We start from the raw sequence: 113,227 nt of genomic DNA on the forward strand, positions 1-113,227 counted from the left end.
CTGGTTTCGCTCTACCGACGCCGCGTCGGCCGGTGGACGGGCTCCGACCTGCCCGCGCCGTACCGGCCGTATCCGCCGCCGCCCGGCCCCGGCGAGGACGGCAACTACCGGGTCGGGCGGGTCCTGTACACCGATGTCGTGGCGGCCGTCCAGGCCCAGCGGCCAGGGTGGCTGCTCGGTGACCCCGCCACCTGGCGGGACCAGTTGTGGTCACTGGGCTCGGTCGTCCTGGCCCCGTTCTCGTTCGTCCCGGCGGTCCTGGTCGGCGTCGGGTTCTACGCCCTGTTCTGCCAGCCCCTGACGTGGGCGGCCTGGGCGGTGCCGATCGGCCTGGCCACCGGCTACTGGATCACCCCGTTCTACCTGTGGTTCGGCATCGAGCACGTCGGTCTCGTCGCGCCGTCGTTCCCGGACTGGGCGAGCATGCCCGCCGGGCTGGTCACGGCGTTGCTCGGGCTCGGCCTGGCCGGCCCACTGCTGAGGCTGCGGCTGTGGTGGGACCGGCTCCTGCTCACCCCCACGGCGGCCACCGTGCTCGCCTCGCGGGTCGCGCACCTCGCCACGACCCGCGCCGACGCCGCCGACGTGCAGGCGGCGGAGCTGCGCCGCATCGAACGCGACCTGCACGACGGTGCCCAGGCCCGGCTCATCGCCGTCGGGCTCGGCCTGGCCGCCGCCGCCCGGCTCATGGAGACCGACCCGGCGCGGGCGCGCGGCCTGCTGGCACAGGCGCAGGAGACCTCCGCCGCCGCCCTGGCCGAGCTGCGCGACCTGGTGCGCGGCATCCATCCGCCGGTACTGGCCGAGCGCGGGCTCGGCGACGCGATCCGGGCGATCGCGCTCGACACCCCGCTGCCGGTGGACGTGGACGTCGACCTGCCGGGCCGGTTCGAGGCGCCGGTCGAGTCGGCCGCCTACTTCGTCACCTGCGAGGCCCTCACCAACGCGGCCCGCTGCGCCGCCCACGTCTCGGTGTCGGTGTCGCACCGCGCCGGGGTGCTCCGGATGGTGGTGACCGACGACGGACCCGGCGGGGCCGACCCGGCCCGGGGAACCGGACTGCGCGGCATCCAACGGCGGCTCGCTACATTCGACGGGACCCTGACCCTGCACAGTCCGCCCGGCGGACCCACCGTCGTCACCATGGAGATCCCGTGCGCGTCGTCCTCGCCGAGGACCTCCACATCCTGAGGGATGGGCTGGTCCTGCTCCTCGAAAGCCACGGCTTCACCCTCGCCGAGGCCGTCGGCGACGGGCCAGCACTGCGCGCCGCCCTGGCCCGGCACCGGCCCGACGTGGCCATCGTCGACGTACGGCTGCCGCCGACCTTCACCGACGAGGGCCTCCAGGCCGCGCTGGCCGCCCGGCGCGAGACCCCCGGCCTCCCGGTGCTGGTGCTGTCCCAGCACGTCGAGCAGCTCTACGCCCGGGAGTTGCTGGCCGACGGGGCGGGCGCGGTCGGCTACCTGCTCAAGGACCGGGTGCTGAACGCCGACCAGTTCATCGACGCCGTACGCCGGGTCGCGTCGGGCGGCACCGCGATGGACCCCGAGGTGATCGCCAAGCTGTTGACGGCCGGCGGCACGGCCTCACCCCTGACCCGCCTCACGCCGCGCGAACGCGACGTCCTCGAACTCATGGCCCAGGGGCGGTCCAACGCCGCCATCTCGCAACGACTCTTCCTCAGCGAGAGCGCCGTGGGCAAGCACACCGCGAACATCTTCGACAAGCTGCGGCTGCCCCCGTCCGCCGACGACAACCGCCGCGTCCTCGCCGTCCTCGCCTACCTCAACGACACCTGACCTGCCGCTCCCCTGCGCCGGGGGGATGCGACCGCACGAACCGACGCCCGACCCGGCCAGCACGGATCCGGCGGTACGGCTCAGCCGAGCTGCGCCAGCGTCCGGGCCACGTTGTGCTCCACGATGGCGCGCATGCCGGCCTGGTCGGGGAAGTCGCCGTCCAGCAGGCGCAGCGGGCCGGCCACCAGCGACAGGTACGTCGCGAGCCGGTAGAGGCGCATCCGGTCCTCGTCGAGACCCGCCACCGCGAGCGCGGGATAGGCGTCGCCGAAGCGCAACTCGAGGAAGGCGTGCTCCCACTCGACGTCGAGGAACATCGCGCCCTCGACGTCGACGAGGACCGGGCGGTCGTGCTCGTCGACGAGCACGTGGTCCGGGCCGAGTTCGCCGTGGACCAGCCCGTACCGCGAACGGGGCGCCACGGCGGCGTACCGCGCGGTGAGGGTGTCGGCCAGGGGTTGCCGCGCCGCCGCGATCCGCCCGACCCGGGCGGCAGCCTCCGCCAGGTCACGCAGCGCCCGGTCGAGCACGAGCCGCTCCACCGGCCGGTCCGGCGCCGGCCCGTCGGGACCGGGCCGGCCGTAGCGGTCGCGCCGCCGGGCGTGCATGCCCCGCACCGCGTCGCCGAGGCGGGCCAGCACCACCGCCGCCCGGCGCGGATCGCGTTCCCGCAGGTCGGCGAGGGTGCCGCCCCGGACGTCCCGCACCACCGCCACCTCGCCCGGCAGCACGCCGCCGGTGGGGGCGAGCAGCAGCTCGGGCACCCGCACCCCGGCGGCGGTGAACTCCCGGTGCGCCGCCTCGAACAGCCTGGCGCCGGTGGCGTGCCCGAACACGTCGTCGGGCTCCGGCGCCGCGGCTGCCGGCCAGTAGTCCTCGTCCGGATGCCACACGTACGCGACGGCCGTGGACCCGTCGTCGAGGGTCAGCCGGTAGACGCCCTTCTTCGAGCCGCCCGTCAACCGCCCGGCCGCCCGCAGCTCCCGGCCACGTCCGAACACCGCCCGCGCCACCGGGCGCAACTCGGCGGCGGTCAGCCCCACCTGCGCACCGCGGCCACGCGGCGGCGCCGGGCGAGGAGCAACACGATCACGCCCCCCGCCACCAGGGCGGCACCGGTTGCCGCGACCAGCCCGGTCTGCGGCCCGGTGATCGGCAGGCCGTCACCGCCGCCACCACCGTTGTCGTCGCCACCGTCGTCGTCGCCACCGTTCCCGGTGCTGCCGCGCGCCGCGACCAGGACCGCGAAGCCGTCCCGGTTGTCGCTGTCGTCCACGTCGGCCGCCGGCACGGCGACGGCGTTCGCCGGCAGCTCGGTACGCGGCGGGCCGGAGCGGGCATCCGCCTGCTCGGCCAGGCCCTCGACCTGCACCGTCCCGCCCGTCAACGTGACGGGCGCCCTGGTGGATGCCGCCACCGTCACCAGGTTGTGCAGCTCGACGGCGGAGTGGCTGCCGTCGGTCGGGTCGGTGTCCTGGCCGGCCGGTACGAGCGCGAGCGTGTCGTAGGTGCAGACGGCCGAGCGCCGGTCGTCGGCGACCACGCACTCCTCGGGTGGTCGGGTGAACGTCACCGCCTCGGGCAGGCGCAGCGTGACCCTGATGCCACCGACCGCCTTGCGGCCCTGGTTGACGACCCGGTACCGCACCGCGCCCGTCTCACCCGGCTGCAACGTCCCGGTGGGTTCGAGCCGGCCGCCCGCGCCGACCCGTACCGACTGCTTCACGTCCGGCGCCACCACCGACAGATCGGCCACGGGGTCGTCGACCAGCCTGAGCGTGAACCATTCGCGGTCGCTGGTCCTCATCGGCTCGTCGCCCCAGGCCATGCCGGCCTCGACGGAGAACCTGCCTTCGTAGGGCTGCTGGTTTTCCTGCACGTTGACGTCGAAGGGAAGATCCACCGTCTCGCCGGCTGCCGGCAGCAACTCCGGAAGCGCGCTCGGACCGATCCGGCAGTACCAACCCGCGGCGTCCCCGTCGCACTCGCCGGAGCCGCCGCCCTCCGGCCACATCAGGGAGATCCCGTCCGGCCAGTCCTGCTCGCCAGGGCGGACGTAGAAGATCGCCTCCCTCGGCGTCGAGTTGGTCAGATTGGTGAGCCTGAGGTGGATCCGCTTCTTCCCGACCCCCACCGGGACCGTCGTACCGGTCACGTCGAACGTGAACTTCGGGTCCGCGTTCGCCGCCGGAGCGGGACCGCCGGGGACGGCCAGCCCGGCGAGGACGAGCAGCGTCACCGCCGCCGTTCGCGACAGCCATCGATGACCAAGACCCATGGCGGGGCTCCTTCAGACAAGCGGCGATCGTCGACGACCCCCAGTCAAACCGTTCACATCGACTCTTGCAAACGTCTGCGCGGCGCGGCGTGCGGGATCCGCCGGACCTCCGCACCCGGTCACCGGGGCGGGGCGAGGGCGACCTGCCGCGCCACGCGGCGTCAGTCGACCACCAAAAGGCCGGAGAGAAGGACGCCACGGGCCAGGTTGAGCACCCCGTCGCAGCCGGGGAAGCCGGTACGGATGCAGGCGCCCGCCGCCCGGCGGCCGAACAGGTACGGGGCGATGCTGTACGGCACCTCGGCGCCGACGGTCTCGCCGGTCTCGATGTGCACGAAGTCCAGCGGGACGTCGTCGGCCCGCACGTACTCCTGGAGGATGAAGCCGCCCCGCCCGACGGCCCGGGTCAGCCCGTCGCGCCACGCGTCCGGGTCGGTCTCCCGGCCGATCAGCACGTCCACCCCGGCGGAGCCGTCGGCCGGCTTGGCCACCAGGCCGACCCGGTCGCGTGCCGCCCGGTCGAGCAGCTCCGCCGTCAGCGACCAGGTACGCGGCACGTACCGCTGCACCAGGTCACGGTCGGCCGGGGCCAGCGTGTCGGCGTCCTCCCACAGCCAGGCGAAGGCGCGCTTGTTGGCGACCAGCCACGCCGCCGCCGACACCCACATCGGCACCATTCCCGCCGCCAGCCCCGCCTCCAGGGCGTCCACCCCGGCGCTCGGGGTGACCCGGTTGGGCACGAAGAGCCGGAACACCGCGTCGACCGGGGTGCTGCCGGCGACCAGCCGCTTCCGCTCGTCGAGGGTCACCTGCGAGACCGGCGCGATGACCAGGTCCAGGCCGCCCGCGGCGGCCCGCTCGACCACCGGCGACAGCAGCCGGATGAACCGCTGCGGATCGTCCAGTCCCGGGTACTCGGCGTCGAAGTCGACAAGCATGGCGACCCGGGCGCCCTCGGGCAGGGCGAGGTCGGCGCGGATCGCGGCGAAGCGCTGGTCCACGGCCGACGGCGCCGCCGCCAGGCGGACCCGGTCGGTGAGGCCGCGCCGCCGGTAGACGTCGACGAAGCGGCGCACCGTGGTGTCCGCGTCGAACGCCCCGCCGAGGCTGCTGTCGATGTTGTACTCGACGAAGCGCGGCACCCCGTCGCAGAGCAGCACGTCGGGCCGGAACGCGGCCAGCAGCGCCTCGGTCAGCGGCTCGTCGTCGTCGAGCAACCGGGTCGCGCCGTCGGGCACGTCCAGCAGCCGGCGCAGCTCCCCCGCCGTGCCGGCCCGCCGCCGGCACGCCTCGAAGATGAGCTGGGCGATCCGGTCGCAGACGGCGTTCAGCACGCCCAGCGAGGTCTCGTCCATCACCGGCGGCCGGGCCAAGCGCCACTGCTTGTTGTACGTGGCCCGGCCGTCGAAGATCTCCCGCCAGGACTGCGCCCCGGCGGCCACCATCTCGGCGCGCACCGGCGCGGGCAGGTCCAGCCACGCGCGCGCGGCGGAGGGCCAGCGGTAGTCGGCGTGGTCCATTCATCCCTCCTTCATGACGTGGCCGATGGCGGCCCGGAGCTGCTCGCGGCTGGGCTGCACGGCACGGTCCAGCGCCGGTGCGAACGGCAGCACCGCGCCGTCGGGGCGGGTGACGCGGCGCGGCGGCGCGACCAGCCGCACCCGCTCGACCACGGTGGCGATGATCTCGGCGGCCATGCCGCAGGAGCGGTTCGCGTCGTCCAGCACCACGAGCCGCCCGGTGCGCGCCACCGACCCAGCAAGGCCGTCCCAGTCGAACGGGTAAAGCGTGCGGGGGTCGAACACCTCGACCGAGACCTGGTCGGCCAGTTCCTCGGCGACCGCGAGGGCGTCGTGCACCAGGTGCCCGACCGCGACCACGGTCACGTCGTCGCCGGGCCGGTGCACCCGGGCCCGACCCAGCGGCACCGGGGCGAGCGCCGCGAGGTCGACGTCGGCGCGGACGTCCATCGCGCCGGCCGGGGCGAAGACCACCACCGGGTCGTCGCAGCGCACCGCCGACACCAGCAGCCCGTACGCGTCGGCCGGGGTGGCCGGCACGACCGTCCTCACCCCGACGTGGGCGAAGAGGCTGTACGGGTGGTCGGAGTGCTGCCCCGCCCAGCCCGTACGCGAGCCGGAGCCCGGCACCAGGTACGTGACCGGGACCGCGCACTGCCCGCCCGTCATCAACGGGAACTTGTGCGCGTGGTTGACGATCTGCTCGAAGACCAGGAACAGCAGCGACGGGATCTGGAACTCGACCACGGGCCGCATCCCGGCCAGGGCCGCGCCGGTGGCGAAGCTGGTGAACGCCTGCTCCGACAGCGGCGTGTCGCGTACCCGCTCGGGGCCGAACCGCGTGAGCAGCCCGGCGGTGACGTTCGAGGCGGCCACCCGGATGTCCTCGCCGAGCAGGAACACCGACTCGTCGCGGGCCAGCTCGTCGGCGAGGGCCCGGGTGAGCGCCCTGCGGTAGGACAGTCGCGGCATCTACCCACCTCCGGCGCGCGCGGTCAGCCCGCTGGCGTACAGGTACGCGAGGGCGTCGGCCGGGTCCGGCTCGTCACCGGCGAGCGCGAACTCCACGGCCCGCGCCAACACCTCCTCCACCTCGGCATCGACCCCGGCCCGTACGGCGGTGGGCAGCCGCGCGCCCTGGATGTCCACCGGGTCGCGGGAGCGGCCCCGGGCCACCTCGTCGGGCGGGCGGTAGTCGAGGCGTACCGCGTGCTCGAAGGTGTGGTGGGCGTCGAACCGGTAGGTGCGGGCCTCGATCAGCTCGGGGCCGCCGCCGGCGCGCATCCGGTCGACGGCGGCGGCCGTGGCGTCGCGTACCGTCTCGGGGTCCTGGCCGTCGACGACGGCCGCCGGGATGCCGAAGGCGGCGGCGCGGCCGGGGATGCTGCCGGCGACCGCGCCCGCGACGGGCATGGTGGTCGCGTAGCCGTTGTTCTCGCAGACGAACAACACCGGCACCCGCCACAGCGCGGCCAGGTTGAACGCCTCCAGCAGCATCCCCTCGTTGACCGCGCCGTCGCCGAAGAAGCTCACCCCGACGACGTCGTCGCCGCGTCGCCGCCGCGCCCACACCGCCCCGGTGACGATCGCCCCGGACGCGCCGACGATGGCGTTGGCGCCGAGCACGCCGACGCCGAAGTCGGCGGCGTGCATGGAGCCGCCCCGGCCGGCGTTGAGGCCGGTGACCCGGCCGCACAGCTCGGCGAGCATCCGGGCCGGGTCGGCGCCCTTGGCGAGCACGTGCCCGTGCCCCCGGTGGGTGCCGGCGACCAGGTCGGCGGCCCGCAGCGCGGCGCAGACCCCGGCGGCGATCCCCTCCTGCCCGAGGTAAGGGTGGATGCCGCCGACGACGTGCCCGGAGCGGACCAGCTCGATCGCCCGCTCCTCGAAGCGGCGGATCAGCCGGACCGTCCGGTAGAGCCGGACCGGGTCGGCGTCGGTCACCGCTCGCGCCCCGCCTTGACGGCGGCGAGGATGTCGTCCCAGAGCTGGGCCCGGGCGGCGAGCGCGGTGTTGACGGTGTCCGCGCACTCCTGCCACTTGACGTCGTCGTCGCCGCAGAGGTCGGCGAGCATCTGCATCGCCATCGGGGTGTGCTGCTCGCCGTCGACCTCGATGTGCCGCTCCAGGTAGTCGACGAACGTGTGCAGCCGCCGGCTGCGCTCGTTGACGGCCACGACCTGGGTGAACATGTCGGGGATCAGGTCCTCGCGGCCGAACGCGAAGGCGGCGGCCTGGCAGTGCACCGGGGTCGTCTCGATGATCCGCCAGGTGGTGCCGGCGAACGCGGCGGACGGCGCGGGCACGCCCGCCGCCACCAGCGACTCGGCCACCGGCCGGCCCGCCCGCAGCAGGTCGACCAGCTTCTCCACGGCCGTGGTGTCGGCGCCGGCCTCCCGCATGCCCCGCACGTACAGCTCGAAGTGGCTGATGTAGCCCTCGCCCAGCTCGTCGCTCTCCTCCACCATCACGATGTCGTTGATCAGGCGCCGGCTGCCCGTCGGCCCGGTCGGGATCCACGGCACGGTGACGCAGGTGAGCTGCCGCTGCAACGACGTCAGCAGCGACATGAAGTCCCAGACGGCGAAGACGTGGTGCTCCATGAAGGTGACCAGCGCCTCGTGGGTGTCGAGGGCCGCGTAGAGCGGGTGCCGGACGACCGCCTCGCGGCGCTCGCTCACCGCCTTCTCCAGCCGTTCGATGCCCGGGTGCGTCCTACCCCAGTCGTACCGTGACATGTCAGCCTCCCTGTGCGGCGCGGTGGCGCCAGATGACCGGGCAGTATTCGGGGTCCGCGTAGTCCGGCCGCCCGTCGTGGGTGCGGCGGACCAGCACGTCGTGGTTGTACGCGGCGAGGGTGCCGTCGGAGAGCGGGTACTCCCGCCAGGCGTTGTCGCCGTCCTGCAGGTGCAGCGAGATCGCCCGGCGCGGGCGTCCGCTGACGTTGGCGCCGCTGCCGTGGTAGGTGCGGCAGTGGTGGAAGCTCATGTGTCCCCTCGGGATCACCATGGGCACCTTGCGGATGGTGGCCCCGTTGTGGGCCGCGTTCTCGGCGAGCATCTCCTCGAGCTGGTCGCGGTCGCGGTCGGCGAAGTGGCGCACCACGGTGTCGTCGGCGCCGGTCTCCTGCCAGCGGTGCGAGCCGTCGACCATGGTGATGGTGCCCATCTCCTCGCCGCAGTCGTGGAACGGGATGAAGGCGGTGAGCATGTCCTCGGACGACGAGGACGCCCAGTAGTGCTTGTCGAAGTGCCAGGGGACGATGTTGGACGGTTCGCCGGAGACCGGCGGCTTGTAGATCAGCGTGGACTGGAAGACACGGATCTCCGTGGCTCGCGCGAGCCGGGCGGCGACCGCGCCGATCAGCGGCTTGCGCAGGAGCGCCCCGAGCCTGTCGTGTTCGTGGTGGACGTAGTCGTTGTGCCGCTGCACCGGGCCCTTCGACGGCTCCCAGTAGGCGAGCCGGGGCGGGCGTACCGGCAGGTGGCGGTCGCGTTCGCCGGCGTAGTAGCGGTCGGCGGCCGCCGCCAGGGCGTCCACCTCGTCGTCGGTGAGCAGCTTCTTCGACAGGTACCAGCCGTGCTCGGCGTAGAACGCCACGTCCTCGTCGGACGGCAGCAGCGCCTCCTGCTCGGCGGTCAGGGTCGGCTCGAACTCGGTCGCGGTCACGCCCGCACCTCCTGCGGTGTCGGGGCCGCGACGGTGCTCCCCGCGGCGGCCAGTTCCCGTTCCTTGGCCTCGTAGAGCGCCTTGATGTTGCCGCTGCCGAAGGTCCGCGCCCCGCGCCGCTCGATCAGTTCCAGGAAGAGCGTGCGGCGCACGTGCATGGACTCGGTGAAGATCTGCAGCAGCTGCCCGCCGTGGTCGCGGTCGACGAGCACGCCGAGGTCGCGCAGCCGCTCCAGCGGCGCGTCCACCGGGCCGACCCGCGCCTGGAGGGCGTCGTAGTAGCTGGCGGGAGTGCCGGCGAAGCGCACGCCCCGCTCGACGAGGGTGGCGACGGCGGTGACGATGTCGTCGGTGCGCAGTCCGAGGTGCTGCACGCCCGCGCCGGCGTGCTGGTCGAGGAAGGCGTCGAGCTGCCCGGGCCGGCGGGCGCGGTCGGGTTCCAGCAGCACCAGGGTGACCCGCCCCGAGGGGCTCTGCACCACCGTGGAGTTCATCGCCTGCCCGGCCACCTCCACGTGCTCGGCGAAGATCTCCGCGAACCCGAACACCTCCCGGTAGTGCCGGACGGTCTCGTCGAGCTGCCCGGGCGGCACGCAGACCGCCAGGTGGTCGATCTCGGCGAGCAGTTTGCCGCCGTCGTCGTCGGGGGGCGTCATCTCGACGGCCCCGGGCAGGAACTCGCCCGGGGCGCCGCGCCGGGAGACGAGGCGGTGCAGCACGTCGCCGAAGCCGCCCACCTCGGCGGTCACCACCTCGGCGTCCGCGCCGGTGTAGACGGTCGGTGGCGTCACCCCGGTCCCGCCCCGGCGCACCAGCTCGGCGTACGCGCCGGCGGCGTCGTCGACCTCCAACGCCACCACGGCCACGCCGTCGCCGTGCCGCTGCACGTACCGGGCGGCCGGATGCCCGGCGGTGAGCCCGGTGGTGAGCACCATCCGGACGTCGCCGTGGCACAGCAGCAGCGACCGCTGGCCTGCCAGCCCGGTCTCGGGGCCGCCCTGGCCGCGTAGCTGGAAGCCGACCGCCCGGTCGAAGTAGAAGGCCGCCTGCCGGGCGTCGCCCACGAAGAGTTCGATGTGGTCTATCCCACGGATGTCCATGTCCTCAGCCCTTTCACGGTTCCCCGTGGTTGCCGTCCGGGCGCGGTACGCCCGGGATGGAGCGTGCTCAGTCCCTCGGCCGGGCGGCCCGGGCGAGCAGCAGACTCACGTTCTGGCCGCCGAAGCCGAAGGAGTTGGTCAGCGCGTACCCGGCGTCCGTCTTGCGCGGCTCGGCGCGGATGTGGTCGGCCGGGCAGGCCGGGTCCGGGTCGTCGAGGTTGTGCGTCGGTGGGAGCAGGCCCCGGCCGAGCGCCAGTGCGGTGGCCGCCGTCTCCAGCACGCCGGAGGCGCCGAGCAGGTGGCCGGTGAGCGCCTTGGTGGAGCTGACCGGCACGCCGCCCACGCCGAACACGTCGGCGAGCGCCGTGGTCTCGGCGATGTCGCCGAGCTTCGTGCCGGTGCCGTGCGCGTTGACGTAGCCGACCCGCGCCGGGGGCACGCCCCCGCTGGTCAGCGCGCGCCGCATGCACTCGGCCGCGCCGGCCCCGTCGGGTCGCGGGGCGGTCGGGTGGTACGCGTCGGTGGTCGCCCCGTACCCGGCGACCTCGGCGTAGCCGGTGACGCCCCGGGCAGCGGCGTGCTCGGCGCGTTCCAGCACCAGCAGAGCCGCGCCCTCGGCGAGGACGAAACCGTTGCGGCGCGCGTCGAACGGACGGCTCGCCGCCGTCGGGTCGGCCCAGCCCCGGGCCAGCGCCCGGGCGTTGCCGAAGGTGTCGGCGAACGTCGGGAACAGCGGCGCCTCGCTGGCCCCGCAGAGCACCACGTCGGCCTCCCCGGCCCGGATCAGCCGCAGCGCGTCGGCCACCGACTGGGCGCCGGAGGCGCAGGCGGTGCCGACCGACGAGGTGTAGCCGCGGATGCCGTACCGGATGGCGATCCGGGCCGACGGCATGTTCGGCAGGATGCCGGTGAGCAGGTACGGGCTGACCGCCGCCCGGCCGCGCTCGGCGCGGGCGAGCACCTGCGCCTCCAGCGTGGCCATCCCGCCGACGCCGCCGACGATCACCCCGACCCGGCCCGGGTCCACGTCCCGGCCCACCTCGATGCCGGCGTCGGCGAGCGCGTCGGCGGCGGCGAGCAGGGCGAGCACCACGACCCGGTCCAGCACCCGGCTCTCCGGCCCGGTGGCGACCGTACGCGGGTCGACGTCCGGGAGCAGGCCGGCGACCTCCAGCGAGCCGGCCGCCGGGTGCCCGGCCGGCGGTCGGGTCAGCCCGGACCGGCCGGAGCAGAGCGCGTCGAAGGTGGCCTCGACGCCCCGCCCCGCGGGGGTGAACAGTCCCATCCCGGTGATGACGGCGGTCACGACGGCGCCTCGGTGAGGTACCGCTCCCGCAGGGCCACCTTGCGCACCTTGCCGGTGACGGTGACCGGGATGTCGGCGGGGCGTACCGGCACGACCCGGCGCAGCGTCGCGCCGACGTCCGGGCCGAGCGCGGCCCGGACCCGTTCGGTGCGGTCCTCGGCGGGGTCGGCGCCGGCGACGAGCTCCAGCAGCACGTCCGTGACCACCCCACCGGGCCCCGAGGTGATCACCACCGTGCAGTCGGTGACGTCCGGGCAGGCGGCGAGGACGCGTTCCTCCGACAGCGCGGTGTAGAACCGCCGGCCGTCGCCCGCGTCGACGGAGTCGACGGCCCGGTCCAGGTGGTAGTAGCGGCCCTCGGCGTCGGCGTACACCAGGTCGCCGGTCAGGTACCAGCCACGCTGCCGGAACCGGTACGTGGTGACCGAGTCGTTCCAGTAGCCCCGGAACAGTGACGGCGAGTCGATGCCGAGCCAACCCACCTCGCCGGCGGGCACCGGCTCACCGTCGGCGTCGAGCACGGCGACGCGGGCGAACTGGTAGGGGCGGCCGACGCAGCGGCCGTAGCGGTCGGTGTCGACGCGGTGGGTGATGTGGAACATCGAGTGCCCCATCTCGCTGGAGCCGAGCCCGTCGATGAAGACCGAGCCGGGCACGCGGGTCACCCCCTCGCGGGTCACCACGTCGCGGGAGCCGACGGCGACCAGCCGACGTACGTGCGGCTCGTGCGAGCAGTCGCCGGTGTTGAACCACAGCGACACCGAGTCCAGGTCGTACGCGGCCAGGTCGAAGCGGGCCAGCTCCGCCCAGGTCACGGAGAAGCCGAACACCCCGTCGGGACGCCAGCTCTGGATCGCCTCCAGCACCCGCTGGCCGCCCTGGTCGGAGAGCAGGAGCATCTCGGCGCGGTTGCCGAGCGCCTGGTTGACCATGAGCACGGTGGCGGTGTGCGGGGCGGGCAGCGCGTTGAGGATGCGGCGGGTGCCCTGCGCCTGCGGCATGGCGAGCAGGTGCCGGGTGGCGGCGAACAGGCTGGCGTGCGAGTGCAGCACCGCCTTGGGCACCCCGGTGGTGCCCGACGTGTGGGTGATGACCACCGGGTCGTCGGCGTGGTGCCGGTAGTGCTCCGGAGCGGCGGCCGGGTCGCCGCCGCCTGCCTCGGCGGGCGTGCCCAGCACCGGCACGCCGAGGTCGTGGCCGGCCAGCAGGGCGAGGTGCGCGTCGTCGGCGAGCACCCCGGCGCCGCGCAGCCGGCGCACGTACTCGGCGGCGATCTCGGGACGCAGCCGGCCGTTCATCAGCGCGGGGATGGCGCCGAGGCGGGCCAGCGCGAGGAAGCTGAGCACCATGTCGGCGGCGGTGGTGGCCCACACGGCGACCGGGTCGCGGGGCTTGACGCCCCGCTCGTGCAGCCAGGCGGCGCGGGCGGCGACCCGCTCGTCGAGCTGGCCCAGCGTCAGCGCCCGCCCGGCCGGGTGGCCGTCCACGGCGGTGTCGAAGGTGAGGCCCGGACCGTCCGGGTCGGCGCCGTGCGCCAGCACCCGGGCCAGCACGTTGCCGGCGCCGATCCGCTCGTCGGCGGCCAGCACCCCGCGCAGTCCCCTGTTCCTCATGGTGCGTCTCCCTCCCCCAGCAGCACCGCGACGGCTCGGGCTCCGGGCTGTCCGCCCGGACCCCGCGCACCGCCGTCGTCGGGTGCCTGTTCGATCAGGACCAGCAACGCCCGGTGGGCGTCGCCGTCGTGCACCAGCAGTTCGGCCTCCGCGATCCCCTCGGCGCGCGGGTCGCCGGTCGGCGCCAGGCAGAGCACCGGCCCGCCCAGCCCCCAGCGGGCGGCCACGTGCCCGGCCACGCTGTTGGGCACCGACTGGAAGAAGAACAGCGGCCCGGGCCGGCCGCCGCCGGCGACGGTGGCGCGCACGTGCGCCGCGCTGGCACGGTCCCCGGCCGCGCTGACCAGCACGATCGCGGTCCGCTCACCGTCCGGGGCAGGCCCCTTGCCGTACGCCCGGGTCAGGCAGCGCTCGGCGACGGCCGCGACGAGGGGCGGGAAGCTGGAGTGCACGTACCCGGGCACCGGCGGCGGCGCCCCGTCGCCCGGCTCGGGCCAGGCCGCCTCGGCCAGCACGGTGAGGCCGCCGGTGACGTGCGCGGCGTTCCCGCTCATGCCGCACCGACCAGCAGCGCGGTGTTGGCGCCGCCGAACGCGGCGTTGAGGCTCAGCGCGTACCGGGTGGCGGCGGGCCGGGGCGCGTCGCGCACGACGTCCAGTGGACAGGCCGGGTCGGGGCCGAGCCAGCCGGCGTTGACGGGCAGCTTCCCGTGCCGCAGGGCGAGCACGGTCACCACCAGTTCCAGCAGGCCGGAGGCCTCCAGCGCGTGCCCGTGCAGCGCCTTGGTGGAGCTGACCGGGACCTGTGTCGCCGCCGCGCCGAGCGCCGTGCGCAGCGCCGCCGCCTCGGCGGCGTCGCTGTGCCCGGTGCCCGTGGCGTTGGCGTTGACGTACCCCAGCGCCTCCGCGGCCAGCCCGGCCCGGCGCAGGGTCGCCGTGATCGCGCGGGCCAGGCCGCGCCCGCCCGGCTCGGGCTGGCAGGGGTGGAACGCGTCGCCGGCCCGGCCCCAGCCGAGCAGGTCGGCGAGCGCCTCCCGGGCGACGGCCCGCGACTCCAGTACCACCGCGGCGACGCCGTCGCCGAGCAGCAGTCCGGTGCGGCCGGCGCTGAACGGGCGCACCGCGCCGTCGGTGGCCAGGGCGCGGCCGGCGTCGAAGAGCGCGTACTGGTCGGGCTCGACCAGGTAGCCGGCGGCCACCACCGCCCGGGCGACGTCGCCCCGGCGGATCAGGGCCGCGGCGTCGGCGACCGCGCTGCTGGCCGAGACGCACGCGGTGGTGTACGCCCGGGCCGGGCCGGTGAGCCCCGTCCGGGCGGCCAGCGCGGTGGTGAGCGCCGGCACGTGCGCGCCGCCGTGCACGGCCAACAGCAGGGCGGTGCCGGCCCGCCGGGCGGCGTCCAGCCCGGCGTCGCGGCAGGCGGCGTCGACGGTGTCGGCGAGTTCGTCGGCCAGGTCGCCGGCGTCGGGCAGGGTGGCGGCGGCGTCGACCCGGCGGGGCGTCGTGTCGAAGCGGTCCACGGGCCGGAATGCTGGCTCACCGGCGAGCACACCGGCGAGCTGCGCGTCGTTCCCCCTGCCGAACGCGCTGCTCGCGTGGACGCCGGTGAGCCGGACGGCCACCGGCTCAACCATCGGCGACGGCGGTCAGGGCGGTACGGAAGACCGCCAGGGCGTCGTCGACGCTGCGGATCCCGGCGAGCTGTTCGTCGGTGAGGTCGAGCCGCCGGTCGTGGCGCTGCTCGACGAGGTGCACCAGCCAGGCCAGTTCCATGGACCCGATCCGGTCGCCGACGTCGCCGGGCGGTTTCCCGGCCAGTTCGGCGAGCATGGTCACCAGGTCGGCCCGTCGCAGGTCGGGCTGACCGGCCATCAGGAGTTGTCGCTCGTCGCCCCGGCGACCCGGTCGGCGACCATCGTGGTGAACTCGCCGACCGTCATCAGGGCGAGCTTCTCGGACTCGTCGTCGGCGAACTTCAGGCCGTAGCGGTCCTCGACGCGTACGGAGAGGTCGGCGAGGGCCAGCGACTCCAGGTCCACCCCGGACGGGCCGAGCGTGGTGTCGTCGTCGATGCCCTCGACGTCGTAGTTCATGTCCTCGAGCTGCTCGACGACGAAGGCGCGGATCTCGGGTCGCATGGTTAACCTCTTTCCGTGAGCCAGTCACCGGTGCCCGGTCGGGACACCGCGTACGTGTGGATCGGTCGGGGTGTCGGCGGTCGGCCGGACCCGGCCGGGCGGCTGTTGCGGCGGGCGGGTGCCGCGCTGCTCGGCCGCGCGGAGGCGGAGATCGTGGTGGAGCACGGCCGCGACGGGCGCGCGCTGGTCGCGGCGTGCGTCCCGGGTGGATCGGTGCGGCTGCCGGTCAGCGTCAGCCGCTCCGGCCCGGTGGTGGCGGTCGCCGCGCGGGCCGCTGGCCCGGTGGGCGTCGACGTGGAGCGGTGCCGGGCGTTGCCCGCGGTGGCGCTGGCCCGCCGTTGGTACGCCCCCGACGAGGCGGACTGGCTGGCCGGGCGCCCCGGCGACGGGCAGGTGGCGGACTTCCTGCGGTTGTGGACGGCGAAGGAGGCCGTGGGCAAGGCGCTCGGGGTGGGGCTGCGCGGCGGTGGCCTGCGCCGGCGGATGCCGGTGCCCGCCGGGCTCGGCGGGTCGTTGCGGCCGGTGCCCGGTGCCGCGCGGCTGCGCGTGGGGCATCCGGGCGTGGCCGGGGGCCTGGTCCTGGCGGTCGCCGTCGCCGCCGCCGACACGGTGCCGGTCGAGGTGGTCGTGGTCGAGGCGGACGGGCACGGCGGGGCGGCGCGGCGCAGTGGTCACGTCGCCGCCGTCCGCAGCACGTCGGCCGATCGGACCAGCTTGCCGGTGGTGGTGCGCGGCAACTGATCGACCAGGCGCAGGGTGCGGGGGCGCTTGTAGCCGGCCAGCCGTTCGGCGAGCAGCTTGTCGAGCGTCTCCTCCGACAGCGGCCCGTCCGGCTGCACGTAGGCGGTGATCGCGCCGTCGAAGACGACCACGGCGGCGGCGACGCCGGGCAGCGCGGCGACGGTCGCCTCCACCTCGGTCAGGTCGACCTTCAGGCCGCCGACGGAGACCTGCGAGTCGAGCCGGCCGCGGACGGTGACGAGGCCGGTGTCGGGGTCGACGGTGCCGGCGTCGCGGGTGTGCAGCCAGCCGTCGGCCCAGCGGGTGGGATCGCTCAGCCCGACGTACGGCGACGCGGGGCAGCTCACCCGCAGTTCGCCGTCGACCTCGCGGACCTCGATGCCGGGCGCCGGGGCGATGGCCGGGCGGTGCCGGCCGTGCAGGTCGGTGCCGATGACGCCGACCTCGGTCATCCCGTACATGTTGCCCAGCGGCACGCCGTGGCGGTCGGTGAAGGCGCGGGCGACGGCGGGCGGCACCAGCTCCCCGCCGGTGGTCATGCGCTTGAACTGCGGCAGCGGCCCGTGCGGGCGGGTGGAGGCGAGCAGTCCGATGTGGAACGGCACGCCGAGCACGATGGCCGGCGAGTCGGCGGCGGCGATCGCGGCCAGCACGGCGTCGCCGGCGAGGCGCTCCGGCGGCACCAGCTCGACGCCGGCGTGCAAACCGTAGAGCAGGCCGCCGACCAGGCCGAGCACGTGCACCATCGAGGGCAGCAGGATGATCCGCTCGCCGGGCAGCGCCACGCCGTCGATGCGGGTGTAGCGGTGCACCTCGGCGACCAGGTCCCCGGCGGTACGTCCGATCACCTTGGACGGTCCGGTCGAGCCGGAGCTGAGCTGGATCACCGCGTGCCCGCTGACCGCCGGACGGTCGGTGTACGCGTTGACGCCCTCGGTGACGTCGACGAAGATCCGCAGCCCGCCGCCGCCGGTGCGGACGGGGGCCACCACCACCTGCGGGGTGAGCCGCTCCAGCGCCCGGTCGACCTCGTGGTCGGTGAGCCGGTGGTCGAGCAGGATCGCCTGCGCGCCGCTGCGCCAGGTGGCCAGCAGGTTCACCACGTACGCCAGGGAGGGGGGCAGCCGCAGCGCGGCGGCTCCGCCGGGACGCAGTCCGGCGGCGGCGAGGCGGGCCTGCGCGTCGGTCACCAGCCGGCGCAGGGTGCCCCGGTCGACCGGGTCGGGCAGTCGGAGACAAATGTCGGCCGGACGGCCTCGGAGCAGGATTTCGTCAACCCAAAGTGGGTCTGTCGCCGCAGGATTTCCCGTCGTCACTACCGTTCACCGCCCAGCCTTAAACAGGGCGGAATCGCCCATAAGGTGTGCTTGTCGGGGTGCTGCGGGGAACCTTACGACGCCGTCCGGACGCATAGCTAGATGCGAATGGCTAGATCAGAAAGGGCGGCTGGCCGGATTGCCCACGACCGGTTCGGCGGGCAGGATCGGGCGCGTACGTCGACTGAGGGTATCCGCCGGATGACCCATCGTGCGTACGGCGTGAAACGCCCACCGGACGGCTGATGGTCAGCCCGACCGGCGCGCGGGCCGGAGGGGCCCGGACCCCAGACCCACGGACGGTTTGCGAACGGGCGATAACATCGATGTCCTCCGATTATCCGCCGGCCTGCGGCGCCGGTGCCCGCCACGATGGAGAGGACGCCGATGCGCGATTCTGACGAGGTCGTGACCACGACGGGGCTCGGCGACGCGGCCCTGTCCCGACGACGCGTGCTGCACGCCGGGGCAGCGGCGGCGGCCGGTGGTTCGTTGCTGGTCGGCGCCGCCGGGGCGGCTCAGGCGGCGCCCGGCGGCAGGCGGGCGCCGGTCCGCGCCCGGGCCCTGGTCCCCGGCGACCGGGTTCGGGTGGTCTCGCCGGGCAGCACCCCCGACCCCGCACTGATGGACCGGGGCATCGGGATCCTGCGGAGCTGGGGCCTTCAGGTGGAGCTGGGCCAGCATGTCTTCGCCCGGTACGGCTACCTGGCCGGCACCGACGCGCAGCGGCTGGCCGACGTAAACGCCGCGTTCGCCGACCCGGGGGTACGGGCCGTCTTCGCCGCCCGCGGCGGCTACGGCACCCAGCGGATCGTGGACCGGATCGACGTGTCCGCCCTGCGCCGTGACCCCAAGGTGGTGGTCGGATTCAGCGACATCACCAGCATCCACGGTCGACTGTGGCGCGAGACCGGCCTGGTGAGCTTCTACGGCCCGATGGTCAACTGGACGGACAGCCGGACCGGTCCGGAGTCGGCCGAGGCGCTGCGCCGGGCGGTCATGACGACCGCGCCGATCACCGTCACCCGGGATCCGACCGAGACCGCCGCCCCGGTCATGGTCCCGGGCCGGGCGACCGGCCGGCTGCTCGGCGGGTGCCTGACCCTGATCTCCACCTCGCTGGGCGCCGCGGACGCCCCGGATTTCGACGGCGCCATCCTGTTCTTCGAGGACGTCGACGAGGCCCCGTACAACTACGACCAGATGTTGACCGAGCTGCGCCGGGTGGGCGTACTGGGCCGGGTCGCCGGGGTGGCGATCGGCCAGATCACCAACAGCGTCGGTCAGCCCGGCGAGTGGGACGCCGTGGCCGCGCTCAAGGACCGCCTCTACGACCTCGGCGTCCCGGTGCTCGGCGGGCTCCGCCTCGGGCACGGCAACGGCCAGCTCACCGTCCCGCTCGGGGCGCAGGCCACGATCGACGCCGAGGCCGGGACGCTGACCGTGGAGGCCGGCGTGCGGTAGCCGGACCGGTCTCAGACCGGTATCGCGGCGGGGGTCTGGGCGTGGATGAGGAAGCGCAGCGACCGGGCGTCGGTGAAGCACTCCCGCATCGGCCGCACCAGGTCCCGGTGCTCCGGGCTGCGTTCCCACGCCTCGAAGTCGGCCAGGCTCGCCCACTCGCTGGTGATCAGCCACTGCTCCGGGTCGGCCGACGAGCGGCAGACCTGGTCGACGAGGTGCCCCGGGACGCCCCCGGCCACCAGGTGCCGGACCGCCTCGTACGCGGCCAGGAACGCCTCCGTGCGCTCGGCCGGCACCCGCACGAGGAACACCACCCGCGCCCGCCTCCCGCCCGCGTCGGCTCCCCGCTGCGCCCCGACGGGCTTCGTACCGGTGACCTGCTCGCTCACGGCGTCGCTCCCCTCTGCGGCGCGGCCCCACGCAGGACCAGCGCACTGTTGAAACCGTCGAAGCCGCGGGCGCAGACCAGCGCCAGCCGGCTGCGTGGTCGCCGGTGCTCCCGCAGGAACCCCAGCTCGCAGCCCTCGGCCACCTCGTCCGGCCCGGCGGAGGCCGGCAGCGTGTCGTGGCCGAACGCGAGCAGGGCGGTGGCCACGTCCAGCGCCGAACCGCCCTGGTGCGCGCGGCCGGTCAACGGCTTCTGGGTGGTCACCGGGGGCGGCCGGTCGCCGAAGACGGCGCGCAGCGCCGTGGCCTCGCTGCGGTCGTAGCGGGGCACGCCGAGCGCGTCGGGCAGCACCACGTCGACCGCCTCCGACCCCACGCCGGCCCGGTCCAGGGCCAGCCGCATGGCGCGGGCGTACTGCACGGGGTCGCCGGCCGTGTCCGCGCCGGTGTGCACCGCGTCGTGGGTGGCGCCCCAGCCGGTCACCTCGCCGTAGACGCGGGCCCCCCGCGTCAGCGCGTGGCCCAGCTCCTCCACCACGAACACCGCGCCGCCCTCGGCCGGTAGATAACCGCTGGCGGCGGCGTCGAACGGCCGGTAGGCCCGCTCCGGGTCGGACACGTCGCTGAGCAGACCGGACCGCAGCTGGCAGGCCAGGGCGTACGGGCTCAGCGGACACTCGGTCGCCCCGGCGATCACCACCGGCGTGCCCCGGCGCACCGCCCGCGCGGCGTGCGCCAGGCTGTCCAGTCCACCGGCGGCCTCGGCGACCAGCACCCCGCACGGCCCCTTGAACTGGTGGTGGATGGAGAGCTGGCCGACGCTGGCCGCGTAGAACCAGGCGATCGACTGGTACGCCCCGACCGTGCGCGACGGCCCGCCCCAGAGCCGTTGCAGCTCCCGCTGGCCGAACAGGTTGCCGCCCGACGAACTGGCCAGCGTCACGGCGTACCCGTACGGGTCGGGGGCCTGCTCGGGCAGGCCGGCGTCGGCCAGCGCCAGCCGGGTGGCGGCGAAGCCGAGGTGCGTCCACCGGTCGGTCTGCACCAGCCGGCGGTTGTCGGCGTACGCGGCGGCGTCGAAGCCGGGCACCTCCCCGCCGTACCGGGTGGGATAGCCGGCGGGGTCGAACAGGGTGATCGGCCCGGTGCGGCGGGTGCCGGCCAGCACCGTACGCCAGTGCGCGTCCGCACCGATCCCGCTGGGCGCGACGACGCCGATGCCCGTCACCACGGCCCGCGCGGTCACGGCAGCGCCCCGGCGGGCTGCCGGCGGAACACCATCGCCGACTGGAAACCGCCGAACCCGCTGCCCACCGACAGCGCCACGTCGACCGGCAGCTCCCGCGCCTCGTTCGGGACGTAGTCCAGGTCGCACTCCGGGTCGCGGGTGCTCCAGTTGGCCGTCGGCGGCACCACCCCGAACTCGACGGCCAGCGCACACGCCGCCATCTCGATCGAGCCGATCGCGCCGAGCGAGTGCCCGACCATCGACTTGATCGAACTGATCGGCACCCCGTACGCGGCCTGGCCCAGCGCCCGCTTGAACGCGGCGGTCTCGTGCCGGTCGTTCTGCCGGGTGCCCGAACCGTGGGCGCTGATGTAGGAGACCTGCCCGGGCGCGATGCGGCCCTGCTTCAGCGCGGCCGTGATGGCCAACCCCATCTCCAGCCCGTCGGGCCGCAACCCCGTCATGTGGTAGCCGTTGCTGCGGCTCGCGTAGCCGGCCACCTCGCAGTAGACGTGTGCCCCGCGCCGGCGGGCGTGCCCGGCCTCCTCCAGCACCAGCACGGCCGCCCCCTCGGCGAGCACGAAGCCGTGCCGGTCGGCGTCGAACGGGCGGGAGGCGTGCGCCGGGTCGTCGTTGTCCGGGCTGGTCGCCTTGATCGCGTCGAAGGAGGCGACGGTGACCGGGGAGATCGGCGAGTCGGCGGCCCCCGCCAGCACGATGTCGGCCTCGCCGTCGGCGATGAGCTGGTGGGCGTACCCGATGGCGTCGATGCCGGAGGTGCAGCCGGTGGAGACCACCTGCGCGGGGCCGTGCAGCCCGTACCGGCACGCCACGTCGGCGGCGAGGCTGCTGGGCACGAGCGCCTGGTAGAGGTAAGGGCCACCGCGCGCGGCGTCGACCAGCCACCGACGGCCGGTGTCGCTGACCGTCACGTACTCCTGCTCCAGTGCCGTGGTGCCGCCGACGGCGGTACCCAGCACCACGCCGGCGCGCTCCCGCTCGGCGTCGGTGAGCTCCAGTCCCGCGTCGGCGACGGCCTCGGCGGCGCAGGCGAGGGCGAACTGCACGTACCGGTCGGCGCGGCGCGCCTCGGCGACGGTGAGGCCCGCGGCGACGGGGTCGAAGTCGCACTCGGCGGCGATCTGGGACCGGTACGGCGACGGGTCGAAGAAGCTGATCCGCCGCGTCGCCGTCCTCCCCTCGGTGATCGTCTTCCAGAACCGGTCCCGGCTGGCGCCGCCGGGGGCGACCACCCCGACGCCGGTCACCACCGTGCGGCGCCCACTCACGACGTCACCTCGGTTCGGGACCGCGGGGCTCGCAACCCCGGCTGATTCCTCACGCTCACCGCGCCACCTCTGTTCGCGACTGCGGGGCTCGCAACCCCGGCTCACTCCTCGCACTCACGACGCCACCTCTGTTCGCGACTGCGGGGCTCGCAACCCCGGCTCACTCCGCACGCTCACGAGCCGCCTCGCTGTTCGACCAGCTCGGTGTCGACGTGCCCGAGCTCGGGCCGGGGCGCCAGCGGTCCGAGGTGGAAGACCACCTCGGCCGGCTCCTCGCCGGTGTTGCGCAGCCGGTGCCGGACGTTGCGCGGCACGAACAGCGCCTCGCCGGCGCCCAGCGGCACCGGCTCGTCGTCCAGGTCGACGGTGATCGTGCCCCGGGCCACGTAGAGGAACTCCTCGCTGTACGGGTGGTAGTGCTCGGCGATCCGCTCCCCCTGCCGCAGGGTCGCCACCCCCATGAAGCCCGAGGTGCTGCCGACGGTCTTCGGGCCGAGCAGCACCCGCAGTTCGCCGCCGCGGCGGCTGTCCGGCGTCACGTCGGCGGCGGCGACCAGCCGCAGTGCCTGCTCACTCATCGCCGGCCCCCGCCCGGCCGGCGCCCGCCAGCCGCTCGATCTTGTCCCTGATGACGGCCAGTTGCACCGCGCTGTTGGCGTTGATCCGGTCGGTCATGGCCGCGGTGTCCACCGGCGCGGTCGGCTTCATCGCGAAGTCCTGCGCCCAGGTCATCCGGGTGCCGCCGGGCTCCTGCGTGTAACGCCAGTGGATGCTCATGTACTCGAACGGACCGGTCTCCACCCGGCGGGCGTGGACCTGCCGGGTGGCCGGGTCGGCGGTGCGTTCGCTGACCCAACTCCACACCGTGCCGTTCTCGTCGGGGTGCATGGTGAGCCGGAACCGCACGGTGTCGCCGTCGCGGTGCAGGATCTCCGCGCGGGCGTACTCGGTGAACAGGTCCGGCCAGTTGGCGACGTCGTTGGTGACGTCCCAGACCAGCGGCAGCGGCGCGGCGATGAGGACGCTGTTCTCGGTGTGCCCCGGTTGATCGGCGCTGCGGGCGACGACCTCGGCGACACCCGCGATGCTCAGCTGCCCGGCCTGCTCGGGAATCTGCACCTGCCACCGGTCGGCGACCACGGCGGAGAGCTCCAGCAGCGCCAGCGAGTCCATGCCGAGTTCCTCGAGGGACGCGGCCGGGGCGCGGGCGGCGGCGTCGGCGTCCAGCCCGCAGTTCGCCACCAGGATCTCGGTGATCTCGGCGGTGAGTGGACGGCCATGGGTGACGGTCATCGGTGCCTCCTGTGGTGTGCCTCGGGCGGGCCGGCGAGCAACTGCTCGACCAGGCCGGTGGAGTAGCGGCCCTTGCGGAACCCGGCGTCGTCGAGCACCCGCCGGACGAACGGGATGGTGGTGCGGACCCCGGGGCCTGCGACGTCGAACTCGTCGAGGGCGCGTTCCAGCCGGTTGAGCGCGAGTTCCCGGTCCGGCGCCCAGACCGCCACCTTCGCCAGCAGGGAGTCGTAGTGCGGGCCGAACAGGTAACCGGCGTGGCCGTGCGTGTCGACCCGGGTGAACGGGCCGCCGGGTGGGACGAAGCGCTCCAGCCGGCCGGGCGTCGGCGCGAAGCCCCGGTCCGGGTCCTCCACGTTGACCCGGCACTCGATGGCGACCCCGTGCGGACGGATGTCCTCCTGCCGCCAGCGCAGCGGAACCCCGGCGGCGATGTGCAGCTGCTCGTGCACCAGGTCGATCCCGGTGATCATCTCGGTGACGGGGTGCTCGACCTGGATCCGACAGTTGATCTCCAGGAAGTGGAAGCGCTCGTCGGGGTCGACGAGGAACTCCACCGTGCCGGCGCCGGTGAAGCCGGCGTGCAGGGCGCCGCGCAGGGCGCACTCCGCGATGGCCTCCAGGCTGCCGGCCGACAGCGCCGGGGCGGGGGCCTCCTCCACCAGCTTCTGGTGGCGGCGCTGCACGGAACAGTCCCGGGTGCCTAGGTGCACGCCGTTGCCGTGGGAGTCGCACAGCAACTGCACCTCGACGTGCCGGGCACCGGTCAGGTAGCGCTCCACGTACACCCGGTCGTCGCCGAAGGCGGCCTGCGCGGCGGCGCGGGTGCGCGCGTACGCCCGGGGCAGCTCCGCCGGGGTGGCGACCACCGTCATGCCCCGGCCCCCACCGCCCGCGGCGGCCTTCACGATCACCGGATAGCCCACCTCGGCGGCCACCTCCGCCGCCTCGGCGGCGGTGGGCACGGGCGCGACGCTGCCCGGTGGCAGGGGCAGCCCGGCCCGGCGCATCAGCGCCCGCGCGGAGGACTTGTCGGCCAGCACCGACATCACCTCCGGCGGCGGGCCGACGAAGACCAGGCCGTTGTCGGCGCAGATCTCGGCGAAGTCGGCGTCCTCGGAGAGGAACCCGTAGCCGGGATGCACCGCCTGCGCGCCCACCTGCCGGGCGGCCTCCACGATCGCGGCGGCGTTGAGGTAGCTGCGTCGGCTGGCCGGCGGCCCGATCCGCACGGCCTGGTCGGCCAGCCGCACGGCGGCGGAGTCGGCGTCCGCGGTGGAGTAGACCACGGCGGTACGCACGCCCAGCTCGCGGCAGGCGCGCAGCACCCGCAGGGCGATCTCCCCCCGGTTGGCGATCAGGACCTTCTCGAACATGGCAGCCCGCCCCTCACGCCGGGTCCAGCGCGACCAGCGGCTGGTCGTACTCGACCGGCTGGCCGTCGGCGGCGAGGACCTCGGCGACCCGGCCGCCCCGCTCGGCGGTCACCTCGTTCATCAGCTTCATCGCCTCGACGATGCCGACGACCTGCCCGGGACTGACCAGGTCGCCGACGGCGACGAAGGGCGCGGCACCCGGCTCCGGCGCGCGGTAGAACGTGCCGACGACGGGCGACCGCACGGCGTACCGCTCCGGCGGCGGCACGGCGGCCGGCGGGAGCGTCGGGCGCACCTCGTCGGCGGCGGGCACCGGCCCGGCGGGCGCGGGGTGCCACTCCACCTCCAGCACAGTCTCCCCGCCGCGCAACCGCACCCGACGCAGCGGCCCGGGAAGTTCGGCGACGAGGTGTCGGGCGTGCCGCCGCAGCCCGGCCAGCACGGCGTCGGTCCCGTGCCCCGCCTCCACGCCGGAAGCCCCCTCCGCGCCGGGCACCCGCTCCACGCCGGAGGCCGCCTCTCCGTCGGAGGCCGCCGCTGCGCCGGAGGCCGCCTCTCCGCCGGAGGCCGCCTCTCCGCCGGAGGCTGCCTCTCCGCCGGAGGCCGCCGCTGCGCCGGACGCCCGCTGCACGCCGAACGCCCGCGCCGCGCCGAACGCGGGAGATGTGTCGGGCACCGCAGTCGTGTCGGGCGCCGACGGCGGAGCGTCGACCGGGATCCCGCCGGCGCTCACCGGGCACCCGCCCGGGCGCCGAGGCGGGCGGCGCCGAAGCGCCGGAACCGCTGCCGCCGGCGACGGACCAGCGTGGTGGACGGCACGTCGAGCAGCGGCAGCAGGTGCGCCAGCACCGACGCGCGCAGCGCCCGGGCGGCGTCCGCCGGATCGTGGTGGGCGGCCGGGGTCGGCTCGGGCACGACGTCGTCGACGATCCCGAGCCGGCACAGGTCGGGGGCGGTCAGCCGCAACGCGCGGGCCGCCTGCGGGGCGGCGCCCCGGTCCGGCCAGAGGATGGCCGCGCAACCCTCCGGGCTGATCACCGAGTAGACGGCGTGCTGGAGCATGAGCACCCGGTCGGCCACCGCGAGCGCCAACGCCCCGCCGCTGCCGCCCTCGCCGGTGATCACGGCGACCACGGGCGTGGGCAGCACGGTCAGGGCGAGGATGTTCTCCGCGATGGCCGCCGCCTGGCCCTGTTCCTCGGCCCGCACACCGGGATCCGCCCCGGGGGTGTCGACGAGGGTGACCACCGGCAGGCCGAGGCGGGCGGCCAGCCGCATCAGCCGCAGCGCCTTGCGGTGTCCCGCCGGGCTGGCCATACCGAAGTTGCGCCCCACCAGCTCGGCGGTGGTGTGTCCCTTCTGGTGCCCGATCACCATGACGGCCCGGCCGTCGAGCCGCGCCAGCCCGCCCACCACCGCCGGGCAGTCCGCGCCGAGCCGGTCGCCGTGCAGCTCGACGAAGCCGTCGAACGCCGTCTCCAGGTAGTCCAGTGTGGTCGGACGGCCGGGATGCCGGGCCAACCGTACCGTCTCCCAGGCGTCACCCGGCGCGCCCTGCGCCGTCGTGGCGGCGGGCCGCGCCGACGGCGGCTCTTGCCGGGGTACGGCGGGACGCGACGCGGGCCGCCGCCCGGCCCGGGCGGCGGCGAGCAGCGCCGCCAGCCGGCCCCGCAGGGCGTGCCGGGGCACCACCATGTCGACCTGGCCGTGCCGCAGCAGGAAGTCGGCGGTCTGGAAACCCTCCGGCAGATCCCGGCCGGTGATCTGCCGGATCACCCGGGGCCCGGCGAAGCCCATCCGCGCGCCGCTCTCGGCGAGCACCACGTCGGTGTTGGTGGCGAACGAGGCCGCCACGCCGCCGTACGTCGGATCGGTGAGCACACTCACGGTGAGCAGGCCGGCCTCCCGCAGCGCGGCGATCGCCTGGCTGACCGTGGCCATCTGCATCAACGACAGGGCGCCCTCCTGCATCCGCGCCCCGCCGGAGGCGGTGACCAGGACCAGTGGCACCCCGTCGGCCAGGGCCCGCTCGGCGGCCAGGGTGATCAGCTCCCCCACCACGCAGCCCAGGCTTCCGCCGAGGAACCGGAAGTCCATCACGGCCAGTACGCACGGATGCCGCCCCACGGTGGCGGTGCCGCAGACGACCGCCTCGGCCAACCCGGTGCCGGCCCGCGCCGCGGTGAGCCGGTGCGGGTACGGCAGCAGGTCGACGAAGCCGATCGGGTCGACCTCGGACGGCCGGTCCGGCAGGGCGGTGAACGAACCCGGGTCGACGAGTTGGAACAGCCGGTCGGGCGCGTCGACCCGGGCGTGCGCCCCACACTCGGGGCAGACGTCGAGGTTGCGCCGCAGCCGCTTGCGGTACAGCAGGGTGGCGCAGTCGCCGCAGCGGGACCAGAGCTGCCCCTCGCGAGGCGCGGTGGCGGTCACGACGATCGCCCGGCGGTCGCGGCGTCGAAGCGGTAGAAGCAGCGGGCCATCGCGTCGCGCGGCTCCCGCCACGTCGGCAGGTACGGCGACACGTACGGCCGCAGCCGGGCGCTCACCCGGGCGAACTCGGGGTGCCCCCGGGCCGCCTCGACCGCTCCCTCGCCCGGCGCCTCCGTCTCCAGCAGGTGCACGTACAGGTCACCCAGCCGGTAGAGCGACCGGTGCCGGACGCCGACCAGGCGCGGCAGCTCGGTCGCGTCGGACTCGGCGAAGATCTCGGCGACGTTCGCCTCGGCGTTCGGCACCACCTTCGCGACGATCAGCGAACGGTCCATGCGTGGGCCTCCCTCCACGGCATCCGGCATCGGTGACGACGGCACCGGCCGAGCCGGACGACTGGCGACACGATGCGGGCACGGACGTCACGGCGGCGTCACCGTCGACCGCCGGACAACGACGAACAGCCGTGACGCTGCGTTGACGCTTACTGTGCGTCCGCTGTGACTCCGATGAACGCGCAGAGTGGACTATCAGCAGTTCGGAAGGGTTTTCGTGGAAGCGACAGGCAAGCGCGCTCCCGCACAAGACATTGACCCAGAGTGACCATGATTGATAATCTCGTGACGGTCAGCCCGGCGGCCGCGGCGTGCCACGCCGTGCCGCGGCGCGAGCGATCCGACAGTGGGGTCATGGGCAGCCGCGCCGGGGACAGCAGACGAGTCGGGACGAGCGTTCCGCAGGGGGTGCCGCCGTGGCCGCTGATCCGTCGACGCCGACCACCGGGTGTCGTCCCGACGTCGACGTCTCACTTCACCTGCTCGGCGGGTTCCGGCTGCTGCACGGCGACGCGCCGGTCGTGGTGCCGCGCGGCCTGCAACGGGTCATCGCGCTGATCGGGCTGCGCCCCGGCGCCACCCGCAGCCACCTGGCCGGGCTGCTCTGGCCCGACGCGACCGAGGAGCGGGCGCTGTCGTCCCTGCGAACCGCGCTGTGGCGACTGCGCCAGGACCCCTGCTGCCCGGTCACCACCTCCGGCGACACGGTCTCCCTCGACCCGGTCGTGCGGGTCGACGTCGACGCGCTCGTCGGCACGGCGGCGAGGGTGCGCGACGGCGACGACCCCTGCGCCGCCGCCGCGCTCGCCGCCGGCCGGCACGACCTGCTCCCCGGCTGGTACGACGACTGGGTACTGGCCGACCGCGAGCGGCTGCGCCAGCTGCGCCTGCACATGCTGGAGGAACTGGCCGGTCAGCACCTGTCGGCGGGCCGGCACGGCCCGGCCCTGGAGGCCGCACTGGAGGCGATGGCCGCCGAGCCGCTGCGGGAGACGCCGCACCGACTGGTGGTCCGCATCCACCTCGCCGAGGGCAACGCCTTCGAGGCCGTCCACGCCTTCTACGTCTACCGCGACCTGCTGCTGCGGGAACTGCGGCTGGAGCCCTCGGCGGCGATGACCGCCCTGCTCGACGACACCCTCGCGCCGATCCGGGAGGCCACCCGCGACGCCCCGCCCGGGCCGCGTCGGGCGCCGTCCACCCGGCTCGCGCCCCGGGCGCGCTGACCCGCGTCACCGTCCCGGGGGCGCGCGTGACGGACAGGTGACAGTCACCGGGGCACGGTGGGCCGCACAACAGTCCGTGGCCTGCGAGATGGTCGCGAAGCACCACCGGCGAGAGGGGTCCCATGAGCCGTCTACTGATCGTCAGCAGGATCATCCCGGGCGCGGAGGGTCGGGTGGCGCAGATCTTCGCCGAGTCCGACGCGACCGAGCTACCCGCCCTCACCGGCGTCCGCCACCGCTCCCTGTACTGCCTGCACGACCTGTACGTACACCTGATGGAGACCGCCGACGTCGACCCGGACGCGTTGGCCGAGGCCCGCAACCACCCGCTCTACCGCCAGGTCAACGAGCGGCTCTCCGCGCACACCACGCCGTACCTGCCGACCTGGCGCTCGCCGCGCGACGCCATCGCGGGCTGCTTCTACCGCTGGGACGCCGCCGACGCGACGTCCTCGCAGCCGGCCGGCTGAGCGGGGCGGTCGCCATGTCGTCCAGACCACCCCACGTCCTGATCATCGGGGCCGGCACCGGTGGGCTCTGCCTGGCACACGGCCTGCGCCGGGCCGGGATCAGCGTCGCCGTCTACGAGCGGTACCGCACCCGCGGCGAGGGGCTGCTCGGCTACCGGGTCGGCATCGGGCCGACCGGAAGCCGCGCGCTCCGCGAGTGCCTGCCGCCCGCCCTCTTCGACGTCTACCTCGCCACCTGTGCCCGCTCCCCCCGCTACTTCAACGTCATCACCCAGGGGATGCGACGCACGGCCTCGTTCACGCTCCGGCCGGACACCGACCCGGTGAACACCGAGCGGTCCGTGGCCCGGATGACCCTGCGCCAGGTCCTGCTCACCGGCATGGAGGACGTCGTCCACTTCGACAAGACCTTCACCCGGTACGAACAGCGCGACGACGGCACCGTGACCGCACACTTCGACGACGGCAGCACCGCCACCGGCGACCTGCTCGTCGCCGCGGACGGCACACACTCGGCGGTACGCCGCCAGTACCTGCCGCACGCGGTCACCCGCGACGCCGGCACGATCAACATCGCCACCCGGATCCCCCTGACCCCGCACACCCGGGGGCTGCTGCCGGAGCGGATAGAGAAGGGCATCTCGCTGATCTTCGGCACCGGCGGGATGATGGGCGTGCTGCACGTGATGGAGTTCAAGTGGGACCGCGACGGGGCGCTCAAGCCCGGCGTCGACCCCGCGGACGCCGAACTGCTGCGCGGCTGGCCGGGCCTGCGCCACGACAACACCCGCGACAACATCAACCTGGTCATCTGGAGCACGGCCCGTCGTTTCCCGCCCGACGTCATGCAGCGCCGCGGCGAGGACCTGGTCCTGCTCGCCCTGCGACTCACCCGCAACTGGCACCCGAACCTGCGCGAACTGCTCGCCCGCAGCGACCCGGGCAGCGCCCTGCCCATCAAGGTGGCCACCAGCGAACCGGTGCCGCCGTGGAAGAGCAGCACCGTCACCCTGCTCGGCGACGCCATCCACACGATGACGCCGGGACGCGGGGTGGGCGCCAACACGGCCCTGCGCGACGCCGCCCTGCTCTGCCGGCAGCTGCGGCTGGCCGCGACCGGCGACAAGACGCTGCTGCAGGCGGTGGCCGACTACGAGGCCGCGATGGTGCCGTACGGGTTCGCCCGGGTCGCCGACTCGCTCAACCGCAGCGGCACCAGCGGGGACGACCGGATGTACAAGCCGGTCGTCGGCCGGCTCGCGCTGCTCGGCGCGCGCGGCTACTTCGGCGTCACCAGCCGGGTGCCCCGGTTGGCGCGCCGGTTCGTCGACGACTTCTACAGCTACCGGGGCGAGGAGGACTGACTGTCCGACCGGGACCCGGCGCCGCCCGTGGGCGCCGGGGTCCCCCTGTCCGCCCCGCCGGCGCTCAGACCCATCCACCGTCGGGCCCACCGACGGTGGCTACACCCTGCGTCGCCTGCCGGACACCACCGGTGGCGATCCGTCCCACCGGCCGCTCCGGCGTACGGTCCTGCCTGTCGGCCCCATCGGGCGTGTGCGAAGCTGCGGCGAGTTTTTCTCGCGGGTTTCCGGACGTGAACGATAGGGAGGTTTGCCGTGACGTGGTCTTTCGGGCACTGGCTGATACTGATCGTGGCTCTGGCGGTGGGTGTGGCCGGCGGCTGGTTCTGGCGCGGCCGGCAGAATGCCGCGACTGCCGCTGCCGGCTCGACGGTGGAGGGTGACCCGGTCGCCGGCATGACCGCCGTGGTGGTCGACCCGCCTCCCGCCGCCACTCTGGACGAGGCACGCCCCGAGGTAACCGTCGACCCCGCTCCGGAGGCGGTCGCCGACCGCGTCCCCGCCGCGCCCGGGGCCGACACCCCGAACGACGCCGACCAGGGCGCCGGCACCCCGCCGGCCACGGTCGTCACTGCCGACGCAGCCCGGGCCGACGACGTCGACCCCGCCGACATGGCGCTGACCGGCGACGCGGTACCGGCACCCGGCAACGACCCCGAGCCCGTACCCGCTCCGGTCGACGCCACCGCCGCGCCGAACACGGAGGTCGTGCTGCCGGTGGCCGCCGAGGTGACCGGCCCGGTCGAGCACCGGCCGACGCAGGAACCCGCCACGCCCGCCGAGCCGGTGGCCGACCCGGAGCCGGCCGCGACGGCGCCCGTCACGACCGAGCCGGAACCCGTCGCGGCGGAGCCGGTGGCGGCGTCGACCGAGCCGGGGCCTGTCGCCGCGCCCGCCGCGCCGGACCCCGTCGCCGCGTCGAACGCGCCGGAGCCCGTCGCGGTCGAGCCCGTCGCGGTCGAGCCTGTCGCCGCCGAGCCGGTGCCCGCCGAGCCGGAGCCCGTCGCCGCCGAGCCAGTCGCCGTGCCCGCCGAGCCGGAGCCCGTCGCGGCCCAGGCGGTGGCCGTGCCCGCCCCGCGGGACGAGGTGGCTTCTCCGGCCGCGCCGGCCGCCAGCCAGGACGCCGACGACTTCCGGCGCATCCAGGGCGTGGGCCCGAAGATGGCCGCGGCGCTGCAGGCCGCCGGCATCCGGACCTTCGGACAGTTGGCGGAGCTGGACGAGGCCGCCCTGCGGGAGACCATCCGGGCCGCCGGGCTGCGCGCCGCCCCGAGCCTGGCCACCTGGCCGCAGCAGGCGAAGGTGCTCGCCGCTGCCCCGCCGGAGGCGGCAGCCGCGCTGCCTGCGGGTGGCACGGACGCCTGACCGACCCCGCCGTCGCCCGGCTGCCGCGCCTGACGGCGGCGCCGGGCGACGGCACCGGCACCACCCGGCGGTACCGGCGCCGCCCAGCGGTACCGGCACCACGGCGGCGCGAGGCCCCGCCGGACAGCCGGAGTTCGCCGCTCGATCGGCGACACCGTTAGCCGTTCATCGCGACTGGGTACAACGCCCAGCACCTCGATCCACCACACTCATGCGGAGGCAGCGATGCGCGGCACGTCGATATTCGGAGTCCTGGTCGTCATCTGGCTGATCATCGGCGCGGTCGCCGCCGGGCAGCGCGGCTACTACAGCGGCGACGACACGAACTGTGCCGAGGCCGGCACGATCCTGGTGACCATCGTGGCCGGGCCGCTGAACTACATCGGGGCCAACCCGAAGGTCGACTGCGAGCTGCCCCAGCCGTCCAAGTAGGGCCTCATCCTCCGGCCCGCGCCCCACAGGGCGCGGGCCGAAACGTGTCCGGAACCCACGTGCCGGTGACGTTGCGTAGTCTCCCGCATATGCCGGCGGCATTCCCGATACGGAAGGGAGGAACGGTGGCCACGCCAAGGGCGAAGGACCAGCGCCGCGTTCCCACCCCCGACAGGTGGGTGCCGCGTCGGCGGACCGGAGAGGGGGCGACCAGTGTCTCGTACGGACAAGGACGGTCCACATCACCCGCGAACCGGCCTGCGGTGGCTGGTCGGCGGTAGCGGCCCGCCGCGCTGGTTCATCAACGCCACGTGGACCAGCGGGGAACGTCAGGCTGCCCGAGCCGCGTGCCGTAACGCCGCGAAGGAACATCGCGGAAACGGGGCCGTCGACACCATCCCGCCCACCCAGCAGCACCGACACGGCGCCCAGTGGCTCTGGTGGTGAACTGTGACGCTTGCGGTGCTCAGCGCACCAGATCGGATCGCCGCCGACAGCTACCCCGGGTTGCGCCGATCCGAGCCGGCGTCCGGACCTACGGCGATCCGCGCGTCACGTGACGTCAGCGTGGACGGCACCCCGAGCTGTCGAGATTCGTGTGCGGCTGGTCGTCAGTCCTCGTCATCGTCTTGCGAGTCGGTGGGAAACAGCAGCATGTCCGTGGTGAAGCAGGTGATGGCATGGGAGGTGTCGTAGCCGATCCACGTGGGGTAGGCGCCGTCGCCCCAGCCGCTGGACCAGGCGACCATGGCCCCCGAATCGGTGGTGCGGTAGCGCGGCTCGACCAGGCCGTCGAGCGTACGCCAGAGGTCTGTCACCCGGTCGGCGGAGTCTGCGTCGACGTAGCAGGCCATGCCGGTGTCGACGCCGAAGCCGAAGAACTCCTGGTAGTCCAGGTCGAGTGGGTCCTGCCCGTTGCGTAGCGCCAGTTCCCATCGCACTGCGGGACGGTCACTGATGTCGAGGCGCGCGGCGGTGACCCGGGTATGCCCCGGATCGTCGACGAAGGTCGCGAGTCCGACGGAGACCGGGTACGTGCCGGGCGGCACGGTGACGTCGAAGGGCTCGGCGTCGAGATTCAGGGAGGAAGGGTCAGCGGCGATCAGGCGCCCGGACGGCAGGTGCAGTCGTCCGGCGTGGTGGGCGGACAGGCGAAGCTGCCTGCCGTGGTACTCGACCTGCGTACCGGGAGTGAACAGGAGTTCGATGCCGTGCGGTCGCAGCGCCCGGGGCGGACGCCATGGTGGCCGGGTCGCGGTTCGCGCCGGAAGCGGATGGCGCACCGCGTCAACGATCTCCACGGGCGCGTCTCCGGCGAGACTCAGCAGTTCCCGCCATCGGCGGAAGCCCGGGACCGGCAGCCGGGGCGGCGGCTGGATGGAGCGGGACTCGTGCCGGGCACCCAGATCGCCGCACGGTTCGACGACATCGGTACGTGTGCCGGAGAGCCGATAGGTGGTGCGGGTCCGCGCCGCGACATGCGGATACTCGTACTCGCCCACGTCCGGTGGGCCGTCCCAGGTGGCGGCCCGCCGCAGGAACAGGTCGCCGTCCCCGGTGCCGCGCAGTTCGTGGCAGGACACCTGCCGACCGGCCGCGTCGAAGCGCGACACCCGGCAGTACTCGTCGGCCCGCGAGACGTCCAGCACCGCGTGCCGTCGGTCGTCGATCAGCAGCACGGCCGTGTACGGCTCACCGGCCGCGTCACGGGCCTGCGCCGCCGTCGCGGTCAGCGGATTGACGACCCCGTCATCCCATCCGTCGCAGTACACGACCTCAAGCCTCGCGATCACGCCGTGACGATACTGATCAGCGCCCCCGAAGACAGCCGGTGGGCGCATGCCTTGCGGCACCGTCACGTACGGATGTCCCCATGCCCGAGCCGGCCGGGAGGTCGGCTCCGGTTCGCGGCCGGGCAACCGGAGTGGGACTGGGGCGCCGAGCGCCTGTACGCGGTGGCCGATGTGGCGGGAGACGAGATCGGCCGCTCGTTGGCAGTGTTCGTGGATCGTGGCCGCACGGGGGATCTACTCGCCGGAGACTTGCACGCCATGGTGCGGTACGCGTGGAGGAGGCAGGAGGCAGGTGACGTACGCGGGTGCCGCTGATCGCGCGGTCATGCCGAGTTGAGTGTGCTGTTGAGGGCACGTCGTGGCCGGGAACGCTCGTCCGGACGCGCCGCCGGCCGACGGAGGCGGGAGCGGTCAACACAGCGGTGATCGGTACAGCACTTCGACATACCTGATCTCGTCGTGGACCACGTCGAGGATGAGGTAGGCCGGCCATGGCGCGTCGAGGCAGACATTGCGGTGGCCATCGCCGTAGGCCTCGACCGGCTTCGGCGCGGTGTGGAAGCTCTGGCAGAAGTCGTCCTCGCAACCGCACGTCTGCACGACTCGCAGCTGTCTGACCTGCTCCGCCAGCCGTTTCTCACCATCCGCCGCAAGCGCTGCGGCAAGTTCGGCGGTAAAGACCGGCCACCTGGCAGAGAGCAACGGTGCGTGCGCCAGGTCGTTCTCCACGAGGAGGCAAGCTACCCGTGCGATGCCCCGAGTACAGCCTTATTTCCCGCATCCCAAGCGGTCAAGGTGCAGCGCGGCTGGATCGCCGGGCGTTGCCGGCTCGTTGCGACGTCGGGTGGCACTGTGGATTGTGCTGATCATTGTTCTGTAGGGCATGGTCGTGGACGAGGCTCGCCGCAAACGGCACGTGCACGAGGAGCCCAGCATGTCGGCCCGACGTCGGGACCTTCCTGAACATCGAGGTCCTGCCCTCCCCCGGTCCGGCGAGCGACCGGCGCGCCGGCAACCCGGCGAGTCGGGGCGGTCGAACGGGCAGAGGCTGCGTCAGGGCGCAGCGATAGCCTGCTGTCATGGTGAGCGCCGAACTGAGTGGGTTGATCGTCGAGGACGCCGACGCGCTGCGTGCGTGGCTGTCGGCCAATCACGCCACGTCGCCCGGTGTCTGGCTCGCCCTGACCAAGAAGGGCGGCACGGTCACGACGCTGACCTGGCAGCAGGCGGTTGACGAGGCCCTGTGTTTCGGCTGGATCGACGGGCAGGCCCGTAAACGGGACCACGAGACCTCCTGGATCCGGTACACCCCTCGCCGGCCCCGCAGTTCCTGGTCACAACGCAACGTCGCCCACGTGGCCCGGCTGGAGGCGCAGGGGCGGATGATGCCACCCGGCCGCGTCGCGGTCGAAGCCGCGAAGGCGGACGGGCGGTGGGCGGCCGCCTACGCCCCGCCGTCGGAAGCCGAGGTGCCGGCCGACCTCCTCGCCGCTATCGCTGCCGACCCCGCCGCTCAGGCCATGTTCGACGTACTCACGAAAACCAACCGGTTCGCTCTCATCCACCGCGTCAACGCGGTCAAACGGGCGCAGACCCGCGAGCGGAAGGTCCGCGAGTTCGTTGCCATGCTGGCCCGCCACGAGACGATCTACCCGCAGAAGGCCAAGCCTGCCCACTCGTCGTGATCGGTGAGCCACTTCCCGGGCAGTAGCCGGTGGGCGATCGCCGACCTTGAGGACGGTGTTGCCGGCGGTCACAGCTGGCAAGTCTTACGGCCTCCACGCCACCATCCGCACATGCCGCCGACCGGGCGTCACGGTAGGTGATATGCGAGCGGAAGTTTCTGGTGCGGCTAGGGTCGGTCTGTGTCGATCCCCCTCCGCTGGCGCCTGCTCGACGTGGTGACCGGCGCTAGCCTTGCCGACTGCATGGACGTAGACGGGCTGTTCGTCGACCGCAGGTTTCCGTCCGAGCCGCTGTACGAGCGCTACACCCTGTTGAGCTGCGCGCCGTCTGGACCGTTGCTCGCCGCGATCGACGGCACAGGACCAGCCTGGTTCGGCAACTTCGTACTCGAGGGCGCACACGTTCCTCACCGCCCGGTGAGCGAGAGATGCGGGGATCCGTGTCAGAGCTGCTACGACATCGTCGAGGAGTTGCTCGATGCCCGGGTCGTCGGCTACCGGCCGGCTGCGGAGGGGCTCGGTTTGCTTGACATCGACCTTCAAGGCCATCGCCGTGACGACGAGAATAATTGTCGAGGCAGCGTTCCGCCCGCCGTCTTCGGCTATCGGCTGTTCGCGTCGTCGACGGCGAACGGGTCCGTCGAGGAGACGTTGGCTGGCGAGTGCGGTGACATCGCGGGACTGTTCCACGAGCGGCCGGATGCCTGGCCGCCCGGTCCGCCGCTGACCCTGCTGGGCTGTCTCCCCGGGCCCACCGGATCGATCGAGGCTGAACTGGCTCATGTACGCGTCGACGGCACAATCCACAAGATGGGCTGGGGACAGCGCGTGTGCGGAAGCGTCGTAGCCACGCGCCCGTCTGTTCTCGGCGACGACCTCGTCGACATCAGGTTGGACGTCCGGATCCCGGAACCGATGGCGGCCAACGACCGTCCGCTCTGGGACATGTGGCGCGCTGGCGGACCGACCGAACCTAATCTTTGGGCGAAGCTCGATCGTAGCGACCGCTACCTCTGGGTGCGTGCCGCCGAACTACACCGGAGCCATGGCCCGGACAAGCCTGCGGGCACGGTGTATCACCTGGACGGGCGTTACGTCACCGACTATGACGCCTTCTACTGTGCTATGGGCGAGGCGGTCAACGGGCCCGGCGGCTGGTTCGGCGGCGATCCGTTCTGGCTACACGAGAACGTCGCCACCGGCGGTGGCGGGGCAACTCCCGGATTCCGCATGATCTGGCACCACTCCGAGGTCGCGCGTACCCACCTCGTCTCCGGCTACGATCGCAAGAGCTGGCTGCCCGCCGTCACCTTCGACGACCTGGTCCGATACCTCACCGAGGACGGCGTCCAACTCGAACTGCGCTGAAGGAGCACGGGACGAGCAATCCCGTCATGGATCCGACAGCATGCTCAGGCATCCCCCTCCGGGAGGGCCTGCGCATCGACCAGAATGCCGTGTCGTCAGCGCGCCGAACAGCCAAGCCAGCGCACTTCGGGCCCAAGGGATCTATGCGGAGACGGCAGTGCCCGCACAGCAAACACCTGCCGCTGGCCTCCTGGATGGACGGGCCACCGCACGCATGTGGGTTGAAGCGGGCGTCAGGGGGCCGCACCTGCGACCGGCACTGTCAGCCGACCGCTCGTGCCGGGAAGCGTGCGGCTTGACGACCAGCACCGAACTGGCGAAGATCGTCGAACTGTTGGTTGGGGGGACAGCTTTGGGCTTCTGGGATGTAGGCCCCTTCGACAACGACGACGCCGCAGACTTCGCCGGCGACCTGGACGCCGCGCCGGCGGACGCACGCATGGAGATGGTCGGCAGAGCGCTCGACCGTGTGGTCACGGCCGATGACGACGTCGACATGTGGCATATCCCCAAGGCCGTAGCCGCAGCCGCCCTCATCGCTGCGCAATGCGCGGGAGGCGAAGCGACCTGCTCCAACTACGGCCCGTCCACGCCGATGCCGCAGTTCCCGAACTCGCTGAAGGAACTGGCCATCGACGCCCTCGATAGCGTCCTCGCCGCGTCTCCCTGGCGTGCCGCCAATTGGAACGATGTCTCGCAAGGAGAGCAATGGCGCCGGAACATCATCGCGCTACGAAATGTCCTCGACCCGCCGCAGAGAGAGGCGCTCTTCGAGGTATGAACGACGAGACCCGGACTTCTTCCGGCGACCGGCGGCGCGCAGAGTAACCAGCTAGCCTCTGCCGCCGACGGAGCGCGACGACCCGGGGGTCAGCTCTGCTGGTAATTGACCGCCGCGTACCCGCACGGCAGGTGCAGGTGCAGGTAGTAGGCGCCCTCGCCGTACTCGTCCAGGTCCGCTCCGCCGATCAGACCCAGGTAATCCATTGGTTGTCCGCAACCGGGGCAGTCGGCGTGCTCGGCGTCCTGAATCCAGTCGGGTCGGCCGCCCAGGGTCGAGCCGCCTCGATCCCAGGCGCTGGCCTGGTAGGGGCTCGGCCGGGCTGAGCCCAGGACCGGCAGCAGCGCCGGGGGATCCTCCGGTTCGGCGGCATCCGGCAGGTAGCTCGGCCGGGTGTTGCCGGCCCACCAGATGGCGGTGCCGGCCGGCGTCACCTGGCTGTAGAGCGTCGTATAGCAGGCGCAGAAGTGGCAGGTCTCGATCACCAAGCGCCCGGACCAGCCCGTGTGGGCCAGCGCGGTGGCGACGGCGGGTTCTGTGGTGTCCAGGGCCGCGGCGGTCCAGAGCGGCGACGCACACCATGGACAGGTGGGGCCGTCGGTGCGTCGCGGCGTCTCGCGCATGACCCACCGGTACGCGGTGTCCCCGCACAGATTCCGTCGGCTGCCGCCTGGGCCGACCGTCCAACCGCCGTCGTGTGCGTAGCTCAGCACCCCGACGTGCAGCTCGCCCGCGCCGGCTGGTGGCTGTGTCGACCAGCGACGCATGGCGCTTTCGGCGAGCGGGTGGGCACTGTGCGCCAGGACGAGGAGCAGGTGGTTGAGACGGTCCGGCGTCCGCCCGGCGTCGATCTGCTCGATGACCCGCCGGACCAGGTCGGCGTCCGCCGCCCGGTACATCTTCGCCGGCCACAGCACCTCGAGGTCGAACAGGAGGCCCAGGTACGGGGTCAGCCGCCGCGGGTCGGTGTCCACGATCGCGCACAACTCCTCGATCGCGCTGTCGTCCTCGGCAGCCGCCCTCCTGATCAACTCCTCGATCATTCGGGGATGGTAACCACGTCGATCGGTCGGCCGTGCAATGGACCGACGCCCTCGGTGTCAGCTGCGGTCGTGGCCCACATCGCGTACGGCATCCTAGGAGGCTGGGGTTCTTGATGGCCGGCAGTCAAGCCTGCGTCGCCACGTGTCCGGCTCCGCCGACGCGGAAGGCGCGTCCGGCTCCGCGCGGCACGATCGCGATGATCGGCCGGCGGGGCCGGACGCGCCCGGTCGGGTGGGCCCTCCCCCAGCGGGTACGGCCCACGGTCGGGTCAACGGAAGCAGTTCGCCACCGGCACCCGGCTGCCCTCGCAGTTGCTGGGCTCGTTGCCGATGATCTCGGTCTCGTCGTCGACCCTGACCCGCGCCTTGTCCACGAAGAGGCCACTCGCCTTCACCGTGGCGACGTTGCCGGCCACCCGGCTGGAGTAGAGGGAGACCTGGCCCAGCGTCGCGAAGACGCCGCCGCCGGCGGACTTCGCGCCGACGGCGTGGTTGCGGTTGACCTCGCTGCGGCGCACCAGCAGGTTCGACTTCTGGGCGTAGATTCCGCCGCCGGAGCCCCGCGCCGTGTTGCCCGCCACGACGCTGTCGTCGAGCGGCAACAGGCCCTGGGAGGTGGAGATGCCGCCGCCGTTGCCCGTGGCGGTGTTGTCGCGTACCTCCAGGCCGCGCAGGAAGATCAGCGCGTCGGAGTTGGCGATGCCGCCGCCGGTCTGGGCGGTGTTGTCCACCACCTTCGTGTCGGCGACCCGGGTACGGGCCGAGAAGCTGGCGACGCCGCCGCCCTGCGCCGCGTTGTTGCGCGCGAACGTGCTCGAGTGCACCTCGGCCGCGCCCCGGAAGTTCGCCAGGCCGCCGCCGTACGCGACGGCGCTGTTGCCCCGGAACTGCGAGTTCTCCAGGCTCAGTACGCCACCGTTGAGCAGGCCCCCGCCCTTGCCCGCGGTGCCGGCGGCGTGGTTGTCGACGAAGGTGCTCCCCTTGACCACCAGGTTGCCGTCGTTGAAGATCCCGCCGCCGCCCCCCTCCGCCGAGAGGGAGGTGCTGTCGACGATCGTGGTGCGCTCGACCACGGCGGAGGCGCCGTGCACGATGTGGACGCTGCCGCCCTCGGCGGCGGAGAGCCCGTTGCGGAGCACCACGTCGGACAACGTCAGTTCCCCGCCGTCGCGGACCGTGAAGAACCGGAACGCCTCGGCACGCGCGTCCCGCACGATGGTGGTCTCCTCACCCCGGATGGAGATCGGGTGGTAGATGACGGGCAGCCCGGCCCGGTCGTGCCGCGGATCGCGCGGCGGTGCCTCGGCGTCGCCGGGGTTCTCCGCGCTGTCGGCGGTCTCCCGGGCGTCGCGGATGCCGCCGTCGTACTCGTCGGGTTGCTGGAAGGCGTGGGTGAGCTCGTACGTGCACTTCGACGCCAGCCGCAGGTCCGCACCGCCCTCGGCGTTCGCGCGGACCAGCGCCGAGATCAGCTTCGCGGAGTCGCAGGGCACCGCCACCTCCACGCGCTGCCCACGACCGGGGCGGCTCGGGCGGGCGTCCGGCCGCCAGCCGCGCCGCTCCTCGCGGGCGTGGTCGCGGTCCTCGCCGTCGTCGCCGCCGTGGCGCTCGCCGTAGTGGTCGTCGGTACGCGGCGCCACCGACGGCGCACCCGCGCCGGACGGATCCCGGTCGGCGGCGACGGCGACACCGCCCAGCCCGGCCACCCCCGCCACCAGGGTGCCCGCCACGAGGCCACCCGCCAAGAACCACCGCGACCGCCGCCTGCGTGGTGCCGCCCGCCGGCCTCCTTGATACTTCGTCATCAGGCTTTCCTGCCTCTCACGCGTGCGTGACCGCGTCGAACGGGACGCGGGGCGGCTGACGTCGCGGCAGCCGCCGAAGGTCACGATACGGACGAGAAACGGGCAAGTCCCCCGAACATGAATAAACGTACTTTTCACCTTGACGAGTAGTGAATGGGGCACCGGCCGGAGACCGGCACGGGCACCCGATCAGCCGCCGACGTGGATCCCGGGCCGGCGGGCCGGGTCCGGTTCGGACTTGCGGATGATCTCCCGCACCACCGGCGGGGTGTCGCCACGACCGAGGATGAGGTAGCGCAGCAGGTGCCCGAGGGGGTTGCCCTCCGACCACTCGAAGTGGGCGTGCGGACGCACACCGGTGGCGTCCCGCAGCGCCAGCAGGATCGCCGCGATGGCATTGGGCACCGCCGGGCTGGCGGCCCGCAGGACCCGGAAGCCACCCACCTGCACGCCGTGCACCCGCAGCACCTGACTGAACTCCGACGGGTCGACCACGTCGATCTCCAGGAAGAGGATGTCACCCCTGCCGGGGACGGGATTCATCCCCCGCTGCGCCCGCTCCTTGACCGTGTACTCCTTGACCGCGTCGGCCGCCGGCTTGTGGGCGAGCAGGTGCAGGCGGCCGTCGTGCGCCAGCGACTCGGCGATGAACCGGCGGGCCGGCTCGTCGAACTCGATCCGCTCCGTGCGCAACTCGGTGGTGCGGCTCACCCGGGAGACCAGCGAGACGACGACGATGCCGAAGACGAACAGCGCGGAGATGGCGATGCCGTCCGGCTTCGCGATGACGTTCTCGACCAGGGCGTACAGCAGGACCAGGGTGAGCACGGCGAAGCCGGCGGCCACGACGCGCTGCCGGCGGCCGACCGCGGAGATCGTGACCGCCACGGCGGCGGAGACCATCATGGCCAGGATGCCGGTGGCGTACGCCCCGGCCTGGTCGTTCACGTCGGCCCGGAAGATCAGGGTGATCGCGACGCTGAGCACGGTGTAGACGATCACGACCGGCCGCACGGCCCGGGCCCACTCGGGCGCCATGCCGTAGGTGGGCAGGTAACGGGGCACGATGTTGATCAGCCCGGCCATGGCGGAGGCCCCGGCGAACCAGAGGATCAGCGCGCTGCTGACGTCGTAGACGGTGCCGAAGGCCTCGCCGAGGCGCTCGTGGGCCAGGTACGCCAGCGCCCGGCCGTTCGCGGCCCCGCCCGGTTCGAACTCGCGGGCGGGGATGAGCACCGCGGTGACGAGGGTGGTCGAGACCAGGTACACCGACATGACGAGCGCGGCGGTGGTGAGCAAGCGGCGGGTGTTGCGGATCCGCGCCGCCAGCCGCGTCTCGCGGTCGTCCCCCGCCCCGGCCACCAGCGGCATCATGCTCACCCCGGTCTCGAAGCCGGAGAGCCCCAGCACCAGCAGCGGGAACGCCAGCACGGCGGTCAGCGCCACCTCGCCGGGGCCACCACCGGCGGTCAGCGCGGCGGTCCAGTCCGTCAGCGTCCGCGGGTCCGCCGCGATCCCGGCCAGCCCGTCGGCGACGATCAGCGCGTTCAGGACGAGGAAGACGGCGACCAGCGGGACGGCGACCGCGACCGCCTCCCGGAACCCGAGCAGGAAGACTCCGCCCAGGAGGAGCAGCAGTACGACCGTGACGCCGACGGCGGCACCCGTGCCACCGACGCCCTCGGGCACGCGCGGGTTCTCCAGCAGGTGCACGGTGGCGTCGGCCGCGGAGAGGGTGATCGTGATGATCCAGGAGGTGGCCACGAAACCGAGCAGGACCAGCACGAAGATCTTGCCCCGCCAGAACGGCAGCAACCGTTCCAGCATCGCCACCGAGCCCTGCCCGTGTGGGCTCTCCCGGGCCACCCTGCGGTACATCGGCAGCACGCCGAACAGCGTCAGCGCGACGATGAGCAGGGTGGCGAGCGGCGAGAACGCCCCGGCGGCCACCGCCGCGATCCCGGGCAGGTACGACAGGGTGGAGAAGTAGTCCACCCCGGTCAGGCACATGACCTGCCACCACGGGTGCGAGCGGGCCTGCTCCTCGGTCGCCTCGGGGCCGACCGGCTGCACCCGGTGCGCGAACAGCCACCGGCGCAGCGGGCTCAGCGGCGCGGCGGGCCGGGCGGGACTGGCCTGTACCTCGGGGACGGCGACCGGGCGTCCGGGGCGGTCGCCGGGGCGGGTCGGGTCGCGGGCGGCGCGCAGCTCCCGTGGCGGGCCGGCGGGCGGCGGCCGGCGACCACGCGTACGCCGCGACCTCGGCCCGTGCTCGTCGCGCATGCCCCCGTCCCCACCCTCGGCGGTCCTGCCCCGACCGTAGGCGGTCACCGGCCGGCCGCCCGCCGGAACCGGTGAAGCCGGACGGCTCAGTCGCCGCCGGACCCGCTCGCCGCCCGGGCCCGGGCATCGGGCCCGCTCGACGCCCGGGCCCGGGCTCTGCCACGGTGACCGTCCCCCAGGGTGGGGCGGCCGGCCGGGATCGGGCGGGCCGGGACGAGGCCGGGCAGCGGGCCGACGGGCTGGGGCACGCCTGGCGCGCGTATCCCCCGTGCGGGCCGGCCGACACCCCTCGGGCCGGCCGACCCGCGAACCCTGCGCCCCGACCCGGCGTACCCCCGGCCGGTCGGACCGCTCCTGACCTCGGGCCCGACGCCCCCCTCCGGCGGCGAGCCCCGTTCAGGCGGGGGACGTGTCCCCGCGCTCCGCCGGGTGCCGGATGCGGAGCGCGGGGACCCCCCGTCCCGACTACTGCAGGAACGCCCCGAGGGGCGAGAGCAGCAGCCGCCCGAGCGCCGCGGCGGTGCCGTCCAGCCGCGCGCGCTCGCACTCGTGGGCGGCCGGGTCGTGCCGGCAGCGCCAGATCTTCTGCGCGTTGCGCCAGGCGACGTCGCGGGTGTACTCGACCAGTTCCCCCTGGTACCAGTCGTCGATGTCGCCGTTGACCATGTCGATGAGCAGCTGCCAGCGCTCCAGGTAGCCGCGCCGCAGCCCGGGGATCTTGTCCGCGAAGATGTCGTTGATCTTCAAGTAGTCGCGGTGCTGGTCGGTGCCGTCCACCGGCTCCGACTCCAGGCTGTCGAACGTCGTCACCAGCGCGAACGGCAGGTCGAAGTTGATGTGCGCGTTCACCCCGGCTGCCGCCGACGGCAACGGGCGGGCGTCCGGGCCCCGCATCCGCTCGAACAGGCAGGCCCAGGCCTTCGGCGTGCCCGGGCTGGAGTCGGTCCACAGCCGCATCGCGTCGAAGTAGCGGGCGGCGAACTCCACGTCCAGGCGGGACAGGAACACCGGGTCGGCGAACCCGTCGTCGTAGAGACCGTTCAACACGCTCTCGGTGATCGTCAGGTAGAGCCTGTTGAAGTCGGCCAGTGGGCAGCTCGCCTCCAGCGGAGGCAGCCGGACCAGCAGATCCTGGAGCTTGGTGAGGTGGTCCACCACCGCCGGCACGTCGGCGGGATGGTCGGCGAGCAGATCGACGATGTCCCGATGCACTGGCCCCCACACCGGTTCGGTCATCTTTCCTCCACAGTGGTTCCGGCACCCCCCGTGCCGTTGGCGACGCAGCACAGCCTGCCAGCCGGCGACGGCCGGCCGGATCAGTAGAACGACGTATCCCGCCGCGCGTCAGCCGGCCTTGTTGCGTAGGAAGATCGCGCTGGCCTGCACCCGGGTGCGGACGTGGAGCTTGTCGAAGATGTGCGAGACGTGCACGCCGATGGTGCGTTCGCTGATGAACAGCCGCTGGCCGATCTCCCGGTTGGTCAGCCCCTCGGCGACCGCGGCGAGCACCTCCCGCTCCCGGGCGGTCAGCGCCGCCAGCTCGTCGCCGTCCGCTCCGGCCGCCGGCCCGCCCTCGGCCGGGCGGTCCTCCAACGGCACCCGCGCCCGCCCGGCGAGGGTACGGATCTCCGAGGTCAGCGGCACCGCACCGAGCCCCTGTGCCACCTCGTACGCCTGCCGCAGCAGCTTGGCCGCGGTGGCGCTGCGCTTGCGGCGGGCCAGCAGCGCCTCGGCCTGCCGCAGCCGCGAGTAGGCCGCCGGGTAGGGGTGATGCCGGCGGTCCCACTGCGCCACCGAACGGGCCCACAGCTCCGGGTCACTGCTGTCGAGGCGGCTCACCTCGGCCGCGCACAGCGCCAGGAACCCGTCGACCACGTCGCGCACCGGGCGGGCGGCGTGCTCGCTCTTGCGGGCCACCCGGTCGGCGACCTCCCGCAGCCGGCGCACCGCGGTCTCGTCCACGGCGATCGTGCGGCTGGCGTGCGCCTCGGCCTCGGCCCGCAGGCCGTGCCACACCAGCGCGGCGAGGATGCCCACGTCGTCGGAGCGGCTCTCGGTCAGGCCGCGCTGCACCGCCTGCCGGGCCAGATCGTGCCGGCCCTGCCACATGGCCAGTCCCGCCCGCAGGGTCAGCAGCGGGATCATGTGCCGCGCGCCGCCGCCGGCCAGCACCGTGGCCACGGCGTCCAGGTCGCGGTCGGCGGCCTCGATGTCGCCGTAGCCCACCGACAGCCGGCAGCGGGCCAGCAGCAGCTCGACGGCGTCCGCACCGGAGGGGCGGTGCCGCAACGCCGCCGCGACGACCTTCTCCGCCTCGGCCCACTGCCCGACCCGGAACAGCCCGTTGGTGGCGATGGCCAGCAGCCGCGTCTCGTACGTACGGCCAAGGCCGAGTTCGGCCAGCCGCTCGGCGCCCCGCCGGGCCACGACGACGCCCTCCTCGAGGACGTTCAGCGGGCCGGTCAGCAGCTCGGCCAGGTGCAGGTACGCGCAGGCCACGTCCTCCGGGCGGCCGGAGCGCTCGGCGGTCTCCAGCGCGCGCCGCATGACCGCCAGCCCGGCGTCCGGGTCCTCCAGGTACGCCTCGGAGAAGCCGAGCGCCGCGCTGGCCAGCACCACCTCGGACGTGGAGCCCGGCACCTCGGCGGCCAGCTCCAGCGCCTCCTTGGCCCGGCGACCGGCGTCGGCGTACCGGCCGAGGTGCAGCAGCAGCTCGGCCAGGTGCGCCGCGGCGGTGGCCCGCTCCTGGGGCGTGCAGTCGGCGTCGGCCAGCGCCTCGCGGTACTCCGCCTCCGCCGGGGCCGACCGTCCGGCGGCGGCCAGGTAACGGGCCCGGCGGATACGCAGCGCGCAGGCCGACGGGCCGCCGCCGTCGGCGGCCAACTCCTCCAGCAGCGCCAGCGCCCGGGCGTGCTCGCCGCAGTGGTGGGCGGCCTCGGCGGCGTGCTTGAGCAGGGTGACCCGGTCCACGTCCGGCGGTGCGACGCCCGGCTCGGTGCGCAGTTGCAGCGCGGCCGACCAGTGCCGGTGCGCCTCGGCGTAGCCGTGCAGCCGCTCGGCCTCCCGGGCCGCGGCCATCGCCGCCGGCAACGCCCGCGCCGGCTCGCCGGCCAGCCGCCAGTGGTGCGCCAGCCGCGCCTGGTGCAGCTCGGCGGGGGCGGCGGTGAGCGCCTCGGCGTAGCGGCGGTGCAGAACGGCGCGCTCCGCCGGCAACAGCTCGTGCTCCAGCACCTCGGCGACCAGCCGGTGCCGCAGCCGGTAGCCGTCGTCCGCGCTCACCAGCAGCCGGTGCGCGACCGCCGCCCGGACCGCCTCGATCGCCTCCTCCTCGGGCAGCCGCGCCACCCGGGCCAGCAGCCAGTGCTCCACCGGCTCGACACCGGCCGCCGCCGCGTGCACCACCGCGTGTGCGTGCTGCGGCAGCGCGTCCACCCTGGCCAGGAAGATCTCGCGCAGCGTCTCGGAGAGCCCGTCCCGGCCGTCGCGCAGGTCGCGGGCCAGCTCCTCCACCACGAACGGGTTGCCGCCGCTGCGCCGCCACACCGACTCCGCCGCCTCCGGGGTGAGCGGTTCCCCGACGACCGCGGCGGCGAGCCGCTCGGTCTCGGCCCGGTCCAGCGGGACGAGGTCGAGCACCCGCACCGTACGCAGCCGGCGCAGCTCGGTGAGCACCCGGCGCAGCGGGTGCGCGCCCTGCAACGACTCGGCCCGCACCGCCGCCAGCACGGACAACTGGAGGTCGCCCAGCCCGGCCAGGAGGTAGAGCAGCAGCTGCCGGGTGCTGCGGTCGACCCACTGGAGGTCGTCGAGGACCAGCACCAGCGGGCGGCCCTCGGCGATCAGGTGCAGCCCCTGGGAGACCCGCTCCAGCAGCGCCCCGGCGCCGTCCGGGCCGGCGGTCTCCTCGGCGAACATCCGCAGCAGGCCGCGTACCGAAGAGGAGGTCCGGGCGTGGGGACCGGTCAGCTCGGCGTCGAGGCGACGCAGCGCCTGCAACAGCGGGTGCAGGGGCGAGGCGTCGCCGATGTCCAGACAGGAGCCGGTGAGCACCAGGGCTCCGGCGTCGCGCAACCGGACGCCCACCTCGCGCAGCAGCCGGGTCTTGCCGACGCCGCTCTCGCCGGTGAGGAAGACGGCGGCGGTGTGCCCCTGCGTGACGTCGTCGAGCAGCACGGATCGTACGGTCGCCACCAGGTCGGCCCGGCCGACGAGTGGTGCCGTGTCCACTTCGCTGGCCATGGCACGCAGCCTAGTCACAGGTCCCGCACCGTTCTACGGGTCTTTCGTCCCTGTGGTACTCCTCGCGCCGACATCGCGACCGAAGACTGCGCGCGGCCGACATACGTCGTTCGGCAGATCCCCCGCCGGCTGATCGGTGACAGTGTCCGAGGCGTCGTCAGCCCTCGTGGGGAAAGGCGGTGCGATGCCCATGCTCACCATCGTCGCTGGTCCGCAGCGGATCACCTCGGCAGGCTGGCCGGTTCCGGAGGAGAGACGCCTGGTCACCGTGCTCTTCGTCGACATCGTCGGGTCGACCGCGCTCGTCGACCGGCTCGACCCGGAGGACGTGCGCAGACTGCAACGGGCGTACTTCGACACCGTCGGCGGGGTGCTGCGCCGGTGGCACGGCGTGGTCGAGAAGTACGTCGGCGACGCGGTGATGGCCCTGTTCGGGGCCCGCCGGTCCGACGGGTTCGACGCGTACCGGGCGGTGCGGGCGGCGCTGGAGATCCAGGGTGCCCTCGACCGGCGACCGCCGCCGGGCGCGCCGCGCCTGCGGGTCCGGGCCGGGGTGGCCACCGGCGAGGCGCTGGTGGACCTCGCGGCGGCGCGCGACGGCGGGCACGGCGTGGCCAGCGGCGCGGTGATCACCACCGCCGCCCGGTTGCAGGCGTACGCGCCGCCGGGCGGGGTGGCGCTCTGCGCGGCCACCCACCGCGCTACCCTGGGGCTGGTCGCGCAGCGCCGGGTGCCACCGGTGACGCTGGCCGGCAAGGCGCTGCCGGTCGACGTGTGGCACGCCACCGGCACCAGCCGGCCGGCGCCCGCCGCGCACGAGGGGCCGCTGATCGGGCGGCGCCGGGAACTGGCCGCCGCCCGGGACCTGATCGTCCGGGCCGTGCGGGAACGCAGCCCGCGCTGGCTGTCGCTGGTCGGTCCGGCCGGCAGCGGGCGCAGCCGGCTGCTGCACGAGCTGACCCGCGCGGTGCGGACCGTGGACGGGGCGCCGGTGCGCTGGTGCGTCACGCACTGCCCGCCGTACCAGGAGCCCCTGGCCCCCGTCGCGGACCTGGTGCGTGGGCTCGCCGGCCTCCGCGACGACGACGCGCCCCCGACCGTACGGCGACGGCTCACCGCCGCCCTCACGGACCAGGTGCCGCCCACCGGCCTGACCGGGGCGGTGTACGCGCTGGAGGCGCTGCTGGCCACGCCGGACGCCTCCGGCGACGCGGCCCGGGGCGCCGAGGTGGTGCGGGAGGCGCTCCTCGGGCTCGCCGCCCGGCAGCCGGTGCTGGTGGCGGTGGACGACGTCGACCGGGCCACGGCGGCGCTGAGTCACTTCCTGCACCGGCTCTTCGCGGCGGCCACCGCCCGGTCGCTGCCCCTGGTGGTGGTGGCGCTGCACCGTCCCGAGTGGGCGGACACGCTGCCCGGTCCACGGAACCGGCGGCACCGGCTGGTGGTGCCTCCGCTGCGCCCGGTGGAGACCGGACGCCTGCTGCGTCACCTGCTCGGCCGGGCCGACCGGCCGACGGCGACGGTCGCCCGGTTGCTGCCGCTGGTCGCGGGCAGTCCGGGGCGGGCCGCCGCGTACGTGGCGTCGCTGGGCGCGCAGTCCGTGCCGGAGGCGGTACGCCGGGAGGTCGACGCCCGGCTGGACCGCCTCGACGGGGCCCGACGGGCCGTGCTGATGGCCGCCGCCACCGTCCGCGCGGGGGCCACCGCCGCGACGGTGGCGCGCCTGCTCGACTGGGCACCCGGGCGGGTCGCCCCGGTGCTGGGCGCCCTGGCCTCGGCGGGTCTGCTGGTCCCCCGCGCCGACGGCCGGTACGTCGTCGCCGACCCGGTGGTCCGGGAGGTCGCGTACGCCCGGCTGCCGAGGGCGGTGCGGGCCGCGTTCGCCCGCCGGACCGGACGGCCGGCGGAGGCCGCCGCGTCGTCGGTGCCCCCGGTCGGCGCCGGCCCCACCGGCCAGGTGTCCGGGCCGGCGGGGTGTCCCGCGCCCGGCCCGGTGGTGGCCGCCGCGCAGTCCGTCGGGGCCGCTCGAGTGGTGCCGCTGCGCCGCTGGGCCCCGACTCCGGGTCGTGTCCTCCCGACGGCCCCCGGCGGCGTCACCGGTCTCGGCCGGGCGGCCACGGCGGACGGTGCGGCGGAGGCCCGGACCGTCGCGTCCGCGGCCTGGCCAAGCGGCTCGGCGCGGCGGGGTCGCGGACGACGGCAGAGCTGGATCCTGCCGCGCGGTACGCCGCTCGCGGCGTGAACGGGGCCCGCCGAATCGTGGATCTCCCCCCGCGATCCACGCTAACAGGCGCCGCAACCGGTCGGTATCGGGCAGCCGACCGAGTGCGCGGGTCGGGGGCGGCTGGCTAGGTTCGCTCGATGCCCGTCGAAGAGATCACCGCCTCCGCCTCCGGCACCTGGACGCTCGGCGACCGCACCGTGCACCGGATGGGGTTCGGCTCCATGCGCCTCACCGTCGACCCCGACCGGGCGCGCGCCGTGCGCGTCCTGCGCCGGGCCGTGGACCTGGGCGTCAACCACATCGACACCGCCGCCTTCTACGTCTCGCCGGGCGGGCCGCTGCGCGTCGGCGCCGGCTCGCCCCGGTACGCCACCGAACTGATCCGCGAGGCCCTCGCGCCGTACCCGGACGACCTGGTCATCGCCACCAAGGTCGGACCGTCCTTCGACGAGGCGAACCGGCACCGGGAACTGGGCCCGGCGGAACTGCGCCGCGAGGTGGAGGAGAACCTGCGCCGGCTGGGCCGGGACCACCTGGACGTGGTGAACCTGCGGATCGTCCGGAAGGCCGGGCACGACTCGGTGGCGGAGCGGTTCGCCGCCCTCGCCGAGCTGCGCGACGCCGGGCTGATCCGGCACCTCGGCCTGTCCAACGTACGGGTGGACCACCTGGACGAGGTGCGGGACATCGCGCCCGTGGTGTGCGTGCAGAACGCGTACGCCCTCGACGCGGGCCGGTGGGCCGACGAGCTGCTGCGGGTCTGCGGGGAACGGGGGATCGCCTTCGTGCCGTTCTTCGCGATCGCCGGCGCCGGGCGGGAGGCGGGCACGGGCGGCGACCATGACGAGGCCGTACGGGCCGTGGCGCACGCGCACGGCGCGACGCCGCACCAGATCCGGCTGGCCTGGACCCTGCACCAGGGGCCGCACGTGCTGGGCATCCCCGGCACCGGCGACCCGACGCACCTGGTGCAGAACGTGGCGGCCGGCGCGATCCGGCTCACCGCCGGGGACCTCGCCCGGCTCGGCTGACTGGGGCCGCGTGCCCGTACGACGTGGCCTGGCTGGCGCGACGCTGCGCCGGGTCGGCGGGCACCGGCAGGTGGCGCCCGGCCCACCCGGCGACGCGGCGGGGCGTCAGCCGGCGGTCGGGGGCAGGGTGCGGCTGCGGCCCCGGAACTCGGCCACCACCTCACCGTCGTCGCGGGTGACGGTGACGTCGTAGATGCCGCTGCGGCCGTACCGGGTGCGCTCGGTGGCGTGCGCGGTCAGCAGGTCCCCCGCGCGGGCGGGACGGACGAAGGTGATCTCACCGCCGGCGGCGACGGTGGCCGGGCCGTGGCTGTTGCAGGCCAGCGCGAAGGCGGTGTCGGCGAGCAGGAACACGAACCCGCCGTGGGCGATGGCGTGGCCGTTGACCATCGCGTCGCTCACCCGCATCCGGGCCACCGCCGCGCCGTCGGCGGCGGCGACCAGCTCGATGCCGAGCCCTCGGGAGGCGACGTCGGCGGCGAACATGTCGTGCGCGGCGTTGCGCCCGGCCACCTCAGGCGTCCCGCCGCTCGCCGACCCGCCGTGTCCCGCCATCGACCGTCACACCCCCGTCCGCAGGCGGTCCCGTCGACCGCCGAGTCCGTACCGTACGCCAGCCCTCGCCGCAACGCGGTGGGCCGGTCGCGGCTGCCACGGGCTCCACGGCAGCGCCGGCCGGCCGCGCCCGCGCCAGTTCGCGAGTTGTTGCAAATAATTGGCAACAAGGTCTGGACGCGCCACCGCTGCGTAACTAGCCTCTTCGACATGAGTCCTTACATCCGGGAAGTGGCGGCCTGGCAGGAGAGCTGGGACCGCCAGCAGGAGGCGTACCTGCCGGACCGGGAGCACCGGTTCACGGCGATGCTCGACGCGGTCGACGCGATCCGCGACGACGGGCGGCTGCGACTGCTGGACCTGGCCGGCGGCACCGGCACCATCTCCGACCGCACCCTGCGCCGCTTCCCCGACGCCGAGGTGACCCTGGTGGACCTCGACCCGGCGCTGCTCGCCCTCGCCCGCGCCTCGCTCGGGGACCGGGTCACCATCGTCACGGCCGACCTGGGCCGGCCCGACTGGCACACCGCGCTCCCCCACCGCGACTACCACGCCGTCCTCACCGCCACCGCCCTGCACTGGCTGCCGGCCGAACGGCTCGAACGGCTCTACGCCGAGCTGCGCGACCTGCTGCGGCCGGGCGGAATCCTGGTCAACGCCGACCACATGCCCGACGACGCGCTGCCCCGGCTCAGCGAGCGCCTGCTCGACCGGGCCCGGGACCGGCGGGCGGCCCGCTACGCCGCCGGCGCCGCGCTGTCCTGGACGCAGTGGTGGGAGCGGGCGGAGGCCGACCCGGCACTGCGACCGCTCGTCGCGCAGCGGCGCGCCATCTACCCGACCGGGCACAGCCCGGAGTGGAACCCGCCGGTCTCCTGGCACCTGTCCGCGCTGACCGCCGCCGGCTTCGCCGAGGTGGGCACGGTGTGGCGGGGCGGCACCGACGCCGCCGTGGCCGGGGTGCGTTGACGCCCCCGGGACGCCCCGACGGCCGCCGCGCCGGGCGCTAGGCTGACGGGCGCGCACCGAGGTTCCCGCCGTGGCACCGGTGGGGAGGGTGAGGTGACCGGACCGGACCCGCGGGTCGACCCCGACGTCGACCTGCGCGTACCCGCCGACCAGGGCGAGCTGCCGGCCCGCCCCGGGGCGGTGCTCGGTGCCGTGGCGGCCGGCGGCGCGCTGGGCGCCCTGGCCCGCGCCGGGCTCCAGCACACCTTCCCGCACGGCCCGACCGGCTTCGCGTGGGCCACGTTCACGGTCAACCTGACCGGCTGCTTCCTGATCGGCGTCCTGATGGCGGCACTCGACCGGGCCGGTGGCCGCCGGCCGCTGCTGCGCCCGTTCCTCGGCGTGGGGGTCCTCGGCGGCTACACCACCTTCGCCACGTACGCGGTGGACATCCGGCTAGCGCTCGACGCCGGCGCACCGAGGGTGGCCCTGACCTACCTGGCCGCGACCCTGCTCGGCGCGCTGGTCGCGGTCTGGCTCGGCGACGCCGTGACCGGTCGGCTGCTCGACGCCCGCACCGACCGCGGGACCGGCCGGTGACCGTCCTGCTGATCACGCTCGGCGCGGCCGTCGGCGCGCCCCTGCGCTACCTCACCGACCGGGCGGTGCAGGCCCGGCTCGGCGGCACCCTGCCCTGGGGCACCGTGACCGTCAACGTGGCCGGGTCGTTCCTGCTCGGCCTCCTGGTCGGGCTCCCCGTCGGCCCGGCCGCCGCCGCGCTGCTGGGCACCGGATTCTGCGGCGCGCTGACCACGTACTCCACCTTCGGCTACGAGACGCTGCGGCTGGCGCGCCGGGGCCGGCGGTTCCTCGCGCTGGTCACCGTGCTGTCCAGCGTGGCCGCCGGCCTCGCCGCCGCCACCGCCGGCTTCGCCCTGGCCCGGGCCCTCACCGGCTGAACGCGGCGCCGGCCGGACGTGCTGCACACGCCCGTGGCGCTCAGCGGGCCGGCGGTCGGCTCGCCTACCGCCCGGGTGGCTGGCCGCCCGGGTGGCCGGCCGTCGGCTCGCGGTCGACGGGGCCGCCGGTCGGCGGGAGGGGCGGGCTGCCGGTTGACGGGACGGCCGGGTGGCGCGGCGGCCGGGTCGCCGGCACCAGGGCGAGGGTGGGCAGCAGCAGCAGCGGCACCACGAGCAGGGCGTGCAGCGTACCGACCCGGTCGCCGAGCAGGCCGAGCAGCGGCGGGCCGGCGAGGAAGGCGGTGTAGCCGATCACGGCGACCACGCTGACCCGGGCCGGCGCCCGCTGCTCGTCGTCGGCCGCCGCGCTCATCCCGACCGGGAAGCCCAGCGACGCCCCGATCCCCCAGAGCGCCACGCCGGCGATCGCCACGGGCCCGGAGCCGGCGAGCACCGCCACGCCCGCGCCGAGCGTGGCGAGCAGGATGGTGCCGGACAGGACGGGCACCCGACCCCACCGGTCCAGCGCGACCGTGCCCACGGTGCGGCCCAGGGTCATGCCGACGACAAAGACGCCGAAGACGGCGGCCCCGGCAGCCTCGCTGAGGTCGTACCCGTCGATGAAGGCGACGGCCAGCCAGTCGTTGGCGCTGCCCTCGGCGAACGCCGCCACCAGCACCAGCAGCCCGACGAGCAGGGTGCGCGGCTCCCGCCAGGCGGCGAGCAGGTCACGGCGGCGCTCGGCGGGGGCGGCCGACGCCGAGGAGGTGCCGCCCTCGGCCGCCGGCAGGAAGGACCGGACGGCCAGCAGGGTGCCGAGCAGCACCACCACGGCCAGCGCGGCGAGGTGCGCGGCGACCGGCACGCCGAGGCGGGCGGCCCCCGCACCGAGCCCGGCGCCGGCGACGGAACCGAGGCTCCACGCCGCGTGGAAGCGCGGCATGATCGTGCGTCCCAGCCGCCGCTCGACCACGGCGCCCTCGACGTTCATCGCCACGTCGCAGATCCCGGAGCCGTAGCCGAAGGCGCACAGGCCCACCGCGACCCCGGGCAGGAGACCGGCCGCGGTGGCGACCCCGGCCACGGCCAGCCCGGTCGCGACGAACGCGCTGCCGAGGGCCACGGTGCGGGCCGTGCCGAGCCGCTGGGCCACCAGGCCGGCGGTGGGCATCGCGAGCAGCGAGCCGACCGACATGGCGAGCAGGAGCAGCCCGAGGCGGCCCGCGCTGAGCCCGAGCGCGTCACGGACGGCGGGCACCCGGGAGAACCAGGTGGCCACGGCGAGGCCGTTGAGGGTGAAGACCACGGCCACGGCCGTACGGGCGGCCAGCACCGCCGGGGACACCGCCGAGGCCGGCGCGGCGGATGGGGCGGTGCGGTTCACGGTGACGATCCTTTCACCTCGGACGGTTGCCGCACGATCGCACACCTGGAAGCGTTACCACGGCAACCCGGTTCCGCCCCGCACCGGCGGCGGCCGGAGGAGAACGATGACGCCGGTCGACCGGAGACGGCGCAGGGCCGGCACGGGGAGGGCCGCGATGACGACGCACCGACCGGCGACCCTGCGGGACGTCGCCCTGGCGGCGGAGGTCTCCCAGGCCACCGCCTCGCGCGTGCTCGCCGGCACCGGCTACGCCGCGCCCGCCACCCGGGAGCGTGTGCACGCCGCCGCCGAGCGGCTCGGCTACGTGCCGAACCTGGCCGCCCGCGCGCTCGTCCGGGGCACCGGGGTACGGCTGGTGGTCGCGGTCTCCGGCACCGCCCCGACAGTCCTCGACGACCCGTACGTCGACCGGGTGGTCGGCGCGGCCGCCCGGGTCTGCGCGCCGTACGGACTCGGGGTGTCGCTGCACTGGCTGCCCACCCGGACGCCGGGTGAGGTGCGCCGGCTGGCCGAGGACCGTGGCGTGGGCGGGCTCCTCCTGATCAACACCACCGAGGCGGTGCTCGACGCGGTGCCGGCGAGGCTGCGCGGTCGGGTGGCCTCGATCGGCATCGGCTCGGCCCTCGTCCCGGCGTACGACGTCGACAACGGCGGCGGTACGGAGGCGGTGGTGCGGCACCTGTACGACACCGGGCGTCGCCACATCGCCATGGTGACCGGGCCCCGCTGGCTGTCGTGCGCCGGGCGTTCCGTCAGCGCGTACCGGCGGGTGATGCGCGACGCGGCCCTGCCCGTACGGCTGGTGCGGGGCGACTTCAGCGCGGGCCGGGGCCGGGCGGCGGCCCGCGAGGTGCTGGAACGCTGGCCGGACACGGACGCGATCGTGGGCAGCAGCGACGCGACGGCGTTCGGGGTGCTCGACCGGCTGCGCGCCGACGGCGTCCAGGTGCCCGGAGACGTCGCGGTCACCGGCTTCGACGACGTCCCGCTGGCCGCGATGACCGCTCCGGCGCTGACCACGGCGACCCATCCGGTGGCGCAGATCGCCACGGCGGCGGCGACGGCCGTGCTGGCCGGGCGACCGGTGCCGCCGTCGACGCTGTTCCCGTCGAGGCTGGTCCGCCGGGTCAGCGCCTGACGTCGGCCTGGTCGACCACCTCGGGAATGTGCCGGGCCGGCCGGCGCACCGGGCGCCCGCCGCCCCTGCTCACCCCTGTCGGGGGCTGACGCCCGCCACGGTCAGGGCGAGCAGTCGGGCCGCTTCGGCGGCGGGGTCCGGGTGGTGTTCGGTGGCCAGGGCGATGCCGGTGACCAGCGTGAGCAGATCGGTGACGGTCACGTCCGGCGCCACCGCGCCGTCCCGCACGGCACGGCGCACCAGCGGGTCGCCGGCCTCGGTGAGCTGCGCCGAGGCGCAGTGCTCGTGCGCCACGTCGGCGGTGCTGTCGCGGCTCAGCGCGACGGCCAGCCCCCGGATGGTCGAGGCCGACGCGGTGACGGCGCCCAGCCACTCCAGCAGCGCGGTCCTGGCGTCGGCCCCGGCCGCCAGGTCGCGGGCGTGGACGCACAGGGCCTCGACCCGTTCGTGGAAGACCGCCGCCAGCAGCGCGTGCCGACTGGGGAAGTGCCGGCGCACGGTGCCCGATCCGACTCCCGCCCTGCGGGCGATCTGTTCGAGGGACGCGTCGGCGCCGTACGCGGCGATCTCCTGCTCGGCCACGGCCAGCAGGAGCGCGCGGTTACGCCGGGCATCCGCTCGCTGGGCGGCCATGACGTCACCTCACGTTGCCTAAGTGGCGGGGTCCGCCGTATCTTATCAAGCAGAAACGGCGGGCCCCGCCGTTTAATGCCGCCGCGCCGCAGGAGGATCCTCATGCCCACCGATTCCGCACCCGTCCTGGTCGTCGGCGCCACCGGCCAGCAGGGCGGTGCCACCGCCCGGGCCCTGCTCGGGGCGGGCGTCGCCGTCCGGGCGCTGGTCCGCGACCCGGCAAGCGACCGGGCGAAGGCGATGGAGGCGCTCGGCGCCGACCTGGTCGTCGGCGACCTGCGCGACCGCGAGTCGGTGGTCCGGGCCGCGCGGGGCGCCCGGGGCGTCTTCTCGGTGCAGATGCCCGGGATGACGGAACGGGGCCCCGACTTCGACGGCGAGCTGGCCCAGGCCGTCAACCTGATCGAGGGCGCGCGGGCCGCGGGCGTGGCGCAGTTCGTCCACTCGTCCGTCTCCGGCGCGGGGCAGCACACCGGGTTTCCCGGCTGGGCCGAGGGCCGCTGGGCGCCGCTGGAGCCCTACTACGCCGCCAAGGCCGGCATTCAGGACCGCGTACGCCGGGCGGGCTTCACCCACTGGACGCTCATCAAGCCGGGCTTCTTCATGGAGAACCTCCTGCCCTCCGCCGCGTACCTGTTCCCCCGCGGAGTCGAGGGCGGCCTGGCGACCGTCCTGAAGCCTTCCACCCGGCTCTCCCTCGTCGCGGTCACCGACATCGGCAGGGCGGCCGCCGCGGCCTTCGCCGCGCCGCAGCGCTTCGACCGGGTCGAGCTGGAACTGGCGAGCGACCACCTGAGCATGACGGACATCGCCGCGGCCCTCTCCCGCGCGCTCGGCACCGAGGTTGCCGCGCCCGACATGACCGAGGACGAGGCGGTCGCCGCGGGCATGCCGCAGTGGGCGGGCCTCTCGCACGAACTGCTGAACGTCGCGGAGCAGCCTGCCCGCCCGGAGTACGCCCGGGCCCTCGGCATCCCGCTCACGACCTTCGCGGAGTGGACCCGCGAGCACCTACCGGCCGGGGCCTGACGCCGCCTCGGAGCGGGCGCGCCAGAGCGGGCTGTCGACGTAGTGGTTGTCGAACCGCTCGCCGCTCGCCGCGATCTCGGCCGGATCGGCCTCGCCCCGGTGGACCCGCTCCAACAGGCGGTAGTAGTCGAACCGGTCGATGCCGGGCGTGAACACGACCAGCACGTCGGCGGCCTCGTCACGGGCGGGCGCGAACGCGTGCGGGGTGCCCGCCGGCACAACCAGGAAGTCGCCCCGGCGCAGGGTGCGGATCTCGTCGCCGACCAGCACCTCCAGGACGCCGTCGAGCACGAAGAACGACTCGGCGGCGCGGGTGTGCAGGTGGGGCGGCGCGCCCGGCGAGCCCCGGTGCAGGGTGGCCCGGTTCGCGGTCAGCGCGTCGCCGGTGGCGCCGGCGTCGGCCAGCAGCGTGATCAGGCTGGTCGGCCCGTCGGCGAGCACGGTGGCGTCGGCGGCCCGGACGTGCACGGGTGCGGTGGTCATGTGACTGTCCTCCCTGGAGGGTAGTGCTCAGGTGAGCGGTGCGGTGAGCCGGTCGCGGGTGTTGCCGGGGGTGTCCGGGTAGCGCTGCTCCACGGCGGCGCGCAGGTCGGCCAGCGTCTGCCCCGCCAGCTCACGCCGCCAGGCGAGGTCCGCCCGGCGCATCGCCTGCGACACCAGGCAGACCTGCCGGTAGTCGACGTCGCCGCGCCCTCCGGGCCCCTGGCGCAGGATCTGCTCGCAGCGGAACGCCTCCTCCGCGCCCTCGATCGCGACGACCACGTCCAGCACGGTGATCGCCTCGGGCGCCCGGGCCAGCCGGAACCCGCCGCGCGGGCCGGAGGTGGACGACAGGATCCCCGCCCGCACCAACGCCTGCAACTGCTTGTTCAGGTACGCCGTCGGCAGCTGGTAGAAGGCGGCCAGGCGGGCGGCCGACACCGCCTGGCCCGGCTCCGACCAGGTCAGGTTGAGGCAGCTGTGCAGGGCCCACTCGACACCCTCGGCCATCCGCATGTTCTGGACATTAGATGTCCAGGATTAGTCGCGTCAAGAGCCCTCTCCCGAGAGGTCGGGTGACCGACGCCAGGGACCCCCGGCAGCGTGAAGATCGGCTATAAGTGGCGCATGGAGTTTCCCGCCTACCTGGCCACCATGCCGATGCACGCGATCACCGAGATCCACGGCGAGCCCGGCCTGCTGGCCCGGTTCCGGCTGGAGCTGCGCGCGTTCGACGAGGCCGCCCGGGAGCGGCTGACCGAGGCCCTCGACCTGGCGGCCGAACTGCACGGCGACGACCGCCGGGTCCGCGAGCCCTACCTGAACCACCTGCTCCGGGTGGCGATCCGGATGATGCACCACTACCAGGTCCGCGACGTCGACGTGATCGTGGCCGGCCTGCTGCACGACGCGGTGGAGGACCATCCCGAGGACCTGGCGGGCGAGCACGCCGGTGACGACCTCACCGCCGCCGCCCTGGCCACGCTCGCGGACCGCTTCGGCCCACGGGTCGCCCGCCTGGTCGCGGCGGTCACCAATCCGGCGTACGACCCGGAGCGCGACCGGCACGTCCAGTACCGGGAGCACGTGGCGGCCAGCCTGGACCGGGAGCCATGGGCGCGGGTCATCAAGATCTCCGACTTCACGGACAACGGCGTGGGCGTCATCCACACCGTCGGGCCGAAGGTGACCTCGTCGGCGCGCAAGTACCGCCCGCTCGTGCCGGTCTACCGGGACCTCGTCACCCGGCCCGACACTCCCCTGTCGGCGCCCGTGAAGGAGCACATCCTCGGCCAGCTCGACCTCGCCGAGGAACGCTTCAGCGCCATCCTCGACGAGCCACCCCACCCGAACTGACCGCGTCGATTACCCGCCGGCCCCGATCCGGACCAGGCGCCCACCGACACCGCCGCCTCGACGCACCCTCCCTGCACTGACGGCGACGGATGGCGCGCGATGCGGGCGACCGGGCGACGCCGCATGCCGGTACGACCTTGAGCGTCATTGCGCCAGGCGCGCGTTGATCCTGGCCGCCGCCTCGTCCCGCGCCGACGAGTCCGACGACAACACCGTCGCGCCCCGGCTCGACGGGACTATGAAGACCATTCGATCACCAGCCCTGGTGGTGATCCGCAGCCGTGGCGGCCTGTCGGCGTGGGCGGCCACGCTCTCGATGTCCACCAACGCGATTCGGCGGACACCGCCCAACCCCGCCACCGGCGTGAACGTCACCTCGTCGGCGGTCAGCGCGAGTGTCCCGCCGAGCAGGGCGAGCCGTCCCGCGAACGAGGTGCCCGACGAGAAGGGCACGCTCGCCACCCACCGTTCGTCGCTTGTCATAAGTGGATCCTCACTGCGAAGCCTGCTGGGGGTCATCATTCTGCCCCGGCGGCACCAGCTGCCCGCCGTCGCGCGGCCTGCCGGCCATCGGGTCAACGGGTCAGCAGGCCCGGCGGCGGCGTCCGCCGGCAGGCCCAGACCTCCAGCTCTCCCCGGTCGACCAGGACGATGCCGAGTTGTCGGGCGAGCCGGACTCCGTCGCCCGCAGTGAAGAGACCATTGGTGACGATCATGCACAGCTCGCCGCCGTGCACCTCCCGGCAGGTGCCGGCGAACCGCTGGATGGCGGCGCTGCCCACCCGGTTCGTCAGGCTCTGCCGCTTGCACTGCACGACGACGCGCCGGCTGTCCGGGGCGATCGCCGTGACGTCCGCGCCACGGTCGCCGGAGCCCCCTGCGACCAGGACCTGCCGGAAGCCTGACGCCGCCAGCAGCCTCGCGAACCACTGCTCGAACTCGGCGCCGGTCATCGCATCGGTGACCGCGATGGCCCGATCGCGTTCGGCTTGCTCAGCCCGCAGGCGTGCCCGCCGCCGGGACCTGAGCACCAGCAGGGCGGTGGTGGTCGCGACAGCCACGAAGGCCAGGAACACCGACCAGTACGGGTGCCGCTGGACGAAGTCGACGACCAGCACGACGAGGGCGAGGACGGCCAGCCCGCCGAGGCCGACACCCCAACCGTTGACCGACCCGCCGTGCGGACGACCACGGCGCACCGATCCGCCGCTCGTCCGGCGCCGTCTGCGGTAGTGCGCCCGGACTCTCGACCCGTTGCGGCGGACGTGAGACTTGACGTACGGCATGCGGCACCTCCGAGGGGCGGGCATCGAGTTTCCCGCCCCGGTGTGACAGACAGGCCGCAATGCCATCGACACTGTCAGCTACCCGTCACCACGAAGACAACGGGCCCGATCGAGTGCCGAACCGAGTCGCTCGCTGCCTACGGCTCCCGCATCCAGAGCTTCGGGTCGTTCACGAAGACACCCTTCCCTTGGTGCCGCCAGATCACCCGGAGGGCTTCGAGACGCACGTAGACCTGCTTGACGGTGGAAGGGCTCACCTCGTGCGTCGCGGCGAGCTGCGTGATCGAGGGCAGCTTGTCGCCCGGCTTCAGCTCCTTCGCCCTGATGTCGGCGACGATCTTGTCGGCGATGCGGATGTAGTCGGCGGTGATCGGCATGACTCCCCCTGCGTGGCACGCCAATTCGATCACGCAACGACACCTCGCGACAACTCATCGTTTGACTCGGATGACTGGGACAGCTAAGTTGGAAGCCGCCTCTCCCCTTGCGTGGCAACAAGGAGCGGAGGCACCCCCTGGTCGGGGCGGCTTGCCCGTGCCTGTCCCGACGGCTGCTCTGCTGTCGTACCGCTGAATCGAGCTGCGACGGCCGAGCGGGCGGGTCGTCCGCGGCCCCCGCGCGGACGACCCGCCCTTCCAGACCCACCGCGAGGAGTCCGCGCTCCCGCGTGCCCCGCAGAGAGGATCGTCGTGGCTCAGGTGTATCGAGGCGGTCAGCCCTACCCGGCCGGCTATCCCGGTCGGATGACCCCGCACGAGGTGCGGACCCGGGAGTTCACCGCCCGCCGACCCGGCGTCGACCAGGTGGAGGTACGCGAGTTCCAGGCCCGGGTGGCCGACGAGCTGGCCATGCTCAACGAGACGGTACGGCTACTCACCCAGGAGAACGACCGGATCCGGCGGGCGCTGCGCGACTGGCAGAGCAGACATGCGCGGGAGTGCCGGCCGCCGCAGGAACACCACCACGACTCCGGCCACTGGTGACGGGGCCGCGTGCGGGAGCCGATGCGGGCTGACGTCGCCGGTACGACGGGTGGTGCGGCGCCGCAGGCAGGCTGCCCGTCGGCGACCCCCACGTCGGCGCCGAGCGTTTTGCGACGGTCATCGCGGGTAGTCGCCGCAGCAGTCCGGGCTGGGCGGTGACCTGCATGCCGCGAACCGAACCGACAACGAAGGCACTCGAATGACCAGGAACGTCGACTCGACACACCCCTTCGGCTTGGCCGGTCGGGTCGCGGTCGTCACCGGGGCCGCCCGGGGGATCGGGCGCGCTGCCGCGGTCGCTCTCGCCGCCGCCGGCGCGGACGTCGTCGGGATCGACATCGTGGCCGAAGTGAGCCCACGGATGGACTACCCCCCGGCCGTCCCCGCCGACCTGGTCGAGACCGGGCGCGCCGTGCGTGAGCACGATTCCGGGTGGCTCGCGATCGAGGCCGACATCCGCGACATGAAGGCCATGCGTACGGCGGCGAAGACGGCTGCCGACCGGTGGGGCGGGGTCGATATCGTGTTCGCCAACGCCGGCATACAGGCGTTCAAGCCGCTGTTGGAGATGGACGACGACGACTGGCACGAACACATCGACACCAACCTCAACGGGACCGCCAACACACTGCGCGCGTTCGCCCCGTACCTGGTCGAGCGCGGCGGAGGCCGACTGATCGTCACGTCGTCCACCCAGGGGCAGCACGGCACCCTGTGGGGCGCCAGCTATGCGGCTTCCAAGTGGGGCATCCTCGGCCTGATGAAATCGGCGGCGCTGGAGTTGGGCCAGTACGGCATCACGGTCAACGCGATCGTCCCAGGCCTCATCGACACGGCGCTGACCCGGCACGAGGACCGCTATGCACAGGCCATCGCCGACGGGGGAAACACACCCACCGGCGACGAGGCGAAGGACGAGAAGACGGCTGCGGCGGCCCTCGCGGGCAAGCTCCCGCTCCGCGTGCCGTGGATCGAACCGGCGGATGTGGCACCGGCCGTCGTCTACCTCGCCTCCGACGCGGCCCGCATGGTGTCCGGAGCAACGCTGTCCGTCACGGGCGGTGACAGCGCGCGATTCACGCCTTGAGCCCACGCCGCGTCGCTCACCTGCTCGGGGCTTCCACGGACCGGGTATCCCCGGTCGGCGCACGGGTCCGCTCAGTGGTCGCGCTCGTCCGACGCTCGTGCTCGTCGGTTCGTCAGGCGCTCGTGTGCTCGTCAGGCGCTCGTGTTCGGCCGGTGGCTCGTCAGGCGCTCGTGTCTCGTCAAGCGCTCGCATTCGGCCGGCGGCTCGTCAGGATGGCCAGGGTCTCCCGGCGTACGTCGTCCGGCTCGTGGAACAGACGACGGTGGGCGAAGCGGACCACCAGGATCCCGATGGTCGCCAGCAGCGCGTCACGACGCAGATCGATCTCCCGCTGGCGCGGGTCGCCATGTGTCGTGGCACCGTCGAGTTCGATGTTGACCTGCTCCCGCTCGGCGAACAGGTCGAGATACGTGGTCCGCGGCCCGACACGTATCCGCACCTGACGACGGAACGCCGGCATCTGCGGACCGGTGAAGACGCGTTCGTGCCCCCAGATCTCCAGCGGACTGCGGCAGCCCTCGGCGAGCCTCGTCAGCAGCGTCCGCAGCGCTGCCCGGTCGTACAATCTCGGCGCGCTGCCCAGGGCCACCGCCAACCGCTCAGGCGTGGTGAGTCGATCGTTGACCGCCCGGATCACCGGCGCGCGCCGCTCGGCGGACGGCAGGAGCGGCCACGAGTCGACCAGGGTCTGCTCGATGCGGGTCACCAGCAGCCCGCGCCGGAGCACCACCTGCGGCGGTTCGACCGCGAAGGCCTCGCGTCGATGCACGACCAGTCCGGGCCGGGTACGCAGGCTGGCGCCGGCCGGCGTGCTCACATGGAGCACATCGCCGGTCACCTGCCGACGCAACGCCCACACCTCGAGTGCGCTGAGGTGGCTGAGCGCGCCTCGACCGTCAGCCCACGCGAGAGCGGCACGATGGCCGAGAGCGGGAGCGAGCCGGCTGACGGCCGGAGCGATGCGACTCACGGCGGAAGCATCGGTGCCGTCGGCGGCAGCGAGGCGGCCATCGGCCGGAGTGGGGCGGCCATTGACGGGGGCGTGGTTGCCAGGTGCGTCTTGCAGCAGGTGTGCCGCCGCGAACACCCCGGGCAGTACCCGCACCAGATCACCGCGACCGCATGCCCGCTGCAACGTCCACTCGGGCACCACCTGCAATGCCGTCGTCCGGGTCACCAGCCCGCCGCCACGCTCCACCAACTCTCGAAGCACCACATCCACGTCACGACCGTTCCGCCCCTAGCCTTTCCCGCGCAACCGCCCGCTCGCTCCCCTGTGGACAGGCTCTCCGCTGTGGACAACACCCCACCGCCTCTCGCCACCTGCTATGGCGGATCCTGATCGTTGACAGTTGAGCTGCTCGATTCGCGGCGTGTCGACTCGTCCAGCTGCCAACGATCATGGGGAACCAGCGTTCGCGAATATGCTGCACGGCGTGACCAAGGTGACGGCGGAGCAACTCGCCAGCGCTCGGGGTTGTGTGCTCGGGTTGATGCTCGGGGACGCCGTCGGCGCGACGGGCGGCTCGGTGCCGGAGTCCGGGCCGCTGCGGGCTTCCAGCGCCGGGCAGCTCGCCTGCTTCACCATCGACGGCCTGATCCGCGCCCACGTGCGGCACCGGCACCGGGGCATCTGTCATCCGCCGAGCATGGTGTGGGAGTCGTACCGGAGCTGGGCCACGATCCAGGGCGTACCCGGCTTCGAGATCGGCAACGACGGCAACGGGCCGCGAGGCTGGCTGGTGCGGGTGCCGGCGCTGGCCGAGCGGCGCGGGTCGGCGCCGGCGACGGTGGCCGCACTCCAGCGACGCAAGATGGGCACGATCGACGATCCCAGCGGTACGAGCACCGGGGCGCACGCGCTCACCCGGACCCTGCCGGTCAGCCTCTACCCGTGCGACGCGGCGGAGATGGCCGCCCTCACGCACGCGGGTGACGCCGTCGGCGTCGCCGGGCTGGCGGGTGCCGTGATCCGTCTGCTCGCTGCGGGACGCCCACTCGTCGAGGCCCTGGTGAGCGTGGCGTCGGATCCGGGAGACTTCTCCGAGGTGGCGCAGCGGTCCCTGGTTCCGGCTCTCGCCGCTGCCGGGTCGGGTGCGCCCTCTGTCCACGAGCTGACCCGGCTGGCTCCCGATGCCCGGGCGGTCTCCGCGCTGGCGGGCGGCGTCTACGCCGTCGCCTGCTTCCCGGGCCGCGAGGCGGTACGCGAGGCGCTCCTCTTCGCCGCCTCGGCCGGCGACGGCGGGCACGCCGTGACGGTGGCCGGTGCCCTGCTGGGTACGGCGCACGGGCCGGACGCGCTCCCGGTCGACTGGCTGTCCCGGTTGGAGCTGGCGTGGACGGCCGACACGCTGGCCCGCGACCTCGTCACCGAGTTGCACGACAGCCCGTCGGGAGGCGAGTACTTCCCACCGACCGATCCACACTGGCGGACCCGCTACCCCGGCTGACGTCGGATCGGAGCGCGTCCGTACGCGAAGTGCGACCCTGATGACCGTCCACCGCCCCGCAAGGGCCTCGGCCCGCACGGTCAACCGCCCCGCAAGGTCTCCGGCCCGCAAGGTCCTCGGCGACCGCCGCCCGCCTCGGCCGCGTCGAACGGCACCCCGGTCACGTCCCCCATCGGGTGCTGGGCGTCGGGGGCAAGGACGTGTTCGGGAGGTCGGCTCGGTGCGGGGCGGCTCCCGCCGCGCCGGGCTGTACGGGCCCGTCAACAGCCGGGTCGGACGGGTCTCCGGTCGCGCTCAGCGCCCGATCAGGGCCTGTCCGGACGCCTCCGGCGTCTGCCGTGACGCCCTGCCCGCCCGGATCTCGTCCAGCCTCGCTTCGAGCACCACCGCCTGGGCGACCGAGCCGCCACGGACGCCGAGGCCGCCACGGGCCGCGCGGTAGAAGAGGTCGCGCGCCTCGTTGGCCCGGTGCAGCAGGTCGGCGAGATCGTGGTCGTCGCCCGGGTCGAGTCCACGGGCCACCCGCTCGATCTGCCAGACGGCGTCCCGCCACTCGCGGGCCGCCGACACGGTCGAGGCGTCCCCGAGCAGCAGGAGGCTCTCCCAGGCCAACGTGTGCCGGACGTCCGCGTCGGCCAGGCGGGTGAGGCCTTCTTCCCGGTCCATCCGGTGCCCGCGCGAGTGGGGTCGCTCGTCCACGAGCATGCGGTTGGCGACGGCGTGGATCTCCTTGATCACCCGCGCGAACTCGACGTACGCGTCGAGCCGCCGGTCGTCCCAGCGGACGGACTGGTTCCGCTTCCACCGGGTGCGGTCGGCGAGGGAGGTGGCGACGATCGTGCCGATCGTGCCGACCAGCACACCGATGAGGGCGGGCAACTGCGTGACGATGCTTCCCATACCTGGAGCCTGCCAGTCACCGGCAAGCGGGCTTCGCCGCGGGACCACTCGGGTAGCAGGGCGAGCGGGCAGCCGAGGGTGGCGCCGTGCAGGCTTGACCCTCGAGTCGGTCGAGCCCCGAGCATGTATCGCGGAGACCCGACAGCCGGCTGCCCGGCCCTGACCGCGAGGAGCATGGTGGACACGAACGACGCCGACGACGTCATGGCGCACCTCGGCCGCGCCCTGGAACTGGGTACGGCCGGCGACCGTACCGCCGCACGCCTGGCCCTGACCGAACTCTGGGACCGGGTCGGCGACACCGGGGACGCGCTGCACCGCTGCACCGTCGCGCACCACCTGGCCGACCTTCAGGACTCGGTCGCGGACGAGGTGGCGTGGGGCCGCCGGGCGCTGGCCGCCGTCGCGGACCTCAGCGACGAGCGCGTGCGGCGGCACGACGCGTCGTTGCGGGTCCGGGCCCTCCTGCCGTCGCTGCACCTCAACCTCGCCGACGGGTACCGCCGTGCCGGCGACGCCGCCCGCGCCCGCGACCACCTGGCGATCGCGACGCCGCTCGTCGCCGAGCTGCCGGACGACGCGTACCGCACGATGATCGACGACGCGATCACACGGGTGAGTGCGCTTCTCGACAGCGGATCGCGGGAACCTCTCGCCGCGCCCTGACACGTGCCTGCCGTCGCAGTCCGGTGCGGGGAGGACCGTGACCTTCCGTCAGCTCGGGACGTCGCGGCGGCGGAAGCCGGCCATGCCGGCCGCGAGCAGCACCCCCGCCACCGCCGTCAGCACGACCAGCGGCAGCACCGCCGGGTCGGCCGCCGGGGCCGGCGGCACGTGGGTGTACGGCGACAGGTTCAGCGCCGCCTGCGGCAGGTCGAGCACCGCGCCCAACTGCCCGAGCAGCAGGAACGCGATCAGCGCCGCCCAGGACAGCGCCACCGACCAGCGCGGCAGTAGGCCGAACAGCGCGGTCACCACCCCCGCGACCACGAGCAGGGCCGGCAGTCGCACCAGTGCCGCCCCGCCCAGCTCGACCGCCCGGCCGAGGGGATCGCCGGCGACCAGACCGTAGCCGAGCCCGGTGGTGAGCCCGCCCACCAGCACCAGGGCGAGCGCGCCGAGCGTCGCCGCGAGCACCTGTGTCGTCAGCCAACGGGTGCGGCTGACCGCCGTGGCCAGCACCGCCTCCAGCGGCCCGTCGCTCTCGTCGTTGCGCGTACGCAGCAGCGCCTGCACGACGTACGCGCCGATGGTCAGCGCGAACAGCCCCAGCATCGCCGCCAGGTACGCGTCGATCAATCGTGCGCCGCCGCCCATCGCGCTAATGGCCTCGGCGGCGGCCGGGTTCTCCTCGATCATGGCGTTGAACTCGTCGCCGGCAATGCCCATCGAGAACCCGAGCACCGCCACCCCGACCGCCCAGCCGAGCAGCGCCCCGCGCTGCAACCGCCAGGCCAGCCCGGCGGGGCTGAGCAGACCGGGTACGGCTGTGGCCGGCCCGCGCCGGGGCGCGACGAGCCCGGCCCCGACGTCCCGCCGTTCGGCGAGGGCGTACGCGAGCGCCACCCCGGCGACCAGCAGCGCGACAGGCAGCGCCAGCGTCCACCAGCGTTCGCCGCCGAAGGCGCGCACCTGGTTGCCCCAGCCGAGCGGGGAGAGCCAGGACGGCCAGGCGCTGACCACCCGCAGCCCGCCGTCGACCTGCTCGCCCAGCACGTCACCGGCCGCGCGGAGCAGGAAGGAGATCCCGACCGCGGCGGCGGCGAGCGCGTTGGCGCCCCGGGAGGTGACCGACAGCTGGGCGGTGACGGCGGCGACGCCGGTGAACGCCACCCCGACGCCCCCGATGGCGGCGGCAGCGGCGACCGACCCGGCGAGCGGCAGGCCGGCACCGGCCAGCGCGGCGGCGAGCAGGGCGGCGGCGGCCACGTTCGCCGCGACGACCACCAGCAGCGCGGCGGTGAGCAGCGCGTACCGGCCGACGACGGAAGCGCCGAGCAGCTCCGCCCGGCCCGTCTCCTCGTTCTGCCGGGTGTGCCGGACGACCGCGAAGGTGCTCAGCAGTGCGGCGAGCAGGGCCAGCGTCACGTACGTCTCGGCGACCACGACCGCGCCGAGGTCGGTGCCGGCGATCGGGCCGTTGAAGGCGCGGGCGACCAGGCTGGACGCCGACGTGCTGGCGTAGCCGACGCGGGCCGCCTCGTCGGGGTAGAACTCCTTGACGCTGCCGGCGAGGGCGTAGCCGAGCAGAGGCGTGCCGAGCACCCAGATCGCCAGCCGGACCCGGTCACGGCGCAGCACGAGCCGGGCGAGTCGCCCGGTGCCGGTGAACGCGCTCACCGGACGCCCTCCGGCCGGCCGGCACCCGGACCGTCGCCAGCACCCGGACCGTCACGGCCGGCACCGTCGTTCGGGCCGGCACCGTCGTTCGGGCCGGCACCGTCGTTCGGGCCGGCAACCGACCCGGAGGATCCGGCCGCGGCAGAGGATCCGGCAGCGGCGGAGGATCCGGCGGCGACGGTGGCGCGTTCGTCGCCGTAGTGGCGCAGGAACAGCTCCTCCAGGGTGGGCGGGGCGCTGGTCAGCGCCCGGACGCCGAAGCGCACCAGGTGCCCGAGCAACTCGTCGAGGTGGGCGGGCTCGATCTCCAGGTGGGTACGCCCGTCGACCTCACGCACGCCGTGGACGCCGGGCAGCGCGGCCAGGCCCGTCGCCGGTCGCGCGGTCTCGACCGTGACGGCCGTACGCGTGAGATGGCGCAGCTCGGCGAGGGTGCCGGACTCGACGGTGCGACCCTCGCGGATGATGCTGACCCGGTCGCAGAGCGCCTCGACCTCGGCCAGCACGTGGCTGGAGAGCAGGACGGTCGCGCCCTCGCGCTTGAGTTGGCGGACCTCGTCCTGGAACACGGCCTCCATCAGCGGATCGAGCCCGGAGGTCGGCTCGTCGAGCACGTAGAGCTCGACGTCCGAGGCGAAGGCGGCGACGATGGCGACCTTCTGCCGGTTGCCCTTCGAGTAGGTGCGGCACTTGCGCGTCGGGTCGAGGTCGAAGCGCTCCAGCAGGTCGTCGCGGCGACGCCGGTCGAGGCCACCGCGCAGCTGCCCGAAGAGGTCGATCGCCTCGCCGCCGGACAGGTTCGGCCACAGGTTCACGTCGCCGGGCACGTACGCCAGCCGGCGGTGCAGGGCCACCGCGTCGCGCCAGGGGTCGGCGTCGAAGACCCGTACGTCGCCCGCGTCGCGGCGCAGCAGGCCGAGCAGGACGCGGATCGTGGTGGACTTGCCCGAGCCGTTGGGGCCGAGGAAGCCGTGCACCTCCCCCGCCCCGACCTTCAGCGCGAGTCCGTCGAGCGCCCGGACACTGCCGAACGTCTTGACCAGGTCGTCGATGGAGATGACGGGCATGGACCCCTCCTGCCGCTGGCGGTGCCGACCTGCGCGACCGGATCGAGGCAGGCCTGCCGACGACCACACTGTACTGACCGATGGTCAGTCGAATCAATGGTGTCGCCTCCCGGCGGTCAGGGCGCGGCTACGCTTGCCGCCATGACCGCCGAGGCGCCCGACGACACGCGCACCCGGATCCTGCGCGCCGCGCTCGACCTGTTCGCCGAGCACGGCTACCAGCGCACCTCGCTGCGCCAGATCGCCGAGCGGCTGCGGCTGACCAAGGCGGCGATCCTCTACCACTTCCCCGCCAAGGAGCACCTGCTCACCGCCCTGGTCGAGCCGCTGGTCGCCGATTTCGAGGCGCTGCTCGACACGGCCGAGGCGGGGCCGGCCGAGCGGGCCCGGTGGACGGTACTGGAGGGCTGGGTGGACATCATCCTGGGCCACCGCCGTCCACTCGGCATGCTCTTCCACGACATCGCGCTCGTCGGTCGGGGCGACACCTACCACCGCCTGATCCGGATCGCCCTGCGCGCCAACGACCTGATCGCCGGGCCCGACGCCGGGCGCCGGGAGCGGGTACGGGCGGTGCAGGCGGTCGCCGCGTGCAGCGACCCGATCGTCTTCTTCACCGACGTGCCGGACGAGGTGCTGCGCGCCGACATGCTCGACGGCGTACGCCGGCTGCTCGGCGACCCGGCGGGCACCGACCCGACCAGCGGCGCGGGCGCGGAGACCGGCGACGGCACGGGCACCACGTCCGGCGACGGCCCGGGTGTGCCGGGCCCCGGCGACGGCGCGGGTGCGCCGACCTCCGGAGGCGGTGCGGTGAGGGGCCGGCGGCGGCCCGGGCGGCCGCGGGCGATGGGTGCGGAGCAGGTGGCGGCGGCCCGGCGGATGCACGCCGAGGGCAGCCACTCGGCCGACGAGATCGCCGCCGCGCTCGGGGTCTCGCGGGCCACCGTCTACCGCCACCTCGACCCGACCGTCGCAGAATAATGAGACGGATTATGCGACGGTTCTGAGACTCGCGACGAGTCGTCAGGCGGCCAGCGTGGCGTAGCGGCCGGCGCGCTCCAGCAGACCGTCGTGGCTGCCGGACTCGACGATCCGGCCGTGGTCGAGCACGGCGATCTGGTCCGCGCCCCGCACGGTGGAGAGCCGGTGGGCGATGGTGATGGTGGTACGCCCCCGGGCCACCTCGTCGAACGCCCGCTGCACGGCGCGTTCGGTCTCGGTGTCGAGCGCGCTGGTGGCCTCGTCGAGGATCAGGATGCGCGGGTCGCGCAGCAGCGTACGGGCGATGACCAGGCGCTGCTTCTCGCCGCCGGAGAAGCGGTGCCCCCGCGAGCCGACGACCGTGTCGTAGCCGTCGGGCAGTCCGGCGATGAGGTCGTGGATCTGGGCGGCGCGGGCGGCGTCCTCGATCTCGGCGTCGGTGGCGTCGGGGCGGGCGTAGCGCAGGTTCTCCCGGACGGTGGTGTGCAGCAGGTACGTCTCCTGGCTGACCACGCCGACGATCGCGGCCAGGTCGGCCAGGCGCAGGTCGCGCAGGTCGACGCCGTCGACGGTGATCCGGCCGCTCGTCGGGTCGTGCAGCCGGCTGACGAGCGCGGCCAGGGTGCTCTTGCCGGAGCCGGTCTCGCCGACCAGGGCCAGGCTGGTGCCGGCCGGCACGTCGAGGGTGATCCCGGCGACGGCGGCGGTGTCGCTGCCCGGGTAGCGGAAGGTGACGTCGGTCAGGCGCAGGCGGCCTCGGACCCGGCGGGGGTCGATGTCGGCCGGCTCGGCGGGGTCGTCCACCTCGACGGGCAGGTCCAGGTACTCGAAGATCCGGGCGAACAGCGCCAGCGAGGCGGTCACCGAGACGCCCACGTTGAGCAGGCCCATCAGCGGGCGGAACAGCCCGCCCTGCAACGCGGTGAAGGCGACCAGGGTGCCGATGCTGAGCGTGCCGGCAGCGCCGGGCAGCCCGGCGCTGAGGTAGATGACCGCCGGGATGGCGGCGAAGACGATGCTCATCGTGGCCATCCGCCAGCGGCCGGCGAGTTCGGAGCGCAGCTCCAGGTCGACCAGGCGGGCCGACGAGGCGGCGAAGCGCGCGGCCAGGGCGGGGCCGGTGCCGAGGGTCTTGACGAGTTGCACCCCGCTGACCGACAGCCCCTCCTCGACGGTGACGTTGAGGTCGGCGAGTTCGCGCTGGCGCTGCGCGGTGATCTCGCGACGCAGGTGGGCGACCCTGCGGGTCAGCCAGATGGCCGGCGGCAGCACGACGAGGGAGACCAGGGAGAGCCGCCAGGAGAGCGCGACCATCGCCGCCGCGGTGGCGACCACGGTGGTCAGGTTGGCCGCGATGGCGGTGGCGGTCGAGGTGACCACGCTCTGCATGCCGCCGATGTCGTTGGTGATGCGGGACTGCACCTCGCCGGTGCGGGTGCGGGTGAAGAACGACAGCGACTGCCGTTGCAGGTGGGTGAAGACGTCGGTGCGCAGCCGGTGCATGACCTGCTGGCCGACCCGGGTGGAGATCCAGGTCTGCGCCACGCCGAGCACGGAGGTCACGGCGGCGACGGCGACCATGCCGGCGACCAGGGCGACCAGCAGGGCCAGGTCGCGCTCCGGCAGGGCCCGGTCGATCACGGCGCGCAGCAGGAAGGGCGAGGCCATGGCGAGCACCGAGGAGACCACGATGATCGCGGTGACGGCGCCGACCGCCGCCTTGTGCCGGGCGAAGAGCGTGCCGATGCGCCGCAGGGACACCTGGCGGGCCTGCGCCTTCTCGGCGGCGCTGACCTTGCGGGGGCCGCGGTCACGGCCGGAGGGGATGGGTTCCAAGGGATGCTCCCTCACGTCGACAATGCTGAGGTTACCTCAACATGAGGGAGCAACAGCTTCCGCTGGTACGGTATTCCCGTGACCGCGGACACGGACGGCAGCGACGACGGCAGCGACAGCCTCGCCGAGGAGTTCCGGGCGGTGACCCGGCGGCTGCGCCACCGCACCCGCGAGGCGCTCGCGCCCTGGGACGTCACGCCCGCCCAGTCCCGGGCGCTCGGCGTACTGATCCGGCACGGCGCGCTGCGGCTCAGCGTGCTCGCCGGGCACCTGCGCATCGCCCCGCGCTCGGCCACCGAGGTCGTTGACGACCTCGAGGCGCGTGGGCTCGTACGGCGCCGCCCCGACCCGGCCGACCGGCGGGCCACCCTGGTCACGCCGACCGAGGAGGGTACGCGCACCGGCGCCGCCATCCGTGCCGCCCGGCGGGCCGCCACCGAGGAGCTGTTCGACCGCCTGGCACCCGCGGACCGGGAACAACTCGCCCGCATCCTGCGTACGCTGCGCGACTGATCCGCCGCCCGGGGCGTGAGCTCCTTCGCGGTGCCCTCGCCGGCGCGGAAGAGCCCACCACCGGGCCCGCCGGGGGCCGCGACCGGACACTGCCGGGGTTTGCCGCCCCCGACGGCGGGTAGCCCAGCCGCCCGTCCTGCCGACGGGACCGGGCTCCCCCACGATCGGGCGGCCCGGCGCAGCCGCGACGCCGACGGGAGTGGTGACGGTGGGTCCGATGCCCCGGAAGTCCGGTGGCCGCTGACGATGTGCGGCATCAGCGGCGAGGCCAGGTTCGACGGCTCGGCACCGGACACCGGCGCGGTGACCCGGATGAGCGAGGCGATGCGGTCCCGGGGCCCGGACGGCGAGGGCCTCTTCGACGACGGCTGGGTGGTCCTCGGGCACCGCCGGCTCACCGTCATCGACCTCACCGAGGCCGGCTCCCAGCCGATGGTCCGCGAGGACCTCGGACTGGCGCTGGTCTTCAACGGCTGCGTCTACAACTACCCGCAGCTGCGCGAGGAACTGCGGGAGGCGGGGCACACGTTCCACTCCACCAGCGACACCGAGGTCGTCCTGGTGGCGTACGCGCAGTGGGGCGAGCACTTCGTCGACCACCTGGTCGGCATGTTCGCCGTCGTCCTGGTGGACCGGCGGCGGCGCCGGCTCGTGCTGGCCCGCGACCGGCTCGGCATCAAGCCGCTCTACCTCGCCGAGTCACCCGGCCGGCTGCGCTTCGCCTCCACCCTGCCGGCCCTGCTGCGGGCCGGCGACGTGGACACCGCGATCGACCCGGTGGCGCTGCACCACTACCTCTCCTGGCACTCCATCGTGCCCGCGCCCCGCACCGTCCTGCGCGGGGTGCGCAAGCTGCCCCCGGCCACCGTGCGCGTCGTCGAGGCCGACGGGCGCAGCCGCCAGCACGTCTACTGGCGGCCCGACTACGCCCGGCACCCCGACCACGAGGGGATGGACGCCGCCGACTGGCGGGCCGCCGTCGGGGAGGCGTTGCGCGAAGCGGTACGCCGCCGGCTCGTCGCCGACGTCCCCGTCGGCGTGCTGCTCTCCGGCGGCCTGGACTCCAGCATGATCGTGGCGCTGCTGGCCGAGGCCGGGCAGCACCACCTCCAGACGTTCAGCATCGGCTTCGACAGCCGCGGCGGCGAGTCCGGCGACGAGTTCCACTACTCCGACCTGGTCGCCCGCACCTTCGGCACCGACCACCACCGCATCCGGCTCGCCGACGAGGACCTGGTCCCGGCGGTACGACGGACCGTGCACGCCATGACCGAGCCGATGGGCAGCCACGACGTGGTCGCCTTCCACCTGCTCTCCGAACAGGTGGCCCGGCACGTGAAGGTGGCCCAGTCCGGCCAGGGCGCCGACGAGGTCTTCGCCGGCTACGGCTACCACCAACCCCTCACGCGAGTGCCCCGCGACGGCGCGACGGCGGCCTTCGCCGACGCGTTCTTCGACCGGGACCACGCCGAGCTGAACCGGGTGGTCGACCCCGCGTACGCCTGCGACCGCGACGCCAGTCGCGAACTGCTGGCGGCGGACCTGGCCGCGCCGGGCGCGCAGACGGCGCTGGACGCGGTGCTGCGCCTGGACACCCACCTGATGCTGCCCGACGACCCGGTCAAGCGGGTGGACAGCATGAGCATGGCGTGGGGGCTGGAGGTGCGTACGCCGTTCCTGGACCAGGACCTGGTCACCCTCGCGGCGGCCTGCCCGCCCGAGCACAAGGTGGCCGACGGCGGCAAGGGTGTGCTGAAGGCGGTGGCCCGCGAGGTGCTGCCCGTCGAGGTGGTCGACCGCCCGAAGGGCTACTTCCCGGTGCCGGCGCTGCGCAACGTCGACGGGCCGGTACGGCAGCTCGTCGCCGAGGCCCTCGCCGCCCCCGCCGCCCGCGAGCGCGGCCTGTTCCGCCGCGGGTACGTCGACGAGCTGCTGGCCGAGCCGGACCGGGCGCAGGCCGCCGCCGGCAGCAACAAGCTGTGGCAGCTCGGCCTGCTGGAACTCTGGTTGCAGTCCCACGACATCCGCTGACCGGCGGCCCCTCCCAGGCGAACCGGGCGCCAGCCTGCTCCGCAGCCGGGGCCCGCCAGCCGCCGGCGGCGACGGCGGCAACGGGCGCGGCTCAGCCGGCGCGGGTCTCGGCGGCCAGGTGGTCCAGGACGGCGCGCACGTCGTCGCCGGTGCGCGCCATGACGCGACGTTGCCGGGTGGCGCCGTTGCCGTCGCGGCGCAACCGTAGGAGCTGCTCGCGGACGTAGTCGAGGTCGCCGTGGCGGGCCAGGGCCGGGGTGATCGTGTCGACGAGTTCGCCGACCATGTCCCAGGCGGGACGGGCGACGCCCGCGCGCAGGTCGATCAGGTCGCCCTCCAGCCCGTCGTGGGCGGCCCGCCAGTGCGCGGCGGAGACCAGGCAGTCCCGGATCCGTCGGGCGGGCACCCCGGCGCGCGCGTCGTCGGCCAGCGTCGCGACGAGGGCCCGGACCAGCCCGGCGACCAGCACGGTGTCGTCCACGGCCGGACAGACGTCACCCACCCGCACCTCCACGGTGGGATACGCGGACGACGGACGCGCGTACCAGTAGACCATCGCGGCGTCGAGCATGATCCCGGCGTCGATCAGCTCCGTCACCGTCGCGTCGTAGTCGGCGACCGACTCGAAGTGCGGGGTCGGCCCGATGCTGGGCCAGCGTTCGAGCTGCATGGAGCGCCAGCTGGCGTGCCCGGTGTCGCGGCCGTCGTGCAGCGGCGAGTTGGCGGTGATCGCCTGCACCACCGGCAGCCACGGCCGCAGGTGGTTGCAGACCTGCACGGCCAGTTCGCGGTCGGCCATCCCGACGTGCACGTGGCAGCCGCAGACGGCCGGATCGTGCGCCACCGGCCCGAAGCGCCGCGACATGGCGTGGTAGCGGGGTTTGTCCGGCACCGTCCGGTGCGGCTCGTGCACGGGCGTGGCGCCGACCGCGACGAGCCGGGCCCCGGCGGCCTCCGCCGCGTCACCGGCGGAGCGGCGCAGCGCCACCAGCTGCGCGCGCAGCTCGGCCAGGTCGGCGGTGACGGGCGTGACCATCTCCACCATGCTGTGCCGGAACTCCTGCCGGCTCTGCTCCCGGGCGCTGCCGGACAGGGCGGTGAGCACCCGGTCGGCGACCGGCAGGCTCTCCCCCGTGTGCGGGTCGAGCAGGAGGTACTCCTCCTCGACCCCGATCGTCAACGTGGTCGGGTCGGAAGCGGTGGCAAGTGCCGGACGGTACGTCATGGGCGCTGCGCGTCCGTTCGTCGGGCGGCGCCGGGCGCCGCGCTGCCGGACGACCCGGGTTCCCGGCCCACCGAGCGGGCAAACGCGCAGGAGGCGGCGTTCATCCACCCGGCAGCGTGGTGGCCGCCCGCGCGGCCAGGAAGGCGCGTTCGGCCGCGTTGTCCGTCCGCTCGGCGGCCGTCCGGTACGCCTGCGTCGCCTCCCGCCCCCGGCCCAGCCGCCGCAGCAGGTCGGCCCGGACCGCGTGGAACACGTGGTAGCGGCCCAGGTCGAGCCGCTCGACGGCGGCCAGCCCCGCCGCCGGCCCGGCCACCTCGGCGAGCGCGACGGCCCGGTTCAGCGCCACGACCGGCCCCGGGGCGTACGCGGTGAGCTGGTCGTACAACGTGAGGATCTGGGCCCAGTCGGTGCCGGCGGCGTCGGGAGCGTCGCTGTGCACGGCGGCGATCGCGGCCTGGATCTGGTACGGCCCGGGCCGGTCGCGGCGCAGGCAGCGGCGGACCAGAGCCTGCCCCTCGGCGACGAGCCCGGCGTCCCACCGGCGGCGGTCCTGCGCGGACAGCGGCACCAGCGCGCCGTCGGCCGTGGTACGCGTGGGGCGGCGCGCCTCGGTGAGCAGCATCAGCGCCAGCAGGCCCAGCGCCTCCGGCTCGTCCGGCATCAGCTCCACCAGCAGCCGGGCCAGCCGGATCGCCTCGGCGCACAGGTCGTCGCGGACGAGCCGGTCGCCGGAGCCGGCGGTGTGCCCGGCCGTGAAGATCAGGTAGAGCACGGCCAGCACGGCGCCGAGCCGCTCCGGCAGGTCGGCGTCGCCGGGCACCCGGTACGGGATCCCCGCGTCCCGGATCTTGGCCTTGGCGCGCACGATCCGCTGGGCCATGGTCGCCTCGGAGACCAGGAACGCCCTGGCGATCTCGACGGTGCCCAGGCCGCCCAGCAGCCGCAGGGTCAGCGCGACCCGGGCGGCGGGGGCGAGCGCCGGATGGCAGCAGGTGAAGATCAGGCGGAGCCGGTCGTCGCGCACCGGCCCCTCCTCGGTCGGTCCGTCGCGCACGTGCAACAGGGCGGCCTGGGCGTGCCGGTCGGCGCGGGAGGCCTCGCGCCGCAGGCGGTCGACGGCCCGGTTCCGGGCGGTGGTGATGATCCAACCGGCCGGGCTGGGCGGTGGCCCGCTCTCCGGCCACCGCGCCACCGCCACCGTGAACGCCTCCTGCACGGCCTCCTCGGCGAGGCCGATGTCGCCGAGCAGCCGGGTCAGGACGGCGACCGCGCGACCGTACTCCGCGCGGAACACCGCCTCCACGTCGACCATGGCGCTCATGTCGGGCACCGGTCAGCGTGGCGTCGGGGCCAGCAGGCCGGCCACGGCGTCGACGGTCTCCGGGTGCGCGGCCAGCAGGGCGGTCACCCCGACGGGAACGGCGCTGGCCGTGACCCCCGCCTCGCGCCAGCCGCCGGCGCAGCCGAGGAGCGCGGCGACGGCGTCCACGCTCTCCCGGTTGTCCGCCAGCAGGGCGGCCACCGGCCCGGAGGCGACGGCGGTGACGGCTGGCGCCGCCGGGGCGGCCGACCATGGCGGCACCCAGGCGTCCAGCGCGGCCAGCGAGCCCGGGAACGTACGCCCCGCCTCCCGGACCAGCAGCGGCACCAGCTCCGCACCGTGCGCGCGCAGCGTGGTGATCAGGGTGGGCAGCCACGGCAGCAGCACCGGGTCGGGCAGCCGGGCGAACGCGGACGACATCACCTCCACGACGAACGCGGCGAGCCCCGGCACCGGCTCCAGGGCCTGCACGAACCCGCTGAGGTACTGCGGGAAGGCGGGCACCACCAGCGGGTTGGCGAGCAGCGCGGCACACCGCTCGCGCAACTCGGCCAGCGGCAGCAGGCCCAGCTGGTGCCGGGCGGCCCAGAGCAGGGCCACCTTGGCCGGCGTCTCCGGGTGGCACTGCGCCACGGCGAGTTCGAGCTGGGAGCGGTCGCAGCCCAGGGAGAGCGCCAGGCTCTCCATGCCGAACAGGAAGCCCAGCATGGCGCCGACCTGCCGTACGCCGCTGTCCTCGTCGACGAAGGCGGTGGGCAGCAGGGTGCAGTAGTGCGCGTAACCGGTGGTGACGAACGCCTCGCACCAGGCCGGCAGCGGCCCGGTGGCGCGGTGGTGGGCCAGCAGCCGCCGGATCCGGCGCAGCACCTCGGGGGCGTCGTCGACCGTACGTTCGGCGGCGAGCAGCTCCACCGCGCGGGTGCCCAGCTCGTCGACCAGGCGCGGGCTGTCGAGCAGCCGGATGGCGTCCTCGACGGCCTCCAGCGCGACCGAGGCCGTCGCGTCCGGGCCCCGCACCGCGCGACGCAGGCGCTGCTCCAGCACCTGCTCGACGGTCACCCCCTCGTAGCCCAACTCGATGAGCGAACGCTGGTTGCGGCCGAGAGCCAGGTCCCAGCTCTCCTGGATCGAGCGGTGCCCCAGTCGGCGCTCACCCATGATGGGCCGGACCGCGTCGGACGGCAGCAGGTGCCGCAGCCGCCACAGCAGATCGGAGCAGGGCACCAGCTCGGGACTGGCCCGCAGGTCCACCAGGGCCCGCTGGATGGTGCGCTTCTCCAGGTCCAGCCCGAGCGGGGCGAGACGGTCGTGGACGTCGCGGGCGAGCGGCGGCAGGGCCTCGTAGCCCACCTGGCCGACCCGGTCGCCGCCGAACAGGATCTCGCAGAGCCGCCGGACGTCCCGGCGGCCCGGGACGACGTCCTTCTCGATGCAGGTGACCGCCGCGTCGGCGAAGTCGTACGGCGTGGGGCGGGCGCGGTTGCGCAGCCCGGCGAGGAGGATCGAGGTCTCGAAGACGGCGATCGCGTCGGCGGTGCTGGCCAGGTAGCCGTTGCGGCGGGCCAGCCGGACGATGTCGACGCACCAGCCGCGCAGCTCCCCCTCGTCCAGGCCCTGCGGCGCCGGCGGCTGCGCCAGGTATCCCGAGAGCCGGTCGGCGACTTCAGCGGCGGGCGCGGGGGCCGGGGCGGCGCGGCGCCGGCCACCGGTGCGGGTCCGACCCCCGCGCTGGCCCTCCAGCCGGAACGGGGTCAGCCCGGTGCGGTCGACCGCCTTGGCCCAGGTGGCGGCTGCGATCGACACCGAGCCGGGTGCGAGGCCGAACTGCGCCTCGATGGCGGAGTGGCTGGACGGGATGAGCCCGTAGTGCCACCGGGTGGCGGTGCGGGGACTGATCTCGAACGAGGCGTCGCCCCGCAACCCGAACTGCTCCACCCGGCTGGCGGCGTGGAACGCGCCGCAGACGTAGAGGCAGTCGGCGGGGTCGGCCCCGGTGGCGGCGAGGTGCTGGCGCATCCGCGTCCACATGTAGCGCTCGCGGTCCTCGTCCCTGTCCCGGGCGTCCGAGCCGGCCGGGCGCAGCCGCCGGAACAGGCTGCCGATCAGCACCATCACCTGCCGGTAGGTGTCGTGGTCGGCGTCGGCCAGCGGCTGCTCGACGTACTGGTCCCACCACTCCGACCAGTGCCGGACCTTGCCGTGGTGCAGGAGGTAGGCCTCCAGCTCCGCGAAGCGGGGCCGCAGGTCGCCGATCTCGACCCCGACCGCGTCGCCGTGCAGAGCCGCCTCCTCCCCCGCCGGCGCGGCGGCCTCGACGTCCCCGCCGGGCGGGGCCTCCTCGCCGGGGCCGGGCGGGGTCTCCTCGCCCGTGCCGCGTGGGCGGGGCGACCACTGGAAGACGTGGTCGGTGGAGCGGTCCACCAGCACCAGCTCGACGCCGGGCGTCTCCAGCGCGTACGCGATCGCCTGGTATTCGGCGCTGGCCTCGGTGACCGGCGCGACCACGCTGAGCGGCCCCCAGTCGGCCGGGAAGCCCTCCAGCTCCGAGGCGAACGCCTGCACGGCGACCGGGAGGCGGCAGTTGCGCAGCTCGCCCAGCAGCGGCTGGAGGTCCTCGCAGAGCTCCAGGTAGATCACCTTCGGCTGCTTCGCGCGCAGCCGGCGGACCATGGCCAGCGCGGAGGCCGGCGAGTGGTGGCAGACCGGGAAGATCTCCAGCTCCTCGCCGAGGGCGCGGTCGACGTCGTCGACGATGCCGGCGAGGATGTCGGCGACGGCGGCCGAACTGCCGGCGAAGGCGGTGGCGGCGGCCGTGAGCTGCTCGCGCAGCGCGCCGAACGGTCCGATCGTGGTGGGAGCGGTCACGACAGGGCGGCGATCGCCTGGCGGCCGCCGTCGAGGAAGCCCTCCCAACCGCCACCGTCCTGCTTGGCCCGTGGCTCCACGACCCCGTGCAGGTACTTGTTGAGGATCGCCAGGTCCTCCGGGCTGCGTCGGGCGAGCGAGCCCACCAGCGACCCGGCCAGCGTCTCGGCGCGCAGGGTGCGGTCGCCGAAGAACTGGCTGTGCAGGATGGCGTCCTCCAGGACGCCGATCTGTTCGGCGGTGGACAGCGCCGACTCCAGCTTCTCGTCGTCGCTGGTCGCGGCGGAGGCGGCGGCGCGCAGGTCGGCGAAGCTCTGCAACAGGATGTCCAGCAGGGTGGGCGGCACGTCCAGCGTGATCTGGTGGCGGCGCAGCAGCTCCTCGGTGCGGAAGCGGACGATCTCGGCCTCGCTGCGCTTGTTCGTCACCACGGGGATCCGGACGAAGTTGAACCGCCGCTTGAGCGCCGAGGAGAGGTCGTTCACGCCCCGGTCGCGGCTGTTGGCCGTGGCGATGATCGAGAAGCCGGGCCTGGCGAAGACGATGTTGTCGTGGTCCAGCTCCGGGATGCTGACGTACTTCTCCGACAGGATCGAGATCAGCGCGTCCTGCACGTCGCTCGTGGAGCGGGTCAGCTCCTCGAACCGGCCGATGGTGCCCTGCTCCATCGCCGTCATGATCGGCGAGGGGATCATCGACTCCCGGGACTGGCCCCGGGCGATGACCATGGAGACGTTCCACGAGTACTTGATGTGGTCCTCGGTGGTGCCGGCGGTGCCCTGGACCACCAGCGTCGAGTTGCGGCAGACGGCGGCAGCCAGCAGCTCGGCCAGCCAGCTCTTGCCGGTGCCCGGGTCGCCGATCAGCAGCAGGCCCCGGTCCGACGCCAGGGTCACGATGCTGCGTTCGACGAACGTACGGTCGCCGAACCACTTCTGCGGGATCTCCCGGTCGAGCCCGTCGGCGCGCTCCGAGCCGAGGACGAACAGGCGGACCATCCGCGGGCTCAGCCGCCACGAGAACGGCTTCGGGTCGGTGTCGACCGACTCCAGGTAGTCGAGTTCCTCGGCGTACTTGACCTCGGCGGGGGCACGCAGCATCTCGGACATGAGGGGTTGTTCTCCTAGGTGAGGAAGCTCTTGAGCTCGAAGACGAGTTTGCGGATGTGGCCGGAGATCACCGGCGTGCCCAGGTCCTTGAAGCGTTGCCGGAACCAGGGGTTGACGCTCTGCTGGCCCGAGCTGTTGACCGAGCCGACCGGGATGAACCGCACCCCGGAGCGGTGCACCGCCTCGATGCCGTCGAACAGCGGCTGGGAGCGGTCGAACTCGTAGAAGTCCGAGATCCACACCATGACCGTGTTCTTCGGCTCGACGATCTTCGGGCGGGCCAGCGCCATCGCCACCGGGCCGTCGTTGCCGCCGCCCAGCTTCGTACGCAGCAGCACCTCGAACGGGTCGTGCACCCAGGGCGTGAGGTCCAGGGCCCGCGTGTCGTACGCGATCAGGTGCACGTCCACCTTGGGCAGGCCGGCGAAGATCGACGCGAGGATGGTGCAGTTGACCATCGAGTCGACCATGGAGCCCGACTGGTCCACCACCACGATCAGCCGGGCCGGCGTGACCCGCCGGGCGGTCTGCCGGTAGTAGAGGCGGTCCACGTAGAGGCGCTCGTCCTCCGGACTCCAGTTGGTCAGGTTCTGCCAGATCGTGCGGTCGAGGTCGAGGTTGCGGTAGACCCGCTTCGGCGGCACGGACCGGTCGACGACGCCGACGCTGGTCTGCGCGACCTGCGTACGCAGCACCTCGGCGACCTCATCGACGAAGCGCCGGATGAGCGCCTTGGCGTTAGCCAGGGCCACCCCGGAGAGGTTCGCCTTGTCGCGCAGCAGCTGCTCGATCAGCGACATGCTCGGCGTCAGCCGACTGGCCAGCACCGGATCGGCCAGCACCTCCCGCAGGTGCATCCGGCGGACCAGGTCGCCCTCGATGCCGGCCAGCACCCCGCCCAGGCCGTCGCCGCCGCCCTGCCGGCGCAGCCCGCCGGGCTCCATCCCGAGCGCCTGCTCGAACCAGCCGGCGTCGGACTGCCACCGGGCCAGCTGGCCCGCGTCGACCGCGCCGTGGCCGGTGGCGAACACGTTGAGCAGCAGCTTCGACACCAGGGCGGCGCGGCGTACCTCGGCGGCGCCCGGCGCTTGCGGCGGCCCGTCGCCGCCGGTTCCGGCGGCGGATCCCGCAGGCTCGCCGCACCCGCCGGAGTCGGCGGACCCGACGGTGCCTGCGGACCCGACGGTGCCTGCGGACCCGACGGTGCCTGCGGACTCGGCGGGATCGGCGGGATCGGCGGCGGATTCGGCGAGGTCAGTCGGGCCGGCGGGATCGCTGGTGGAGTCGGGTGCCGCGGCGGCCGGGGCGTCGGGCTCGGGGTGGAGCAGGCCGCGCAGCTCGTCGGCGATGGCCGGGAAGCGCTGGACGACGGTGTCCACCGAGACCGCCGGATCCAGGAGGGCGGCCGGCAGGCCGAGGTCCTCCACGACCGCCATGCTGGCCGATTCCAGGGTGGGCTGCTCGTCGGGGTCGAAGAGCCGGGCCAGCAGCCGCCAGTAGAGCACCTGGCGCCGGTTGGCGTCGGCGAGGTCCGCGGGGGTCGGCAGATCGGTCATCGGCGCAGCAACCGTCCCGCGCGCTCGCGCAGCACCGCCACGGCGTCGCCCGCCTTGGCCTCCGCCTTGGCGATCTTCGGGTCGGTGATCCCGCCCGCCCAGTCTCCGGTGTGCACGTCGACCGGCCGGCGTTTGACGGTGGTGCGCACCGCCAGGGGTTGCAGCAGCCACCGATCGTCGTCCCACCGGATCAGCCCGATGCAGGCGGCGGATGCGGCCACCAGCTCGGGGGTGAGCGGGCCGCAGGAGGGCAGCCGGTCCACCGCGACGGCGATCGACTGGCCGCCGAGCTCGAAGGTCGTCGTGCCGTCGTCGTCGCGCACGGTGTAGCCCTCCACCAGCACCGGCTCGGCGATCCCGACGGGGTGCCGGTCCAGCGGCGCCGACGCCGCCGCAACCGCCGTGGGCAGCAGGACCCGGGCGGTGGCGAACGGGTCGGCCGGCTCGCCGGGGCGTACCCGGTCGTCGTGCCAGATCAGGTCCGCGCCGTGCAGCGGCAGACCGGTGACCGTCACGGCGCGTCGCTCGGCCAGCGCGGCCAGCAGCACGGGATGGGCGTCCAGCAGGCGCCACAGCGCCGGCCCGACGATCGTCTCCACCTTGACCGCGCCGACCGCGCAGCGGACCAGCCGGGGCGGCCCGCCGTCGGCCGGCTCCAGGATCGCGTGCAGCTGCGCCTGCACGGCGGTGTCGTGCTCGTGCACGTCGACGCCCAGCACCAGCAGCCGCCCGGAGACCTCCTCGGCAGCGGTCGGCGAGGACGCGGTCGCCGCGTCCTGGGCCAGCAGCACACCCCGGGCCCACAGGTCGGCCCAGCGCCGCAGCGGCGGCTGCGCCATCGTGGCCACCGGCACGCAGGCGCGCAGCTCGGCGGCGAGCCCGTCGAGCAGCACCGCGAGCCGGCGCAGCCGGGGCTCGGCGAGGGCCGCCTCGACCGGTGCCCCCGCCCCGGCCACGAGTTCGTGGTCGAGGCCGCCCCAGCCGGTCACCGCCACCTCGTGCAGCCAGGCGCGAGCGCCGGCGCGGGCCGCGACCGCGTCGCCCTCGGGCCCGGCCGCGCCGGCGGCCCAGGGGGCGCGGGAGCGGCCCAGTGCGGAGTCCAGCTGCCCGAGCAGCGCGTCGTGCGCGGCGCCGAACAGCGCGCACCGGGCGCCGGCGAGAGCGAGCAGGTGTTCCTCGGCCACCGAACCGGCGGTCACCTTGGTCACCGCCTCGGCGAGCCGGTCGCCGAGCGGGGTGGCGGCGAACGCACCGGCCAGGGCGGCCAGCGCGGCGGCGTCGTCGGCGCCCACCCGGGCGAGGCCGCGCAGCAGCGCGTCGTCGAGCCCGGCGACCAGGTCGAGGGCGTCGGTCAGACCGGTCGGGGTGCCGTCGCGCAGGGCGGCGAGCTGCGTGCCGAGCATCAGCGGCCCGCCCCGACGGCCGGGAACCAGTGCAGCTCAGGCAGGGCGACCGTGCTGCCGGGCAGTTCGAGGTAGGACAGGTGCCGCAGGAAGCGGCTGAACACGACGGCGGCCGGGGTCGGCTCGTGCCGCCCGTCCAGGGCGGAGAGCAGTTCCCGGGCGGTGTCCACCTCCGCGCCGACGTCGACCCGCAGGTAGCGGGCGACACGCTCGGCGCCGTACTGGAGCAGCGCCTCCTCGGCGAGGGCGTGCAGGTGTTTGCACGGCATGCCGCGCAGCCCTCCGCAGGGACGGTTGTTGTTGGTGCTGCAGTGGTAGGCGTGGGTGCCGGAGGCGATCGACGACACGTAGACCCGGTCGACGTCCGACCCGCTGGAGACCACCCCCTGCAACCGTCCGTCGGCCAACTCGACGAAGGGCACCTTGGCCAGCTTGCGGGGCCGCGCGGGCGGCACCACCCGTACCGTGCTGCGCCGTCGCCACGCGGTCCGTTCCGCGTCAGCCACTGTCCGACCTCCCGTCCGCCGCTTCCGGCGCCGCCCACGACCATCCGGACGCCGGAGGGGCCGCCGGCGTCGCTGTGACGACAAGGATCATGGACCACGGGTACGACACGGCGCTGAGTCGGGTTTGCGGACGGCGGTCGCCCGGGGGGTCGCCCCGCCCCTATGCTTCGGACACCGACGCGGACGGGAGGCGGGATGTCACCGGTCATCGCGCTCGCGGTGCGGGGCAGCGGCGGCCCCGCCGGAGCCCAGCACCCGCCGGCACGCGACGCCGGGCGGGCCGTACGCGCCGCCGGGGATCCGGGCCGCGAGCCGGGCGGCCGGTGCCGTCCCGGTGCCGTCGTCCCCCGCGCGGGTCTGCGGCGCAGGAGCGTCGCGGCCGGCTCCCGATGGTGTAGAAAAGGCGGGGTGAGCGCAGCGATGACGCGCGGCAGGGTCCACGGTCGCCGGACGGTCCACCGTGGCTGAGACCGAGCTGCCGCCCGTGGAGGCGGGACCCGCCCTGGTACGGCTGGGGGACGTGCCGCTGGCCGACCTGCTTGCCGGCGCCGGTGACAGCGTGCTGGCCCACGTGCTCGGCACCCTCGTGGTCGGCGACGAGCCGGGCCGACAGCTCGACGTGTCCGCGTTCGAGTCGAGCTTCTGACGTGTCCGCCGACGCCCCGACGTCGGCCGCGCCGCCCCGCCCTGAGCACACCCGCCCGCCGACGGGCCACGCCACTGCCGATCCCGTCGCCCCGGCGCAACCGGCCGGGCGAGAGACGGAAAGGGGCGGCCCGCGCGCCGGAGGCGGCCCGCCGCCCCGGGTGCGGCAGCTCGTGCTCAAGGTGCACAGCCGGTGCAACCTGGCGTGCGACCACTGTTACGTCTACCGGCACGCGGACCAGCGGTGGCGCGAACGACCCCGGGTGATCGCCCCGGGCACCGTGGACCAGGTCGCGCGACGCCTCGGCGCGCACCTGGCGCGGCACCGGCTCGACCGGGTACGCGTCGTGCTGCACGGCGGCGAGCCGCTGCTGGCCGGCCCGGCGGTGCTCGACCGGACCGTACGCACCCTGCGCGCGGCGCTGCCCCCGGGCGCGGTGCTCGACATCGGCATGCAGACCAACGGCGTGCTGCTGGACGAGGAGTTCCTGGCGCTGTGCCACCGGCACGACATCGACGTCGGGGTGAGCCTCGACGGTGACCGGGTCGCCAACGACCGGCACCGCCGCTACCCCGACGGGCGGGGCAGCTTCGCCGACGTGGCCGCCGCGCTGCGGCTGCTCGCCCGCCCGGAGCACCGGTCGCGCTGGGCGGGGCTGCTCTGCACGGTCGACCTGGCCAACGATCCGGTACGCGTCTACGAGGCGCTGCTCGCGTTCGCCCCGCCCCGGCTGGACCTGCTGCTGCCGCACGGTAACTGGAGCGCTCCCCCACCCGGGCGCGGGCCGGACACCGCCGAGACCCCGTACGGCGACTGGCTGGTCGCCGTCTTCGACCGCTGGTACCACAGCACGCCGCGGCGGACGGGCATCCGGTTGTTCGAGTCGCTGATCGCGTTGGTGCTCGGCGGTCGCAGCGGCACCCGGGCGCTGGGCTTCGCCGAGCCGGACCTCATGACCATCGAGACCGACGGCACCATCGAGGGCACCGACACCCTGAAGACGACCGACGACGCGTCGATGCGTACGGGGCTGGACGTCTTCCGGCACTCCTTCGACGAGGCGCTGCGTCACCCGTCGCTGGCCGGCCGGCCCACCGGTCCGGCGGCCCTGGCCGCCGAGTGCCGGGCCTGTCCGGTGCTCAGCGCCTGCGGCGGCGGCCTCTACGCGCACCGCTTCCGTGCCGGCGCGGGATTCGCGCACCCGTCCGTCTACTGCCCCGACCTCTACCGGCTGATCCGGCACGTGCAGCGGGTGGTGGCCGCCGACGTCGACGCCCTCCGCCGCCGCGCCCTGGCCGGCCACCCCGACCCGGCCGAGCGGACCGCCCCGCCCGCCCCGCCAGGGCCGGCCAAGACGGCCAAGACGGCCAAGACGGCCGAGACAGCCGAGACAGCCGAGACGGCCGGGCAGTTCCTGACAGTCGAGTCGGCCGGGTCCATGCCGATGGCGGCGGGCCGTGGGGTCGGCACCCGGGGGCGGTGAGACAGTGGTGCTCTCCCCCGCCCAGCTGGCCGGGCTCGCCGCCGGGCACGGCGACGACGCGACGCTGGAGGTGCTGCGCGCCGGGCAGCTGGGACGCCGGCGACTGCTCACCGTCGCCGCCGCGCGTGCCGGCGGGGACGGGCCGGCGGTGCGGGAGTGCCTCGCCCTGCTGACCCGCGCCGAGCGGGCGGACCCGGCGGCGGTCGCCCACGTCCTGGCCCATCCACCGGTCACCGGCTGGGCCACGACGGCGCTGGGTGGCCACCCCGACCCGGCCTACCTGGCCGGGCTGGCGGCCGCCGCGGCCGTGCGGGCGGGCCTGCCCTTCACGCTCGCCGTGCCCTGCCCCGAGGGCACGCTGCTGCTGCCCACGGTGGGCGGCGCGGTCGGGCTCGGCGCCGGCCTCGCGGTCGTCCGCGGCGTCGGCGGCCGGTACGACGGCCGGCCGGCGACCGGCGGCGACGCACCGCCGGGGCTGTCGGTGCGCGGGCCGGCCGACACCGTGCGCGTTGCGGCGAGCGGGCCGGGCGGCGGCACTCTGGCGAACGGGCCGGGCGGCGGCACTTTGGCCAGCGGGCCGGACGGCGGCACCCCGGCGGGCGGGTGGCTGCCGACGCGCCGGGTCACCCCGGTCCGTGGCGCGCCCCCGACCGAGGTGCTCGTCGACGACCAGGACCCGTACCGGTACCGGTACCACCGGCCGCCGACGGGCCGGCTCGACGACGCGGCGGCGGACCGGCTCGACCGGCTGACCGGGCAGGCGTGGCACTGGCTGACCGACCGGCTGCCGGCGCACGCCCGGGGGCTGGCCGCGCTGCTGCGTTCGCTGGTGCCGCTCACGCCCGCGCCGTCCGGGCACCCGGTCAGCGCCACCAGCCGGACGGCGCTGGGCGCGATCGCGGTCTCCGTGCCGGACGACCCGGAGACGCTCGCGCTGCTGCTCGTGCACGAGTTGCAGCACACCAAGCTGGGCGCGCTGCTGGACCTGCTGCCGCTGCACGTCCCGGACGGGCCGGCCCGCTACCGGGCCCCCTGGCGATCGGACCCCCGCCCCGTCGGCGCGCTGCTCCAGGGCGCGTACGCCCACCTCGGGGTCGCCGAGGTGTGGCGCTGCCGGCGGCACGAGGGCGTCCGCGGCGCGTTCGAGTACGCGTACTGGCGGGAGCAGACCGCGCGGGCCGTGGCGCAGCTGGCCGGCAGCGCCGAGCTGACCGACGACGGGCGGGCCTTCGTAGCGGGCATGGCCGGCACCCTGCGCGGCTGGGGGTCCGACGGCGACCGGCGGGTCGAGGCGGCGGCGCGCGACGTCGCGGACGGCGGGGCGGTGCGCTGGGCGCTGGCCAACCTGCTCCCGGCCGACGGCGACGTGGCGGAGGTGGCGCACGCGTGGCGGCAGGGCCGGCGGAGGCCCCCGCCGCTCGTCCCGCCCGCCGTCGTGCCCGGCCCGGCCCGGCCCGCGTCGATCGGCGGCACCGGGCCGGAGGCGGCGGTGCGGCACCGGCTGCTGGGCAGGGCCGGCGGGACCGGTACCGGCGTCGTCCCCGGCTCGCGGCAGTCGCCGGACGCCGACGAGGCCGACCGGGCGTACGCCGAGGGGGACGTGCCGGGTGCCCTGGCCGGGTACCGTCGTCGGCTCGCCGGGGATCCCGGGGACACCGACGCGCTGGTCGGGGTCGCGTTGGCCGCCGGGCGGCTGGGGCGTACCGCCGCCGCGCGGGTGTTGACCACCCGCCCCGACCTGGTCCGGGCGCTGTGCCACCGGCTGCCCGGGGCCGACCCGGTGGCGGTGGCCACCTGGCTCGCCGGCGGTGGCCCCGACCGGTCGACCGGTCAGAGCAGCGCGGGCTCGATGTAGCCGTTGAACCGCTCCCGCTGGCGGGCCTGGACCACCCGCGGGTTGTCGCCGCCGAACAGCTGCACCAGCTGGCCGAACGCGTCGTCGTAGAGGGCCCGGCCGGCGTCGGCCTCGCTCTCGGTGGCCAGCCGGCTGACCGCCAGGTTGACCGACGCCGACACGGTGTCCGGGTGCTCGGCGCCGAGCGCCCGGGTCAGTTCGACGTACGCGGTGGTGTCCAGGAGCAGGGCGGCGTCGCGCTCGCCGAGGGCGAACAGGTCGTTGGCGAGGTTGAGCGTGGCGAGCAGGGTGTGCGGGTGCCGCTCGCCGAGGCTGGCCAGGAGCTGGTCGCGGACCCGCTGGGCGAGATCGCGGGACTGCGCGTGCTCGCCGGCCTTGCGCAGGAACACGCCGAGGTTGTTGAGGCAGGCCAGGGTGAACGCGTGGTCGGCGCCGAGCACCTCGGCGTAGCTGTCGCGCAACTGCCTCGCCATCCGCAGCGCGGTGGGGTTGTCGCCGACCGCCGACCAGGTGGTGGCCAGCGCCATCTCGCAGGAGAGGGTGTCGGCGTGGTCGCCGCCGAGGGTGCGCTGGTAGCGCACCACCGTCCGTTCCAGCACGCGGTGCGCGTCGGCGAAGCGGCCGAGCTGGCGCAGGGTCAGCGCCAGCTCCTTGGCGGTACGCAGGGTCTCCGGGTGGTCGGGGCCGACGACCTTCTGCTGGGTCGCGGAGGTGCGTTGCAGGACGCTGTGCGAGCGCCACAGCTCCCCGGTGTCGCGCAGCCCCCGGCCGTAGTTGCTGGCCGAGGCGAGGGTGGACGGGTCCTCCTCGCCGAAGCGTTCCCGGCGCCGCTCGTAGATGTGCTGGTCGAGCTGGGCCGCCTCGCGGAAGTGCCCGGCCAGCCGCAGCGAGACGGCGAGGTTGTTCTCGGCGGTGAGGGTACGGCCGCTGTCCTCGCCGAAGCTGCGGATGCTCAGCTCCAGGGTGCGCCGGTCGCGGTGCTCGGCGTCGTGGTAGCGGCCCTGGGCGCGCAGGTCGGCCCCGATGCTGCGGGCGGTCATCAGGGTGTAGAGGTGCTGCTCGCCGAAGATCCGGCGCTGCCGGTCGTAGACGTCCTGGTCGATCTCGAAGGCCTGGTCGAAGAGGCTCTGCGCCCGCAGGACGTTGGCCAGGTGGAACCGCATCCGCAGCTTGGTCGGGTCGTCGTCGTCGGTGTCGCGCCAGTGCTCCAGCGCGTCCTCCGCCAGCGAGCGCCCGCTCTCGTAGTCCCCGCGCCGGTAGAGGTAGCGCACCGTGTCGGCGACGAGCTGGCGGGCCTCCTCGGCGGTGGACTCGTGCAGGGCCGAGGGCCGTACGTGCGGCCACAGTTCGGCGTAGCGCGGCCAGTTGGCCGGCTTGTCCGGGTCGCGGGGGCTGGCGGCGGCGAGCAGCAGCTGGGCCTGGCGGCGGGTCTCGGCCGGGTCGTCGAGCTGGTCCTTGATGACCAGTTGCACCAGCCGGTGGATGCGGATGGTGTTGTTCTCCGCGTCCACCTGGGCGAGGCCGTAGCGGCCCAGCTCGGCGGTGACCAGCCCCTGCAGGATCGGGTCGGTGAGGGTGGGGTCGAACGGGGCCATGAAGACGGCGAACCGCTCGCCGGTGAGCATCGCGACCGGGATCGGCTCGGGGGCGAAGTACGAGCACAGCTCCAGCAGGCGCGCGGCGGCGGGTTTCTCCTGCCGCAGCTGGCGCAGGGTCACCAGCCAGGTCGCGGCGAGCGCCTTGGAGTAGCCGGCCGACTGCCGGCCGTCGAGGATGCGCAGCAGGCCGGGGGTGTCCAGCGACGCGAGGTACTGCTCCACCGGCAGCGCCGTGGCCCGCAGGTAGGCGGCGCCCTGCTCGACCGCCAACGGCAGGTCGCCGAGCTTCTCCGCGACCTGGGTCGCCTCGTCCTCGGTGAGCCCCCGGACGCGTTCGCGCAGCAGTTGGAGGCTCTCCGTGCGGTCGAAGACCGTCAGCTCGGTGGCGGTGGCGTACTCGCTCCAGGTCTGGTCGCGGGTGGTGAGCACGACGTGCCCCGGGCCCTGCGGGATCAGCGCCCGGGTGGCGCGGGACGGCTCGTCGGCGTTGTCCATGACGATCAGCCAGCGTCGGCCGGGGCCGCCCCGGCGCAGCGCGTCGAGCACCCGCCGGACCGCCTCGGCGCCGCCGCCGGCGCCGAGCCCCAGCGCGTCGGCGAGGTCGGCGAGCCCGCCCCGGATCCGCTCCTCGTTGTCGGCGGGGATCCACCAGACCACGTCGTAGTCGCGGGCGAAGCGGAGCGCGTACTCGGCGGCGAGCTGGGTCTTGCCGACGCCGCCCAGACCGTGGACCACCTGTAGTCCGGAGGCGGGCGAGGCGGTGAGCCGGTCGCGCAGCGCCTCCAGCTGCGCGGCCCGCCCGACGAAGGTGGTGCCGTGCGGGCGCACGTTCCACACTGCGGGGAACGATCCGGGATATCTGCCGACGGCCCGGCCGCTCACCGTGTGCGCGGGTGCGCCGACCTCCTCGAGCAGCAGGGCCCGGGCGGTGCCGGCGTCGGCGTCGGTGAGGTCGACCGGCGTACGGTCGGTGTAGGGCAGGGCGAGCCGGGACTCGTCGACCCGCAGCGGCACCAGGACGCCGGCACCGGCGATCTGGTCCCGGCTGGCGGCGACCTTCCATGCCTCGGCGGCCAGTGGGGTGGCCGCGAAGTGTCGGGTCAGCACCACCAGCACCCGGCTGGCGGCGGCGAGCGCGCGGTCGAACTCGGCCCGGCCACCCGCCCGGACGGGTACGTCGACCGCGCGCCGGTCCACCCGCAGGCCCGCTTCCTCCAGCTGGTCGCTGATCCATTCCGCCCAGAGCCGGTCCATCGAGGCGTAGCCGACCAGCACGGTCTGCTCGGCGGTGAGCCGGGAACGTTCGAACGCGGTCAGCGACCGGCGGCGTTCCTCCTCCGGCATCGGCTCCAGCCGGGTGACCCGGCCGCCGGTCACCACCGAGGCGAGCTGCTCGTACGCCGCGAGCAGGGTGCCGGTCTGCTCGGGGCGGTCGCCGAACGCGGCGAGGATCTCCTCGTAGGCGTAGAAGGTGCGGTACGGCACCTCGATGGTGTTCCAGTAGCGTGTCCGCGCGGCGTCGGAGAGGTGGTCGAGGAAGGACGCGAACTCCGCCCGCACCAGGTCCCGGCCGGTCTCCAGCTTGCGCAGCTCGGCGTCCTCGACCCGGGTCGGCACCGGCACCAGCAGCGGTGGGTCGTCGGGGCGCTGGGCGCGGATCGAACGGGCCACGGCCGCCGCGCCCCGGATGCTCTGCGTCGACATGGTGAAGCAGTTGACGACGGTGTCGGGCAGCTGCACGGTGCAGATCCCGGCGACGTCGCTCAGGCCCGTCCGGCTGTCGATGAGCACGATGTCGTACTCGGCGCGCATCTGGGCGCGGACCGCGTCGAAGAAGGCCGCCCCGCCCTGGCGTTCGTAGAAGTTCGACCAGTCGAAGGTGCTCACCAGCCGCGAGTACGCCGAGTCCTGCTGGCCGGCCGCCACGAAGTCGATCACGCCGCCGTGCGGGAACTCCCAGTTCAGCGAGACGGCCCGGCGCTGGATCTTGGCGTGCCCGGCGAGCAGCTCCTCCTGGTCGTCGGCGGGGTTGCGCTGCATGGTGGCCATCGAGTAATCCCAGATCATCTCGATGACGCCGGGGGTGGCCCGCAGCTCGGAGTCGCGCAGGAACGGGTGGAAGTAGCGGTGCAGGCCGGGCGATTCCAGGTCCCAGTCCACCACGAGGACCTGGAGGCCCTGGCTGGCCAGGATCCAGGCGACGTTGGCCAGCGCCATCGTGCGTCCCGTGCCGCCCTTGTACGAGTAGAACGTGACGATCTGCCCACGTGCCGCGTCGTTCACCGCCATCGGCTGCCCGCCTCCATCATGGACCTTCGAGGATCGGGCGGTGCACCGGGCCGTCCGACGGCGGCTCCTGGTAGACCGTGCCCGTACGGTAGATGCGGCTCTGCGCCACGACCAGCGCGTCCTCAAGCTCGGCGTGGAAGCGGCCGGCGGTGGCGATCTCCGGTCGCCACATGGCGGGATCGTTGCGCACGACGTGGTGCGACAGGACGCGGGCCAGGGTCTCCCACATCCGTTGGTTGCCGTCGGCCGCCGCGTCGTCGACGGCCGTCCAGGGCACCAGCACGGGGGTGGTGGTGTCGGGGTCGCGGTCGTAGCCGACGAGGGTCAGCTCGTAACGCGGCAGGCCGGCCGACCAGACGTCCACCACGAGCACGACGATCTGGTTGTGCGCCCGGGCCCACTCCCGCACCTCGGCGAGGTCGGCGGCGTCCTCCACCGTCCAGCCGTAGCTCTTGGTGGTGGCGATGGCCCCGGCGTAGCTGCCGATCGGCGCCTCCAGCTCGGGGCGGTACGGCCGCCAGTCCCGGGCCAGCGCGCCGTAGCGCTCGTCGGCTCCCGGGTGGGTGTCGGCCAGCTCCGCAGAGCTGCCGGCGGCCAGGACGAACCAGACGTGCCGGGCGCTGGTCGCACGGGGCACCCGGGCGGGGGACGACCCGGCCGCCGGCCGCCGGCGCGGTGTCTCGAAGGCGCTGGTGACGTTGGCGAGCACCGGACGCCGGGTGAGGCGGGTGAGGCGGTGGTCGCGGTCGGTCTGCACGATGTGCTTGGCCAGCGCGTCGACGAAGTCCTGGTATTCGTCGTGGTGCCGGCGGCGCTGCTTGAGGGTGAGCAGCCCGTCCTGGGCGTACACCGCGCCGGCCGGGAAGTTCTTGTGCTGGAAGCCGGTCAGCGCCTCGGGCATGCGGTCGCAGGGAACCCAGCGGATCGGCAGCACCGCGGGGGGACGGCGGCGGAACTCCCGCTCGTGGGCGTCCATCCGGTCGGCGAAGACCCGGAACTCGCGTCCACAGTAGTCGCTCACGACGTAGCGGGGGGAGGTCAGCGCCACCAGGCAGGAGCTGGTGGCGAGCGCGTCGGCGAGCTCGTGCGACCAGGTCGCGCCGAGCGGCATCTGCCCGTCGACGAACCCCACCTCGTCCCACCCCACGCCGGCCAGCCGGGCCACCGCGTCGCTGAGGTCGACGAAGAACTCCTGCACCTGGCCGTTGCGGTTGTCCTCATGGGCGTAGCTCAGGAAGAAGAGTGGCACGCCCGCCTCCGCTCACGGGTCCCACGATGGTACGGAAATTATAGGTCCGTCGATGCCAGGGTAGCCCTGTGCGATCTTCGCGCGGACCCCGCGAAGAGTCGTATCCCCGACGGTTCCGCGCGACACCCCATCACTGATTGCTTAAATAAGTCTGGCCTGATACAAAGAGGCCGTGCACGCCTTCGACGTCCTCGGCGACCCGGTGCGGCGCCGCATCCTCGAACTGCTCACCGACGGCGAGATGACCGCCGGCGGGCTGTGCGACGTGATCCGGCGGGAGTTCGGGATCTCGCAGCCGGCCGTCTCCCAGCACCTCAAGGTGCTGCGGGACAACGGCTTCGCCACCGTGCGGGCGGAGGGGACGCGGCGCCTCTACGCCGTCGACACCCGGCCACTGCGGGAGGTCGACCGCTGGCTCGAGAACTTCCGGCGGTTCTGGACGCCGCCCCTGCACGCTCTCGCCACCGAGCTGGCCCGAGGCAGGCGCGAACGGCGGCTGCGCGAACAGCCGCCCCCGACCGACGACACGACCGAACACGGGAGAGACCGATGATCGACGCGACCGAGCAGATCAACGCCGTACGCCGCCAGCTCGGCCGGCGGGTGCTGGAGGCCGGCGAGGCCCGGGTGATGACCATCAGCCAGACGTACGACGCGCCGCTCGAGGACGTCTGGGACGCCTGCACCAACGCCGAACGCATCCCCCGCTGGTTCATGCCCATCTCCGGCGACCTGCGGCTGCACGGCCGTTACCAGTTGGAGGGCAACGCCGGCGGCACGGTGGAGCGCTGCGACCCGCCGAAGAGCTTCGCCGCCACCTGGGAGTTCGGCGGCGAGGTGAGCTGGATCGAGGTGCGGCTGACGCCGGTCGAGGACGGCCGGACCCGGTTCGAGCTGGAGCACGTCGCCCACGTCGACCAGGAGCGCTGGGACCAGTTCGGTCCGGGCGCGCTCGGGGTCGGCTGGGACCTGGGACTGCTCGGGCTGGCCTCGCACCTCGCCGCCGACGGCAGCGGGGTCACGCCGGAGGAGAGCGAGGCCTGGATGGTCTCCGAGCAGGGCCGGCGGTTCGTGACGGAGAGCAGCGAGCGGTGGGGCGAGGCGAGCGTCGCCGACGGCACCGACGCCGGGCAGGCGCAGGCCGCCGCGGGTCGCACCACGGCCTTCTACACGGGTACGCCGGCGGCCTGACCACGCCGGCACGCCGGCGGCCTGACCACGCCGGCACGGCGGCGCCCGCGAGCCGGGCCCGACGCTGCGCCACGCGTCGGCCCGGTGCCGGTCGGGGAGCCGCGCGGGTTCCGCCGTGGGCCGGCAGGCGGCGCCGGCCCCGCCCCGGAAATCGCGCGCGTTCCGTCGGACCCCTCGGGCAGACTCGCCCGCATGTCGCCCCGCACCGTCGCCGAACTCGTCGCCGCCGTCAACGCCGGCGAGGAGGTCCGCTACCTGCACTTCTGGGGTCACCGACCCCAGCGCGACGGCAGCGTCGGGCCCGGCTGCCTGAGCCAGTGGTGGCCCGCCCCGTTCAGCGACGGCGAGCGGACGTACGCCACCGCCGAGCACTGGATGATGTGGCACAAGGCGATGCTGTTCGGCGACACGACGGTCGCCGCACGGATTCTGGCGGCCGGGCATCCTGACCGCGCGAAGTCGCTCGGCCGCCAGGTGCGCGGCTTCGACCAGGCGACGTGGGAGACCCGGCGCCTCGACATCGTGGTGGCGGGCAGCGTCGCCAAGTTCGGTCAGCACGACGACCTGCGGGCGTTCCTGCTCGGCACCGGTGACCGGGTGCTCGTGGAGGCGAGCCCGCTCGACCGCGTCTGGGGCATCGGCCTGGCCGCCGACGACCCGCGCGCGGAGGATCCGGCGCGCTGGCAGGGGGACAACCTGCTCGGGTTCGCCCTCATGACGGCCCGCGACACCCTGCGCGCGGGCCACCCGTGAGCGCCGGTCCCGCCACCCGGGCGGCAGGGGCGGCAGGTCGCGGCGGCCCCGGGCGGGCGGGGTAACGTGCTGCGGCATGACCGCCGTGGCGTACTCCCACTGCTCCTTCTGCGGCGCCGCCTACCCGGCGGCGGCCGGTTGGCCGCGGGTCTGCGCGGCCTGCGGTGAGACGGTCTGGCGCAACCCGCTGCCCGTCGCGGTGGCGGTGCTGCCGGTCCGCACGGCCCGGGGGCTCGGCGTGGTCGTCGTACGCCGCGACATCGAGCCGGCGCGCGGGCGGCTCGCGCTGCCGGGCGGCTTCATCGAGTACGGCGAGGAGTGGCAGGAGGCGCTGGTGCGGGAGCTGCGGGAGGAGACGGGCCTGCACGCCGACGCCGCCGACGCCCGCCTCCTGTCGGTCTACGGCGCCCCGGCCGGCGGCACGATGATGGTCTTCGGCGAGCTGCCCGAACGGCACGCCGACGCGCTGCCCGCGTCGGCGCCGACCGAGGAGGCCACCGAGTGGCTGGTGCTCACCGAGCCGACGGAGCTGGCCTTCTCCACCCACACCCGGGTGCTCACCGAGTTCCTCGCCCGACGCGCGGGCTGAGCCGCACGCCGAGCGCGCAAGCCGGAGTGAGCCGCACGCCGAGCGCGCAAGCCGGGTTGCGCCGGACGCCGAGGCGGGAGCCGGACGCTCAGCCCGCCAGGTAGCGGGCGGGTACCGCGTCGGTGAGCCAGACCCCGTTGGCGCTGCGATAGAAGGTGTGCCCGTCGCGGGCCATCGCCGCCGCGTCCACGGTCAGCACCACCAGCTCGCCCGCCCGCCGGGCGCCCACCCGCCGGGCGGTCGCCTCGTCCGGCGACAGGTGCACGTGGTGCCGGCCGGCCCGGTGCAGGCCGGTCGCCCGGATCGAGTCGAGCACGAGGCGGCTGGTGCCGTGGTAGAGCCGTGCCGGCGGCGGGCTGGGCGCCAGCCCCAGCTCGACCGGGATCGAGTGCCCCTGGCTGGCACGGATCCGTTCGCCGCCGTCGGCCCCGCGTTCCACGGCGAAGCGCTGCTTGTCGTTGCCGGCCACCACGGCGTCCAGGTCGGTGCGGTCGATCCGCATCGCGGCGAGCAGGTCGTCGACCGGCACCCAGCCCGCCCGGTCGGGTGCGAGGCCGAAGCGGGCCGGCTCGTGCCGCAACGCCAGGGAGATCCGCTTGCTCAGCCGCACCAGCGCCCGGTGATCCATCCGGGGAGTCTCCCCCGCCGGACCCGGCCGGCGCCATCGGATTCGGCCGGGCGTCGGCCCGCGATGCCGCCGCCCGCGTACGCCTTGCGTGAGGCGGCTCTCCACACGGGTCGCCGACCGGCGGGCGATATCCTCGACCGGGTGAACACGGCCCGGCAGACGGAGCGCAGGCTGATCGCCTCGAACAAGAAGGCGCGGCACGACTACACGATCCTCAAGACCTACGAGGCGGGGATCGTGCTGGCCGGCACCGAGGTCAAGTCGCTGCGCGAGGGCCGGGCGTCGTTGGTCGACGCCTTCGCCCAGGAGCGCGACGGCGAGCTGATGCTCTACGGGCTGCACATCGCCGAGTATGGCTTCGGCAGCTGGACGAACCACGCGCCCCGACGCACCCGCAAGCTGCTGCTGCGTCGGGTGGAGATCGCCCGGATCCTGGAGCGGACCCGCGAGGGCGGCCTGGCCCTGGTGCCCCTGTCGATGTACTTCTCGGGCGGCTGGGCGAAGGTCGAGCTGGCCCTGGCCAAGGGCCGCAAGTCGTACGACAAGCGGCAGGCGCTGGCCGAGCGGGACGCCGAACGGGAGATCGCCCGGGAGCTGGGCCGCCACCTCAAGGGCCGCACCGCGCGGCGGGGCTGACCCCGGCCCTTCCCGACGTTCCCACACACCGACCCGGACCGGCGGGCCGGTCGCGCCCAACCGCCGTCACGGTGGGTCGGCGCGGCACGCCGGACGGTCATTGACGCGACAGCGCCCTCGTGGTGTGCTCACTCGGTCCGGTAATGAAAACCGTAGTCATTACCACTGAGCTTGAGGAGAACCATGTCTCTCACCGTCCCGCCCGCCCTGCTCGACGCCGCCGAGCGCGGTCCCGTCGACGACGCCGAGTTCGTCGCCTGCGTCCGCGACTCGCTGCCGTACGCCTGGCAGACCGTCAGCCGCGTGGCCGCCGAACTGGCGTCGACCGGCGCGGAGCACGCCGACAACGTGATCCCGCCGCCCAGCGAGGCCGAACGCGGCCAGTTGCTGCGCGCGCTCGCCAGCGACGCCATCCGGGCCGGCCTGGAACGGCACTTCCAGGTCAAGCTCGCCTTCCAGAACTGCCACCGGGTCGCCGCGTTCCGCCCGGCGGCCGTCGACTCCGACGCGTACCGGCGCTTCGTCTCCGCCCGTGGTCAGCTGCTCAACCAGTCCCCCGAGCTGCGCAACTGCTGACCCGCGGGACGCGGCCGGCGGGCGGGGCGGGGTGTCGACGGCCCGCGCCGCCCGCCGGGCGCTCGCGTCAGCGGGCGCCCGGCGACGCCGGCGCAGAGGCACCGGCGGGCCCGGACGACGGCGGCACGGGCGCGTCGGCGGGCCCCGCGACCGGCGCCCGGCCCAGGCAGCGCGGGTCCGCCCGCCCCACCGGCTGCCGGGGGATCATCCAGTCCAGCGCCGTCTCCTCGACATGCCAGCCGTACACGTGCACCCGGCTGACCGGAATCCGTCCCCGGTCGGGGCAGAGCAGCTGCCCGCGTACCTGGTCGTTGGGGAGGAAACGCACCTCGCCCTGCCCGTCGAGCACGATCGTCATCCGGTCGGTCACGGTGACCGCCTCGCCGCGGACCACCTCCCGGACCGGGCCCGCCTCCGGGCCGACCTCGACGGCCACGGCGGGCAGCAGCGGCACCCGCAGGAAGACCGCGCCCATCACCAGCGGTACCGCCGCGGACACCGCGTAGGCGAGGACGCGGGTCAGCGCCGGGGCGACCGGACGCGGCAGCGGCCCGGTGAGCACCAGGGCTCCCAGCGGCGGCACGACCAGCAGCAGGGCGGTGGCCAGCTCGCCCTCGCCGAGGGCGTTCGGCACGGCGGGCGCCAGCCAGGCGTAGCTGGCGGCCGCCGCCAGGACCGGCAGCACCAGGGCGGTGAGCAGGAGCAGGCGGGGGCGCTCCGGATGGCGCAGCCGGGTCCGCAGCGCCAACAGCGACAGGGCGAGCATCACCAGCAGCGGCAGGAACCGCAGCTGCCAGGTGAGCGCCGCCAGCGCGATCGCCGCCACCAGCACCCAGCCGGGGGTACGCACGGTGCCGTAGGCGAGCAGCGAGCGTTCCGGGTCGAACCGGTCAGGGGAGCTGACCTGGAGCAGCCGGCCGAGGACGGTCAGCACCAGCACGACGAGCGGGAACGCCCACACCAGGGCGATCAGCAGGGCGCTGAGCAGCCCCAGCGGGCTGACGTACTGCACGAGCAGCAGCATCGTCGGCATGTCCTGGCGACTGAGCCGCCAGAGCCGCAGCACCAACAGCAGCACCGGGAACGCCGGCAGCAGCGTCAACAGCCACTGCTGCGCCTGTTGCGCCTGCTTGGTGCCCGGGCGACGGTCGGCGCGCCCGAACGGGGCCGGTTCGGAGAAGGCAGGGCCCACCTCTGCCACGGCCACTGCCGCACCTCCACCTTCTCCTCGGGCTCCGGCTGCCGGCCGACCGCCACCTGCTGGGGGTTGCTGTACTGCTGCTCCGAGGCCAGGTAGCGGTCGAAGGCCGCCTTCCAGCGGTCGCCGTCCGGGCCCTTCGCGGACTGCTGGAGGGAGAGGTTGACCAGGTCCCGCATCTCCGGTATCGGGCCGGTGTTCACGCCCCACTTCTCCGCCGACTCCGCCCCGATGTCCCAGTGCCGCAGCTCCTTCGGCCGCAGCAGCTTCGTCGCCGGCGGCAGCTCGCCGGGCGGGCGCGTGCCCACGAAGCCGGCCAGGATCGCCGCGTCGGTGGTGACCGCGTCCACCTCCTTGTCGTAGAGCGCCTGGATGCACTCGCTGATCCGGTTGCGGCCGATCGGGCTCGCGCCCGCCTCGCGCAGGCGCTGCTCTGAGGTGGACGTACCCAGCGTGCAGACCTTCGCCCGCTCGAGGTCGCGCAGGCTGGCGACCTTGCGGGGGTCGGACGCGAGCGTCAGCACCGACTGCTCGGTCTCCAGGTAGGGAAAGGAGAAGACCACGCCCTGGTCGCGGCGCTGGTCGGTGATGCTGTACGAGGCGACCACCAGGTCGACGGTGACGAAGCTGCCGTCCGCGTCGCGCGCCTGCCGGCGCGCCCGGTCCTCGCTCTCGATCGACAGCAGCGTCACCTCAGGAGCGTCGAAGCCGAGGTCCTCGGCGATCATGTACGCGATCTCGATGTCGAAACCCTCGAACGCGCCGTTCTCCAACTTCTGCGCCACGCCCGGCTGGTCGTCCTTGACGCCGATGACCAGCCTGTCCCGGTTGGTCAGCCCCGCCCGCTCGCGCAGCTCGTCCCAGGTGGGCGGGCCGGTCGCCACGATCACGCGTACGGTGGCCGCCACGACCACCACCAGCAGGAGCAGCAGGGCCGCCAGGCGCACCTGCCGGGACCTGGACGCGCGGGCGGCAGCCACCGGCGGCGGCGAGGTGCTGCTGGACTCGTCGCCCTGACCCAACTCGGCCCTCCTCGACGCCGTCCCCCGTACGAGCCCTTCATTGTGGTCCAATCCGCCGCGCGGCGACAGCACCCGGTGACGATCGCGTCACGGCTCGTGTGTGGCCGCGTACACGAGGCTCGACAGTCTTGAGTGGTCGCAGAATCGGGGCTGACACGGCTTTCTGCCTTGCGTCTGCCGGCCGCTAGGGTGAACCGGTGACGACGTTCCGCATCGGGGAGGCCGCCGAGCTGCTCGGCGTCAGCGCCGACACCGTACGCCGGTGGGTGGACGCCGGGCGGCTCGCCGCCGGCCGCGACACACACGGCCACCGGACGATCGACGGGGTCGACCTCGCCGCGTTCGCGCGCGGTCAGGCCGCCGAGCCGGACGACCGGTCGGACGCCTCCTCGGCCCGCAACCGGCTGCGCGGCATCGTGGTCAACGTCGTCAAGGACACCGTGATGGCGCAGGTGGACATCCAGGCCGGCCCGTTCCGGATCGTGTCGCTGATGAGCCGGGAGGCGGTCGACGAGTTGGACCTCCGGGTCGGTTCGCTGGCCGTCGCGGTGATCAAGTCGACCACGGTGGTGGTGGAACGGGCCGCGCCGTCGGGCAACGCCCGGGGGAGGCAGGGATCGTGAGTCCGCAGCGACCGCGTCGGTGGCCGGCGCTGGTGGTGGCGCTGACGCTGGCCCTTTCCGGCGTGGCCGGCTGCGACGGCGGGAGCGCCGCCGGTGGCGGCGGGTCGGCGGATGGCGGCGGCACCCTGACCGTCTTCGCCGCGGCCTCGCTGACGGAGTCGTTCACCCGGCTCGGCCGCGACTTCGAGGCGGCCCACCCGGGCACCACCGTCGTCTTCAACTTCGCCGGCAGCGCGACGTTGGCCGCCCAGATCAACCAGGGCGCGCCGGCCGACGTGTTCGCCTCGGCGGCGACGCGGAACATGGCCACGGTCACCGGGGCGGGCAACGCCGACGGCGACCCGGCGCTCTTCGCCCGCAACCAGCTCGTCGTCGCCGTGCCGAAGGGCAACCCGGGGGGCGTCGCCGGGCTGGCCGACCTGACCCGGCCGGGCGTGAAGGTCGCCCTCTGCGCGGAGCAGGTGCCCTGCGGCGCGGCGGCCCGCACCGCGCTCGCCGCCGCCTCGCTCGCCCTCACTCCGGTCACCCTGGAGCAGGACGTCCGGGGCGCGCTGTCCAAGGTGCGCCTCGGCGAGGTCGACGCGGCCCTCGTCTACCGTACGGACGCGCTGGCCGCCACGGCCGAGGTGACGGCCGTCGAGTTCCCCGAGTCCGCCCACGCCGTCAACGACTACCCCATCGTCGTGCTGCGCGACGCGCCGAATCCCGACGGCGCGCGGGCCTTCGTCGCGTACGTCCGATCGGAGCGGGGACGCGCGGTGCTCACCGAGGCGGGGTTCCAGGTCCCGTGACGCGTACCCGGTCCGGGCGGCGGGGCGCCGGGGTGCCCGTCGCGCTGCTGCTGCCGGCCGCGCTGGGCCTGGCCTTCCTCGTCCTGCCGCTGGTCGGGCTGCTGGCCCGTACGCCGTGGGCCGACCTGCCGCAGCGGCTCGCCGCGCCGGGCGTGCTCACCGCGCTGCGGCTGTCCCTGGTGACCGCCACCCTGGCCACGCTGCTCTGCCTGCTGCTCGGGGTGCCGCTGGCCTGGCTGCTGGCCCGCGTCGAGTTCCCCGGTCGGCGCCTGGTACGCGCCCTCGTCACCGTGCCGCTGGTCCTGCCGCCCGTCGTCGGCGGGGTGGCGCTGCTGCTGGTGTTCGGGCGGCGGGGCCTGCTCGGCGGCTGGCTCGACGCGACCTTCGGCATCAGCCTGCCGTTCACCACCGCCGGCGTGGTGCTGGCGGAGGCGTTCGTGGCGATGCCGTTCCTCGTGATCGCCGTGGAGGGGGCGCTGCGCGGCTCCGACGGCCGGTACGAGGAGGCGGCGGCCACCCTCGGCGCGGGTCGCTGGACGACGTTCACCCACGTCACCCTGCCCCTGGTGGCGCCCGGTCTGGCGGCCGGCGCGGTGCTGTGCTGGGCGCGGGCGCTCGGCGAGTTCGGCGCCACCATCACCTTCGCCGGCAACTATCCGGGGCGTACGCAGACCATGCCGCTGGCGGTCTACCTGGCGTTGGAGACGGACGTGCAGGCGGCAGTCGTGCTCAGCCTCGTCCTGCTCGTCGTCTCGGTGGCCATCCTCGCCGGGCTGCGCGACCGCTGGATCACCAGCCCGTGAACGCGCCGCTGCTCGACGCGCACCTCGTGGTGGACCGGGACGGCTTCCGCCTCGACGTGCCGCTGCGGGTCGCCGCCGGCGAGGTGGTCGCGCTGCTCGGCCCCAACGGGGCGGGCAAGACCACGGCGCTGCGCGCGCTCGCCGGCCTGCTCCCGCTGAGCGCCGGGCACCTCACCCTCGACGGCGTCGACCTGGACCGGCCGGAGGGCCGGGCATGGACGCCGACCGAGCGCCGGCCGATCGGCGTGGTCTTCCAGGACTACCTGCTCTTCCCTCACCTCAGCGCGCTGGAGAACGTGGCGTTCGGCCCTCGGCGGCGGGGCGCGGACCGGCGTGGCGCCCGTCGGCGGGCCCACGACTGGCTGGACCGGGTGGGCCTGGCCGAGCACGCCCACCGCCGGCCCCGACAACTCTCGGGTGGGCAGGCGCAGCGGGTCGCGCTGGCCCGCGCGCTCGCCGTCGAGCCGGCGCTGCTGCTGCTGGACGAGCCGCTCGCCGCGCTCGACGCGCGCACCCGGCTGGACACCCGGGCCGAGCTGCACCGGCACCTCGCCGCGCATCCGGGGGCCACCCTGCTGGTCACCCACGATCCGCTGGACGCGCTGGTGCTGGCCGACCGGCTCGTGGTCGTCGAGGAGGGCCGGGTGGTGCAGGAGGGCGACGCCGCGACCGTCACGGCGCGGCCACGCACCGACTACGTGGCGCGGCTCGTGGGGCTGAACCTGCACCGGGGACACGCCGACGGGCACCGGATACGGGTCGCCGACGGGCTGACCCTCACCGTCGCCGACCGGCTCGACGGGGAGGCCTTCGTCGCCTTCCGGCCGTCGGCGGTGGCCCTGCATCCCGCCCGCCCCGAGGGCAGCCCGCGCAACACCTGGGCGGCGACGGTGGCCGGCGTGCAGCGACACGGCGACAACCTGCGGGTGCGGCTCGACGGGCCGATCGGGGTGGCGGCGGACGTCACCCCGGCCGCCGCCGCCCAGCTACGCCTGGCCCCCGGCCAGCCGGTCTGGGCCGCAGTCAAGGCGGCGGAGACGCACGCCTACCCCGCCGGCTGACGCCGCCGCTGCCTTGCGGCCGGCACCGACGCACGGCTGGGGTGGGAACGCGGGACGCCAAACGGTGCCGGTGCCCGCCGAGGAGATCGGCGCGCGGGGCGCGGAAGGCGGGCAGCTCGTGCACGGCCGGACGGCACGCTGTACGACGCCGACGCCGGACGAGACACGTGGACGGCAGCGGCGCTGGACCGCAGCGGGCCCGGTCAGGCGGCGGGGTCGGCAGCCAGCAGGTCGGCGTGCGCGGCACGGAGCCGGGCGAGGCCCGGGTCGCTGCCCGGCGTGACGCGCCGGTCGAGCTCCGCCCACACCTCGGCGAGGGCGGCGGTGACCGCGCGCAGCTCGGCGGAGTGGCGGCGGCTGCTCAGCCGGTGCGCCTCGTCGAGGCGGCGGGCCCAACCGGCGGTGACGGTGGCGAGGCGGTCGGCGTCGGCGCGGGCCTGGGCGGCGCTGCGGGCGGCCGCCGCGGGGACGATCGCGGCGACGGGTCGGGGGTCGCCGTCGCGGGTGACGATGGTGACGGTGTCGGTCAACTCGGCCAGCGCGACGAGTTGGGTGAGCCGGGTGCGCGCCTCGCGCAGCGGCACCGAGCGCGGCTGGTCGGTGTGCGGGGTGAGAGCGGGGACAGCCATGGATGGATGGTCGCCCCCGGGTACGACATTTCCGCACGCCGGCGGTCCAGGATGGACGCAGGGGGCCGAAAACTCGCGCGGGGCACGGGGCGAAACGGATCGGGAAGTCCGGTCGGCACACCTGGACAACTACAGTTAACAATCCTAATAATTGTGCATCCGTCGATCCGACGGCCCTCGTACCCGGGAGGTCCGGATGCGTCGCCCTGCCCGAAACCTGCTGCTGGCCGCCGTCGCGGCCCTCGCCACCGTCACGGCCACCACGCTGACCCTGGCCGCGCCGGCCCGCGCCGCCGGCCCGACCGCCACCTTCGTCAAGACCGCCGACTGGGGCACCGGATGGGAGGGGCGCTACACCGTCACCAACGGCGGCCCGGGCACCATCACCGGCTGGCAGGTCGCCTTCACCCTGCCCGCGGGCACCACGCTCGGCTCCTACTGGGACGCCACGGTGAGCAGCGCCGGCCAGCGGCACACGTTCACCAACCGCTCGTGGAACGGCACCGTGGCCCCCGGCGCCTCGGTGTCGTTCGGCTTCCTGGCCACCGGCTCCGGATCCCCCACCGACTGCACGGTCAACGGCGCCCCGTGTTCCGGCGGGACCCCCACCAGCCCGCCGACCACGCCCCCGCCCACCACCGCCCCGCCCACCACCGCGCCGCCCACGACACCACCGCCGACCACCCCGCCGCCGACCACTCCCCCGCCCGGCGGGCTGCCCCGGCACGCGTTGATCGGCTACCTGCACGCCAGCTTCGCCAACGGCTCGGGCTACCTGCGGATGGCCGACGTGCCCGCCGACTGGGACATCGTCAACCTCGCCTTCGGCGAGCCCACCACGGTCACCTCGGGCGACATCCGGTTCCAGCTCTGCCCGCCGAGCGAGTGCCCGGGCGTCGAGACCGAGGCCGAGTTCGTCGCGGCGATCCGCGCCAAGCAGGCGCAGGGCAAAAAGGTGCTGCTCTCCATCGGCGGGCAGAACGGCCAGGTCCAGCTCACCACGACCGCCGCCCGGGACACCTTCGTCCGGTCGGTGGCGACCATCATCGACCGGTACGGCCTCGACGGGCTCGACATCGACTTCGAGGGACATTCGCTCTACCTCGACACCGGCGACACCGACTTCCGCAACCCGACCACGCCGGTGATCGTCAACCTGATCTCCGCGATCCGCACCCTCAAGCAGCGGTACGGGGCGGGCTTCGTGCTCACCATGGCGCCCGAGACGTTCTTCGTCCAGCTCGGCTACCAGTTCTACGGCTCGGGGCCGTGGGGCGGGCAGGACCCGCGCGCCGGGTCGTACCTGCCGGTGATCCACGCGCTGCGCGACGACATCACCGTACTGCACGTGCAGGACTACAACTCGGGGCCAATCATGGGGCTCGACAACCAGTACCACAGCATGGGCAGCGCGGACTTCCACGTCGCGATGACCGACATGCTGCTCGCCGGCTTCCCCGTCGCCGGCAACGCCGACCGCGTCTTCCCGCCGCTGCGTGAGGACCAGGTGGCCTTCGGCGCGCCCTCCTCCCCCAGCGCCGGCAACGGCTACCTCGCCCCGGCCGGGGTGCAGGCCGCGGTGACCTGCCTGGTGAAGGGACAGGGCTGCGGCTCGTACGCCCCGCGCAGCGGCACCAACCCCGCCTTCCGCGGCCTGATGACCTGGTCGATCAACTGGGACCGGTTCTACGCCTGGGAGTTCCGCCTCAGCCACGGCCCGTTCCTGCGGTCGCTGCCCTGACGCAGGCGCCGGCGCCCGGGTCACCCGGCCCGGGCGGCGGCACCACCGCCGGCCCCCGGTGGGTCCGTGCCGCCCGCAATCCGGTTGCGTCGGGGCCCGGCCCGGTCCACGCTCCCCTGACGGGCAGGCCGCGCTGCCCCGGCGGGCGACGGGCCGCGCTGCCCGCCCGACGCACGTCGTCCCGGTGGCACATCCCGCACTTCGGGGCCGGACCGCCGGGCCGACCCCGGGCGGGCGCTGCGGCATCGGGGACGGGGAGGCGGAGTGCGGAGCATCGGTGACCTGGCGCACGGGACCGAGGCGCGGACGGTCGTGCTCGTCGAGGGGCCGAGCGACCGGGCCGCCCTGGAGACCCTCGCCGCGCGCCGCGGCCGGGACCTCGACGCCGAGGGCGTACGGGTGGTGGCCATGGGCGGCGCGACGAACATCGGCCACTTCCTCGACCAGCTCGGCCCTGCGGGACGCGGCCTGCGGTTGGCCGGCCTCTACGACGAGGCCGAGGAGGGCTACTTCCGGCGCGGGCTGGAACGCTGCGGCTTCGGCGTCGACCTGTCCCGGGTCGACCTGGCGGCCCTCGGGTTCCACGTCTGCGTGGCCGACCTGGAGGACGAACTGATCCGTGCGGTCGGCGTCGCCGAGGTCCAGGACGTGCTCGCCGCCGAGGGCGAGCAGCGCTCGTTCGACCTGTTCCAGCGACAGCCGGCGCAGCGGGGCCGGCCCGTCGAGGCGCAGTTGCGCCGGTTCCTCGGCACCCGGTCCGGCCGCAAGAGCGTGTACGCGCGGCTGCTCGTGGCGGCGCTGGAGCCGGACCGGGTGCCCCGCTCACTCGACGCGGTGCTCGCCGGCGTCTGAGCGCACGCCGCGCCACTCGGGCGCCAGCACCGACCACACCTCGATGTCGATCCGCCCGGCCGGACCCGGGTAGACCTCGCGCAGCGTCCCGTCGAGGCGCATGCCCAGCCGCCGGGCGGTGGCGATGCTACGGACGTTGTCCGCCTTGGTGCGCCACTCGATCCGGTGGATGCCGCGCTCGCGTACCGCCCAGTCGACGATCCGGCCGACCGCCCGGGTGACCAGCCCGTGGCCCTCCCCCGCGGGCTCCAGCCAGCAGCCCGCCTCGCAGACGCCCGACGCGGTGTCGAACGAGACGAACATGACCCCGCCGACCAGCTCGCCCCGCCGCCAGATGCCCCAGATGCCGCCGGCGTCGCGCGCCCACCGGTCCGCGTAGCCCTGGAGCACGGCCCGGGCGGCGTCGAGGTCGCCGACGACGAACGAGGGTGACACCCAGGGCACGATGTGCGCGCGGGCCCGGTCGAGGTGGGCGAGGAACTCCTCGGCCCGCCAGGGTTCCAAGGGACGCAGTTCCGCATCCTCGGTCAGGGACAGGGCGAACACGTGACCTCCCGGCGCAAAAGGTTGAGCGGGCACTGTAGTCGGCTCGCGATGGACCAGCGCGGCGCGACCGGTATACACCCGAGGTATACGCGGTGTGTATAGTCCCGGCCATGTCGATCGGACAGACCTTCCTCGGCCTCCTGGAGGCCACTCCCCGCCACGGCTACGACATCAAGCGCCTCTACGACGAGCGCTTCGGCCACGCCCGCCCGCTCGCATACGGGCAGGTCTACGCCACCCTCTCCCGGCTGCTGCGCGGCGGCCTGGTCGAGGTGGACGCCGTCGAGCCGGGCGAGGGCCCGGAGCGCAAGCGGTACGCGATCACCGAGGCCGGTGTCACCGACGTGGCCCAGTGGCTGGCCCGGGCCGAGAAGCCCGAGCCGTACCTGCAGAGCACCCTCTACACCAAGGTGGTGCTGGCCCTGCTGACCGGCCGCCCCGCCGCCGACGTGCTCGACGTGCAGCGCGCCGAGCACCTGCGGATGATGCGCGAGCTGACCCGCCGCAAGCGCGACGGCGACCTCGCCGAGCAGCTGGTCTGCGACCACGCCCTGTTCCATCTGGAGGCCGACCTGCGCTGGCTGGAGCTGACCGCCGCCCGCCTCGACGAGCTGGCCGCGACGGTGCGGTCGTGAGCGCCCCGCTGCTTGTCGCCGAGGACCTGCACCGCTCGTTCGGGCCGACCCGGGCGCTCGCCGGGGCCAGCCTGCGCGTGCACCCGGGCGAGGTGCTGGCGATCATGGGCTCGTCGGGCTCCGGCAAGTCCACCCTGCTGCACTGCCTCGCCGGCATCGCCCGGCCAGACTCCGGCCGCGTGCGCTACGCCGGCCGCGACCTCACCGCGCTGAGCGACGCCGAGCGCAGCGCGCTGCGCCGGGAGGAGTTCGGCTTCATCTTCCAGTTCGGCCAGCTCGTGCCGGAGCTGACCTGCCTGGAGAACGTCGCGCTGCCGCTGCGCCTGGCCCGGGTCGGCCGACGCGACGCCCAGCGGCGGGCCGCCGAGTGGCTGGAGCGCCTGGAGGTCGCCGACGTGGCCGGCAAGCGGCCCGGCGAGGTCTCCGGTGGGCAGGGGCAGCGGGTGGCGGTCGCCCGGGCGCTGGTCAGCCGGCCCCGGGTGGTCTTCGCCGACGAACCCACCGGGGCGCTCGACTCGCTGAACGGCGAGCGGGTCATGCGGCTGCTCACCGCCGCCGCCCGGGACACCGGGGCGGCCGTGGTGCTGGTGACCCACGAGGCGCGGGTCGCCGCGTACTCCGATCGGGAGGTCGTGGTGCGCGACGGGCGCACCCGGGACCTGGAGGTCGCGGCGTGACGCGGCTGCGCGACCGGGCGGCCGACCTGGCGATGGGCGCCCGGATGGCGGTCACCGGCGGGCGCGACGGCTGGCTGCGGGCGGTGCTCACCGCGCTCGGCGTCGGGGTGGGGGTGGCGATGCTGCTGCTCGCCGCCGCCGTGCCCGGCGCGCTGGACGCCCGGCAGGCGCGCGGCGACGCCCGCGACGACCTGCGGATGGGCGAGAAGATCCCGGCCGCCGCGAACACCCTGCTGATCCGGCAGAGCGACACCGAGTTCCGGGGACGGTCGGTGCGGGGCCGGATCGTGCGGCCGGAGGGGCCGGCCGCACCGGTCCCGCCGGGGGTGGGCGCGCTGCCCCGCGCCGGCGAGGTGCTGGTCTCCCCCGCCCTGCGCGACCTGCTCGACTCCGACGACGGCGCGCTGTTCGCGCCCCGGCTGGCCGGCGCCACGGTCGTCGGCGTCATCGGTGCCGAGGGGCTGGCCGGCCCGCGCGAGCTGGCCTACTACCTGGGCAGCGCCACCCTCGCCGCCGACGACGCCATCCGGCTGGACGCGTTCGGTGGCGGGCTGCCCGGCGAGGCCTTCGACCCCGTGCTGGTGGTGCTGGTGGTCGTCATCTTCGTGGTGCTGCTGCTGCCCATCGCGGTCTTCCTCGGCGCGGCCGTGCGGTTCGGCGGGGAGCGGCGCGACCGGCGGCTGGCCGCGCTGCGGCTGATCGGCGCGGACGCCGCGATGATCCGTCGGATCGCCGCCGGGGAGGCCGCCGCCGGCGCGCTGCTCGGCGTCGCGGCCGGCGGTGCGCTCTTCGCGCTCGGCCGGCAGGTGGTGCCGCTGGTCACCCTCATGGACCTCAGCGTGTACGCCGCCGACGTGCGCCCGCCGCTGGCGCTGGTGGCCGCCGTCGTGCTGGCCGTGCCGGCGCTCGCCGTCGTCGTGACGCTGGTGTCGATGCGCGCCGTGCTGGTCGAGCCGCTCGGGGTGACCCGGCGCGCCACCCCGGTGCGCCGCCGGCTGGTGTGGCGGCTGCTGCTGCCCGCCGCCGGGCTCGGGCTGCTGCTCGCCGGCGCCGCCGGGGTCGCGCCGCTGGGCGGCGAGCGGCAGACCGCGGCCGGCGCCGTGCTGCTGCTGGTCGGCGTCGTCACCCTGCTGCCCTGGCTGACCGACCTGCTCGTACGCCGGCTGCGCGGCGGCCCCGTCGCGTGGCAGCTCGCGGTGCGCCGTCTCCAGGTCGACAGCGCCGCCTCGGCACGGCTGGTCAACGGCATCGCGGTCGCCGTGGCGGGCACCATCGGGTTGCAGATGCTCTTCGCCGGCGTCGCCGGCCGGTTCACCTTCGACACCGGCCAGGACACCTCCCGGGCCCAGGTGCAGGTGCAGTTCCTCCCGCGGTCGGACGTGGCGGCGGGGCTGGACCGGCTGGCCGGCGCGCCCGGGGTGACCGCGAGCAACGCCACCCTGGCCACCTCCGTCACGGCCGGCGCGGCGTACGGCACGCTGCGGATCGGCGACTGCGCGGCGCTGGCGGAGTTCGCGCGGCTCGACCGGTGCGCCGACGGCGACGTGTTCCTGGTCCCGGACGCGGAGGGCGAGCCGGTTGGGATCGGTGCGGGCAGCGCGGCCACGGTCGCCGACGGGGTGACCTGGCGGGTGCCGCCCACCGCCCGGGAGGTGCCGGTGCGTCCCGACCCGTCCGGCTACCGGCAGGGCGGGGTGCTGGCCACCCCCGGCGCGGTCGACACCGCCCGGCTGGGCCCGCTGCGCGCCGAGGCGTACCTGCGGCTCGCACCCGACCGGCCGGACGCGGTCGAGCACGTCCGCAACGCCGCCGCCGTCGTCGACCCGTACGCCTCGGTGCTCACGCTGACCGAGAGCCGCCAGGCCAGCCAGTTCGTCAACGTCCAGCGCGGCCTCTACGTCGGCGCGGTGGTCACGCTGCTGCTGATCGGGGCCAGCATGCTGGTCGGCGTACTGGAGCAGTTGCGGGAGCGCCGCCGGCTGCTGGCGATGCTGGTCGCGGTGGGCACCCGCCGCTCCACGCTGAGCTGGTCGGTGCTGTGGCAGAGCGCCGTGCCGGTGGTGATCGGGCTCGCCCTGGCGGTCGTGTTCGGCCTCGGCCTCGGCGCGGCGCTGCTGCGCATGGTGCAGACGCCGGTGACGGTCGCCTGGCCGACGCTGGGCATCTCCACCGGCCTCGGGGCGGCGGTGGTGCTGCTGGTGACGGGGCTCAGCCTGCCGGTGCTGTGGCGGCTCACCCGCCCGGACGGCATCCGTACGGAATGATCCCCGGCCGGGGGTCCGCTCGGGGCCCTCGACCTGTCGGGGCTGCGCCCGGCGGCGGCGCTGCCGCGGGGCTACGGCGACTCGACCCGGGCGAGCAGCTCGGCGAGGTGCACTGCCCGTACGGCCGACCGGCGCCGGCGCAGCCCCGTGCGCAACTGCCGCAGGCAGCCCGGGTTGACCACCACCACCAGGTCCACGCCCGCGGCCTCGATCTCGTCGAGCTTCGCGTCGAGGATCCGGCGGGACTCCTTCGGGCGCAGCAGCGAGTACGTGCCGGCCGCCCCGCAACAGGTGGCCGCCGAGGGCAGCTCCACGTAGTCGGCGACCTGACGCAGCAGCGCCCGGGGCTCGGCGAACACGCCGAGGCCGTTGCGCAGGTGGCAGGAGTCCTGGAGGGCGACCCGGGCGCGCCGCCCGCCGACCCGCAGCTCGGCCCCGGCGGGCCGGTCGGCCAGCCAGGTGGACAGCTCGCGCACCCGCTCGGCGCCGAGCACGGAGGCGAGATGGGCGGCGCAGCCGCCGGAGGTGGTGACGATCGTGCCCGGCAGGTCCGCGCCGAGGCGTTCGGCCAGCCGTTCGCCGCCGGCCAGGTCGCCGTTGTGCGCGTGCAGTGCGCCGCAGCAGCCCTGCGCCGTGGGGACGGCCAGCTCGGGCGCGAGCGCGTGCGCCGCCCGGCTGACCGCCGGGTAGAGCCCCCGCTCGACACAGCCCAGCATCAGGTGCCCGCCTGTGTCAGGCCCGGCGGGGGCGGCGGGCATGGGGGCGGTCGCCGTCGCGGATGCCCCGCCCGGAGCGGGCGTGGGCTGGGCTTGCGTGGCCTGGGCCGGGGTGCCGGCCCGGCCGCGGGCGGCGCGGCGGACGAGGCCGGACAGTCGCAGCAGCCAGCGTTGCTCGACGAACAGCATGAGCGCCCGGGCCACCAGCGGCCGCCGCCAGCCGCGCCACTGGTGCACCCGCCACTGCTCCAGCAGGCTGCCGTACTCGACGCCGGCCGGGCAGACCGGCTCGCAGGCCCGGCAGCCCAGGCAGAACGAGGACTGCTCGGCGAGGGTGGCGTCGTCCGGGGGCAGGGTGCCGTCCTGCAACGCCCGCATCAGCGTGATCCGGCCGCGCGGCGAGGACGCCTCGTCGCCGGTCATCGCGTAAGTGGGGCAGGCCGGCAGGCAGAACCCGCAGGAGATGCAGCGCGACAGCTGCTCCGGATCGAACACGTCACCGGTCATGAGCCGAGCTTTCCGGGGTTGAGGATGCCCGCCGGGTCGAAGGCCGTCTTGATCCGGCGCAGCAGGGCGAGCTGGTCGTCGCCGAGGCGGGCGGCGAGGAACGGCAGCTTCGCCGCCCCCACCCCGTGCTCGCCGGTGATGGTGCCCCCGAGGTCGATGGCGGCGGCGAAGACGTCGGCGAAGGCCGCCTCGGCCCGGCGTACGGCCTCGTGGTCCTCGGCCGAGTCGAGCACGCAGGTGGGGTGCAGGTTGCCGTCGCCGGCGTGGCCGAAGGTGGCGATGGCGACGTCGTGCCGGGCGGCGATGGCGTCGATGCGGTCGACCATCTCGGCGATGCGCGGCCGGGGCACGGTCGCGTCCTCCAGGATGGTCACCCCGCCCCGGCGGGACAGCGCCGGCAGGGCGCAGCGGCGGGCGGCCAGCAGCGCCTCGGCCTGGGCGACCTCGCGGGCCGTGGTCACCTCCACCGCGCCGGCCTCGACGCAGGCGGCGCCGATCCGGTCCAGATGGGCGGCGACGAGGTCGGGTGGGCCGTCGTCGCCGAAGAGCAGCAGGGCACCGGCGTCGGCGCGCAACCCCAGGTGGGCGAAGTCCTCGACGGCGTCGATGCAGGCCCGGTCGAGGAACTCCAGCGTCGCCGGCACCACGCCGGCCCGGATCACCCGGGCGACCGCCTCCCCCGCGTCGGCGAGCGTGGGAAAGTACGCGACGCCGGTGTTCGCCGACGCCGGCGCGGGCAGCAGCGCCACGGTCGCCTCGGTGATCACGGCGAGGGTGCCCTCGGAGCCGGTGAGCAGCCGGGTCAGGTCGTAGCCGGCGACGTCCTTCCACAGCCGGCCACCGGTGCGGATCACCTCGCCGGTGGGCAGCACCGCCTCCAGGCCCAGCACGTAGTTGCGGGTCACGCCGTATTTCAGCCCGCGCAGCCCGCCCGCGCAGGTGGCGATGGTGCCGCCGACGGTGGCGACCGTGCGGCTGCCCGGGTCGGGTGCCCAGAGCAGGCCCCGCGCGGCGGCGGCGTCGGCCAGGGCGGCGCTGGTCACGCCCGGTTGCACCTGGGCGAGCAGCTCGTCGGCGCTGACCTCCAGGATGGCCTTGAGCCGGGTCAGCACCAGCACGATCCCGCCGCGCAGCGGCACGGTCGCGGCGCACAGGTTGGAGCCGGCGCCCCGGGGCACCACGGGCACCCGGTGCCGGGTGGCGAGCGCCAGCACCGCGGCGACCTCGGCGGTGTCGGCCGGGAAGACCACCGCGTCCGGCCGGTGCGAGAAGAGCGGCGTGGCGTCCCGCGCGTACGCCACGAGGTCGCCGGCCGCGTCGTGCACG

At 74.5% G+C, this 113,227-nt stretch carries 103 protein-coding genes and 3 pseudogenes (2 of these 106 cut by a window edge); 45 read left to right on the forward strand and 61 right to left on the reverse strand.

The features are described 5' to 3' along the window. Positions 1-1,191, forward strand: partial view of a sensor histidine kinase gene (locus tag ACGFIR_RS26735; protein WP_393007044.1) — the 3' portion only. It extends 735 nt beyond the left edge of the window; only the last 1,191 of its 1,926 coding nucleotides appear in the window; its start codon lies beyond the left edge, outside the window; the stop codon is at positions 1,189-1,191. Further along, on the forward strand, positions 1,155-1,802 hold the full coding sequence (locus tag ACGFIR_RS26740; RefSeq protein WP_393007042.1) for a LuxR C-terminal-related transcriptional regulator: 648 nt from the start codon (positions 1,155-1,157) through the stop codon (positions 1,800-1,802). The genes ACGFIR_RS26735 and ACGFIR_RS26740 overlap by 37 nt, the downstream gene beginning before the upstream one ends. A gap of 80 nt (positions 1,803-1,882) precedes the next feature. On the opposite strand, the gene ACGFIR_RS26745 is transcribed toward ACGFIR_RS26740, so the two are convergent. The 14 genes from ACGFIR_RS26745 to ACGFIR_RS26810 form a co-directional block, all read right to left on the reverse strand. Further along, positions 1,883-2,845 (reverse strand): phosphotransferase family protein, encoded by a 963-nt coding sequence (locus tag ACGFIR_RS26745; protein WP_393007040.1) that lies wholly within the window; start codon positions 2,843-2,845, stop codon positions 1,883-1,885. Beyond that, positions 2,836-4,080, reverse strand: a complete 1,245-nt coding sequence (locus ACGFIR_RS26750) for a hypothetical protein (RefSeq protein ID WP_393007038.1) — start codon at positions 4,078-4,080, stop codon at positions 2,836-2,838. The genes ACGFIR_RS26745 and ACGFIR_RS26750 overlap by 10 nt, the downstream gene beginning before the upstream one ends. Before the next feature lie 161 nt (positions 4,081-4,241). After that, the gene (locus tag ACGFIR_RS26755) at positions 4,242-5,600 is read right to left on the reverse strand and encodes a hypothetical protein (protein ID WP_393147857.1); all 1,359 of its coding nucleotides are present in this window, start codon (positions 5,598-5,600) and stop codon (positions 4,242-4,244) included. Further along, positions 5,601-6,572: an alpha-ketoacid dehydrogenase subunit beta gene (locus tag ACGFIR_RS26760; RefSeq protein WP_393147859.1), complete on the reverse strand. Its 972-nt coding sequence runs from the start codon at positions 6,570-6,572 to the stop codon at positions 5,601-5,603. Continuing rightward, the gene (locus tag ACGFIR_RS26765; protein WP_393147861.1) at positions 6,573-7,544 is read right to left on the reverse strand and encodes a thiamine pyrophosphate-dependent dehydrogenase E1 component subunit alpha; all 972 of its coding nucleotides are present in this window, start codon (positions 7,542-7,544) and stop codon (positions 6,573-6,575) included. Further along, complete coding sequence (locus ACGFIR_RS26770; protein WP_393147863.1) at positions 7,541-8,338, reverse strand: DUF3050 domain-containing protein; 798 nt, start codon at positions 8,336-8,338, stop codon at positions 7,541-7,543. Before ACGFIR_RS26770 ends, ACGFIR_RS26765 begins: the two co-directional genes overlap by 4 nt. A gap of 1 nt (position 8,339) precedes the next feature. Next, positions 8,340-9,269, reverse strand: coding sequence for a phytanoyl-CoA dioxygenase family protein (locus tag ACGFIR_RS26775; RefSeq protein WP_393147865.1), 930 nt, complete (start codon positions 9,267-9,269; stop codon positions 8,340-8,342). After that, positions 9,266-10,369 (reverse strand): 4-hydroxyphenylpyruvate dioxygenase, encoded by a 1,104-nt coding sequence (hppD, locus tag ACGFIR_RS26780; RefSeq protein ID WP_393147867.1) that lies wholly within the window; start codon positions 10,367-10,369, stop codon positions 9,266-9,268. Before hppD ends, ACGFIR_RS26775 begins: the two co-directional genes overlap by 4 nt. Before the next feature lie 67 nt (positions 10,370-10,436). Continuing rightward, positions 10,437-11,675, reverse strand: coding sequence for a beta-ketoacyl-[acyl-carrier-protein] synthase family protein (locus ACGFIR_RS26785; RefSeq protein WP_393147869.1), 1,239 nt, complete (start codon positions 11,673-11,675; stop codon positions 10,437-10,439). After that, positions 11,672-13,288 carry a class I adenylate-forming enzyme family protein gene (locus tag ACGFIR_RS26790; protein ID WP_393147871.1) on the reverse strand — a complete coding sequence of 539 codons (1,617 nt, stop codon included), beginning with the start codon at positions 13,286-13,288 and terminating at the stop codon, positions 11,672-11,674. The genes ACGFIR_RS26785 and ACGFIR_RS26790 overlap by 4 nt, the downstream gene beginning before the upstream one ends. Further along, positions 13,285-13,842 carry a beta-ketoacyl synthase chain length factor gene (locus ACGFIR_RS26795; protein ID WP_393147873.1) on the reverse strand — a complete coding sequence of 186 codons (558 nt, stop codon included), beginning with the start codon at positions 13,840-13,842 and terminating at the stop codon, positions 13,285-13,287. The genes ACGFIR_RS26790 and ACGFIR_RS26795 overlap by 4 nt, the downstream gene beginning before the upstream one ends. Beyond that, on the reverse strand, positions 13,839-14,921 hold the full coding sequence (locus ACGFIR_RS26800; RefSeq protein WP_393147875.1) for a beta-ketoacyl-[acyl-carrier-protein] synthase family protein: 1,083 nt from the start codon (positions 14,919-14,921) through the stop codon (positions 13,839-13,841). Before ACGFIR_RS26800 ends, ACGFIR_RS26795 begins: the two co-directional genes overlap by 4 nt. Then, positions 14,914-15,159 carry an acyl carrier protein gene (locus tag ACGFIR_RS26805; protein WP_393007016.1) on the reverse strand — a complete coding sequence of 82 codons (246 nt, stop codon included), beginning with the start codon at positions 15,157-15,159 and terminating at the stop codon, positions 14,914-14,916. Before ACGFIR_RS26805 ends, ACGFIR_RS26800 begins: the two co-directional genes overlap by 8 nt. Next, positions 15,159-15,425: an acyl carrier protein gene (locus tag ACGFIR_RS26810; protein ID WP_393007014.1), complete on the reverse strand. Its 267-nt coding sequence runs from the start codon at positions 15,423-15,425 to the stop codon at positions 15,159-15,161. The genes ACGFIR_RS26805 and ACGFIR_RS26810 overlap by 1 nt, the downstream gene beginning before the upstream one ends. A gap of 15 nt (positions 15,426-15,440) precedes the next feature. On the opposite strand from ACGFIR_RS26810, the gene ACGFIR_RS26815 reads away from it, so the two are divergent. Next, entirely contained in the window at positions 15,441-16,166 is a 726-nt protein-coding gene (locus tag ACGFIR_RS26815) for a 4'-phosphopantetheinyl transferase family protein (RefSeq protein WP_393147877.1), read from the forward strand. On the opposite strand, the gene ACGFIR_RS26820 is transcribed toward ACGFIR_RS26815, so the two are convergent. Continuing rightward, complete coding sequence (locus ACGFIR_RS26820; RefSeq protein ID WP_393147879.1) at positions 16,097-17,482, reverse strand: class I adenylate-forming enzyme family protein; 1,386 nt, start codon at positions 17,480-17,482, stop codon at positions 16,097-16,099. The genes ACGFIR_RS26815 and ACGFIR_RS26820 overlap by 70 nt on opposite strands. A gap of 387 nt (positions 17,483-17,869) precedes the next feature. On the opposite strand from ACGFIR_RS26820, the gene ACGFIR_RS26825 reads away from it, so the two are divergent. Then, positions 17,870-18,946 carry an LD-carboxypeptidase gene (locus ACGFIR_RS26825; RefSeq protein ID WP_393147881.1) on the forward strand — a complete coding sequence of 359 codons (1,077 nt, stop codon included), beginning with the start codon at positions 17,870-17,872 and terminating at the stop codon, positions 18,944-18,946. Between the two features lie 11 nt (positions 18,947-18,957). Here the strand turns inward: ACGFIR_RS26825 and ACGFIR_RS26830 are convergent, their stop codons facing one another. The 9 genes from ACGFIR_RS26830 to ACGFIR_RS26870 all read right to left on the reverse strand — a co-directional run bounded on the left by ACGFIR_RS26830 (position 18,958) and on the right by ACGFIR_RS26870 (position 27,287). Further along, a complete protein-coding gene (locus tag ACGFIR_RS26830; RefSeq protein WP_393147883.1) occupies positions 18,958-19,335 on the reverse strand; it encodes an antibiotic biosynthesis monooxygenase family protein in 378 nt (125 codons plus the stop codon). Then, positions 19,332-20,579 (reverse strand): beta-ketoacyl synthase N-terminal-like domain-containing protein, encoded by a 1,248-nt coding sequence (locus tag ACGFIR_RS26835; protein WP_393147885.1) that lies wholly within the window; start codon positions 20,577-20,579, stop codon positions 19,332-19,334. Before ACGFIR_RS26835 ends, ACGFIR_RS26830 begins: the two co-directional genes overlap by 4 nt. After that, positions 20,576-21,850, reverse strand: coding sequence for a beta-ketoacyl-[acyl-carrier-protein] synthase family protein (locus ACGFIR_RS26840; protein WP_393147887.1), 1,275 nt, complete (start codon positions 21,848-21,850; stop codon positions 20,576-20,578). The genes ACGFIR_RS26835 and ACGFIR_RS26840 overlap by 4 nt, the downstream gene beginning before the upstream one ends. A gap of 173 nt (positions 21,851-22,023) precedes the next feature. After that, complete coding sequence (locus tag ACGFIR_RS26845; RefSeq protein ID WP_393147889.1) at positions 22,024-22,428, reverse strand: cupin domain-containing protein; 405 nt, start codon at positions 22,426-22,428, stop codon at positions 22,024-22,026. After that, the gene (locus tag ACGFIR_RS26850; RefSeq protein WP_393147891.1) at positions 22,421-23,143 is read right to left on the reverse strand and encodes an SRPBCC family protein; all 723 of its coding nucleotides are present in this window, start codon (positions 23,141-23,143) and stop codon (positions 22,421-22,423) included. The genes ACGFIR_RS26845 and ACGFIR_RS26850 overlap by 8 nt, the downstream gene beginning before the upstream one ends. Next, entirely contained in the window at positions 23,140-24,519 is a 1,380-nt protein-coding gene (locus ACGFIR_RS26855) for an acetyl/propionyl/methylcrotonyl-CoA carboxylase subunit alpha (protein ID WP_393006996.1), read from the reverse strand. The genes ACGFIR_RS26850 and ACGFIR_RS26855 overlap by 4 nt, the downstream gene beginning before the upstream one ends. Positions 24,520-24,532: 13 nt before the next feature. Continuing rightward, entirely contained in the window at positions 24,533-25,150 is a 618-nt protein-coding gene (locus ACGFIR_RS26860; RefSeq protein ID WP_393148024.1) for an acetyl-CoA carboxylase biotin carboxyl carrier protein, read from the reverse strand. A gap of 98 nt (positions 25,151-25,248) precedes the next feature. Further along, on the reverse strand, positions 25,249-26,952 hold the full coding sequence (locus tag ACGFIR_RS26865; RefSeq protein WP_393147893.1) for an acetyl-CoA carboxylase carboxyltransferase subunit alpha: 1,704 nt from the start codon (positions 26,950-26,952) through the stop codon (positions 25,249-25,251). Then, positions 26,949-27,287 carry a TcmI family type II polyketide cyclase gene (locus ACGFIR_RS26870; protein WP_393006992.1) on the reverse strand — a complete coding sequence of 113 codons (339 nt, stop codon included), beginning with the start codon at positions 27,285-27,287 and terminating at the stop codon, positions 26,949-26,951. The genes ACGFIR_RS26865 and ACGFIR_RS26870 overlap by 4 nt, the downstream gene beginning before the upstream one ends. A 416-nt stretch (positions 27,288-27,703) precedes the next feature. Between ACGFIR_RS26870 and ACGFIR_RS26875 the strand changes: the two genes are divergently transcribed. The 5 genes from ACGFIR_RS26875 to ACGFIR_RS26895 all read left to right on the forward strand — a co-directional run bounded on the left by ACGFIR_RS26875 (position 27,704) and on the right by ACGFIR_RS26895 (position 32,144). Continuing rightward, on the forward strand, positions 27,704-28,513 hold the full coding sequence (locus ACGFIR_RS26875) for a BTAD domain-containing putative transcriptional regulator (protein WP_393006990.1): 810 nt from the start codon (positions 27,704-27,706) through the stop codon (positions 28,511-28,513). Between the two features lie 122 nt (positions 28,514-28,635). Next, the gene (locus ACGFIR_RS26880; protein ID WP_393147895.1) at positions 28,636-28,983 is read left to right on the forward strand and encodes a TcmI family type II polyketide cyclase; all 348 of its coding nucleotides are present in this window, start codon (positions 28,636-28,638) and stop codon (positions 28,981-28,983) included. 14 nt (positions 28,984-28,997) lie between these two features. Continuing rightward, positions 28,998-30,347 carry an FAD-dependent oxidoreductase gene (locus ACGFIR_RS26885; RefSeq protein ID WP_393006986.1) on the forward strand — a complete coding sequence of 450 codons (1,350 nt, stop codon included), beginning with the start codon at positions 28,998-29,000 and terminating at the stop codon, positions 30,345-30,347. Between the two features lie 255 nt (positions 30,348-30,602). After that, entirely contained in the window at positions 30,603-31,712 is a 1,110-nt protein-coding gene (locus ACGFIR_RS26890; protein ID WP_393147897.1) for a hypothetical protein, read from the forward strand. Between the two features lie 225 nt (positions 31,713-31,937). Continuing rightward, complete coding sequence (locus ACGFIR_RS26895) at positions 31,938-32,144, forward strand: hypothetical protein (RefSeq protein WP_091630565.1); 207 nt, start codon at positions 31,938-31,940, stop codon at positions 32,142-32,144. Positions 32,145-32,755: 611 nt separating this feature from the next. Here ACGFIR_RS26895 and ACGFIR_RS26900 read toward each other — a convergent pair. Then, positions 32,756-33,937 carry a DUF4241 domain-containing protein gene (locus ACGFIR_RS26900; RefSeq protein WP_393147899.1) on the reverse strand — a complete coding sequence of 394 codons (1,182 nt, stop codon included), beginning with the start codon at positions 33,935-33,937 and terminating at the stop codon, positions 32,756-32,758. Positions 33,938-34,348: 411 nt separating this feature from the next. Further along, positions 34,349-34,666, reverse strand: a complete 318-nt coding sequence (locus ACGFIR_RS26905; RefSeq protein ID WP_393147901.1) for a hypothetical protein — start codon at positions 34,664-34,666, stop codon at positions 34,349-34,351. 350 nt (positions 34,667-35,016) lie between these two features. On the opposite strand from ACGFIR_RS26905, the gene ACGFIR_RS26910 reads away from it, so the two are divergent. From ACGFIR_RS26910 to ACGFIR_RS26920, 3 genes are all read left to right on the forward strand, one after another. Further along, on the forward strand, positions 35,017-35,622 hold the full coding sequence (locus ACGFIR_RS26910) for a YdeI family protein (RefSeq protein ID WP_393147903.1): 606 nt from the start codon (positions 35,017-35,019) through the stop codon (positions 35,620-35,622). A gap of 180 nt (positions 35,623-35,802) precedes the next feature. After that, the gene (locus tag ACGFIR_RS26915; RefSeq protein WP_393147905.1) at positions 35,803-36,990 is read left to right on the forward strand and encodes a hypothetical protein; all 1,188 of its coding nucleotides are present in this window, start codon (positions 35,803-35,805) and stop codon (positions 36,988-36,990) included. Positions 36,991-37,285: 295 nt separating this feature from the next. Next, on the forward strand, positions 37,286-37,771 hold the full coding sequence (locus ACGFIR_RS26920; protein WP_393147907.1) for a DUF4259 domain-containing protein: 486 nt from the start codon (positions 37,286-37,288) through the stop codon (positions 37,769-37,771). A gap of 89 nt (positions 37,772-37,860) precedes the next feature. Here the strand turns inward: ACGFIR_RS26920 and ACGFIR_RS26925 are convergent, their stop codons facing one another. The 5 genes from ACGFIR_RS26925 to ACGFIR_RS26945 form a co-directional block, all read right to left on the reverse strand. Further along, positions 37,861-38,814 (reverse strand): hypothetical protein, encoded by a 954-nt coding sequence (locus ACGFIR_RS26925; protein WP_393147909.1) that lies wholly within the window; start codon positions 38,812-38,814, stop codon positions 37,861-37,863. A gap of 269 nt (positions 38,815-39,083) precedes the next feature. Further along, positions 39,084-40,619, reverse strand: coding sequence for a hypothetical protein (locus tag ACGFIR_RS26930; RefSeq protein WP_393006973.1), 1,536 nt, complete (start codon positions 40,617-40,619; stop codon positions 39,084-39,086). A gap of 189 nt (positions 40,620-40,808) precedes the next feature. Beyond that, a complete protein-coding gene (locus tag ACGFIR_RS26935) occupies positions 40,809-42,902 on the reverse strand; it encodes an amino acid transporter (RefSeq protein ID WP_393147911.1) in 2,094 nt (697 codons plus the stop codon). Between the two features lie 465 nt (positions 42,903-43,367). Continuing rightward, positions 43,368-44,138, reverse strand: a complete 771-nt coding sequence (locus ACGFIR_RS26940; RefSeq protein WP_393147914.1) for a DUF5995 family protein — start codon at positions 44,136-44,138, stop codon at positions 43,368-43,370. A gap of 108 nt (positions 44,139-44,246) precedes the next feature. Then, on the reverse strand, positions 44,247-47,141 hold the full coding sequence (locus ACGFIR_RS26945) for a helix-turn-helix transcriptional regulator (protein ID WP_393147916.1): 2,895 nt from the start codon (positions 47,139-47,141) through the stop codon (positions 44,247-44,249). A 184-nt stretch (positions 47,142-47,325) separates the two neighbouring features. Between ACGFIR_RS26945 and ACGFIR_RS26950 the strand changes: the two genes are divergently transcribed. Together ACGFIR_RS26950 and ACGFIR_RS26955 are read left to right on the forward strand one after the other, a co-directional pair. Next, positions 47,326-49,383 (forward strand): AAA family ATPase, encoded by a 2,058-nt coding sequence (locus tag ACGFIR_RS26950; protein ID WP_393147918.1) that lies wholly within the window; start codon positions 47,326-47,328, stop codon positions 49,381-49,383. 119 nt (positions 49,384-49,502) lie between these two features. Then, positions 49,503-50,396 carry an aldo/keto reductase gene (locus tag ACGFIR_RS26955; protein ID WP_393147920.1) on the forward strand — a complete coding sequence of 298 codons (894 nt, stop codon included), beginning with the start codon at positions 49,503-49,505 and terminating at the stop codon, positions 50,394-50,396. A 105-nt stretch (positions 50,397-50,501) separates the two neighbouring features. On the opposite strand, the gene paaI is transcribed toward ACGFIR_RS26955, so the two are convergent. Beyond that, entirely contained in the window at positions 50,502-50,951 is a 450-nt protein-coding gene (paaI, locus tag ACGFIR_RS26960; RefSeq protein WP_393147922.1) for a hydroxyphenylacetyl-CoA thioesterase PaaI, read from the reverse strand. 210 nt (positions 50,952-51,161) lie between these two features. Between paaI and ACGFIR_RS26965 the strand changes: the two genes are divergently transcribed. From ACGFIR_RS26965 to crcB, 3 genes are all read left to right on the forward strand, one after another. Further along, on the forward strand, positions 51,162-51,920 hold the full coding sequence (locus ACGFIR_RS26965) for a class I SAM-dependent methyltransferase (RefSeq protein ID WP_393147924.1): 759 nt from the start codon (positions 51,162-51,164) through the stop codon (positions 51,918-51,920). 93 nt (positions 51,921-52,013) lie between these two features. Then, complete coding sequence (locus tag ACGFIR_RS26970; protein ID WP_393147926.1) at positions 52,014-52,499, forward strand: fluoride efflux transporter FluC; 486 nt, start codon at positions 52,014-52,016, stop codon at positions 52,497-52,499. Further along, positions 52,496-52,858 (forward strand): fluoride efflux transporter CrcB, encoded by a 363-nt coding sequence (crcB, locus tag ACGFIR_RS26975; protein WP_393147928.1) that lies wholly within the window; start codon positions 52,496-52,498, stop codon positions 52,856-52,858. The genes ACGFIR_RS26970 and crcB overlap by 4 nt, the downstream gene beginning before the upstream one ends. 64 nt (positions 52,859-52,922) lie before the next feature. On the opposite strand, the gene ACGFIR_RS26980 is transcribed toward crcB, so the two are convergent. Continuing rightward, positions 52,923-54,242, reverse strand: coding sequence for an MFS transporter (locus tag ACGFIR_RS26980; RefSeq protein ID WP_393147930.1), 1,320 nt, complete (start codon positions 54,240-54,242; stop codon positions 52,923-52,925). Positions 54,243-54,399: 157 nt separating this feature from the next. On the opposite strand from ACGFIR_RS26980, the gene ACGFIR_RS26985 reads away from it, so the two are divergent. Next, complete coding sequence (locus ACGFIR_RS26985) at positions 54,400-55,383, forward strand: LacI family DNA-binding transcriptional regulator (protein WP_393147932.1); 984 nt, start codon at positions 54,400-54,402, stop codon at positions 55,381-55,383. Positions 55,384-55,452: 69 nt separating this feature from the next. Here ACGFIR_RS26985 and ACGFIR_RS26990 read toward each other — a convergent pair whose 3' ends face one another. Then, entirely contained in the window at positions 55,453-56,016 is a 564-nt protein-coding gene (locus ACGFIR_RS26990) for a TetR/AcrR family transcriptional regulator (protein ID WP_393147934.1), read from the reverse strand. Positions 56,017-56,118: 102 nt separating this feature from the next. Between ACGFIR_RS26990 and ACGFIR_RS26995 the strand changes: the two genes are divergently transcribed. Next, on the forward strand, positions 56,119-57,045 hold the full coding sequence (locus ACGFIR_RS26995) for an NmrA/HSCARG family protein (RefSeq protein WP_393147936.1): 927 nt from the start codon (positions 56,119-56,121) through the stop codon (positions 57,043-57,045). On the opposite strand, the gene ACGFIR_RS27000 is transcribed toward ACGFIR_RS26995, so the two are convergent. Next, positions 57,028-57,528 (reverse strand): cupin domain-containing protein, encoded by a 501-nt coding sequence (locus tag ACGFIR_RS27000; protein ID WP_393147938.1) that lies wholly within the window; start codon positions 57,526-57,528, stop codon positions 57,028-57,030. The two genes, ACGFIR_RS26995 and ACGFIR_RS27000, sit on opposite strands and share 18 nt — an antisense overlap. A gap of 27 nt (positions 57,529-57,555) precedes the next feature. Continuing rightward, the gene (locus ACGFIR_RS27005) at positions 57,556-58,041 is read right to left on the reverse strand and encodes an RrF2 family transcriptional regulator (RefSeq protein WP_393147940.1); all 486 of its coding nucleotides are present in this window, start codon (positions 58,039-58,041) and stop codon (positions 57,556-57,558) included. Positions 58,042-58,152: 111 nt separating this feature from the next. Between ACGFIR_RS27005 and ACGFIR_RS27010 the strand changes: the two genes are divergently transcribed. After that, positions 58,153-58,881 (forward strand): HD domain-containing protein, encoded by a 729-nt coding sequence (locus ACGFIR_RS27010; protein ID WP_393006949.1) that lies wholly within the window; start codon positions 58,153-58,155, stop codon positions 58,879-58,881. A 144-nt stretch (positions 58,882-59,025) separates the two neighbouring features. On the opposite strand, the gene ACGFIR_RS27015 is transcribed toward ACGFIR_RS27010, so the two are convergent. The 3 genes from ACGFIR_RS27015 to ACGFIR_RS27025 all read right to left on the reverse strand — a co-directional run bounded on the left by ACGFIR_RS27015 (position 59,026) and on the right by ACGFIR_RS27025 (position 60,544). Then, positions 59,026-59,364, reverse strand: a complete 339-nt coding sequence (locus ACGFIR_RS27015) for a hypothetical protein (protein WP_393147942.1) — start codon at positions 59,362-59,364, stop codon at positions 59,026-59,028. 92 nt (positions 59,365-59,456) lie between these two features. After that, positions 59,457-60,080 carry a restriction endonuclease gene (locus tag ACGFIR_RS27020; protein WP_393147944.1) on the reverse strand — a complete coding sequence of 208 codons (624 nt, stop codon included), beginning with the start codon at positions 60,078-60,080 and terminating at the stop codon, positions 59,457-59,459. 224 nt (positions 60,081-60,304) lie between these two features. Then, entirely contained in the window at positions 60,305-60,544 is a 240-nt protein-coding gene (locus ACGFIR_RS27025; protein WP_393007397.1) for a winged helix-turn-helix domain-containing protein, read from the reverse strand. Positions 60,545-60,910: 366 nt separating this feature from the next. Here ACGFIR_RS27025 and ACGFIR_RS27030 point away from each other — a divergent pair, with 366 nt between their 5' ends. Both ACGFIR_RS27030 and ACGFIR_RS27035 read left to right on the forward strand, forming a co-directional pair. After that, complete coding sequence (locus ACGFIR_RS27030) at positions 60,911-61,150, forward strand: cell division protein DivIVA (protein ID WP_393147946.1); 240 nt, start codon at positions 60,911-60,913, stop codon at positions 61,148-61,150. A 199-nt stretch (positions 61,151-61,349) separates the two neighbouring features. Then, on the forward strand, positions 61,350-62,237 hold the full coding sequence (locus ACGFIR_RS27035; protein WP_393147948.1) for an SDR family NAD(P)-dependent oxidoreductase: 888 nt from the start codon (positions 61,350-61,352) through the stop codon (positions 62,235-62,237). Between the two features lie 178 nt (positions 62,238-62,415). On the opposite strand, the gene ACGFIR_RS27040 is transcribed toward ACGFIR_RS27035, so the two are convergent. Then, complete coding sequence (locus tag ACGFIR_RS27040) at positions 62,416-63,054, reverse strand: endonuclease domain-containing protein (protein WP_393147950.1); 639 nt, start codon at positions 63,052-63,054, stop codon at positions 62,416-62,418. A gap of 619 nt (positions 63,055-63,673) precedes the next feature. Here ACGFIR_RS27040 and ACGFIR_RS27045 point away from each other — a divergent pair. Further along, the gene (locus ACGFIR_RS27045; protein ID WP_393006937.1) at positions 63,674-64,687 is read left to right on the forward strand and encodes an ADP-ribosylglycohydrolase family protein; all 1,014 of its coding nucleotides are present in this window, start codon (positions 63,674-63,676) and stop codon (positions 64,685-64,687) included. Positions 64,688-64,981: 294 nt separating this feature from the next. Here the strand turns inward: ACGFIR_RS27045 and ACGFIR_RS27050 are convergent, their stop codons facing one another. Then, positions 64,982-65,587, reverse strand: a complete 606-nt coding sequence (locus ACGFIR_RS27050; protein WP_393006935.1) for a hypothetical protein — start codon at positions 65,585-65,587, stop codon at positions 64,982-64,984. Between the two features lie 204 nt (positions 65,588-65,791). On the opposite strand from ACGFIR_RS27050, the gene ACGFIR_RS27055 reads away from it, so the two are divergent. Further along, on the forward strand, positions 65,792-66,253 hold the full coding sequence (locus ACGFIR_RS27055) for a hypothetical protein (protein ID WP_393148026.1): 462 nt from the start codon (positions 65,792-65,794) through the stop codon (positions 66,251-66,253). Between the two features lie 48 nt (positions 66,254-66,301). Here the strand turns inward: ACGFIR_RS27055 and ACGFIR_RS27060 are convergent, their stop codons facing one another. Both ACGFIR_RS27060 and ACGFIR_RS27065 read right to left on the reverse strand, forming a co-directional pair. Then, positions 66,302-67,927 carry an ABC transporter permease gene (locus ACGFIR_RS27060; RefSeq protein WP_393006933.1) on the reverse strand — a complete coding sequence of 542 codons (1,626 nt, stop codon included), beginning with the start codon at positions 67,925-67,927 and terminating at the stop codon, positions 66,302-66,304. Between the two features lie 155 nt (positions 67,928-68,082). After that, positions 68,083-68,994, reverse strand: a pseudogene (locus ACGFIR_RS27065) (ATP-binding cassette domain-containing protein); the annotation flags it as partial. Between the two features lie 141 nt (positions 68,995-69,135). Here ACGFIR_RS27065 and ACGFIR_RS27070 point away from each other — a divergent pair. Further along, positions 69,136-69,978: a TetR family transcriptional regulator gene (locus tag ACGFIR_RS27070; RefSeq protein WP_393147952.1), complete on the forward strand. Its 843-nt coding sequence runs from the start codon at positions 69,136-69,138 to the stop codon at positions 69,976-69,978. 42 nt (positions 69,979-70,020) lie between these two features. Here the strand turns inward: ACGFIR_RS27070 and ACGFIR_RS27075 are convergent, their stop codons facing one another. Further along, a complete protein-coding gene (locus ACGFIR_RS27075; RefSeq protein ID WP_393147954.1) occupies positions 70,021-71,814 on the reverse strand; it encodes an ABC transporter ATP-binding protein in 1,794 nt (597 codons plus the stop codon). 78 nt (positions 71,815-71,892) lie between these two features. Here ACGFIR_RS27075 and ACGFIR_RS27080 point away from each other — a divergent pair, with 78 nt between their 5' ends. Beyond that, positions 71,893-72,327 (forward strand): MarR family winged helix-turn-helix transcriptional regulator, encoded by a 435-nt coding sequence (locus ACGFIR_RS27080; protein WP_393147956.1) that lies wholly within the window; start codon positions 71,893-71,895, stop codon positions 72,325-72,327. 246 nt (positions 72,328-72,573) lie between these two features. After that, positions 72,574-74,358 carry an N-acetylglutaminylglutamine amidotransferase gene (locus tag ACGFIR_RS27085; protein WP_393006925.1) on the forward strand — a complete coding sequence of 595 codons (1,785 nt, stop codon included), beginning with the start codon at positions 72,574-72,576 and terminating at the stop codon, positions 74,356-74,358. Between the two features lie 91 nt (positions 74,359-74,449). On the opposite strand, the gene ACGFIR_RS27090 is transcribed toward ACGFIR_RS27085, so the two are convergent. From ACGFIR_RS27090 to ACGFIR_RS27125, 8 genes and pseudogenes are all read right to left on the reverse strand, one after another. Next, a complete protein-coding gene (locus ACGFIR_RS27090; RefSeq protein ID WP_393147958.1) occupies positions 74,450-75,583 on the reverse strand; it encodes a glutamate--cysteine ligase in 1,134 nt (377 codons plus the stop codon). 100 nt (positions 75,584-75,683) lie between these two features. After that, positions 75,684-76,895, reverse strand: a complete 1,212-nt coding sequence (locus ACGFIR_RS27095) for an RNA polymerase sigma factor (RefSeq protein WP_393148028.1) — start codon at positions 76,893-76,895, stop codon at positions 75,684-75,686. Positions 76,896-76,916: 21 nt separating this feature from the next. Next, the gene (locus ACGFIR_RS27100; RefSeq protein ID WP_393147961.1) at positions 76,917-79,769 is read right to left on the reverse strand and encodes a hypothetical protein; all 2,853 of its coding nucleotides are present in this window, start codon (positions 79,767-79,769) and stop codon (positions 76,917-76,919) included. Continuing rightward, positions 79,766-80,878, reverse strand: a complete 1,113-nt coding sequence (locus tag ACGFIR_RS27105) for an AAA family ATPase (protein ID WP_393006919.1) — start codon at positions 80,876-80,878, stop codon at positions 79,766-79,768. Before ACGFIR_RS27105 ends, ACGFIR_RS27100 begins: the two co-directional genes overlap by 4 nt. A 14-nt stretch (positions 80,879-80,892) precedes the next feature. Next, positions 80,893-81,966: pseudogene (locus ACGFIR_RS27110) on the reverse strand (VWA domain-containing protein); the annotation flags it as partial. A 180-nt stretch (positions 81,967-82,146) separates the two neighbouring features. Next, a pseudogene (locus ACGFIR_RS27115) lies at positions 82,147-82,434 on the reverse strand (hypothetical protein); the annotation flags it as partial. Next, on the reverse strand, positions 82,431-83,837 hold the full coding sequence (locus ACGFIR_RS27120) for a hypothetical protein (protein WP_393006917.1): 1,407 nt from the start codon (positions 83,835-83,837) through the stop codon (positions 82,431-82,433). The pseudogene ACGFIR_RS27115 and the gene ACGFIR_RS27120, both read right to left, overlap by 4 nt. Further along, a complete protein-coding gene (locus ACGFIR_RS27125) occupies positions 83,837-84,343 on the reverse strand; it encodes a hypothetical protein (RefSeq protein ID WP_393147962.1) in 507 nt (168 codons plus the stop codon). The genes ACGFIR_RS27120 and ACGFIR_RS27125 overlap by 1 nt, the downstream gene beginning before the upstream one ends. Positions 84,344-84,803: 460 nt before the next feature. On the opposite strand from ACGFIR_RS27125, the gene fxsA reads away from it, so the two are divergent. The 3 genes from fxsA to ACGFIR_RS27140 all read left to right on the forward strand — a co-directional run bounded on the left by fxsA (position 84,804) and on the right by ACGFIR_RS27140 (position 88,327). Next, on the forward strand, positions 84,804-84,989 hold the full coding sequence (gene fxsA, locus ACGFIR_RS27130) for an FxSxx-COOH cyclophane-containing RiPP peptide (protein WP_393006915.1): 186 nt from the start codon (positions 84,804-84,806) through the stop codon (positions 84,987-84,989). Between the two features lie 160 nt (positions 84,990-85,149). Further along, on the forward strand, positions 85,150-86,472 hold the full coding sequence (locus ACGFIR_RS27135; RefSeq protein WP_393147964.1) for an FxsB family cyclophane-forming radical SAM/SPASM peptide maturase: 1,323 nt from the start codon (positions 85,150-85,152) through the stop codon (positions 86,470-86,472). A gap of 4 nt (positions 86,473-86,476) precedes the next feature. After that, positions 86,477-88,327, forward strand: a complete 1,851-nt coding sequence (locus tag ACGFIR_RS27140; RefSeq protein WP_393147966.1) for an aKG-HExxH-type peptide beta-hydroxylase — start codon at positions 86,477-86,479, stop codon at positions 88,325-88,327. Here the strand turns inward: ACGFIR_RS27140 and fxsT are convergent. Beyond that, complete coding sequence (gene fxsT, locus ACGFIR_RS27145) at positions 88,303-92,214, reverse strand: FxSxx-COOH system tetratricopeptide repeat protein (protein ID WP_393006909.1); 3,912 nt, start codon at positions 92,212-92,214, stop codon at positions 88,303-88,305. The two genes, ACGFIR_RS27140 and fxsT, sit on opposite strands and share 25 nt — an antisense overlap. 16 nt (positions 92,215-92,230) lie before the next feature. After that, positions 92,231-93,463: a TIR-like protein FxsC gene (locus tag ACGFIR_RS27150; RefSeq protein ID WP_393147968.1), complete on the reverse strand. Its 1,233-nt coding sequence runs from the start codon at positions 93,461-93,463 to the stop codon at positions 92,231-92,233. 172 nt (positions 93,464-93,635) lie between these two features. Between ACGFIR_RS27150 and ACGFIR_RS27155 the strand changes: the two genes are divergently transcribed. From ACGFIR_RS27155 to ACGFIR_RS27170, 4 genes are all read left to right on the forward strand, one after another. Further along, positions 93,636-94,016 (forward strand): ArsR/SmtB family transcription factor, encoded by a 381-nt coding sequence (locus tag ACGFIR_RS27155; protein WP_393147970.1) that lies wholly within the window; start codon positions 93,636-93,638, stop codon positions 94,014-94,016. Then, a complete protein-coding gene (locus ACGFIR_RS27160) occupies positions 94,013-94,654 on the forward strand; it encodes an SRPBCC family protein (RefSeq protein WP_393006903.1) in 642 nt (213 codons plus the stop codon). Before ACGFIR_RS27155 ends, ACGFIR_RS27160 begins: the two co-directional genes overlap by 4 nt. A 192-nt stretch (positions 94,655-94,846) precedes the next feature. Beyond that, positions 94,847-95,407 carry an NADAR family protein gene (locus ACGFIR_RS27165; protein ID WP_393006902.1) on the forward strand — a complete coding sequence of 187 codons (561 nt, stop codon included), beginning with the start codon at positions 94,847-94,849 and terminating at the stop codon, positions 95,405-95,407. A gap of 76 nt (positions 95,408-95,483) precedes the next feature. Further along, positions 95,484-95,996, forward strand: coding sequence for an NUDIX domain-containing protein (locus ACGFIR_RS27170; protein ID WP_393006900.1), 513 nt, complete (start codon positions 95,484-95,486; stop codon positions 95,994-95,996). 88 nt (positions 95,997-96,084) lie between these two features. Here the strand turns inward: ACGFIR_RS27170 and ACGFIR_RS27175 are convergent, their stop codons facing one another. Then, positions 96,085-96,624 (reverse strand): RNA 2'-phosphotransferase, encoded by a 540-nt coding sequence (locus ACGFIR_RS27175; RefSeq protein ID WP_393006898.1) that lies wholly within the window; start codon positions 96,622-96,624, stop codon positions 96,085-96,087. Positions 96,625-96,765: 141 nt separating this feature from the next. On the opposite strand from ACGFIR_RS27175, the gene smpB reads away from it, so the two are divergent. Next, positions 96,766-97,260, forward strand: coding sequence for an SsrA-binding protein SmpB (gene smpB / locus ACGFIR_RS27180; RefSeq protein WP_393006896.1), 495 nt, complete (start codon positions 96,766-96,768; stop codon positions 97,258-97,260). 183 nt (positions 97,261-97,443) lie between these two features. After that, complete coding sequence (locus tag ACGFIR_RS27185) at positions 97,444-97,836, forward strand: SCO5389 family protein (RefSeq protein WP_393147972.1); 393 nt, start codon at positions 97,444-97,446, stop codon at positions 97,834-97,836. A 67-nt stretch (positions 97,837-97,903) separates the two neighbouring features. On the opposite strand, the gene ACGFIR_RS27190 is transcribed toward ACGFIR_RS27185, so the two are convergent. Together ACGFIR_RS27190 and ACGFIR_RS27195 are read right to left on the reverse strand one after the other, a co-directional pair. Next, positions 97,904-98,938: a hypothetical protein gene (locus ACGFIR_RS27190; protein WP_393147974.1), complete on the reverse strand. Its 1,035-nt coding sequence runs from the start codon at positions 98,936-98,938 to the stop codon at positions 97,904-97,906. Further along, the gene (locus ACGFIR_RS27195) at positions 98,935-100,056 is read right to left on the reverse strand and encodes a transporter substrate-binding domain-containing protein (RefSeq protein ID WP_393147976.1); all 1,122 of its coding nucleotides are present in this window, start codon (positions 100,054-100,056) and stop codon (positions 98,935-98,937) included. Before ACGFIR_RS27195 ends, ACGFIR_RS27190 begins: the two co-directional genes overlap by 4 nt. Before the next feature lie 197 nt (positions 100,057-100,253). On the opposite strand from ACGFIR_RS27195, the gene ACGFIR_RS27200 reads away from it, so the two are divergent. The 4 genes from ACGFIR_RS27200 to ACGFIR_RS27215 are packed head-to-tail and all read left to right on the forward strand — an operon-like array spanning position 100,254 to position 103,334. After that, the gene (locus ACGFIR_RS27200) at positions 100,254-100,679 is read left to right on the forward strand and encodes a molybdopterin-binding protein (RefSeq protein WP_393006888.1); all 426 of its coding nucleotides are present in this window, start codon (positions 100,254-100,256) and stop codon (positions 100,677-100,679) included. Further along, positions 100,676-101,470, forward strand: a complete 795-nt coding sequence (gene modA / locus ACGFIR_RS27205; RefSeq protein ID WP_393006886.1) for a molybdate ABC transporter substrate-binding protein — start codon at positions 100,676-100,678, stop codon at positions 101,468-101,470. Before ACGFIR_RS27200 ends, modA begins: the two co-directional genes overlap by 4 nt. After that, positions 101,467-102,273 carry an ABC transporter permease gene (locus tag ACGFIR_RS27210; RefSeq protein ID WP_393006884.1) on the forward strand — a complete coding sequence of 269 codons (807 nt, stop codon included), beginning with the start codon at positions 101,467-101,469 and terminating at the stop codon, positions 102,271-102,273. Before modA ends, ACGFIR_RS27210 begins: the two co-directional genes overlap by 4 nt. After that, positions 102,270-103,334: an ABC transporter ATP-binding protein gene (locus ACGFIR_RS27215; protein WP_393006882.1), complete on the forward strand. Its 1,065-nt coding sequence runs from the start codon at positions 102,270-102,272 to the stop codon at positions 103,332-103,334. Before ACGFIR_RS27210 ends, ACGFIR_RS27215 begins: the two co-directional genes overlap by 4 nt. Positions 103,335-103,537: 203 nt before the next feature. Here ACGFIR_RS27215 and ACGFIR_RS27220 read toward each other — a convergent pair whose 3' ends face one another. After that, complete coding sequence (locus tag ACGFIR_RS27220) at positions 103,538-103,963, reverse strand: type II toxin-antitoxin system Phd/YefM family antitoxin (RefSeq protein WP_393006880.1); 426 nt, start codon at positions 103,961-103,963, stop codon at positions 103,538-103,540. A 217-nt stretch (positions 103,964-104,180) separates the two neighbouring features. Here ACGFIR_RS27220 and ACGFIR_RS27225 point away from each other — a divergent pair, with 217 nt between their 5' ends. Next, positions 104,181-105,704: a chitinase gene (locus tag ACGFIR_RS27225; protein ID WP_393148030.1), complete on the forward strand. Its 1,524-nt coding sequence runs from the start codon at positions 104,181-104,183 to the stop codon at positions 105,702-105,704. A gap of 264 nt (positions 105,705-105,968) precedes the next feature. After that, complete coding sequence (locus tag ACGFIR_RS27230; RefSeq protein ID WP_393006878.1) at positions 105,969-106,556, forward strand: TOPRIM nucleotidyl transferase/hydrolase domain-containing protein; 588 nt, start codon at positions 105,969-105,971, stop codon at positions 106,554-106,556. Here the strand turns inward: ACGFIR_RS27230 and ACGFIR_RS27235 are convergent. Further along, complete coding sequence (locus tag ACGFIR_RS27235; protein WP_393006876.1) at positions 106,527-107,102, reverse strand: GNAT family N-acetyltransferase; 576 nt, start codon at positions 107,100-107,102, stop codon at positions 106,527-106,529. The genes ACGFIR_RS27230 and ACGFIR_RS27235 overlap by 30 nt on opposite strands. A gap of 110 nt (positions 107,103-107,212) precedes the next feature. Between ACGFIR_RS27235 and ACGFIR_RS27240 the strand changes: the two genes are divergently transcribed. Genes ACGFIR_RS27240 through ACGFIR_RS27250 form a run of 3 tightly spaced genes read left to right on the forward strand, consistent with a single transcriptional unit; the run spans position 107,213 to position 110,678 of the window. After that, positions 107,213-107,737: a PadR family transcriptional regulator gene (locus ACGFIR_RS27240; RefSeq protein WP_393006874.1), complete on the forward strand. Its 525-nt coding sequence runs from the start codon at positions 107,213-107,215 to the stop codon at positions 107,735-107,737. Beyond that, positions 107,734-108,414 carry an ABC transporter ATP-binding protein gene (locus tag ACGFIR_RS27245; protein ID WP_393006872.1) on the forward strand — a complete coding sequence of 227 codons (681 nt, stop codon included), beginning with the start codon at positions 107,734-107,736 and terminating at the stop codon, positions 108,412-108,414. Before ACGFIR_RS27240 ends, ACGFIR_RS27245 begins: the two co-directional genes overlap by 4 nt. Further along, positions 108,411-110,678: an FtsX-like permease family protein gene (locus ACGFIR_RS27250; RefSeq protein WP_393006870.1), complete on the forward strand. Its 2,268-nt coding sequence runs from the start codon at positions 108,411-108,413 to the stop codon at positions 110,676-110,678. The genes ACGFIR_RS27245 and ACGFIR_RS27250 overlap by 4 nt, the downstream gene beginning before the upstream one ends. Positions 110,679-110,749: 71 nt before the next feature. Here ACGFIR_RS27250 and ACGFIR_RS27255 read toward each other — a convergent pair whose 3' ends face one another. Both ACGFIR_RS27255 and ACGFIR_RS27260 read right to left on the reverse strand, forming a co-directional pair. Further along, positions 110,750-111,901 carry a (Fe-S)-binding protein gene (locus tag ACGFIR_RS27255; RefSeq protein ID WP_393006868.1) on the reverse strand — a complete coding sequence of 384 codons (1,152 nt, stop codon included), beginning with the start codon at positions 111,899-111,901 and terminating at the stop codon, positions 110,750-110,752. Next, positions 111,898-113,227 carry the 3' portion of an FAD-binding oxidoreductase gene (locus ACGFIR_RS27260; protein ID WP_393147978.1) on the reverse strand. Its footprint extends 56 nt past the window's final position, so 1,330 of the gene's 1,386 nt are visible here — the last part of the coding sequence; its start codon lies off the right edge, out of view; the stop codon is at positions 111,898-111,900. The genes ACGFIR_RS27255 and ACGFIR_RS27260 overlap by 4 nt, the downstream gene beginning before the upstream one ends.

It is taken from the genome of Micromonospora sp. NPDC049051 (genome assembly GCF_043197575.1).
In the GTDB taxonomy this organism is placed as follows: domain Bacteria; phylum Actinomycetota; class Actinomycetes; order Mycobacteriales; family Micromonosporaceae; genus Micromonospora.

Coding starts and splice junctions, on each gene's coding strand:
- ACGFIR_RS26790 (WP_393147871.1), bottom strand. CDS start 13,288: ATGAGGAACAGGGGACTGCGCGGGGTGCTGGCCGCCGACGAGCGGATC.
- ACGFIR_RS26795 (WP_393147873.1), bottom strand. CDS start 13,842: ATGAGCGGGAACGCCGCGCACGTCACCGGCGGCCTCACCGTGCTGGCC.
- ACGFIR_RS27030 (WP_393147946.1), top strand. CDS start 60,911: ATGACCCCGCACGAGGTGCGGACCCGGGAGTTCACCGCCCGCCGACCC.
- ACGFIR_RS27070 (WP_393147952.1), top strand. CDS start 69,136: ATGACCGCCGAGGCGCCCGACGACACGCGCACCCGGATCCTGCGCGCC.
- ACGFIR_RS26770 (WP_393147863.1), bottom strand. CDS start 8,338: ATGTCACGGTACGACTGGGGTAGGACGCACCCGGGCATCGAACGGCTG.
- ACGFIR_RS26955 (WP_393147920.1), top strand. CDS start 49,503: ATGCCCGTCGAAGAGATCACCGCCTCCGCCTCCGGCACCTGGACGCTC.
- ACGFIR_RS26895 (WP_091630565.1), top strand. CDS start 31,938: ATGCGCGGCACGTCGATATTCGGAGTCCTGGTCGTCATCTGGCTGATC.
- ACGFIR_RS27025 (WP_393007397.1), bottom strand. CDS start 60,544: ATGCCGATCACCGCCGACTACATCCGCATCGCCGACAAGATCGTCGCC.
- ACGFIR_RS27175 (WP_393006898.1), bottom strand. CDS start 96,624: ATGGATCACCGGGCGCTGGTGCGGCTGAGCAAGCGGATCTCCCTGGCG.
- ACGFIR_RS27035 (WP_393147948.1), top strand. CDS start 61,350: ATGACCAGGAACGTCGACTCGACACACCCCTTCGGCTTGGCCGGTCGG.
- ACGFIR_RS26910 (WP_393147903.1), top strand. CDS start 35,017: ATGGTGAGCGCCGAACTGAGTGGGTTGATCGTCGAGGACGCCGACGCG.
- ACGFIR_RS26930 (WP_393006973.1), bottom strand. CDS start 40,619: ATGACGAAGTATCAAGGAGGCCGGCGGGCGGCACCACGCAGGCGGCGG.
- ACGFIR_RS26850 (WP_393147891.1), bottom strand. CDS start 23,143: ATGACCGTCACCCATGGCCGTCCACTCACCGCCGAGATCACCGAGATC.
- ACGFIR_RS27255 (WP_393006868.1), bottom strand. CDS start 111,901: ATGACCGGTGACGTGTTCGATCCGGAGCAGCTGTCGCGCTGCATCTCC.
- hppD (WP_393147867.1), bottom strand. CDS start 10,369: ATGGACATCCGTGGGATAGACCACATCGAACTCTTCGTGGGCGACGCC.
- ACGFIR_RS27015 (WP_393147942.1), bottom strand. CDS start 59,364: ATGACAAGCGACGAACGGTGGGTGGCGAGCGTGCCCTTCTCGTCGGGC.
- ACGFIR_RS27240 (WP_393006874.1), top strand. CDS start 107,213: ATGTCGATCGGACAGACCTTCCTCGGCCTCCTGGAGGCCACTCCCCGC.
- ACGFIR_RS27005 (WP_393147940.1), bottom strand. CDS start 58,041: ATGCGGATGGCCGAGGGTGTCGAGTGGGCCCTGCACAGCTGCCTCAAC.
- ACGFIR_RS27165 (WP_393006902.1), top strand. CDS start 94,847: ATGTCGCCCCGCACCGTCGCCGAACTCGTCGCCGCCGTCAACGCCGGC.
- ACGFIR_RS27010 (WP_393006949.1), top strand. CDS start 58,153: ATGGAGTTTCCCGCCTACCTGGCCACCATGCCGATGCACGCGATCACC.
- ACGFIR_RS26760 (WP_393147859.1), bottom strand. CDS start 6,572: ATGCCGCGACTGTCCTACCGCAGGGCGCTCACCCGGGCCCTCGCCGAC.
- ACGFIR_RS26945 (WP_393147916.1), bottom strand. CDS start 47,141: ATGGCCAGCGAAGTGGACACGGCACCACTCGTCGGCCGGGCCGACCTG.
- fxsT (WP_393006909.1), bottom strand. CDS start 92,214: ATGGCGGTGAACGACGCGGCACGTGGGCAGATCGTCACGTTCTACTCG.
- ACGFIR_RS27185 (WP_393147972.1), top strand. CDS start 97,444: ATGTCTCTCACCGTCCCGCCCGCCCTGCTCGACGCCGCCGAGCGCGGT.
- ACGFIR_RS27170 (WP_393006900.1), top strand. CDS start 95,484: ATGACCGCCGTGGCGTACTCCCACTGCTCCTTCTGCGGCGCCGCCTAC.
- ACGFIR_RS26965 (WP_393147924.1), top strand. CDS start 51,162: ATGAGTCCTTACATCCGGGAAGTGGCGGCCTGGCAGGAGAGCTGGGAC.
- ACGFIR_RS26845 (WP_393147889.1), bottom strand. CDS start 22,428: ATGAGTGAGCAGGCACTGCGGCTGGTCGCCGCCGCCGACGTGACGCCG.
- ACGFIR_RS27085 (WP_393006925.1), top strand. CDS start 72,574: ATGTGCGGCATCAGCGGCGAGGCCAGGTTCGACGGCTCGGCACCGGAC.
- ACGFIR_RS26805 (WP_393007016.1), bottom strand. CDS start 15,159: ATGGCCGGTCAGCCCGACCTGCGACGGGCCGACCTGGTGACCATGCTC.
- ACGFIR_RS27220 (WP_393006880.1), bottom strand. CDS start 103,963: ATGGCTGTCCCCGCTCTCACCCCGCACACCGACCAGCCGCGCTCGGTG.
- ACGFIR_RS27120 (WP_393006917.1), bottom strand. CDS start 83,837: ATGCTCGGCACGCAGCTCGCCGCCCTGCGCGACGGCACCCCGACCGGT.
- ACGFIR_RS26880 (WP_393147895.1), top strand. CDS start 28,636: ATGAGCCGTCTACTGATCGTCAGCAGGATCATCCCGGGCGCGGAGGGT.
- ACGFIR_RS26750 (WP_393007038.1), bottom strand. CDS start 4,080: ATGGGTCTTGGTCATCGATGGCTGTCGCGAACGGCGGCGGTGACGCTG.
- ACGFIR_RS26870 (WP_393006992.1), bottom strand. CDS start 27,287: ATGGACCGTTCGCTGATCGTCGCGAAGGTGGTGCCGAACGCCGAGGCG.
- ACGFIR_RS26940 (WP_393147914.1), bottom strand. CDS start 44,138: ATGACCGAACCGGTGTGGGGGCCAGTGCATCGGGACATCGTCGATCTG.
- ACGFIR_RS27105 (WP_393006919.1), bottom strand. CDS start 80,878: ATGTCCGAGATGCTGCGTGCCCCCGCCGAGGTCAAGTACGCCGAGGAA.
- ACGFIR_RS26925 (WP_393147909.1), bottom strand. CDS start 38,814: ATGATCGAGGAGTTGATCAGGAGGGCGGCTGCCGAGGACGACAGCGCG.
- ACGFIR_RS27160 (WP_393006903.1), top strand. CDS start 94,013: ATGATCGACGCGACCGAGCAGATCAACGCCGTACGCCGCCAGCTCGGC.
- ACGFIR_RS26825 (WP_393147881.1), top strand. CDS start 17,870: ATGCGCGATTCTGACGAGGTCGTGACCACGACGGGGCTCGGCGACGCG.
- ACGFIR_RS26800 (WP_393147875.1), bottom strand. CDS start 14,921: ATGGTTGAGCCGGTGGCCGTCCGGCTCACCGGCGTCCACGCGAGCAGC.
- ACGFIR_RS26990 (WP_393147934.1), bottom strand. CDS start 56,016: ATGGCCGCCCAGCGAGCGGATGCCCGGCGTAACCGCGCGCTCCTGCTG.
- paaI (WP_393147922.1), bottom strand. CDS start 50,951: ATGGCGGGACACGGCGGGTCGGCGAGCGGCGGGACGCCTGAGGTGGCC.
- ACGFIR_RS26885 (WP_393006986.1), top strand. CDS start 28,998: ATGTCGTCCAGACCACCCCACGTCCTGATCATCGGGGCCGGCACCGGT.
- ACGFIR_RS26950 (WP_393147918.1), top strand. CDS start 47,326: ATGCCCATGCTCACCATCGTCGCTGGTCCGCAGCGGATCACCTCGGCA.
- ACGFIR_RS26935 (WP_393147911.1), bottom strand. CDS start 42,902: ATGCGCGACGAGCACGGGCCGAGGTCGCGGCGTACGCGTGGTCGCCGG.
- ACGFIR_RS27000 (WP_393147938.1), bottom strand. CDS start 57,528: ATGACCACCGCACCCGTGCACGTCCGGGCCGCCGACGCCACCGTGCTC.
- ACGFIR_RS26855 (WP_393006996.1), bottom strand. CDS start 24,519: ATGTTCGAGAAGGTCCTGATCGCCAACCGGGGGGAGATCGCCCTGCGG.
- ACGFIR_RS26810 (WP_393007014.1), bottom strand. CDS start 15,425: ATGCGACCCGAGATCCGCGCCTTCGTCGTCGAGCAGCTCGAGGACATG.
- ACGFIR_RS27095 (WP_393148028.1), bottom strand. CDS start 76,895: ATGGTCGACGTGGAGGCGGTGTTCCGCGCGGAGTACGGTCGCGCGGTC.
- ACGFIR_RS27050 (WP_393006935.1), bottom strand. CDS start 65,587: ATGGGAAGCATCGTCACGCAGTTGCCCGCCCTCATCGGTGTGCTGGTC.
- ACGFIR_RS26985 (WP_393147932.1), top strand. CDS start 54,400: ATGACGACGCACCGACCGGCGACCCTGCGGGACGTCGCCCTGGCGGCG.
- ACGFIR_RS27090 (WP_393147958.1), bottom strand. CDS start 75,583: ATGACGTACCGTCCGGCACTTGCCACCGCTTCCGACCCGACCACGTTG.
- ACGFIR_RS26995 (WP_393147936.1), top strand. CDS start 56,119: ATGCCCACCGATTCCGCACCCGTCCTGGTCGTCGGCGCCACCGGCCAG.
- ACGFIR_RS26755 (WP_393147857.1), bottom strand. CDS start 5,600: ATGGACCACGCCGACTACCGCTGGCCCTCCGCCGCGCGCGCGTGGCTG.
- ACGFIR_RS27055 (WP_393148026.1), top strand. CDS start 65,792: ATGGCGCACCTCGGCCGCGCCCTGGAACTGGGTACGGCCGGCGACCGT.